The sequence below is a fragment of the Haloprofundus salinisoli genome (genome assembly GCF_020097815.1).
Lineage (GTDB): Archaea > Halobacteriota > Halobacteria > Halobacteriales > Haloferacaceae > Haloprofundus > Haloprofundus salinisoli.
The window spans coordinates 1-107,999 of sequence record NZ_CP083663.1 but is presented as its reverse complement, the minus strand read 5'-3'; the positions used below and the strand labels follow the sequence as shown (position 1 = coordinate 107,999).

Genomic DNA, 107,999 nt, shown 5'->3' with positions numbered 1-107,999 from the left:
GCAGTGCGCCACATCATCCAGAACACGGGTCGGTGCGTCCAGCGACTCGCCGAGTGCGAGTTCCCGACCGTCGCCAAAGTCGAGGGCGTCGCCGTCGGCGCGGGCGCGAACGTCGCCATCGCCTGCGACGTGCAACTGATGAGCGAGGAGGCCCGGATTGGCTTCGGCTTCCGCCAGGTCGGTCTCGCCGTCGACTCCGGTACTTCGTATCTCCTCCCCCGCATCGTCGGCGACAACGTGGCGAAGGAACTCGTCTTCACCGGCGAACTGCTCGACGCCGACAGAGCGCTCGAACTCGGCCTCGTCAACCACGTCTACGCGGACGAAACGTTCGACGAGCGGGTCGACGCGTTCGTCGAGAAAATCGCTTCGGGGCCGACAGTCGCGCTCCGAACCTCGAAACGGCTACTCGACCAGGGGTGGGAGCGCTCGCTCTCGTCGGCTATCGCCAACGAGGCGGGCGCGCAGTCGGCGGTGTTCGAGACGGCAGACCACACCGAGGGCGTCGAGTCGTTTATGGGCAACCGCTCTCCCGAGTTTCGCGGCGAGTAGAGTCGGACGCGAGCGACCACTGCCCTCCCGCGCGCTCACAGCGCTTTCTTCATCTGGCCGAGCGAGACGTTGAGCGCGCCGCGGACGAAGGGGAGTGGGTCGTCGGCGCTCAGGTAGTCGATACCGCGGTGTTTCGGGCGGTACATCGACTTCGCCATCCCGACGGCGGTGGCGGTGAGCGTCGGCGGGTCGACGAACGACTCCTTCTTCGAGAGGACGCTCGTGAGGTGGGCGGCCTCGCCGCGGAGGAGGTGGGTCGCGACGTCCTCTTCGTAGGGGTTCTCGGGGTCGATGTCGACCGGTTTCCCCGTCGCCGTCTGCCAGAAGTACAGCGGGAAGTTCGCGCCGGCGCGAACGGCACACGGAAGCGACACCCAGACGCGCGGATTTATCTCCATCAGCGTGAACTCGCCGGAGTCCGGCTCGCGCTTGAACTGCACGGAGGCGAAGCCGTGCCAGTCGAGTTCGTCCAACAGCGCGCGTCCGGCCTGTTCGAGTTCGGGGATGCACACCGTGCGCCGGTAGACGCTCGTACCGCCGGCGTAGTTCCACCCGCGGAGTTGGTGTTTCTGGCACGTTGCCACCGGTTCACCCTCGTCGTACAGCGCCCACAACGCGTACTCGTCGCCGCCGACGAACTCCTGTGCGATGGGGTTGTGTCGCATCTCGCCGCGAATCGACGCCACGTCGGGTTCGGTTCCCGCTTCGAGATATCTCGTCGATCCGGGGTCAAGCAGTTTCCGCGGCGGGACCGACGGTTCGTACTCGTGGGTGAGCACCGAGTACCGTCCCTTGACGATGCGGTTTCGGTCCCAGTCGTCGACCTCGCTCAGCAGCTGCGTCTCGGGTGCGGCGACGCCCGCGTCGCCGGCGACTTCGACGAGTCTCCGGCGGTCGTGGACCGTCCGAAGCTGTTCGAACGACGGCCACAGCGTCGAGACGTGGTCGGCGAACTGCTCTCGACGGCGGGCCAAGACGAACACGTCCGCCTCGCGCATCGGCACCAGCGCCCGAACGTCGGAGCGCTCGGCCAGTGAGAGGAGCGCATCCTCGTACCCCCGAAGGTTCTCGTCGGGTCCGGGGACGACGTGGCTCTCGGCGCTGTAGCGAGACGAGAAACCAGACGCGGTCTTCCGTTCGGAGACGGTTATCGGGCGAACGCCGTGACGACCGAGCGACCTGACGAAACTGACGCTACTCGGCGCGCTTATCGCAGGGATGACTATCGACTCCGCTCCCGATCCGTAGGTGCTCATATCCTAACCGTTGGTAAAGCGGATATTCAATCCGGGTATATGCCCGGGTTCAGTAGAGTTACTATATCCAACAACAATCTCCGGGACGGGAGAGAAAAACGCCGGATACAAACGTTCTACGCTGGCTTTGTTCTGTCTGGCTCTCACGCTGAGGACTCAGAATCGAACGGCGTCGCCGTTAATAACGGATTACAATCTAACTGCCCCTCCGAACCCCTTGGTGCGGCATCGCCTCAGGACAGCCGGGGCGGCTGGGGCGGGACGGTCGTGTCACCCGCCGGACCCTTCTCGCCGCCTTAACGTCCGCTCATCACGTTCGTCGACCCGCACTCCGGACAGCGCGTCATCCCGCCCAGTCGCGGTACGTCGACGTGGTCCCACTCGTCTCCGCCTGACGGTGCCTCGTAGCCACAGTTGAGACACCGCGAACGCGCACTCTGTTTGGATGCCATAGCTAGCCCGTGTTAACTCACAGCACGAATCGGCAAAACCGTTCCGTCGAACTCGCGCGAGGGTCGACGGGCGCGCGAACTAAATCCCTCGAACCCCGAGAACGGACATGGGAGAGTCGAGAGGGCCGACCGGTCACATGTTGCTGGCGCTCGCCGCGTTCGCCCTGTTCATGACGATACTGGGAATCGTCGTCGTCTGGGCGATGAGCTACGGGCCACTGTGACCCGGTCGACCGCGAGACGCGACGTCGTCGGTGTCACTCGTCGCCGTAGGTGACGCCCTCGCGGGCGTCGGCGCGCTTACGGCGCACCGCGGCGGCGGCGTTGCTCGCGTCGTAGCCGAAGAAGACGTCCGCTGCGTAGTTTTCGGCGACTTCCGTCGCGTGGATGAGGTCGTCGACGTCGACGTTGACGGCGTAGAGTTCGATAGAAAAGGACGTCCCCGCACCGTCGCCCTCGCCGGAGGGGGGTGCGGAGCCGTCGGGCGTCCAGTTCAGTCGGCTCTGAAAGCCCTTGGCGATGGTTTCGAGCCAGTACGTCGTCCCGTAGTGGATGTCGTACAGCGGGATGACGAACTCGTCGACGTGTTCGCTCAGCGCCTCGATATCGAGACCGGCGCGCGTGTAGAGGTGGCCCGGATACGGGTCCGGATAGAGGGTGAGATACGTCTTTCCGGGGATACGCTCGGCGGCCTCGGCGACGAACTCGGTGATGACCGACGCGCGCCACGCGAACCAGTCGTCGAACTCGCTATCTCGCGAGCGAGACCCGCTCGCTTCTCCGGCGGAACCCCGTTCCGCCCACTCCGAATACTGCCGCTCGCAGCGCTCGCAGTGACAGTAGCCCTCGCGGGGAAAGCCGACGTCGTCGAGGCGCACGTCGCCGTTCTCGGCGGCGCAGTCCTCGACGATTTCGAGCAGTCCCTCGCGGTACTTCTCGTTGGTCGGGCAGATGTACGCCCAGTCGAAGTACGTCCGGTCGCGGGTGGCGAGTTCGCCGTCCTCGTTCACCGGAACGAGTTCGGGGTTCTCGTCGGCGGCGGCGTTGTCGCCGAAACAGGACACCATGTTGACCGCGTTCGCAAGCGGTTCGGCTGCGCGGCCCGTGACGTCTTTGACCTCGTAGAACCCGGCGTCGAAATCCGGCCAGTCGACCTCTTCGGCGTTGCGCGTGACGACCCCGTACATGGACGCGAGTTGGCGGCGGCCCGCCCTAAGTCGTTCGTTCCGGGAACGACCGCGAACGCGGCGGCGGGAGCCGACACCTCCGCTCGCCGACGTGAGCCGACGAGTCCGCTCGTCGGGCGAGGAGAGGAAAAGGGAGGCCGGTTCGATATTTACGCCTCGACTTCGACTTCGACGGGTTCGGCGCCGCCGGACACGAAGACGTAGACGAGCGTCATCATCGCCAGTGCGAGTACGAGTTTTGCCTTTCCGGACATGCCCTCGGATACAGCGAGGGGATACAAAGGTATTGTGACCCTCCCGACCAGGTCCGTCTTCGGCCCGCGTCAGCCCTGGACGTCGAGGTGGGCGGCGATGTCGTCGCGGACAATCTCCCCGCAGTAGGTACAACGTACCCCGTCGGCGACGACGGTGAACTTCGAGGCGATGGGTTCGTCGTCGTTGGTGATGCAGTTACGGTTCGGACACGAGAGCAGGCCGGCGACGGTCTCGGGACGGTCGACCCGACTCTTCTCGACGACGTCGTAGTCGCGGATGATGTTGATGCTCGCCTCCGGCGCGATGAGCGACAGCACCTCCACCTCCGACTGACTCAGCTCGCGGTCCTCGACCTTCACCACGTCCTTGCGGCCGAGGCGGTCGCTCGGGACGTTCATGCCGATGCTGACCCCCTCTCCCTCGGAGCCGTCGATACCGAGAATGGCGAGAACGTTCAGCGCCTGCCCGGCGGTGACGTGGTCGATGACGGTGCCGTTGCGAATCTTCGAGACGCGGAGTTCGTGGTCGCTCATCGGCCACCCTCCTTGAACCGCGTCAGCAACTCGTCCAGCAGCGCCATCCGGACCGGAATCCCGTTGTGCGCCTGCTCGAAGTACGTCGCGTACTCGGTCTCGTCCACCTCGGGTGCGATCTCGTCGACGCGCGGTAGCGGGTGCATCACGCTCAGGTCGTCGCGGGCGGTCTCCAGCGTCTCCTCGTCGATTCGGTACTGGCCGGCGACGGCGCGGTACTCGTTCTCGTCGGGGAAGCGCTCGCGCTGAATGCGCGTGACGTAGAGCACGTCGAGCTCGGGGAGCACCTCGTCGAGGTCGGTGTGCTCGCGGACCTGCGCGCCCGCCTCGTGGAGGTCGAAGCGGACGTTTCGCGGCAGCCGGAGGCTTTCGGGGCTGATGAAGTGTTGGCGGACGTCGAAGTTAGTCAGCGCGTGCGCCAGCGAGTGGACCGTCCGCCCGTACTTGAGGTCGCCCATAATACCGATAGAAAGGTCGTCCAACCCCGATCGTTCGCGGATGGTGTAGAGATCCAAGAGCGTCTGACTCGGGTGCTGTCCCGCGCCGTCGCCCGCGTTCACGAGCGGGACGTCGACGAACTCCGAGGCCATCTTCGCCGCGCCCTCCGAGGGGTGCCGGAGGACGATGGCGTCGGCGTAGCCCTCGACGACGCGGACGGTGTCGGCGAGCGTCTCGCCCTTCTTGACCGACGAGGACTCGACGGTACCCATGTCGACGGTGGTGCCGCCGAGGCGTTTCATCGCGGTGTCGAAGCTCATCTTGGTGCGCGTGCTCGGTTCGAAGAAACAGAGCGCGAGCACGGCCCCCGCGTGCCGCTGACGGTACGCCGCCGGGTCGGCGTCGATGGCCGCCGCCCGGTCGAGTACCGCCTCGATACCCTCCCGTGACAGGTTCGCCGCGGAGATGAGGTGGTCCTGACGCATCACGTACAGGCGGGTAGTGCAGCGACTTGAATCAATCGGGACCGTGGCGTGGAGAACTATACAGTTTCGTGCAACCGCGGTTCGACCGACGCGGCGGTGACGACGGGTTCGACTCAGTAGTTTCGGAGTCGGTCCGGCTCGCGTTCGTCGTACTCGGACCGCCGCCCGCCGTCGCCGCCGTCGTCCATGATGAGTTCGAGTCTGCGCTCGAACTCACGCTCGGAGAGCTCGCCGGTGGCGTAGCGTCGTTTGAGCGTCTCGACGGGGTCTTCTTTCGGGCCTCTCGGCGCGAACCGCGAAGAAAGGTTCAGCGTCGCGGCCCAGTCGTTGCGAGCCTCCGCCCTGGCGGCGACGGCGCGGAGGCGCTTGCTGCGCGGGAGACGCGCCCGTCGGGCGAGCGACCAGAGGAACAGCAAGCCGAAGACGACGGTCGAGATCGTGAGGACGACAGCACCGGCGGCCCAGGGGAACACGGCGGCCGCGAACGCGCCGAGCGGTTGGCCGAGCGACGCGAGCGCGACGAGCGCCCCGAGACCGACGACGCCGAGAAGCGAGACACTGACGACGACGAGGGCGAGGAAGGTGAGGCCGAGACTGTGGCGGCGAAACCACCCAGGGGAATCGGACATAGATGCCTGTAGGCCGGGGTCGATGGTATATGCTACGACCCGAAGCGAGAGCGACGAGAGACGGAGTGGTGGGGAGACGAGAGATGGAGACAGCGAGCGCCTACGGCCAGTTGCCGCCCTGTTCGTAGGCGTCGACGACGCGCTGGATGGCGACGACGTAGGCGGCGGTGCGGAAGTTCGGCACGTCGTTTGACTCGTAGGCGTCGACGAGGTCCTCGAAGGCGCCGACGATGACCGTCTCCAGTTCGTCGTTGACGCGTTCTTCGGACCAGTGGAAGCGCTGGCGGTTCTGAACCCACTCGAAGTACGAGACGGTGACGCCGCCGGCGTTGGCGAGGATGTCGGGGATGACGGCCACGTCGCGTTCTGTGAGCACGCCGTCCGCTTCGGGCGTCAGCGGCCCGTTCGCCGCCTCGACGATGACGTCCGCCTGCACGTCGCGGGCGAGGTCGCCGTCGATGGCGTTTTCGAGCGCGGCGGGAACGAGGAGATCGACGTCGAGCGTGAGCAGGTCCTCGTTGGTCATCTCCTCGCTCGCACCGTCGAACCCGCTGAGACTGCCCGTCTCGGCTTTGTACTCCTTGGCCTTCCGCGCGTCGAAGCCGTCGGGGTTGTAGATTGCGCCGCTGGAATCGGAGGCGGCGACGACGTTCGCGCCGAGGTCTTCGATGAGATACGCCGCGATGGACCCGGCGTTGCCGTAGCCCTGCACCGCGACCGTCGCACCCTCCATCTCCACGCCGAGGTAGTCGAACGCCTCGCGGGCGGTGAGCATCGTCGACCGACCGGTCGCTTCGACGCGACCCTCGCTCCCGCCGGAGTCGATGGCTTTGCCCGTGACGACGCCCGGAGCAGTCGTGTTCTCCAGTCTCTCGTAGGTGTCCTTTATCCAGTTCATCTCCCGCTGGCCGGTGTTGACGTCGGGTGCGGGGATGTCCTGGTCCTCACCGATAATCGGGCGGAGCTCCGTGGCGAACGACCGGGTGATGCGTTTGAGTTCGCTCTCGCTGTACTCGTCGGGGTCGATGACGATGCCGCCCTTCCCGCCGCCGTAGGGGATGTCGACGACGGCGGTCTTGTACACCATCCACCCCGACAGCGCCTTCACCTCGTCGCGCGAGACGGTCGGGTGGTAGCGGATGCCGCCCTTGTACGGGCCGCGGTCGCCGTTGAACTGCGAACGGTACGCGCGGAACACTTCGAGTCGCCCGTCGTCCATCTCGACGGAGAGATTCGTCTCCAGCACGCGCTCGGGGTTCTTCAGGCGTTCGAGCACGTCGGGCGACACGTCGAGATATGCGGCCGCGTCGTCGACCTGTTCCTGTAAGCTCTCGAACGGATTGGCCTCCTCAGGCATGTGTTGCACAGACGCGCGGGAGGGTGGTTAAAGGTTGTCGAATTTATATCAATCGTCAGTGATATTACACCTTATAGACGGTCCGCCGCCTCCGCCCGCGCGACGATACGCTCGGCCTGCGCGACGAGCGGCCCGTCTATCATCTCGCCGTCGACTTGGAAGACGCCGCGGGCCTCGTCGTCGGCTCGCTCCTTGGCTGCGACGACTTTCTGTGCCCACTCGATTCGCTCGGCACTCGGCGTGAACGCGTCGTTGACGACCGGTACCTGGGAGGGATGGATGACCAGTTTGCCGTCGTAGCCGAGAGTGAGCCCGAACGACGTCTCCTCGGCCAACCCCTCCGGGTCTTGGAAGTCGGTGTACACCATATCGAGGGCGTCGACGCCGGCCGCGCTCGCCGCGAGAACGACGTGCTGGCGGGCGTAGAGTACCTCCGTCCCCTCCTCGGTCCGCGTCGCGCCGATGTCGGCGGCGAGGTCCTCAGCTCCGAACGCCAGTGCGTCGGTTGCGTCCGCGGCAGCGATCGCTTCGGCCGCGAGAACGCCCGCGGCGCTCTCGACGAGCGCGAGCACCGGGAGGCTCCGGCCGCGCTCGTCGAGCAGGTCGGCCGCTCGGTCGACGTCTGCCGCCGACGTGACCTTCGGGAGCATCACGGCGTCGAGTCGAGCCCCGTCGGCGAGAATCCGGTCGAGGTCGGCCTCGAGGTCGACGCCGCTGAGGCGAACGCAGACTTCGGCGTCGGGGTCGAACTCGGAGTCCGAGAGCACGTCTCTGATCGCCTCGCGGGCGTCGGCCTTCCGCTCGGGCGAGACGGCGTCTTCGAGGTCGAAGACGATGGTGTCGGCGTCGCTCGCCGGCGCTTTCCGCATGAGTTCCGGGCGGTCACCCGGCGAGAAGAGTACGCTACGTCGGGACATACCCGAAGCGACGCGGGGCGGCGTTTTAACTCCCGTCGGTCTACCGCGGCTCGGCCCGGTTCGGAGACGAGACGACGATAGACGCCTTAGCGAGACGACGGTAGACGCCTTACGGCCAGAGTCCGCGCGCCTCGTGCGCCTCGGCGACGCGAGAGAGCGCGACGATGTAGGCGGCGTCACGCCAGGTGACGCCTCGCTCGTCGACTTCCGCTCGGACCGCGTTCCACGCCTTCAGCATCTCCATCTCGAGTTCGTCGTTGACGCGGTCGAGCGGCCACGCGCGGCGGTTGATGTCCTGGAGCCACTCGAAGTAGGAGACGGTGACGCCACCGGCGTTGGCGAGGATGTCCGGAATCACGGGGATATCTCGTTCTTCGAAGATGGCGTCGGCCGCCGAAGTCGTCGGGCCGTTCGCGCCTTCGACGATCATCCCCGCCTGTACCTGGTTGGCGTTGTCGGCAGTCAGGGCGTTGCCGATGGCCGCGGGGATGAGGATGTCGACGTCGAGTTCCAGCAGTTCACTGTTACTGAGCGTCTCCGGTGCGTCGTAGCCCGACACCATGCCGGGTTTCTCGTCGTGGCCTTCCACGTCCTTCGTGTCGAGGCCGTCGGGATCGTAGATGGCACCGTTGACGTCACTGATAGCGACGACTTTCGTGCCGAGGTCGTCCAAAAAGCGCGCCGCGTTCGCACCGACGCTGCCGAACCCCTGGACTGCGACGGTCGTCTCCTCGACGTCCCAACCGTAGTAGTCGATGGCCTCGCGGGCGATGATGCCGACGCTGCGGCCCGGCGACTCCTCGCGGCCGTGGCTGCCGCCGATCGACGGCGGCTTGCCGGTGACGACGCCGGGCGTCGTCTCGCCCTCCTGCATCGAGTAGGCGTCCATGAACCACGCCATCGTCTGCGGGTCCGTCCCCATGTCGGGAGCGGGGATGTCGTGCATCGGCCCGATAACGTCGCGGAGCTCCTCGGCGAAGCGCCGAGTGAGTCGCTCTTTCTCGTTCTCGCTGAGCGTCTTCGGGTCGACGACGATGCCGCCCTTGCCGCCGCCGAAGGGAATGTCCATCACGGCGCACTTCCACGTCATCCACATCGACAGTCCGATGCACTCCTCGGTGCTCACGTCCGGGTGGTAGCGCAGGCCGCCTTTGAACGGTCCCCGGACGCTGTCGTGTTGGGCGCGGTAGCCGGTGAAGACCTCCATCGACCCGTCGTCGCGGCGGAGCGGAATCGACACCCGGTGGACCTTGTCGGGGTGCGACAGACGCTCAATGACGCCCGGGTCGACATCGACCTGGGCCGCCGCTCGCTCCAACTGTCGTCGGGCAGTCTGGACCGCCGATTCCGATTCTTCCTCGACCTTCGATGTTCCGTTAGCTGCCATAGATGACTCTCTCATGACTGTGTGTCGCAATCGCACAGTTCCGGTGCGACCGGCCCGGAGCGTTCGCCGTCGGGTGGCGCCTCCGGAGCATTCGTCTGAGGTTTCCCTCCGACCACCATAATAGTTGTTAATGTATTTTTGGTCTAGTCAGATTTTGCGAGGTGGCGAGCGCGGAACGTCAGCATCGACCGGTAAGATTTTGCGACGACCGACCGACCCCGCGACCATGACCGGACGCTACTACGAGGAGTTCGAGGTCGGCGAGACCATCGACCACGCGACGCGTCGGACGGTGAGCGAGGGTGACAACCAGCGGTTCTGCGACATGACAATGAACCAGCAACCGCTGCACCTCGACGCGGCGTTCGCCGCCGACACCCAGTTCGGCGAACGTCTCGTCAACGGTCTCTATACGATGAGCCTCGCCGTCGGCGTCTCGATCCCCGAGACCACCGACGGAACCATCGTCGCCAACCTCTCGTACGACGACGTCTCTCATCCCGCGCCGGTGTTCCACGGCGACACCATCCGCGCGCAGTCGACGGTGACCGAGAAGCGCGAGACGAGCGACGGCGAACGCGGCGTCGTCACGATGCACGTCGAAGCGTTCGTCGTCGGCGACGAAGAGCGCGAGGAGGAGTTGGTCTGCGAGTTCGACCGGACGGTGCTGTCGCTGAAGCGGCCCGAGAAAGACGAGTAGCACGACTCGCTGCGGTAGTGGCGAACAGGCGGCCGTCCTCCTCGCGCCGCGGTCGGGTAGCCGCACACCCGCCTCGTCCGAACCGCGGTGACGGTCACGTCACGGGCGGAGGTGGGCGCGCTCTCATTCAAAAAGGTACGCAGCGGTCGGGCGACTCCGTGCGAGACACCGACCGGCTCAGAGAAGCGAGATGATCAGCGAACTGTTGATGCCGACGGCGACCCACGTCGGCAGCGAGAGGCCGGCGGGGACGACGAACCGATACAGCACCGGGAGAATCTTCCAGCCCACGAAGGCGACGGCGAGCGAGAACGTTTTGAGCAGCAGCATCGCTTCGACGACGCCGGCCGTCTCCATGAGCGTCCGCGCGAGCGGGTTCATCTCGGCGAGTCCGAGCGAGAGGCCGTAGGCGGTCAGTCCGACGTCGAGTGCGAACCCGAGAAGTGCGAACGCCCAGAGATGGGGTTCGTACTGCGAGAGCGTCGAAATCGACCAGTGTGGTGCGATGGTGCCGTTCACTCCGGCGGTGCCGAGACCGCTCACGTCCTCTCTGCTCATTACCACCACGGACGGAGGAATGAGCCTTGGTAATCCGCCGCGTACTCCTCACCAACGGCTCACTACTGGAGAAGTACGCGTCGCGTGCTATCGTTGAGTGTCCGGAACGGACCGCCTAAGCCGCCGCGGTCGACGGTAACGAGTGCTTAGAGAACCGTCCCGTGCTTCTTGTCCGGGAGGTCTTTCTGCACGTCGGCGTAGAACTCGAAGCGATTCACGAGCTCCCGCCGGAGGTCGCTCGGCGGGACGATCTCGTCGACGACGACTTCGCTCGCCATGCGGTGGATGTCGATGTCGCGTCGGTACTCCCCGCGCAGTTCCTCGGTTCGCCGTTTGCGCTCCTCGGGGTCCTCGATGGCGTCGAGTTTGTTTCGGTAGACGGCGTTGATTGCCGCCTCGGGACCCATGATACCGATCTCACCGGACGGAAGACCGATGACGCTCTCGGGGTCGTAGGCGGGGCCGCCCATCGCGTAGATGCCCGCGCCGTACGCCTTCCGGACGACGACGGTCTGCTTTGGGACCGTCGCCGACGACGTGGCGTAGATGAACTTCTTGCCTTTCTCCAAAATCGCGTCCTTCTCGACCTGCGATCCGGCCATGAACCCCGGCGTGTCACAGAGGTAGAGCAGCGGGATCTCGTAGGCGTCGCAGGTCCAGATGAACTCCGCGGCTTTTTCGGCAGCGTCGGGGAAGATAGCCCCCGAGCGTTCTGTGGGCTGGTTGGCGACGACGCCGACCGGTCGGCCGTCGATGCGGACGAACGCCGTGACGATCTCCGGGCCGTAGTCGGGTTTGAGTTCGAACACCGACTCCGCGTCGGCGACGCGCTCTATCAGGTCGAGCGCGTCGTAGGCGCGGTTCGGCGCTTCGGGGATGAGTTCGTCGATGCCGTCGGGACTGAACTTCGGCGGCACGGGCTCGCTCCGCGGCGGTTTCTCGCCCGCCTTGTTCGGCAGGTACGTGAGGAGGTTGGAGACGAGTTCGCGGGCGTGCTCCTCGTCGCGGGCGACGAGGTCGGCGCTTCCCGAGTGCTTGGCGTGGACCTCGGGGCCACCGAGGTCCTGCATCGAGATCTCCTCGCCAGTGACCATCTTCACCATCCGCGGCGACGCGATGGCCATCGCCGACATCTCCTCGACCATGATGGTGAAGTCGGCGAAGACGGGCGTGTACGCCGCCCCGGCGATGCACGGCCCGTAGAGCACGCAGATCTGGGGGACGTAGCCCGAGAGCATCGAGTGGTTGTAGTAGTACTTCCCGATACCCTCGCGGTTGGCGAAGAAGCCGGTCTGCTGGTCGATGCGCCCGCCCGAGGAGTCCATCAGGTAGAGGACGGGTTTGCCGCTCTTGAGCGCGCGGTGCTGCATCCGGAGGAACTTCTCGACGCCGAGGCGGGCCATGCTCCCCGCCTTGACAGTGAAGTCGTTGGCCATGAAGTGGAGGTCGCGGCCCTCGAACTCCGCGGCACCCGTCAGCAGACCGTCGCCGGGAAGTCGGTTTCCTGGGTCTTCCTCCTCGACGTCGGGGCTCTCGGGGTGCCACTCGTCGAAGGCGGCGAACTTGCCGTCCTCGAACTTGAGCTCGCTGTTTTCGTCGCCGAACCAGAGGTCGAGTCGGTCGCGGACGAACAGTTTCCCCTGTTCGGGGAGGCGCTCTTTGTACTTCTCGGGGCCGCCGCCGAGGATATCCTCGATTTCGGCGCGGAGCGCCGCCTCGCGGTCGCCGGGTTCGAGGTCGTCCTCGATGGGGTAGGCGTCGGCCGGGGTCGTCGCTTCCGCGACCGGGCCGTCGCCGTCGCCGACGTGGACCGACACGTCGGTTCGGAGGTGCGTCGCCAGCGCTCGGGCGATAGCGTTCGCTTCGTCGTCGCTCGCGCCCTCACCGATGCGGACTTTCATACGCTCGACTGCGTGAGGCGGTCGCAAATTGTTTTCCATGTAGAATCGCCTCGCCGAACCGGAGAGCGGGTTCGAGCTTCGGAGGCTGAGATGCGGTTGAGGCGCGGAAACGACGCCTCAGGTGCGGAAGTCGAACCGTGCTCCGCCGCTGTCGCTCTCGGAGACAGTGGTCTCCCACCCGTGAGCCTCGGCGATCTCGGTGACGATCGTGAGCCCGAAACCCGTACCCGACTCGTTCGTCGAGTAGCCGTACTCCAGTACGGCGTCGCGTTCGTCTTCGGGAATACCCGGCCCGTCGTCGGCGACGTAGAACCCCTCCGGGGACGCACCGACGCGGACGGTCACCGTCTCGTTGCCGCGCTCGACGGCGTCGTCGGACTCCGTCCGGCTGCCTGTGGAACCGTGTTCCAGGGCGTCGTCAGACTTCGCCTGATTGTACGTCGAGCCGTGTTCGACCGAGTTCCGAAAGAGGTTCTCGAACAGTTCGCGCAGTCGGGCTTCGTCGGCGTCGACGGTGTGGCTGTCGTCGACCACGAGCGCCGCCCCCTCCGTCGGAACGTACCCCCAGGCGCGTTCGGCGGCGGTTCGCAACTCGACCGATTCGCGTTCGTCGACGACTTGACCGTTGCGCGCCAGCGAGAGCAGGTCGTCGATGAGGCTGTCCATCCGGTCGAGGGCGCGCTTCATCGCGTCGAAGTGGTCCTCCTCGCCCGTCTCGCGGGCGAGTTCGAGGTAGCCGTCGACGACGTTCAGCGGGTTTCGGAGGTCGTGGCTGACAACGCTGGCGAACGCTTCGAGGCGCTCGTTCTGTCGGCTCAGCGCTCGTTCGCGCTCGATGTGTTCTGTGATGTCGCGGACGATGCTGACGGAGCCGTCGAACTGTCCGTCTTCGTCGATGAGCACCGAGATGTGGTCCTCGTACCGGCGGCGCTCCCCGTCGACGTTCTCGATTTCGAACTCGAAGCGCCCCGAGGACCGGCTCTCGTCGGCGAGCAGCGACTCTATCACCCGCCGGCCGCGGGCGATTCCCTCCTCGTTCAGGTACTGGCTGACGTGGACGCCGACGGAGTCCTCCACCGAGTCGCCGGTTCCCTCGGTGTGGGCGTCGTTCACCACCTGGATGTAGCCCTCGGTGTCCAAGACGTAGGTCGCGTCCGGGATAGTCTGCACCACGGTCCGGTACTGTTCGAGTTCGCGCTCGCGCGCGCGTCGTTCGCTCACGTCGCGAGCGATGCCACACGCGCCCACGACGTCGCCGTCGTCGGTCATCCGAACTGCGCGCACCTCGAAGGGGACGAGTTCACTCGACTTCGTCAGCAGGTCACCGTCGAACGTCACGGTCCCGTTCGCGAACAGCGCCTCGGCGGCCTGTTCGACGCAGGCGTCGTCGTCGGGGAAAAACGCCGACGCGAGTATCCCGTCGAGCTCCGCGTCGTCGTAGCCGGTCACCTCGTTTAACCGCCCGTTCCAGCGGGTCAGTCGGCCGTCGGTGTCAACCACGAAGAACACGTCGTCGAGGGCGTCCAGCGCGGCGTCGGTGAACTGTTTCTCGCGCTCGAACGCCCGCTGCGTTCGCCTGAACTCCGTGACGTCGTTCAGGACGATCTGGGCGGCGTCGTCGCCCTCGAAGGTGATGGGTGCCGTCGCCAACACCGCGTGTAGCGGTCGGCCGTCGAGGCCGCGGAGGTGGAGCTCGCTCGGCGATGCGGTCGTCCGCTCCTCTAAGACGCCGCGACTCCGCTCGCGGGCGCGGTCGAGGTCCGACTCGTCGACCAACTCGAGTATCGACCGCCCGACCAAATCGTCGGCGTCCTCGGCACCGAAGTAGCCGACGGCCGCCTCGTTGACGTACGCGAGGCGGCTATCCTCGGTGTAGATACCGATGGGCGACGGCGACGTCTCGACGAGTCGTCGGTATCGCTCCTCGCTTCGGTCGAGCGCCCGCTCGGCGCGGTACTGCGAGACGTAGTTGGCCGCGCGGTTGGCGAGCAGCTCGAACTGGTCGGCCCCGCCGTTCTTTCTGATGTAGTCGGTGACGCCGGCCGAAATCGCTCGACTCGCCAGTTCCTCGCTCCCCCTGGCGGTGAAGAGGACGAACGGCAGTGCCTCGTGTCGCGCTCGCACCGCCTCCAGCAGTTCGAGCCCGTCCATCGCCGGCATCTCGAAGTCGCTGACGATGCCGTCGAACTCTCCGTCGGCGAGCGTGTCGAGGGCGGACGGTCCGTCCGCAGCGGTGACGACCGAGAGCCCCTGTCGCTCGAGATGCGCCGTCGTCAGCGCGCGAAGACTCGCGTCGTCGTCGACACAGAGGATACGCGCCGGACGGGTCTCACTCATGCCGCGGACTGTGTGTCAGCGACATTAATACATTACGAACAGTTTCGACGCGGAGAGTCTCCGGATCGTGGTCGGTCGCCGGCCCACTCGACCAGTCGCCGACGTGCCGGGCGGTCGGCGTTTCGACGGACGAGATATGGGAGTCGCCGCTTACGAGGAGAGCGCCGACTCCAGTCGTTCGACGAGCGACTGGTTACCGACGTACACCGGCACGCGCTGGTGGAGGTCCGTCGGTTCGACGGTCATCAACGACCGAGTGCCGTTCGTCGACGCACCACCGGCGCTCTCGATGATGTAGCCGATCGGGGTCCCCTCGAACTGGAGACGCAGTTTCCCGTTCGGCGCGGAGTTCAGCGCCGGATACGCGAACACGCCGCCGTAGGTGAGCACCTGGTTGATGTCGCCGATCATCGCGCCGCCGTAGCGGAGCTTCAGCGAGTCGTCGGACTCGACGTCCCGGGCGTACGACTCGAAGGCGTCGGGCCAGTCGGGGACTCGGCCGCCGAAGCCGTACACCGTCGGATCGTCCGGCAGCGTGATGTTCTCGCGGACCGCCCCCAGTTCGCCGTCGTCAACGACGTACTCGGTCACCTCGTCGCCGACGGCGGCGACGAGCGTCGTGATGGGGCCGTAGAGCACGTACGCCGCGGCGACGAGGTTCTCCCCGCGGGCGGGCAGCGGCGCGTCGTAGACGCCGACGATGGTTCCCATCGTGTTGTTCGACTTCAGGTTCGAAGAGCCGTCGAGCGGGTCGACGGCGACCGAGAGCCCCTCGCCCGTCTCGACGACCGATTCGCGTTCCTCGCTGGCGTACTCGCCGACGCCGTCGAGGTTCCCGAGGTGCTCCTCGAACAGTTCGTCGGCGTACACGTCGGCGGCCATCGGCGTCTCGCCGCTGGGGTTCTCCATCTCGCTCTTCCGGCGGCGGCCGGGCAAGGAGTCGCGGACGGTCGGTGCCAACTCGGCGACGGTTTCGAGTATCTCGCGGACCGTCCGCTCCGTCGCCCCGTCCGCACCCGCGTCTGTGGACCGTCCCATCAGTCGTCGGAGGCGGTCGCGCGGTTGCCGCTCGTCGAGGGCATGAGGCCGAGCGCCTCGTCGGTGGTCTTCTCGTCGAAGATGACCGCTTCGAGCGCGTCGAGCAGTTCCCTCGGGTTCTCGCGCTGGAACACGTTACGTCCGACCGCGAGACCGGAGGCCCCGGCGCGCATCGCCGTCTCCACCGTCGAGAGGAACGCCCGGTCGGAGGTCTTCGACCCGCCGCTCATCACGACTTTCGACCCGGCGGCGGACTCACAGGCCCACTCCATCGCCTCCGCGGAGCCCGGGTACTTCACCTTCGTGATGTCCGCACCGAGTTCGAGACCCAGCCGCGCGGCGTACGCGATGGTGTCCGCGGAGGTGTCGTTCTTCAGCCCCTGCCCGCGCGGATACGACCACATCACGACCGACATGTCGTGCTCGCGGGCGGCCTCGTGGGCCTTGCGGAACTCCTCGACCATCTCGATCTCGTGGTTCGACCCGCCGTAGACGGTGAAGCCGATCGCTTTCGCGCCGAGTTCGGCGGCGTAGTCGACGCTACAGTTCACTGCGCTGTTGGGCTCGCCCATCCAGAGGTTCGACGTCCCGTTGAGCTTCAACAGCAGGTTGACGTCGTCCTCGTAGGAGGGGTAGTACCCCTCGGCGATACCTTTCTGAACCGCCAGCGCCGTGACGGCGTCGTGGGTCGCGATGTCGAACACCGTCTCCGGGTCGGTCGTCTCCGGCACGTCCTCGAAGTCCACCGGACCGTGCTCTAAGCCGTGGTCGTACGCGAGAATCAACGCTTTGTCGTCCCGAGTGATGGCCGCATCTGCCGATGGAATCATCGGTTCAAAATCCGGTGAACTGCTATATAAATCCTCGGTCGATAGCCGCTGGCAGAGAAACTACGTACAGCGCCACGATAGGCGCTAAAAGCGGACGAAATCGAAGCCCCGGCGGTTCCAGAAATTACTACTCTATGAGTAAATTCTTACTCGCGGTGTCGGCGGGCGGCGTCGTACCACCGCCGAACCGCGGCCGCGTCGAGCGCGAGCACGTCGGCGACGTGCTCGGGATCCGCCGTCGTGAGGCTCCGAACGGAGATGATTCCGGCCTCGGCGAGCATCGCGGCGTCCTCGTCGTCGACGGAGTCGAGGGCGGTCAACGGGGTGGGTCGACTCTGCGCGCGCCACGCGGCCTCCGCGGCCGCCGACTCACCGCTCCCGTCCGTCTCTGCGACGTCGGGAGTCAGTGGCGCTCTACGAGGCCATTCGTCGTCCGACTCGTCCTCGGTGACATCGTGGGACTCCCAATCGCCCGAACTCGCGGCGACCCACGCCCGTTCGGCGTCGCCGAGGCCGCGAACCTGCGCCGACCGCCGTTCGAGGTCCGCGCCGCTCGATTCGAACGACCACGACAGCGAGTGGGACCGACGGATACGCGCGGCGACGCCCGGATGGACGCCTGCTTCGACCAGTTCCGTGTAGGAGACGCGCTTTCGGCGTACGTCGTCGGCGGTCACGGCCGCGGCGTCCAGCGCTTGCGCCGTCTTGGGTCCGACGTGGTGCAGCGCGAGCAGCGCGCGGACGTTCTTTGATTCGGTACTGTCTGCCACAGCAATCAACTATCTCTTTCGGCATCGTCACTTCAACGTTTCTGTAGGTGTCTGTTCAACGGAATGAAACGAGACGCGTGTAGGTGTCGGAGGCGACACCACTGGACCCTGGGCGAGGGCTTCGTCGCCGACGCTCCGCTACGCTTAGGTGGCTCCCCGAAGCAGACGGAACTATGCGGAATATCGATGACATTCGGACGGTCGGAGTCGTCGGCGCGGGAACGATGGGCAACGGCATCGCCCAGGTCGCCGCCACCGCCGGCTACGACGTGGTGATGCGCGACCTGAAACAGGAGTTCCTCGACCGCGGGTTCTCGGCCATCGACGACAGCCTCTCGCGGTTCGTCTCGAAGGAGACACTCGGCGAGGAGGAGGCCGAGGCGATTCAGGGCCGAATCGAGGGGACGACGGAGCTGTCGGACCTCGCCGACTGCGACCTTATCGTCGAAGCGGCGGTGGAGAACATGGACATCAAACAGGACATCTTCGCGGACCTCGACGACGTCGCCGACGAGGGCGTGGTGTTGGCGACGAACACCTCGACGCTCTCGATTACGACCATTGCGAGCGCCACCGAGCGACCGGAACTCGTCGTCGGCCTGCACTTCATGAACCCCGTTCCCATCATGACGGGCGTCGAAGTCGTCCGCGGCGAGAAGACCGATGCCGACGTCATTGACTTCGCCCACGAGTTTTCCGAGGAGCTCGACAAGGAGACGTGGGAGTCCGACGACAAGCCGGGCTTCGTCACCAACCGCATCCTGATGCCGTGGCTCAACGAGGGCATCCGCGCCTACGACGAGGGCGTCGCCTCGAAGGAGGACATCGACAAGGGGATGAAACTCGGCACGAACGTCCCGATGGGACCGCTGACGCTCGCCGACCACATCGGTCTCGACATCTGTCTGGACGCCAGCGAGACGCTGTTCGAGGAACTCGGCGACCGCTACAAGCCCGCCTATCTCCTGAAGCGGAAGGTCGACGCCGGCGACCTCGGCAAGAAGACGGGCAAGGGCTTCTACGAGTACTGAGCGCGCTCAGACGCGACCGGTCGCGTCGTCGCGCTCCTCCGAGACGACGCGCTCACTGTCGACGTGCTGGCCCCAGAGGCCCTCGTGCTTTCTCACCCGTACGTCACCTTCGACGCGGGTCTGACAGGAGAGTCGAAGCCCCGAGTCGAGGCTGTGCGGCGGAAGCGAGAGACGTCGCCGCTCTCGGCTGATCATCTCGCTCACCTTCCCGTCGACCTCGACGGCGCACGTGCCACACGTGGCGCGACCTCGGCAGTTCAGTCGCCGCGCGCGTCCGTTGTGCGGCGAGAGCCCCGCCGCGAGTAACACGTCGCGCAGCACCGCCCCCTCCTCGCAGTCGATCTCGCGTCCGCGGAACTGTACGGTAGGCATGCGTCGAACTACGTGCCGTGTGAACAAGTATCTATCACCATGGTGTAGTTGTCCCGTCGCCTTTGACGGACGAACCGATCACCGTCGCGCTCTTCGCTCTCTCCGTTGCGCTCGTCGCCGTCGCGGGCGTCGCCGTCGTCACCGCCGCCGTCATCGCCGACGTCGTCTCTCGGGGTCGCGCCCGTCACTCAGGCAGCGCTCGCCTCCCACGCGCCGCTGGCGACGCTGATGGTCGGCTACACGGTGCTGTCGCTGTGGATTATCTCGCGGTCGTGGCGGTTTGAGCCAGCGGGAGGGGTTACAACTCCGGAACTTCGCCCGTCGGCGTCGGCAATGCCCGCAGGCGACGCGGCGGCACGAGGAAGTTCCCGCGGTTCTTCACGAAGATGTACTCCAAAATCCCGTTGTTCACCCGCTGCCGGATTGCCGGTTCGTCCGTGAGGTCGGTGCCGTTCATCGCCTCTCTCACTTCCTCGAAGTCGGTGATGTGACGCTGGAGCGTCGGGAAGTGGAGGCTCGCCTCGTCCTCGTCGGTCGACTCGACGTGTCGTCGCAGCAGCCGGACGTTCCCCTCGTCGTCGCGGTTGGCGCGGGCGGCTTTCTGAGCGTGGCCGACGCGGCCGTACTGCTGGGCGTGCTCGCGGATGCGGTCGACGATCTCGGGCGTCACGCCGCTGTGGTCGCCGAGGTTGTCGCCGACGCCCTCGACGAGGCCGCGTTCGGCGTGTTCGGGGCTGAACATCTCGGCGACCCGGTCGTCGAAATCCTGCTCGACGTACCAGTCTTCGAGTCGCTGGCGGAGTTTCGAGACGTGTTTAGTCGTCGCGCCCGCGAACGGCCCGTCGGGGATGGTGACGTACTCCTCGGTCGCCTGATTTCCCGCGAACCCCGCCTTGAACCCCATGAACAGCGGCGACTCCTCGGGCACCGGGTCACCGTCGGGGACTCCCGCCACGTCCTGTTTCTCGGCGGGCATGCCCTTGCCGATGAACCCCGTTCGCCGGGAGTCGACGGAGAACGCGGCCGACAGCGGCGTCTCCATCGCCACGCCGTTCGCGGTGTCCCGCTCGCCGGTCAACGCCTCCTCGGCTTCCAACAGGGCGTCGGCGCGGTCGCTGGTCAAGTGTAAGAGGGCGTCTTGTCTGTCGAACGTCGGGTTCTCGAACGGTGACAGCGCCCGCGGTTCCGGCAGGTCGACGTTCTCGGGAAGCGGGTCGTCGAAGCGCGAGAAGTACGCCGGCGAAAAGGCGAGCGAGTGAATGAGACCCTCGTTGCTCCGCTCGTAGGCGCGGTCCAGCGTCGACAGCGCCTCTTCGACCACGCGGCGGTCCGCGGACGTCGGCGTCCCCTCGCGGTCGAGCGTCAGATACAGAAACGTATGGTGCCGCGGGAGTTCGACGTTCTCCGCGCCGTCGCGCGTGAGCAGATCGTCCCAGGCGTGCTGTCGTTCCGGTAGCGTCGAGGGGTCGGAGATGCCCGCCGGAACGGGTTCGTCGGTGAGGTCGAGACAGGCCGAGAGCGCACCCGCGCCGCCGACGGCGACGGCGGCTTTCAACACGTCTCTGCGACTCCACTCGTCGGTCCCCGGACTCATCGTCGTCGCTAGGAGCGTTTCGCGGATAGGGGTTCTGGTGCGGGTGTCGAACGGAATAACCCGCAGAACGCGACCGGCGGCGGCTGCGAACTCGCCGTCGACCTCTTTCGAGAACCACACCAATCAAGCCATAACCGTCGACGCCTAACCTCGGACAGATAGAGATGCACTCGCTCGCAGTACACGCCGCTCCCACGATGAGCGCTCCGGAGGTGGCCGCCGTCGTGCTGGCGGGGTTCAGTTCGACGCTCATCGTCGCCGTCGGGCTCATCGCGCTGCTGCGCCGGCAGTCGCGTTCGCACACGCTCGTCGTCTTGGCGCTCGCGGCGCTTCTGGCCCGAAGCGGCGTCGCCGTCCTCACCATCGGCGGCGTCATCCCGTTTCCCTCCCACCACGCCATCGAACACGCGCTCGACTTCGTGATGGTCGCCCTCGTCATCGCGGCGGTGTACTACGCGCGCAGCATCGAACGGGCGTCGCCGATGGGTGAGCGACGATGAGCGCGACGCGCAACCGTATCGCGGCGCACGTCCGGCACAACCCGGGCGTCCACTTCAACGAACTCGTCCGGACGCTGGACCTCGCGCCCGGGCAGGTCCAGTACCACCTCCGCCGACTCGGCCGCGACGAGCGGGTCGCGGAGACGCGTCTGTACGGCAAGACCCACTACTACCCGTCGACGTTCGACGAGTGGGAACGCGGCGTGCTGGCACTGGTGCGCCGCGAGACGGCCCGCGACGTGCTCGGCGTCCTCCTCGAACGCGGCGAAGCGACGCCCACCGACGTCGCCGGCGAAGTCGGCATCGCCAGAAGCACGCTCTCGTGGCACACCAAGCGCCTCGAAGAGCAGTCGATCGTCGAGAAGCGCTACGATAGCCGCGGCCACGTGACGCTCGCGCTGGCGCACCCCGAAGCAACCGCTCGCCTGCTATCGTCGGTGTCGCCGTCGCTGCCCGAGCGATTCGTCGACCGCTTCACGCGACTCGTCGACGGGTTGCTCGAACAGTGAGCGCCGCCCACCGGAGGTCCGCGCGTGGACGCGTTTCTTCGAGAACCGGACCAGAACCCGTAACTGCACGATAGGCTTAGTCGCGTTCATGAGACGACGGACCCTTCTCGGCACTGTCGGTGCCGGTTTCGTAGGCTCGCTCGCGGGCTGTACGGACCTCTTCGAGACGACGACCAGCCGAGAACCGCCGCTCGTGGAGAACCGTCCGTCCGCCTCCTACATCCCGACCCACGAGGAGGGGATGAAGATGGTGGGGATGGCGAACACGGGCGAGCTCGCCGTCGGTGTGATGTACAGCTGGCCGCACCGCTTCTGGACCGTCCAGGGCCAACAGACCGAGCGCGTCGACGTCGGGCGGAACGACGCGATTCACCTTATGGTGAGCGTCTGGGACGCCGCGTCGGGAGTCAGCATCCCCAGTAGCGGCGTCACGGTCGAAACGACCGACGGCGACGAGTACCGCGAGGAGGAGGTCGTCTACGAGATGCTCTCGCAGCGGATGGGCTTTCACTACGGCGACAACTGGCCGCTACCGGGCGACGGAACCTACACCGTCCGCGTCGACGTCGGGGGCACGAACGTCCGTCGATTCGGCGAGTTCGAGGGAAAGTTCGAAGAACCCGCCAGCGTCGAACTGGAGTTCGAGTACAGCGAGCGCGAGCGAAACGACATCCCGTACACGATACTCGAAGACCGACAGGGGAACCCCGGCGCGCTCGAAGCGATGGAGATGGAGATGCCCAGCGGGATGACGATGCCCGTCGGGAGAGCCCCCGCACCCGACGCGCTACCGGGCGAGTCGTTCGGTACCCAGACCAGCGGCGACGCCGTCTTCGCCGTCACCGCCGTCCCCGGCGGCCGCTTCGGCGACCGTCCCTACCTCCTCGTCTCGCCGCGGACGCCCCACAACGGACTCGTGATTCCGAGCATGGGTCTGTCGGCGACCGTCGGCGGCACCGACGTCTCGCTCGACCCGGCGTTGGACCCCGAAGTCGGCTTCCACTACGGCGCGAACGTCGAGGGACTCTCGGCGGACGACGACCTCGAACTCGTCGTCGACACGCCGCCGCAGTCGGCGCGCCACGAGGGGTTCGAGACGGCGTTTCTCGACATGCCGCCGATGACGTTCTGAGCGCGAACGCGCGAACGCGCAAGAGATAGCGCTTTCCGACGTCGATTCGAATGGCCGATATGAGCGATTCGGCGCGACGTGAGCGACTCACGCTCGCGCTCTCGGTGTGGGCGGTGTTGGTGTCGCAGGTGCTCCTCTACCCGGGTGTCTCCGACCTCGTGCAGGCACTCGGCGGCGCTGGCGACCTCGACGCGGGGATGTGGTTTCTCGTCTCCGAGTACGCGGCGTTCGTCGTCTTCGCCGGCCTCTGGGGCGCGCTCAGCGACGCGACCGGCCGGCGCGTTCCCCTCATCGTCGTCGGCGCAGTCGGCGGCGCGGCCTGCTACCTCCTGTTGAGCGCCGTCCCCTCACTCGGCGTCGGCTTCGGCGGCGTCCTCCTGATCCGCGTCGTCGGCGGTGCGTTCACCATCGGCGCGTTCTCGCTGTCGATGACGATGCTGATGGACCTCGGCGGCGGCAACGGCCGCAACATGGGCGCGGCGGGCATCGCCATCGGCCTCGGCGCGGCCGTCGGGTCGGTCGTCGGCGGCCGCCTCTCGATTGTCGACCCGCTCGCACCCGTGTACGGCGCGGCGGCGCTGCTCGGTCTCGTCGCGCTCCTGACGGCGACGGTGACGGACCGTTCGCCCGCCGCGAATCGAAGCGAGAGCGGCGCGAGCGACGCGGACGGCACCGACGACACAGACGAACGCGCCGGACCGCGGGAGATTCTTCGAAAAGTCGTCGACCGACCGGCGCTGCGGGTGCCGTACGCGTTCGGCTTCATCGACCGGCTCACGGCCGGGTTTTTCTCGCTCGTCGGCATCTACTACTTCCGCGACGCGTTCGGCCTCGACGCGTTCGGGGCGGGACTCGTGCTGGCGATGTTCTTCGGCCCGTTCGCGCTCCTGCAGTATCCGTTGGGCGTGCTCTCGGACCGCATCGGCCGTTTTCTGCCCGTCGTCGTCGGGTCGATACTCTACGGCGTCTCCATCATCGTCGTCGGCGCGTCGCCGTCGCTGGCGCTCGCGGCGGGGACGATGGTGCTCGTCGGCGTCTTCGGTGCCCTCGTCTCGCCGGCGACGATGGCGCTCGTCACCGACATCGCCGCCGAAGACGAGCGGGGCGCGGCGATGGGCGGGTTCAACATCTTCGGCAGTCTCGGCTTTCTGACCGGCTTTCTGCTCGGCGGGGCCTCCGCCGAACTGCTCGGCTACTTCCGCGCGTTCGTCGTCGTCGGACTCACCGAAATCGGTATCGCACTCGTCGCCTCGCGGGCGGTGCGGCGACTGGCGGCGGGCGGGGGTTCCGCGGTCGTGCCGGCAGTCGGCGAGGCCGACGACTGAGAACAGTCGTAGTTACTCGTGCCCCGAGACGCGAACCGGCCGGTACGGCTCTTCGAGATACGCCATCTCGCTCGAACTCAGGTCGATGTCGAGCGCCTCGACGGCGTCTTCGAGGTGTTCGATGCTCGTCGTCCCGACGATAGGGGCGTCGACCCACTCCTTGTGGAACAGCCACGCGAGTCCGATCTGGGCCATCTTCACGCCCTTCTCCTCGGCGAGTTCCTGCACGCGCTCGTTGATTTCGCGGCCGCCGCCCTCCAGATACGGGTGACCGTGCGCGAGGCTGTCGGTCTCGCCGCGTTTGGTCGAGCGGGCCTCCTCGTGCGGCCGGGCGAGCCATCCGCGCGCCAGCGGCGACCACGGGATGACGCCGACGCTCTCCTTCTCGCAGAGCGGCAGCATCTCGCGCTCCTCCTCGCGGTAGAGCAGGTTGTAATGGTTTTGCATCGTCACGAAGCGGTCGTAGCCGAGCAGGTCGCTGGCGTACAGCGCCTCCGAGAGCTGGTGGGCCCACATCGAACTCGCGCCGAAGTAGCGAATCTTCTCGCGGCGGACCGCGTCGTCGAGCGCCGCGACGGTCTGGTCGATGGGCGTGTCGTAGTCCCAGCGATGGGTCTGATAGAGGTCGATGGTCTCCATCCCCAACCGGTCGAGCGACGCGTCGAGTTGCTGTTCGATGGCCTTGCGCGACAACCCCCCTGAGTTGGGGTCCTCGTCGTCCATCGGGAAGTAGCCCTTCGTGGCGACGACGGCCTCGTCGCGGCGACCCTCCAGCGCCTTGCCGAGGATGCGTTCGGACTCGCCGTTCGAGTACATGTTGGCGGTGTCGAAGAAGTTGATTCCGAGGTCGATCGCCCGGTCGACGAGCTCCAGTCCGGCCTCCTCGTCTAACACCCACTCGCGCCAATCGCTCGTCCCGAAGCTCATGCAGCCGAGACAGATTCGCGAGACGGTCATCCCCGTGTCGCCGAGGGTGGTGTACTCCATGCGTATCACTCCCACGGTGGGGACAAAAAGCCACGCGAAAGGGCGTGACCCGCCTGAAGGGCTCCCTTCGACGAATCCTACCCCCTCCTCGGCGTGAGTCGAACCACGTGCCCGGTCCCGTCTCGGGCGAGCAGGGAGAGGTAGCTGGTGAGCTCCGAAGCGAGAGTGTACCTGGGATTCGACGCGGCGGACCCTCACCGGACTCTCCTGCGAACACCCGAATGATTAACCGGTATGGTTCCGACGTGGCGTGCATGGTACTCTCATACGATGACGAGCTCGCGTCGTTCGAGTGGGATATCCCCGCCGACTACAACCTCCCGGCGGTCGTCGAGTCGCACGCCGACTCGTTCGGCGACAGAGTCGCCTTCCATTTCCTGAGTGAGGACAGTCGAGAGGAGCGAACGTACGCCGATCTCCGCGACGACACGAACCGGTTCGCCACCGCCCTCGAAGCACTGGGCGTCGGCAAGGGCGACCGAGTGATGCACCTTCTGCCGCGGCATCCCGAGGTGTTCGCCATCCAGTTGGGCGCGCTCAAACGCGGCGCGCTCTTAGTCCCCTGCTCGTCGATGCTGAAGCCGAAAGACCTCCAGTTCCGCGCGAACGACTGCGAGGCGACGACTATCGTCGCCCACGCCGACCTCGTCGAGATGGTCGACCCTATCGTCGACGAGTCGCCGTTAGAAAATCTCGTCTGCGTCGACGGGGAGCGCGAGGGCTGGCACTCCTACGCCGACCTCGTCGCCGACCGGTCGACCGACCACGACGGCCCCGACCTCGCCGCCGAGGACCCGATGTCCATCAACTACACGTCGGGGACGACGGGCCAACCGAAACCCGTGCTCCACAAACACCGGTGGATGCGCTGTTTCGAACTCGTCAACGCTCCCTACTGGTGGGGCGTCACCGCCGATTCGGACATGGGAGACGAACTGCTCTGGGCGACGACGGGCACCGGGTGGGCGAAGTGGTTCTGGAGCCCCGTCGGCGTCGGGGTGACGACGGGCGCGACGCAACTGCTGTACGACGGCGAGTTCGACCCCGACGCGTTCCTCGGAATCATGGCCGACGAGGGCGTCACCCGACTCTGCGCCGTCCCGACGCAGTACCGGATGTTCACGCAGACGAACCTCGACGAGTACGGCGTGAAGTTGAAGGCGGCGCTCTCGGCGGGCGAACCGCTGAACCGCGAGCCCATCGAGATGATTCGGGACGCCTTCGGCGTGACGCCCCGCGACGGCTACGGCCAGACCGAGACCGTCGCGCTGGTGACGAACTACCCGAGAATCGACGTGAAACCCGGCGCGATGGGTAAGCCGACGCCGGGGCTCGAAACCACCATCATCGACGAGAACGACGAGGAACTCGGCGTCGACGAAATCGGCGAGATCGCCGTTCCGGTCGACTGCCCGGGCATCTTCGACGGCTACTACGAGAAGCCGCACCTCGACGAGAAAACCTTCGCAGGCGAGTACTACCGAACGGGCGATCTGGCCTCCCGCGACGAGGACGGGTACTTCTTCTTCGAGGGCCGCGCCGACGACATCATCCTCTCGGCGGGCTACCGAATCGGCCCGTTCGAGGTGGAGGACGCGCTGGTGTCGCACCCCGCGGTGGCCGAAGCCGCGGCCGTCGCCAGCCCTCACGACGAGCGCGGTAACGTCGTGAAGGCGTACGTTATCCTCGCCGACGGCCGCGAGGGCGACGACGAGTTGGTCGGGGAGATTCAGGAGTTCATGAAGGAGGAGACGGCCCCGTACAAATACCCGCGGCGAGTGGAGTTCGTCGACGAACTGCCGAAGACGTCGAGCGGGAAGATCCGTCGCATCGAACTCAGAGACCGCGAGGAGCAGCTGTTCGGCGAGTAATTCTTTGGCGTCGACATCCCTCCCGAGGCGCTTCCCAGTGGGGGACCCGACCGCTAACGTGACTCCGCTCTCGGGGCGACGATTCTCCCGGTCAACGAAGACGAGCGGGACGCGACTCGCGGCCGCGCCGCGGACCTTCGCGAGCGCGGCGAGCGGTAATCGCGTTCGTGACAGCGCGTTCGGTGCCGACAGGCAATCAAGCGACCGGCGAACGTGAACCGCGGGTGCCGCACCTGCGGCGCGCGGTAACACGAGCCACGAATATATAGCGACGTCTACTCGACGGTGTCGACTGTCGGATTGCGGTACCGAAAGAGTTGGACGCGTCGAGCGGTGCGGGCAGTTCGTCGACGGTGCACGGGTGTCGTCGTTGGACGTTACACTCGAGTGACGTTCGTCGCGCGCGGACCCTTCTCGGCGGCCTCGATGTCGAACTCCACTTCCTGCCCCTCTTCGAGGTCCGGGCCGCCGATGTCCTCCATATGAAAGAACACGTCTTCGTCCGCATCCTCAGTCTCGATGAAGCCGTAGCCGCCGGTGTCGTTGAAGAACACGACTGTTCCAGTCGCCATCGTAAATTAATGGATGCGGACAATCTCAATAAGGGTTACGTGCTTCACTTTTCGGAGTCCGTCACGACGAGTGAGAGGACGCGATAGACCCTCTGGCGGTTTCGTTCGCGGGGCGAAATGTGAACGGCTAAATCGACGACCGACGAGCGGACGGACGGATGGCCGACGAACCTATCGACCCGAGCGAGGAGGCGTTGGAAGTCGAGGAGTTACAGTATCCCGAGTTCACGTTCGACGGCGACGGCATCGACGCGGACGGGTCGTTCTCGCTGTCTCGTTCACTCTCGCCCGAGGAGATGCGGTCGTGGCTTGTCGACCTCGCGGGTGGCATCACGAGCCACGACTTGGGATTCGAGGCCGACGACAGACGGGCGACGTTCGGCGTCGCACCCGCTGGCGTCGACGCGACGTTCGAGGCCGACGACGACGGCCGGGGCGAAATCGAGATGACGTTTCGGTTCCGCGCGGCGACGATGACCGTCGAAGACGCGGACGCGACGAAGGTCGGTGCGCGGGGCGGGAGGGGCTTCATCCCGCTGGCGATGCTGACCGATGACCGCGACCCGAGCGAATTCCGGTGTTACAACTGGGTCGGGCGCGGAGACGAGGAAGCGTCGTCGGAGTAAGCGAGTCGAAAGAGCCGACGCGAAATGACGGTCGGCGACGATTACCGCAGGAACCCGAGGAGGCGGTACTCGCCGTCGGGGTCGTAGCGCCGGAACAGGAGGCTGTTCGTCAGCACGGAGACGCTGGAGACGGCCATCGCCGCCGCCGCGAGAACGGGTTGCAGCAGGCCGAGCGACGCCAGCGGAATCATCGCCGTGTTGTAACCGAGCGCCCAGAAGAGGTTCTGCTTGATCTTCGAGAGCGTCCCCTCCGAGACGCGCATGGCGCGAACGACGTCCACCGGGTCGTCGCGCATCAGCGTCACGTCGGCGGCTTCGATGGCCACGTCGGTGCCGCTGCCGAGCGCCGTGCCGACGAAGGCGGCCGCGAGCGCCGGCGCGTCGTTGACGCCGTCGCCGACCATCATCACGCGGCGGCCGTCGGCCTGAATCGACTCGACCTCGTCGGCTTTCTCGTCCGGTAGCACCTCCGCGCGGACGTTCTCGGGGGCGATACCGACGCGCTCGGCGACCGCGCGGGCGGTCCGTTCGTTGTCGCCGGTGAGCATGAACGCCGAGACACCGCGCTCTCTGAGCGTCGTGACGGCTTCCTCGGCCGACTGTTTCACCTCGTCGGCGACGGCGAGCGCGCCGAGCAGTTCGCCGTCGAGGGCGACGAGCATCGCCGTCTTCCCCTCGGATTCGAGGTCGGCGCGGACCTCCGCGGCGGGTTCGGGGTCGACATCGTACTCGCGCAGCAGCGCGGGCGTGCCGACGAGCGCCGTCCCGCGGTCGATGCGGGTGCGGACGCCGCGGCCGGGGACGTTCTGGAACGCGACGGGGTCGGAGACGTCGATACCTCGTTCCCTCGCGCCGTCGACGACGGCCTCGGCGATAGGGTGTTCGCTGCCCGCCTCGGCGGCGGCGGCGACTTCGAGGAGGAGCCGTTCGTCGACCTCGGACCCGACGGCTGCGCTCGCGCCCGCGCCGTCGGCGCGAACGCCGTCTCTCGACTCACTCGCGTCGCCGGATCCATCGGCCGCCGGCGAGACGACGACGGCGTCGGTCAGATGCATCTCGCCCTTCGTGAGCGTCCCCGTCTTGTCGAAGACGACGGTGTCGACGTCGCGGACGCGTTCGAGCACGTCGCCGCCTTTGAACAGGATGCCGTGCTTCGCGCCGATGGTCGTCCCGACCATCGTCGCCGCGGGCGTCGCGAGGCCGAGCGCGCAGGGACAGGCGATGAGCACCGCCGACGCGAAGACGACGACGGCGAACTCGAACGTCGAGAGCGCGGCGGGGCCGCCGCCGACGAGTCCCCACAGCGGCAGCGACGCGACGAACCCGGAGAGCGCCTCGGGGAACAGATACCAGACGACGCTCCAGAAGACGGCGTTGGCGATGACTACCGGGACGAAGTACGCGCTGATGCGGTCGGCGAGGTTCTGAATCTCGGGCTGGCGGCTCTGGGCGTCGCGCACCATCTGGACGATCTGCTGCAGCGCCGTCTCGGAGCCGACTTTCGTCGCCCGGACGTACAGCAGGCCGTTCTCGTTGATGGTCGAGCCGACCACTTCGTCGCCGGGCGACTTCTCGACGGGGACGGACTCGCCGGTGACGTTCGACTCGTCGACGGCGCTCGTCCCCTCGACGACGACGCCGTCGGTGGGGATTTTCTCGCCCGGGCGGACCTTCATCACGTCGCCCTCCTCGACGTCTTCGAGGGGGACCTCGCGCTCGTTTTCGAACTCGGAGTCGCTCTCAGTCGCCACCTCGTCGACGACGGTGGCGTCGTCGGCTTCGAGTTCGAGCAGTTGGCGGATGGCCTCGCCGGCTTGGCCCTTCGAGCGGGCTTCGAGGTAGTTGCCGAGCGTGATGAACACGAGGATGAGCGCGGCGCTCTCGAAGTAGAGTTGGCCCACGTCCAGGAGGCCGACGAGCACGACGACGCTGTAGAGGTAGGCGGTCGTCGATCCGAGCGCGATGAGCACGTCCATGTTCGCCGTCCGGTTCTTCACGAGCGCCTTGTAGGAGTTGACGTAGAACTCCTTGCCGAGGAAGTACTGGACGGGCGTCGCCAGGACGAGCGCGATCCAGCCCATCCCGACGCCGAGAATCGAGTCGGGGACGGGGAGACCGACCAGGTGACCCATCATCAACACGGAGAGCGGAATCGCCAGCGCCGCGCCGAACAGCGTCAGGTTGCGCTGGTGGCGCAGTTCGGCTTTTCGGGCGTTCTCGCGGCGGTCGCCTTCGCTCTCGCTCGACTCGCTGTCGCCCGTGTCGTCGCGCACCGGCGAGTAGCCCGCGTTCTCGATGGCGTCGTAGATCTCCGAGCGCGACACCGCCTCCGGATTGTAGCGGACCGTCGCCTCGTCGGTGGCGTAGTTGGCGTCGACGGCGATAACTCCTGAGAGGTCGCCGACGGCGCGCTCGACCGTCTGCACGCAGTTCGAGCAGGTCATATCCGTGATGCCGACGTTGGCCTCCTCGGCGACCGGGTCGTAGCCCGAGCGCTCGATGGCGTCGTACACCGCCGCGAGGCTCACGCGGTCGGGGTCGTACTCGACGGTCCCCTCGTCGGTGGCGTAGTTGACGTTCACCTCCCCGACGCCGTCGAGTTCCTCGACGGCCGACGTGACGGTGGACGAACAGTTCGCACAGCTCATCCCCCTGACTTCGATTCTGACGCGTTGCATATGGCTCACTGTCTAACTCTACGAACTCCGTACTCATGCAGGTTGTGCCTTCTATTCGAAACTGAATCCGGCGTAGTTCTCAGTTTAGAAAGCGAAAATCAGACGCCGCTTTGCAACCGCTCGTACCGTTCCTCGAAGTTCGACAGGCAGGAGTCGCAACAGAAGTGGTACAGTTCGTCGTCGAAGCGGGCGGACTCACCCTCGCTCGTGACGGTGTTGCCGCATTCGACGCAGGAGAGCGCGAGGTCGGCGTCGCCGAGTCCGGGCGTCCACTCGTCGTAGACGACGAGGTTCGCGTCGATGTCGCGGATGTCGTCGAGGTCCACGACAGTATCGAGAAGCGCGGTTACGTCGCCGTCGCGTATCGGCGCGCGGAAGACGACGCGGGCGTCGGCGGTCCGGAAGACGTGGTCGACCCTGTCGAGCGCCGTCAGCGCTTCGGCGACCGATTCGGCGGCGGCGGGCCGAACGTCGAGTTCGACGAGCATCGGCGTTCCCTCCCGCAAGAGCGACCGGTCCACGTCGAGGGTGAACCGCCGGATGACGCCGATTTCGCGCAGTCGGTCAACGCGGTCGGAGACGGCGGGTGCCGAGAGGCCGACGTGGTCGGCGATATCGCTATACGGCCGCCGCGCGTCGTCCAACAGGAGGCGCAGAATCTGTCGGTCGGTGTCGTCGAGGGTACGCATGGGCGCGTGTTCGGTGCGGATAAACAAGTGGGTTCCGATGTCACTTTAGATTCGAAAGTGAAATTGACGATACCGTCCATCTTCGAAAGGGAAAAGTGAAAGAGTCGACGGCGAGTACGGTGAGACATGACGACGACACTGACCGTCGAAGGGATGAGCTGTGACGGCTGCGAGAAATCGGTCGTAGAGGCGCTCGAAGGCGTCGAAGGCGTCGAGAGCGCGAATGCGGACCACGAGTCGAACACGGCGAGCGTCGAGGGCGACGCCGACCCGCTGGACCTCGTCGTGGCAGTCAACGACGCCGGCTACGACGCGCAGGCGTAACAACCGAGACCACCGCGAACGACACCCCCTACTCCTCTCGCGGCTGCCGTCCCAGCGAGTGGAACTCGTCGTTCGGACGCATGTCCGCGAACATCGCCATCCGGTTCGAGAGGTTGAACATCGACGTGACCGCACCGATGTCCCAGATGGCTTCCTCCGAGTAGCCCGCCTCGCGGAGTTTCTCGAAGTCGTCCTCGCCGACCGCCGCGGGGCGTTCGGTGAGTTTCACCGCCGCGTCGAGCATCGCCATCCGCTTCTCGCTCACGTCCGCAGTGCGGTAGTTGGCGACGAGTTGGTCCGCGAGCAGAGGGTCCTCCGCGTAGATGCGGACGAGCGCGCCGTGGGCGACGTTGCAGTAGTAGCAGTGGTTGACGCCGGAGACGGCGACGATTATCATCTCGATCTCCTCGCGCTCCAGCGCCGTGTCGTCGACGAGCGCGTCGTGGTACTCGAAGAACGCCCGAAAGTGTGAGGGTTTGTACGCGAACGCAGAGAAGACGTTCGGCGTGAACCCGGCGCGTTCTGTCTCCTCCGAGATGCGCTCTTGGAGATCCTCGGGCAGTTCGTCGGACTCGGGAACCGGGAACCGTCGCATCGCGTCGTCGTCCAGCGTCGGGGTCGAATCGTCGGTCATACCCGCGGATTCGGCGAGCCCGTACTTAATCGTGCGTCCGTCCTCGAACGGAACTCAGACGACTCCGAGCGCGGCGCTGACCCACGCCGCCGTGACGAAGACGCCGAGGACGAACAGCCCGTAGTTCCAGATCGCGTTGTCGGCCCTCGTCAGCGATAGCGCGTATCCCTCGCCCGACAGCGGCCAGAGGAAGTTGACGCCCATCGGCGTGAGCGCGTCGCCGACGAGGTGGCCGACGACGGTCAGAAAGCCGACGGCGAACGCGAACGCCGCGAGGCCGATGCTCGCCTCGCCGAGCGAGACGGAGAACGCCCCCAGCGTGTCGGTCGCAACGGTGGCGACGCCCCAAAATAGGCCGCCGACGAGTCCCGCGAACAACAGCGTGTGGGTTGGCCCGCGGTGGGGAATGCCCGGGAGTCTGTGGTCCACGTCCGGGAGCATCGACAGCCAGAGCATCGTCGCGCCGAGGACGAATGCGGGGGTAACGGCTCCCGCGCTGACGAGCGTGTAGCCGATGGGCGCGAAGACGAGCAGCGAGACGCCGTAGTGGCCCGTACGGAACATGTCGCGGCGTTTCGTCTCCGGCTGTAAAACCTGTCCGTTTCCCGTTTTTTCGCCGACAGCAACCGTTATCACGGGGGGTTGCAATGTCGGCGCATGCTCGGGTCACTCGCCGCATCGCTCGATGGTTTGCCTGCGTGGCAAGTGACGGCGCTCGTCGTCACTACGTCGCTTCTCGCCGCGCTCGTCTTGGAGTTCGTGGTCCTCCGGTTCGCCCGTCGGTTCGTCGCCGGAACCGAGACGACGTTCGACAACGTCCTCATCGAAGAACTCCGACTGCCGCTCGTCATCACCACGGCGCTGGCGGGGGTCTACCTCCTCACGCAGCTTCCGGCGGTGACCGAGGCGGTTCTCTTCACCCCCGAGGACCTCTCGACGTTCTTCGGCAAGCCGTCGCTTTCGGTCATCCTGCTCGTCTGGGCGTTCGCGTTGAACCGAGTGGTCAACCGCGTCGTCGAGGGGATGAACCAGCAGGGGTCGCGCTTCGACTTCGCGCCCGTCTTCTCGAACGTCTGGACGCTCGTCGTCCTCGTCGGCACCGTCGCGGCGATTCTCTCGCTGTGGGAGATAAGCGTCGAACCGCTGCTCGGCGCGGCGGGCATCGCCGGCATCGCCGTCGGCTTCGCGGCCAAAGACACGGTGGCGAACTTTTTCGGGGGTATCGCGCTCTACTTCGACGACACGTACAAAATCGGCGACTTCGTCGTCCTCGACAGCGGCGAGAAGGGAACGGTGGTGAGCGTCGGCGTTCGCTCGACGACGCTCATGACCCGCGACGAGGTGCTCGTCACGGTTCCGAACTCGGTTTTGAACGCCGCGAAAATCGTCAACCAGTCCGCCCCGCAGCACCGAAAGCGCGTCCGCGTCCCAATCGGTGTCGGCTACGGCACCGACATCGACGAGTTCGAGGCGCTCATCATCGACATCGCCCACGAGGAGTCGCTCGTGTTGGACTCGCCGAAACCGCGGATGCGCTTTCGCCGGTTCGGCGACTCCGCGCTGGAGTACGAGCTGCTCTGTTGGGTTCGCAGTCCGACGCAGGAAGCGCGGGCGACGCACAACCTCAACCGCGCGGTGTACAAGGCGCTCGACGCCACGGGTATCGAGATACCGTTCCCGAAGCGCGACGTGACCGTCGAGTACGCCGAACGGTCGCCGTCTACTCGACACGTCGCCCCCGAGAGCGTCACGGACGGCGGCAGCATCGAAGCGAACGAGCGGCGCGCGGTTGACGACCGACCGGACAGTTAACTTGGTCGTATCCGTCCGGTTACGTACCGTGGTCTCCGTCGTCTCGGCGGTCGTCTGGCAACCGGTTTCGGAACTCATCCTCCAACTCGGGCCGATAGAGACGCTGGTTTCGACGTTCGGCCCGTTCGTCATTCCGGTGCTGATCTTCGCCGTTGGAATCGTCGGTTATCTCGTTTTGGTCACGCTCGGGCGAGCGGGACTGATGAACGGACGTTAAAAGGTTGCTTTACCGAACACACAGTTAGATTATGTTTTCTCGCGGAGTCGTCAGATCAGCCTAATTATAGTATTGGTGTCATAACTTTAGAATAGACCCTGTTTGTGTGACCTGTATGGAAGGAAACCATATTTCAACGACACGTAGGAAAACACTCGTGGCCGGTGTGGGTGTTCTTGCTGCGCTCGCAGGGTGTAGTGATACAGACGACACCGCTGCGGAGGAGTCGATTGGGGGAGGCGAAGAAGGATCGGACGCTCAGTCGACGGCGTCCGCAGAAACTGACGACGCTAGTGAATCAGGTTCCGAATCTGCGTCGGAAGAGAGCAACCAACAACAGGAGGCTAACGTCAAGCTCGGCGAGATGGTTGAGGGAGAGAACCTCTCGATGGTCGCCCGTGAGGTGACGAAGACCGAGAAAATCAGCGAATTTACCGAAGCCGAGAGCGGCAACACGTTTGCAATCGTTCGAATGGCAGTGAAGAACACCGGCTCGGAGTTCGTTGATTTCAACAGCTTCCTCCAGGCTCGCCTCAAAGACAACTCGAACCACGTCTACGACGCTTCCTTTGGGAGCACCGGCCACCCCATAGAAAGCGGAATTCTAGCAGCAGGAGAGGTCGCGCGAGGAGACGTTGTGTTCGAGGTTCCGAAGGACGCTAGGGGGTTAACCATGCAGTTCGATTTCAGCACGTTCGACTTCTTCGAGTTCGAGCGGGTGACAGTAGACTTGGAGTCGAAGGCCGACTCGATTCAGGATCTCGAGCAATCGCTTCAGGTAGATGTCCACTCTCCCGGTGACGCTGTCGACCACGAGGACGTTTCGGTGACCCTTCACGGAGTACGCACCGAGACCGAACTCGGCTCGTTCACGCAGGCGGAGGACGGAAACGAGTACGTCATCCCGGATATCGAGATCACGAACAATACCGAAGAACCCCTCAGCGTCTCCACCGTCCTCCAGATGCGCGTCAAAGATGGTTCGGGGCTCGCCTTTATGGCCGATATCGGTGGGTCGTCACAGCTAAGCCAGGGATATTCCGAAGGGTCGGAAATTGCACCCGGAGAATCTCGCCGAGGAGAACTTGCGTACCAACTCGAGCAGGGGACGAGTCCGCTCTACTGGGCGTTCAACTTCCTAAACCTCTCTAACGAGATGAAGGCGTTCTGGGAGCTTCGATAGACGACTCAGGTCAGTTCCACGGTCCGTGGTCGGGGTCGATGAGGCGCTTCTCGCGGTCGATGTCGTCTATCTTCGCTACGTCCTCGTCGTCGAGTTCGAGGTCCAAGGCGGCGAAGTTCTCGGCGACGTGCTCGCCCGTCGACTTCGGAATCGGGACGATGACGTCTTGGGCCATCGACCACGCGAGACACACCTGCGCGACGCTCGCGTCGTGTTTCTCGGCTACTTCGACGAGTTCGGGCTCGTCGAAAATCTTCCCCCGCCCGAGCGGGGTGTACGCGACGAGCGAGTAGCCGTGCTCGCGGGCGTGGGCGCGAAGTTCCTCTTGAGGGAGCAGCGGGTGGCACTCGACTTGGTGAGCCGCGATGGGCGAGTCCAGAACCTCGCGCGCTTCGTCCAGCAGTTCCGGCGTGAAGTTGCTCAGTCCGACGTGGTCGGTCAACCCCTCCTCGCGCAGTTCGTCGAAGGCCGACAGCGTCTCCTCCGCGTCGTAGGCCTGCGTCGGCCAGTGGACGTAGAGCAAGTCGACCGAGTCGACGCCGAGTCGGTCGAGGCTCTCGCGGGCCGTCGCACGCACGTCCTCGGGCGCGAGGTTCTTCGGGTGAATCTTCGTCGCCAGAACCACGTCGTCGCGGTCCACGTCGCTCTGTCGGATACCCGCTCCGACGGGTTCCTCGTTGTCGTACATCTGTGCGGTATCGACGTGGCGGTAGCCGATATCGAGCGCCGTGGCGACGGTGCTCGCGCACTCCTCGGGGTCGTCGTTTCCGGAGGTGCCGAGTCCCATCGGCGGCAGGTCGAGCGTCATGCTCGGTTCGAGGGGTTCGGCGCAAAAAGAAGTAGGGGAGGCGGCAGGCGGGGCGTTCGAGACGACGCGTCTCGGGCGGCGTTCAGTCGGCTTTCGTCTCGTCGCCGCGGACGAACCGGTCGTAGGCGGAGGCGAACTCCTCGTCGGACTCGGCGGCTTCCTCCCACGTCTCCAGGCCGCGTTCGGCGCGCGTTCCCTCGATAGTGTTGTCGAGGACGAACGCGATAAGACCGCCGACGGCCATCCCGGTGCTACCGACGACGTAAAGCACGTCACCGACGAGTTTCGTCCCGAGAACGGGGCCGACGAGCGCGACGCTCTGCAGCCCCTGACGGAACGCTTCCGCGCCGCTGAGGTCCGGGTTCGCGGCGGCGACGTTGCCCATGTACGTCGGAATCGCGAGGCCGGCGAACAGCGCGAAGCCGACGATGAACACGTTACGCGAAGAGTCGAGGTCGACGTATTCGAGGTTCGAGAGGCCGACGGCGACGATCTGGCCGAACATCGCGAGGAACAGCCCGCCGACGATGGGGTCTGGAATCGTCGCGATGAGTTGTCCGAAGTAGCCGACGAAGCCGACGACGAGCATCATCGCCGCGCCGACCTGAACGACGTAACGGGAGGCGACGCCCGTGATGCCGATAGCGCCGATGTTCTCGGAGTAGGAGGTGGAGCCGCCAGCGCCCATCATCCCGGCGAAGACGTTCATGAGTCCCTCCATGCCGATGCCGTGGTTGATGCGTTTCTCGCTGGGCGCGCCGAGACCCGAGAGTCGGGCGACGGCGTGGTAGTCACCGAAGCTCTCGACCATCGACGCCGCGACGCCCGCGAGCATCCCGACGACGAACGAGAGTGTCAACTGCGGGACGCCGAAGACGAGCGACCACCCGACGACGGGGACGGTGAACGCGACGGTGTTCGCGCCGCCGGCCATCCCCCACTGGAACGGGTGAATCGGCATAAACGCGGGCGCGGCGAGCACCTCGCCGAGCGGCACGTAGCCGGGCATCCCGGCCTGATAGACGCCGACGATGCTCAACGCCGCCGCGAGAGCGTAGGCGGTGACGACGCCGAGGAGAACGGGGAAGAGCTTGAAGATTCGAGCGGAGGTGTCGAGATACTGCGAGAAGAGAACGATGAGCCCGAGCGTCAGTCCCAACAGCCACCAGTCGTTCGTGGCGGTCGTGATCTGGGGCGTGCTGAAGAGCGAGAGGCCGATGAGCGCGATGGTCGGCGCGATGACCACCGGCGAGACGAATCTTCGAAGACGGCCGAACAACCCGAGATAGCCGACGACGATTTCGGCCAGCGAGGCGGCGATGATAGCCCCCTGCAACTGCAGGAGCGCGACCTGCCAGTCCGCGCCCGGCGGATTCCCCGTCTTTGCGACGGCGATGACCGCCAGCGCGGGCGCGAGCATCGAGAAGGGTGCGCCCTGCACGATGGGATACCGATTGCCGAACGTCGTCTGCGCCAGCGTCGCAACGCCGGAGACGACGAAGAACGTCCCGACGAAACGCGGAATCAACGCGTCGGGGATGCCGAGCGCGGCCGCCAGAATCAGCGGGACGGCGATGTTCGCGCCCACCATCGTGAGGTAGTGCTGTAGCCCCAGAAAGAGCGACTCCCCCAGCGGCGGCCTGTCTTCGATGCCGTACTCCACGAAATCCGATTCCGTCCGTTCGTCCGTCATGGTGCCCCTACCATTGAGGCAAACAAGCCGGTGTTCGGTACTTATGCGGTCCGCTTTCGTCGCGTCGGCGACGACGAATCACGATTCGAGGGCTGGAAAGCCGATTCGAGCGGAATCGAGGTGTCGATGCGCGCTCCGACGAAAAGCGCGTATTCGACCGGCTGACTGTCTTCGCACGTGACTTCCGGCCGCTAGCTCTACGGGCGGGCGACGAGGGACGCCGCCGTCGCGGTCGTTCTCGCCTCGCGGCGACGACCCGCGCCTCGGCTCTGAGCGTCGAGTCGGCGGCTCAGAGCGCGGTGTGCTCCTCTCTGAACTCGGTGACCGATTCCCGGCTCGGGAGCGCCGTCATCGCGCCGGGTTCGGTCGTCGTCACCGCGGCGACGGCGTTGGCGAACGCGAGCGCGTCGGCGAGCGACTCGCCCGCCGACAGCGCAGCGACGACGCCCGCGGTGAACGCGTCGCCCGCCCCGGTCGTATCGACCGGGTCGACGCGGTAGCCCCCGTGCGTCGCTTCGACCTCCTCGCCGCCCGCCCACGGCGCGTCCGGCGTCGCGTAGGCGTACGCGCCGGCGTCGCCGAGCGTGATGACCGCCGTATGCGGCCCGAACGTGCAGATTTCGCGAGCCAACTCAGCCGCGTCGCCGGTGAGTCCGGCCTCCCGGAGGTCCTCGGGCGTCGCCTTCACCACGTCGGCGAGCGCGAACCCCTCCCGAACCGACTCGCGGTAGGAGAACTCGCTCCAGCGCTCGGGTCGGGCGTTCGGGTCGAACGAGACGGTGACGTCCGTCTCGGCGGCCCGTTCGAGCAGGTCGAGGACGGCCGTCCGCGAGGGGTCGGTGTCGAGTGACAGCACGTCGGCGTGGAGCCACCCGAACTCGGCGAGGGCGTCGTCGCCGATAGTCCCGGGTTCGAGTCGGGCGTCGGCGGCGGCGTCGCGGTAGAAACTGAACTCCCGGTCGGCGTCCTCGCCGAGGCTGACGAACGCGAGCGTCGTCTTCCCGCTCGGGTCGCGCTCGACGTACTCGCCCGAGAGACCGTGGTCGGCCAGAAACTCGGCGAGGTAGTCGCCGAACGGGTCGGTGCCGAGACGGGTCCAAAAGGAGACGGAAGCGTCGAGATGCGACAGCGCGACGGCGACGTTCGCCGGGGCACCCCCCGCGCGGCGGGAGAACGACTCGACCGACGCGAGACGTCCCGACGCGTCGGGGATGAAGTCGATGAGCGTCTCGCCGGCGACGAGGATCCGTGTCATACGTGACGGTATGCGAGCGGCTACCATCAATCCGGGCGGTTCAGTCGGGACTCATCGGGCGTCGCACGCGCTCTCGTCGGATGTCGCCTGCGCTCTCGCCGGGCGGTTCGGCGCCCGTCGAGAAGACCGTCGAGGGGACTCAGCGCTCGTCGAGGAGAACGTCGAGGTGTCTCTTGCTCGTCTCGATGTAGTCGAAGCCGAACGTGAACACTTCGAGCGAGAGCGTCCCCGTCCAGTCGTCGGGGAACGCGCCGAGGATGCGCTCGAAGTCGAGGTCACCCGCCCCCAACGGGAGATGTTCGTCTGCTGCCTGCCGGGTGTCGTTGAGGTGGACGTGGCTGATGCGGTTGCCGTGCTCTTCGACGACCGAGGCGATACCGCCGGAGTCGCGGCCGTCCATCCGCGCGTGGCCGGTGTCGAGCGTCATCGACGCCTCGGTCTCGGCGAGCAACTGGGAGAACTCGTGCGTCCGGAAGATACTCCGGGGGATGTTCTCGGCGCAAATCTCGAACTCGCGTTCGTTCGCGTACGCGACGAGTTCACGAACCGACTCCAGGGCGTTGTTCCGCAGCGACGAGGTGTCCCACGCCGGCGACCACGCGTCGGTCGTCGGGTGGAGGACGCCCTTCTCCGCGCCGAGGGAGGCGGCGGCGTCGATAGCGGCTTTCTGCTCGGCGACCGACCCGGCTCTGACGTGCTCGAACGGCGACCCGAGGTCGATACCGCCGAACGGGAGGTGAACCATCAGGTCCAGTTCTCGGTCGTCGAGCGCCCGTCGAACGTCGTCGTCCCGTTCGTCGAGCCGACGGCGCTCGGTGTCGCCGTCCATCATCACCTCCACGTAGTCGAACTCGTACTCGGCGGCCGCCTCGATAGCCGCGTCGAGGTCCATGTTCATCTGGGTGACGTACCCGGTCCGAGCGTCCATAGCAGACCCTCTGTGCGCGAACGAGTTAGGTGGTTCCCCGAATCCGAAGCTTTTCGCTCCTCTCAGCCCTCCCGTTCGAACGATGACGCGCGACCCTCTCTCCGGGTTCGACGCCGACGTCGTCGCCGGCGTCGCCGCCGACCGCGGAACGACCGCCGAGGAGCTCTCCGAGCTGCTCGCCCGCCACCAGCAGTCGGTCCGCGACCTTCCAGGCGTCGACGACATCGTCTACGAGTGGCGCAAAGCGTTCGCCGACAATCCAGTCGTCGAACGAAGAGACGACCGATATCTGCTCTCGGTTCCCTCGCACGTCTGGCCGGAGTTCGCGTCGGCGCTGTCGCTCTCCGAGGAGGAGTTGGCGGCGCTGCGGGCGGTCCACGCCGAGCAACTGCGCGCCGACGTCGGCGACGGTGCAGAGACGGATGCGCTCGGCGACGACGGCAACGAAGACGACGATCCGATGATTCTCGTCCGTCCCTGACAACGGGAACGGTTCGCACGCCACCGAACGATTCAGTAGCATGCGCCGAGAGCGTCAGCCATGCCCGGACCGGTGTTTCTCCGCGGCGAGCGCGTCGAACTCCGAACCGTCGAGAAGGAGGACGTCGACTTCCTCCAGCGACTCGTCGACGACCCGCAGGTGTGGTCGACGCTGGGCTCGTACCGACCGAAAAATCGCGTGCAGGAGCGAGAGTGGGTCGAATCCATCGGCAACGACGGCGACGACCACTTTCTCGTCTGCGACGAGGGAGACCCCGTCGGACTCATCGGCGTCCATCCGAACGAGACGTGGGGGAAAGCCGAACTCGGCTACATGATTTCGCCGGAGGCGTGGGGCAACGGCTACTGCACCGACGCCGTCCGAACCGTCTCGCGCTACGCGTTCGAGGAGCGCCGGATGCACAAAGTCGTCGCCGAGGCGTACGAGCACAACGTCGGCTCGCAGCGCGTGTTGGAGAAAGCGGGATTCACGCTGGAAGGGACCCACCGCGAAGAAGCGTACGTCGGCGGCGAGTACCGCGACCTGCTGCACTACGGGTTGCTCGGGGACGAGGTCGAGAACGGAGCCGCCACCGATTAGATTTCCGGCTCGGACACCGCGTCGGCGTCGTGGACGCCTTCGGTAGTGTTGTCGCTTTCGGCGCTCGCATCGCGTTCGTCACTCCCGTCAGTCTCCGGCGTCGCTCCGCGGAGACGAAGCGTGACGACGCTCCCCCTGGGAGCGTTGTCGGCGAACCGGAGCTCGCCGTCGGCCTCGGCGAGAATCCAGTTCACGAGCCAGAGACCGATGCCGCTGCCGTGTTCGAGCGGCGTCTCGACGCCCGACTCGAGAACGCTGCGTTCCTCCCGGGGAACGCCCGGCCCGTCGTCGGCGACGGACACCTCGACGAACGGCCCGACGTCGTCGGCGGCGGTCTCGACGGTGACGTCGACGGTCGGTGACGCCCGGTCGTTGTGTTCGACCGCGTTCTCGAGGAGGTTCCCGACGGCGACGCGAATCCGGTCGTCGCCGCGAGCCCAGTGCTCGCCGGAGACGCTCGTGGTGAACGTCGCCTCGGGGTACGTTCGGCGCGCGGTGACGAGTTCCTCGTCGACCAGTTTCGCCACGTCGACCGCGCCGAACTCCTCGGAGGCGCGGTTGAGCGTCCGGTCGACGAGCCGCGTCCGGTCCGCGAGGTCGGCGAGCGACGCGGCGCGGTCCTGAATCTTCTGTGCGTACTCGCGTACCTCCGGCGCGCTCGGGTCCTCGTGTAGGAGGTCCGCGTATCCGAGGACGACGTTCATGTCGTTGCGGAGGTCGTGTCGGAGCACGCGGTTCAGCACGCGGAGGCGCTGTTCGTACTGGTGACGCTCGGTCACGTCGCGTGCGCTGATGATGATGCCCTCCACCGCCGGGTCGTCGAGCAGACTGACGCCGACAGCCTCGAACATCCGCCACGACCCGTCGGCGTGACGGTACCGGTACTCGGCGCGTTCGGGGATTCCCGAGACCATCGCGCGCTGCAGCACCGTCATCGCCTCCTCGCGGTCGTCGGGGTGGATGTAGTCGAACGGGTGTTCGTCGACGTGTTCGGCGGGGTCGTACCCCATCACCGTCTCCATCGAGGGGCTGACGTACTCGAAGTTCACCGCCGCGTCGAGCACGACGACGATGTCGTGGGAGTTCTCGATGAGCGCGCGGAACTGTCGCTCGATGTGGTGGCGTTCGGTGATGTCACGGAAGACGATAATCGCGCTTCCTCTCGGACCGTCGGCCGTCGCCGTTACGTCGAGGATGCGACGGTCGGGTCCGTCGTCGACGACGATCTCGACGTGGTCCTCGTCGCCGTCGAGCAGCGAGAGAACGGCCGACGCGTGCGGCAAGGCATCGTTCGCCGGCGAACCGACGGGTGCGTCGTCGAATCCGAACGTGTCGCAGGCGGCGGGGTTCATCGCGGCGACGCGACGACTCGGGTCGAGGATGACGGTGCCGTCACTGAGTCGCTCGAACAGATGCGCTCGCGCATCGGGCACGACGTCGACGAGACGGGACCGAATCGACCGCGAGTACCGGCTCCGACGGGCCAGCGCGACGGCGGCGAGGGCGGCGAGTATCGCTCCGAAGAGGGCGAACGCGTCGAGAACGGCGGGAACAGTGGGAACGGTCATCTATCATTCGTCCGAAGTCGCGTACTCCGAGTTCAACGATTGGATGCGGAACGGTAATATAAATGGTAGTGATACGACGACGGAGCTCGCTCAGAGGCCCAGTTGCCGACCGAGCACGAGATGCTGGATCTCGCTCGTCCCCTCACCGATCTCCATCAGCTTCGCATCGCGGTAGAAGCGCTGCGGGGCGAAGTCCTCGGTGTAGCCGTAGCCGCCGAGCACCTGGACGGCGTCTTCGGCGACTTCGCGGGCCGCCTCGCTGGCGTCGAGTTTCGCCAGCGCCGACTCCGTCGTCACCGACTCGCCGGCGTCGTAACGGACCGCGGCCTTGTGCGTGAGGAGTCGCGCGCGCTCTGTTTTCCGGTACATGTCGACGACTTTGTCGCGGATGGCGTCGAACTTCGAGATGGGTTGACCGAACTGCTCGCGCTCGCCCGAGTACTGCTTGGCCGCCTCGTACGCGCCCTGCGCGAGACCCGTCGAGAGCGCGGCGATGGAGATGCGCCCGCCGTCGAGCGTCTTCATGGTTTGCTTCCAGCCTTCGCCCTCCTCGCCGAGCAGGCGGTCCTCCGGGATGCGGACGTCGTCGAGCGAGATCTCGCAGGTCGGCGAGCAGTTCAACCCCATCTTGTCCCAGACGGTCGTCACCTCGAAGCCGTCGTCCTCGGGGTCGACGATGAACGTCGAGATGCCGTCGTACCCCTCGCCGGGGTCGGTGACGGCTTTCACGAGCACGCTGCCGGCGACGGAGGCGTTCGTGATGAACTGCTTCGTACCGTTGAGTACGTACTCGTCGCCGTCTTTCTCGGCCATCGTGTCCATGTCGCTGGCGTCGCTGCCGCTGCCGGGTTCGGTGAGCGCCCACGCGGCCATCGCCTCGCCCGACGCCAGCGGGGTCAGCCAGCGCTCTTTCTGTTCTTCGGTGCCGAACAGCTCGATGGGTTTCGACCCGAGCGAGACGTGCGCCGCGTAGGAGAGCCCGATGCCGCCGGAGACGCGGCCGAGCTCCTCGGTGACGAGCGCGTACATCAACTGGTCGCCGCCGAGACCGCCGTACTCCTCGGAGATGGGGACGCCCATCATGTCGAGTTCGCCGAGTTCCTCGAACACCTCCGCGGGGAAGCGGTGTTCGTTCTCGACCTCCTGTGCGATGGGGGCGATCTCCTCCTCGCAGAACTCCCGGACGCTGTCGCGAATCATCCGGTGTTCCGCAGAGAGTTCGAAGTCCATACCCAGGGTGCGAGGAGACGAGTGATAAAGTCAGCGAACGACCGTGATGAATTCGAACTCGCTGTCGAGACTGTCTCCCCGCTGTCGTGTCGCCGTCTCCTCGGGGCGTTACTTATTGCGCTCGCCCCCGTCCCACATATCGATGGAACTCCGCCGTCTGGTCCGCGGCCGAATCGACTGGGGCCGTCTCGAAGGGGTCGTCCGCACGCTCGCGGAGCGACTCGGCCGAGAGGAGGTTCACGTCCGTTTCCTCGACGCGGATAACTGGCTGTCGACACCGTTCGTGTTGGACGACGAGTGGTTCGTCAAGGTCATCAGCAAACAGAACTCGCTGGTCCACACCATCTTCACGACGGGTCGGAACCTCGGCGCGTTCTCCAGCGGCACGGAAGGCTTCTTCGAGCACTTCGGAACCCCCTACCAGATGGCCGAGCACGAACTGGAGGCGACGAAACGGATGCGCGAGATCGGCATCAACGCGCCCGAGCCCGTCGAAGCGCTCGAAATCGACGGGTTCGGCGTCGTCGTCCTCGAGTATCTCCCCGAGTTCCGGTCGCTCGACGAGTTAGACCGCGAGCGGGAGGCCGCACTCGCACCGGACCTCTTCGCGGCGCTGAAGACGCTGCACGACAACGGCCTCGCCCACGGCGACCTGCGCGGCGAGAACGTGCTCATCCTCGACGGCGAGCTCTACTTCATCGACGCGACGAGCGTCAGCGAGGACGGCCGCGACGACGCCCGGTCGTACGACATCGCCTGCGGGCTGGCCGCGCTGGAGCCGCTCATCGGCGCGCCGACGACCGTCGACGCCGCGCTCTCGGCGTACTCGACCGAAGACGTGCTCGCGGCGCTGGAGTTTCTCGACTTCGTCAACATCCGACCCGACCACGACTTCGACGCCGCGGCGGTCAAAGGCGAGATAGAGAAGCGCGCGTCGTAGTCGGGAGTCGCCGTCGGCGGCGCGTTCGGGTCACTCCTCGTCGATTTCGATCTTCACCGGTCCCCGTTCGAACCCGTCGTCCGCCGACGCCGCCACCGATTCGAGGTGGTCTTCGACCAACTTCACGTTCTTCACGTTCGCTTTGAACACGGCGTCGAACAGCGTGCCGATGACGGGCACCGAGCCGACGACGGTGTCGACGGCGACGTTGGCGAGCATCCGGACGAGCGTCGTCAGCGGCACGCCGAGGTTCGCCGCCTCCGCGACGATGTACACCGAGAGGCCCGCCGAGACGAGGTCACCGGCGACCGGAAGCACGCCGAGAATTGGGTCTGCCCCGATCCGGTAGCCGATTCCCGGAATCTCCACTGATTCGTCCAAGAACGTCGCTACCGCCCGAATCCGTCGCAGTGCGGGTTCGTCCAGCGACTCCGGTGCGTCTTCGATGGAGTGTTCGTCCATATGCACGCAGTCGTCGTCCAGACGTATGATGGCTCTGCCTGTTCAGTCACCGACCGGTCCGTCGAACGGACAGTCGGCGTCTCGGCGGGGAGACGACCCGGCGACCCCTTCCGTGACCGGGTGACTTTTTACGTTCTCCCTTCGCAAATTTTGTCACAGTATGAGCCAACAGACGGGCGACATCTACCAGCAGTACATCGCCGGAGAGTGGACCGACGGCGAGGGAACGGAGACGTTCGAGAGCACGAACCCGGCGACGGGCGAGACGCTCGGCGAGTTCCGCCGCGGCACCGAGGCGGACGTGGACCGCGCGCTCGGCGAGGCCGAGGAGGCGTTCGAGGAGTGGCGCGCGCTCTCGTACATCGACCGCGCGGAGTACCTCTGGGACATCTACCACGAACTCCGCGAGCGCACCGACGAACTCGCCGAAATCGTCACGAAAGAGTGCGGCAAGGAGATCTCAGAGGGGAAAGCCGACGTCATCGAGGCGTACCACATGATCGAGTGGGCCGCCGGCGACGCCCGCCACCCCAAGGGCGACGTGGTCCCCTCCGAGATTCCGAGCAAGGACGCCTACATGCGCCGCAAGCCGCGCGGCGTCATCGGCTGTATCACGCCGTGGAACTTCCCCGTGGCCATCCCGTTTTGGCACATGGCCGTCGCGCTCGTCGAGGGGAACACGGTCGTCTGGAAGCCCGCCGAGCAGACGCCGTGGTGCGGCCAGATCATCGCCGAGATGTTCGAAGACGCCGGCATCCCCGAGGGCGTGTTCAACATGGTGCAGGGCTTCGGCGACGCCGGTAACGCCATCGTCGAGGACTCCCGCGTCGACACCGTCCTCTTCACGGGCAGCGCCGAAGTCGGCCAGAAGATCGCCTCGAAGGTCGGCGGCGAACCCGGTAAACTCGTCGCCGCCGAGATGGGCGGCAAGAACAACATCGTCATCACCGAGAAGGCGGACATGGACACGGCCGTTCACTCCGCCGTCATGTCGTCGTTCAAGACGACCGGCCAGCGCTGCGTCTCCTCCGAACGCCTCGTCGTCCACGCCGACGTCTACGACGAGTTCAAGGAGCGCTTCGTCGACATCGCCGAGGATGTCGCCGTCGGCGACCCGCTGAGCGAGGACACGTTCATGGGGCCGCTCATCGAGCCCGGACACAAAGAGAAGGTCTCGAAGTACAACGAGCTGGCGAAAGAAGAGGGCGTCAACGTCCTCGTCGACCGCACCGAACTCGACGAGTCGGAGATTCCCGACGGCCACGAGGAGGGCAACTGGATCGGTCCGTTCGTCTACGAGGCGGACCCCTACGAGGACCTCCGCTGCACGCACGAGGAAGTGTTCGGCCCGCACGTCGCACTCCTGAAGTACGACGGCGACATCGAGGAGGCCGTCGAGATTCAAAACGACACCGAGTACGGCCTCGCTGGGGCCATCATCTCCGAGGACTACCGCCAGATCAACTACTTCCGCGACTACGCGGAGGTCGGCCTCGCCTACGGGAACCTCCCGTGCATCGGCGCGGAGGTCCACCTCCCGTTCGGCGGCGTCAAGAAGTCCGGCAACGGCTACCCCTCGGCCCGCGAGATCATCGAAGCCGTCACCGAGCGCACCGCGTGGACGCTCAACAACTCCTACGACATCCAGATGGCGCAGGGGCTGTCGGCGGACATCAAGACGAAAGACGAGTAGCGACGGAGACGGCGCGCCCGTGAGAACGCGGACTCGGTTCGCTACCCGGTGCGACCGCGGTTTTCGTCGGTCGCTCGACGCGGAGTTCTGCTGGTTCCTCGCGCTCTTTTCGACGCTCGTTGAATGCGGAGGGGAGCGTCCGACCGGCGAATCGGTCGCGGATTTATGGTCCCTCCAGCCTAACGCTCGGATAGTCCCCACCGAGTGATTCGGTTGATACACCGTGGCCAATACTACCATCTCAGACAGGGAGAACCGCCGGTCGAACCGAACGTCGCGGCGCGTCTCAGGCGTCGCAGCGTTGCTCGGCACGCTTCTCGTCACCGCGGGTCTGCTCCGACAGGCGCTCACTGACGTGACCGCCGGTGGCGATGTCGTCTTCGACGTACAGAACACCGTCTTTCTCGCCGACCAACTCGCGCTCGTCGCGGGCATCCTCCTGCTGTTCGTCGCGCTCGTTGGGTTCGTACTGTACCACGAGGATGCGGGGGGCATCTACTGGTGGTTGGGTGTGCTCGGCACCGGCGGCGGGATGGTGCTCAGCCTCGTCAGCGCCGGCGCACAGTTCGCGTTCGACGTGGCGGGAATGACGGCGCTCTCGCAGTACGCCGCCTACGGCTTCCTCGTCGGTAACGTCGGCTTCATCGGGGCGTCGCTACCGCTCGGCATCGCGCTGCTGGTGAGCGGGTGGGCGAAAGCGCCCGAACTCCGCCTCGCCGGCGTCGCCTTCGCCGGCACCGGTCCCTCCATCTCACAGGGTGCCATCTTCTACGGCCTCAACGGTCTCTTCGGCGGCCTGCTGTTCGTCGGCGCGTACGCGACGGCGTGGCTGCTCGTGGCGTACAACCTGCTTCGTGCCGACATCTGACCCCGCCCATTTCTGGACCCCCGCCGACTCGTCGCCGCAGCGGATTTCACCGACTCGACAGCCGGGTTCGACCGATTATCGAAGTATCACTTTTGTCTTGGCCGCCGTACGCGGCGTATGCACGTCCACGATTACTTCGACGAGTTGACGCGGCGCGACTGGGACACCGGCGCGGACGGAACCGTCCGGTTCGCCGTCGTCGGCGTCGGCGGATTCGGCCGCAAGGCCGCCCTTCCCGCCATCGCAGACGCCGACTACGCCGAGGCGACGGTGCTCGTCACGGGGTCGCCAGAGAACGCCGAGGACGCCGCGAGCGAACACGGTATCGAGCACGTCCTCACTTACGAGGAGTACCACGACGGCGCGGCGACCGACGCCTACGACGCCGCCTACGTCGTCACCCCGAACGCGCTCCACCCCGAAGCCATCGAGACGGCGGCGGTGAACGGGAAGGCGGTGCTCTCCGAGAAGCCGCTGGCGGCGACCGTCGACGGAGCGAAACGCGCCGTCACGGCGTGCGAGGAGGCGGACGTGCCGCTGATGACCGCCTACCGGATGCAGTTTGACCCCGTGGTCCGTCGGCTACGCGAGTTCGTCCGCGAGGGCGGCGTCGGCGAACCCCTCCAACTCCACGGCGGGTTCGCCTTCGACGTGCTCGGTGGCGGTCGCGGTCCCGACCAGTGGCGACTCGACGCCGAACTTGCGGGCGGCGGCGCGCTGATGGACGTCGGCGTCTACCCGCTGAACACCGCTCGCTACCTCGTCGACGCCGACCCGGTCGCGGTCACCGCGACGACGCGAGGCGAGGGCGTCTTCGCCGACGTCGACGAACAGATCGCGTTCCAACTGGAGTTCCCCGACGGCGTCACGGCGTCGTTCACCGCCGGGTTCTCCGGACACACGGAGGGTCACCTCTCGATTCGGGGAACAGAGGGCCACGTCGAACTGTCGGACTCCGCGTTCGGAACGGAGGACCCCCGCCGAGTGAGCGTCTACAGAGACGACGTACGGGCGGTAGTCGACGGCCCCGAGACGAGCGAGATACGCGAGGAGTTCGACTACTTCGCGCACGCGGTGCTCACGGACGGGGAAATCGGCCCGGACGGCGAGGAGGGACTGCGGGACGTGCAGGTGACGACGGCGGCGTACGAGGCCGCAAAAACGGGCGAGCGCGTCGAGATTCGGTACTCGTGAGTCGGTAGTCGAAGGAACGGCGGAAGGCGAGGCGGGAGCGCTCCCCCACCGGGCCAGGGGAGCGGTGCGGCGATGGCCACAGTGGACCCCTCACTGCAGCGTGATGCGGCGGTTGATTTGTGCCGAGTCGTCGACGAGAAAAGCGTCGATATCGTCGGCGAATTCGGCTAAGAAGCACGTCTCAATAAAGGCATCGACACGGAGAACTGATGCCGTCAGCGGTTCTCACGGTACCGCAGACCGCGGCGGCGTCACCGTCGGTCGGCGAGCGCGGGGAACTCCTCGCGGACCCGCGTCACCTCGTCGGGGTCGAGGTCGGCGGTGACGTGCGCCGGGCGGTCGCCCGCGCTGGCCAGCGGCGTCCCCCACGGGTCGCACACCGTCGACCGGCCGAGCAACGTCGCCGACTCGAACGCGCCGACGCCGTTTATCGCGCCGAGGTACCAGAGGTTCTCGATGGCCCGTGCTCTCGTCAGCGTCTGCCAGTGCTCGACGCGGGGGTACGGCCACGCGCTCGGCACCAAGAGGAGGGTGACGCCCTCGTCGACGAGTTCGCGCGTCAGTTCCGGGAAGCGGAGGTCGTAGCAGGTGCAGGTGCCGACGGTGAAACCGTCGAACTCGAACGGTTTCAGGCGTTGCCCCGGCGTGAGCAGGCGCGCCTCGGCGGACTCGTAGCCGAACAGGTGGTGTTTGCGGTACGTCGTCCGCAGCGATCCGTCGCGGTCGAAAAACGTCGTCGTGTTGGACAGCCCGGTATCGCCGGGCACGTCGTAGCCGGCGTCGGCGCTGGCTTCGAGGTCTTCGACGTGACTGCCGGCCAGCAGGCCCACGTCGTGGTCGGTCGCCATATCGCGGAGGCGACCGAACGTCGGTCCGTCCAGTCCTTCGGCGACGCGAGCGTACGACTCGAAGGCGAAGTAGCCGACGGCGAACAGCTCTGGGAGCGCGACGAGGTCCGCGCCGTCGGCGGCCGCCTCTTCGACGGCTGCTTCGGCGGCGTCGAGCGCCGCATCGACGCTTCCGGCGTCCTGTTCGAGTTGGGCGAGAGTGAGACGCATCGGTCAGCGCTTCGATTCGGCGAGCTCGCGGCGCAGCGCCTGTTCCAAGTTGTCGAGTTCGCGGTCGAGATTTCGCTTGAAGAAGCTCTCGACGCCGGGCAGACTCCCGTCGACGATGAACTCGTTGACGAGGCGAGAGCCGGTCTCGGTCTCCTCGACGGTGTGCTCGCCGGTGACGCGGAGTGCGCGCGAGCGACCGACGAACTTCACGTATCGAGGTGCGTCGCGGGCGACGTCTTCGGTTTCGACGGGCACCGTCGACCGGATGAGGGGGATGGGCAGCGCGACGTGCCACGTCGCCTTCCGGTCGTCGGTCGGGTGGAGGTCGTACTTCTTCACGACGCTTATCGCACCCGCGCGTTTCTCGGGGTCGGAGATGAACGTCCACACGTTTTCCGGGGGGTGGTCGAACTCGAAGGTTCGCGTAACCCTGACAGTCATGGGGTTATATCAGGCGGAGAGGGCAAAAATCCGTGGATTAACTGCGGGTGACTCGCCACGTCGTCGAGCGCGCGCGTCCCCACTTTTCGATCTCGACGTCTTCGGATTTCTCTGCGAGGCGGGGCAGGCGCGAGCCGACCTGCTTCGCCGAGAGACCGATCGCCTCGGCGATGTTCTTCGCCCGGAAGTACCGCTCACCGCGAGTGACGCTCTCCCGGAGGTAGGCGATAATCCGCTGTTCCTCGTCGGTGTATTCGGTCATCGACGTTCCTCCTACGTGTCTGATGATATTAACGGTTACTTGGTCGGACGAGCGGCCCGCGGCTAGTGAGAGTACACGTGTACGGCGGCGACGGCCAGCGACGCGGCGACCATCGCACCGGCGAACCCCCACGCCTGCGTAAACTGATTGGGTCCGGCGAGCATCACCGCCGCGCCGACGAGCGTGAGCATCGAGAACAACATCGCGATACCGATACCCATGTCCGTACGAGTCGTCTGCGTTGCCATACCACCCGGTTCGGCGGTGTCCACTTAGTTTATTCGACAGTCGTCGCCGCCGGCCGCTCCCCGTTTTCGACCCGTATCGACTAAGTAGCCCGCAGACTCTGGCTCTGTATGGACCCGAGGGCGGCAGACGGGCCGAGTGCGTCGAATACGTCGGATACGCCGAAGACGAGCGTGCTCCGGAGTCGGTCGGGCCGGGTCGCCGTCGTGCTCGCTGCCGCGGCCCTCGCCCTCGTCGCCGCCTCCGTACTCGGCTTCGTCGGGGCCCCCGGCGTCACCGAGATCAGCAATCGGATCGTCGCCGTCGACAACGACACCACGACCATCGAGACGAACGTCACCGTCCGGAATCCGAACCCGCTCGGCGTCAGCATCGACGGCGCGACCATCGACTACGGCGTGCGGATGAACGACGTGCCGATGGCCTCGAACCGCAAGAACGGCCTCCGTATCGGCCGCGGCAACTCGACGCTCTCGTTCCGGACGGAGATGCGAAACGAGCGCATCTCCGAGTGGTGGGTGACCCACGTCGAAAACGGCGAGCGAACGACGCTCCGGGTCGACGCAGACGCCGGTTACCGGGGCGTCGAAGCCACCTTCGAGGGACCGACCGTCGAGCGCGAGATCCAGACCGACATCGTCTCGGCGTTCAACTCGACGGAGACCCGAGCCATCGACGCGAACCAACCGCTGGTTTCGGACCCGATTCTCTACGTTAACGAGACGAGCGCACAGTGGGGCGACGCCAACGAGTCGGCGACGCCGATTCGAACCTCGTTCGTCGTCTACAATCCGAAACCGGTCCCGGTGACGGTGAGTCGACTCGGCTACGACATCCACATGAACGGCGTCCGCGTCGGACGGGGGTCGACGAACCGCGAGTACGTCGTCGGGCCGAAGCAGACCCAACGAATCGAGGCGACGGCGGTCATCGAAAACGACCGTCTCGACGAGTGGTGGGTGACGCACGTCCGCCGCGGCGAGGTGACGACGCTCACTATCGACTTCCGCGCCGTCGTCCGACTGCCCGCCGGCGTGAGACTCGACCTGCCCCTGCAGGACGTCCAGTACACCCAGACCATCGAAACGAGCGTGTTCGGAACCGAGACGAACGTCGGGCAGACGAACAGCGGGCAAACGAACGGCGGGGAGTCGGCGGGGGGAGACACCGAACCCACGGCCGGGAGTTCGACGACGGAACACGAGAGCCGGTCGACCGGAGATGGAACTCAGTCGCCGGAGAACCGACCTGCGTCGGCAGGCGCACTGACGCGACCGACCGAGACGCTCCCGGCAGGCGGAGCCGACGACGTGGATACGCTGTCCGCCGTCGCCTCGCCAAACCTGCTCCTGCCGACAACGTTTTTACCCCGTCCGTTCGTGTATCCGGTACATGCAACGGAGTACCCACTCTCCTGGTCGAGTTCTTCTCCCGCGATGAGAACGCCGTCTCGGTGACGAGCGACGACGAATCGATTCTGCTGCGCATCGGCGACCGGACGTGTGAACTGTCGAGAGCCGACGCTGCGAAACTGCAAGACAACATCGGGACCGCGCTGACGGAGAAACGCGAGTTCTTCCGCACCGCGGGCGAGTACCGCGAGGACGGCAGTTACGTCGTCTCCCGGCGCGGTGCGGAGTCGGCAGGAAACGCGAAGGTGTTCGAGAGCTTCGAGGCGCTGCGACGCCTGTACGACCGCCTGCCCCGCGAGTTCACCGCCGAGGACGTCGGTCGGACCGGCATCACCGGATCGCGCCGTCACATGCTGATTCGACACTTCGGCGAACATCCCGCCTTCGACTGTCAGATCACCCGACGGAACCCGCTGACAGCAGAGCGGGTCGGTCCGACTCAGACACCGCCGGAAGCGCCGGCGGCGACGCGCTGACCGAGGTGGACGCGACGGCCGACTGAGTCGCCAGTCACATCGGGGTCGGTGAGGCCGACGAAGCCGGCGAGAACACAACCGGCCTCGTGTTCGCTCGCGTCTCAGGAAATCGTGACGTGGTCGGACTCCTCGTCGAGTGCGAGGTTCGCCGCGATCTCGGCGTTTCGCATCGCGTACTGCGCCGTCTGCTGGAGGCTGACGAGCACCTCGCGGATTCGAAGGAGCTCCTCGTTCGACACCTCCGGAATCTCCGAGAGGATGTCCTGCTCTCGGTCGGTGAGTTCGCGGAACTGCTCTCGAACCTCGATGGTGAGGTCGTAGTCGCGGTCGACGACCGACTGGACCGCCTTGACCGTGATGTCGTCGACCTGGTCGGTGAACTCGCGGATGCGACGCATCGTCGCCGAGTCCACGTCGATAGTGTGCCCTTCGGTGTTGAGGACGATTTCGGCGATGTCTTCGGCGTTGTCGGCGGTGAGTTCGAGGTTCTTCGCCACCGAACGGTAGCCGATGAGCGGGAAGCCGGATTCGAGGCCGACGGCGCGACAGAGGTTCGGGTTCTGATAGGCGGTGAAGATGAGGCGAAGCAGGAGGACGAAAATCTTGTTCGCCTGTCGTTCGCGGTTGAGCGCCCGCTGTGCGAGGTCCGGGTTGCCGTGTGCCAGCGCCTTCACCGCCTCGCCGCGCATCGTGCTCCCGGTGTTTTCGAGGCGTTCGAGCAGGTTGTCGAGCGTGAAATCCTCGGGGTCGACCGAACACCGGATGGCGATTCGCTCGGGGGTCTCCTCGATGACGCCGAGGCCCATCAGCTGCGTTTCGGCTTTGTAGACGGCGTTGATCTGTTCGCTGTCGAGTGCGCCCTCCGCTTTCTCGACGTGAATCACGCGCCGCCCGAGCACGTACTGGGCGACGATGGCGCGTTCGAGGCCGTCCGCGTCGAGGTTGTCGGCGTGGATGATCGCCTCCGAATCCTCCGTCGACGCCGACTCAGGCAACACGGTGAGCGTTCCCTTGCCGCCCATCCGAATCGACACTTCGTCGCCTTTGTTCACACCGTGTTCTTTCGCCCACTCCGCCGGGAGCGTCATCGCCAGCGTCGAGGGACCGAGTCGCTGGACTTTCCGCGTCTCCATGGCATGGAGTATCCCTCCAATGACCTTAATCTTCACTGTAGAGATATAATACATCATAAATCGGGGGAGTTCGACCGCTACCACGGCGAGCGACGAGGTCGTTTCGAGAACGTGAGCGACGCGAGCGTCGAGGGTGAACCGAAACGAGCGGCGGGAGTCGACTCGAAGGAGCGGTGACGCTCAGACGACTTTCATCATCCGGCGTTCGAATCGGCCGACGCGGACCTTCGTCCATCCCCGCAACTCCGCGTCGAGTTCGGGGTCGTCGGTGTCGACGCGGAGCACCGAGAGTTCGTCGAGTTTCGAGCGCGAGGCGACGACCTCGACCGAACAGCGTCGGACGACCGCGGGCGATAGCTGGGGGTTGCCGCGGCCGAAGACGAACCCCTGTCCTCCGATTGGCGAGACGACGATGACGTTCTCGTCGCCGAGGACGTCGAGAATCTCCGACTCGCTGGCGTCGCGGACGAGCGCGTTCCCGTCTCGCCACACGTCGACGCCGATGGGCGACCCCTCGAAGCCCAGCGCCTCCTTCACCGCGCCGACGGTGGAGCCGGGACCGAGCACGTAGTTGACGCCGGGTTCCACGTCGTCGGCGACGCCCTCGGCCAGGGCTTCGACGGTGCCGCCGCCCAACTGCTTCGAGGACTGGAGGTCGTCGGCGACGGGGACGGTCGCGACGGCGCGGAGCTCGGGGTGGACCTCTCCCTCGCGGTACTCGTCCTCGTCGATGTCCATCACCTCGCGGCGTTCGGTTCGCTCGAAGGAGGCGACGATGCCGGCGGCGTCCTCCGGGGAGACGGCGAACACCGACGAGTACACTTTGACGCCCGCGGGGACGCCCAGCATCGGCGTCTCGGGTTCTCGGTCGGCGAGCGCCTCGGCGACGTCGGCGGCGGTGCCGTCGCCGCCGACGAAGAACACGAGGTCGACGCCGGCGTCGACGAACGCCTCGACGGCGCGCCGCGTGTCGTCGGCCGTCGTCTCCTCGCCGCTCGGCGCGCCGACGATTTCGGGGTCGAAGCCGACCGCACGGGCGGTGTCTTCGCCCATCTCGCCGCCGTAGACGACGAGTTCCGCGTCGGGGACGCGCTCGCGGAGTTCGGTCAGCGCGCGGCGTGCTCGCTCCGGGGCGCGCGGTTCCGCACCCCGCGCTCTCGCCTCCGCGACTTTTCCGTCCGTCCCTTTCAGTCCGACCCGTCCGCCCATCCCGGCGATTGGGTTGACGACGACGCCGATTCGCATACTCGAAGGCTACGGCGCCGACGGCAAAAACACGCCGAATCGACGAGTCGGAAGCGTCGGTGTCGTGAACGAAACTGACCGGGCAGACCGCTACCGGCTCCCTTATCGATGGGTTCCTAACTGTCCTCGAAGACGAACACGTTGCCGCCGCTCGTGACGAGCACCTCGTACCCCGAGAGCTCGAACGCGACGGACGACATCGACTGTCTGACGAACAGCGCGTCGAGGGCGTCCGGGTCGACGACCTGGTAGAGCTGTTGCATCTCGCAGGGGTCGATGCCTTTCGCTTCGGCGACGGCTACCGCGGCGGCCGTGCTGGGTGGCATCGATTGGTCCCACGAGGCGGCACTCACGGCCATTTCTGACAGCGACGCCGCGCGGTCATCCATTGCGGTAATCCACCGCAGCGACGTAGTTCAACTTTCCCATGTCTCCTGTGGTTCGATAGACCGACTCGCTCCTGAGTTCGCATCCGCGACTTCGATTCGGCGACGGCGGTGTCGTGTGATGGCCGTGAGTGCGAACCGTCAACAGTTAAACGGCGTGCCTGATAACGTATCGCTCATGTACGTACTCGCGTCGGAACAGTCGCTTCCGGCCGCCGAAACCGGCGGCGTCGTCCTCCTGTTGAGCCTGCTCATCACCGTCGGCTGGTTGCTCTACCTCTACCGCTGAGTCGGCCCCGAGCGCGACTGCGACTCAGTCGTCGACGACGGTAGCGTGTTCGCGGAGCCACCCGGCCGCTTCGCTCGCCGTCTCCGGGTCGGTGGCGCTGATCTTCACGCGGACGCCGTCGCCCGGATAGCTCCCGACGGTGACGTCGAAACGACGCTGCAGGTCGACCAGTCTGTCGGCGAGCGCACTCTCTGGTTCGTCGACGAGCACGTGCTCGACGTACGTCTCGGTTCCCGTGAACTCGCTCTCGACCCGTTCGAACATCGCCTTCATCTCCGCGGGGACGCCCGGCAACACGTACACCGACTCGACGACGGCACCCGGCGCGACGCCCTCGTCGTTCGGGAGAAAGCGCGCACCGGACGGGAGTTCGACCGTCCGCGGTTCGCCGTCATCGGCCGCGTAACCGCCGCGGTCGGCGAACCACGCCGACGCCTCGGCGTGCGGTTCCAGCGACTTGCCGACCGCCGCCGCGACGCCCTCCATCGTCACGTCGTCGTGCGTCGGCCCGAGACCGCCGGTGACGATGACCGCGTCGGAGGCGGCCAGCGACTCGTTGACGACCTGTGCGATGTCGGCGAGGCGGTCCGGCACCGTCGTCACGCGTTCGACCGTCGCGCCGCGCGCGTCGAGTCGTTCGCCCAGCCACGCCGCGTTCGTGTTCACCGTGTCGCCGACGAGCAGTTCGTCGCCGACGCTGACGATTGCGATTCGCATCGCTCGAAAGAGGAGCGGCGTGTCGAAAAGTCCCGCGTTCTCCCCGACGAACTGCCGTTAGATCGAATCCGTCGACGTCAACGTCGGCATCGACGTCGATGCGAGTGCCGGGTTGACGGTGTCACATCCCCGGCGGCCGCCGCCGCCCGCTGTCGTCGGACGTGTCGACGTCGAGTCCGAGTTCCTCCCGCTGTCGCCGGAGCTCGGTAATGCGCCGGCGGTAGTAGAGGCCGCCCACGAGTGCGACGAGCGCGGAGACGCCGAGGATGCCGCCGAAGATGTAGAGGTCGCGTTCGAGGTAGAACCGGACCGAGATCGCGTCACGCTGGACGTCGTCCCAGTAGAGGTGGACGCGGCCGTCCTCGACGCTCTCTCGGTCGGGGTTCGGTCTCGTACTGCTGAGTAGCGGCACGTCGACGCGACGGTCCTCCGGAAGGACGATTTCGTACGAACCCTTGACGAACGTCGGTAGCGAGAAATGCTTCGGCGTGCTCTGGCCCGTGAACGCTAACTGACCCGCTTGGCCGTCGGGTGCGTCCGCCGGCGGTTCGACGAGGACGGCGTCCCGCTGTTCTTCGATGGTGCCACCGCGTTCGATGAGCGTCGTCCCGTTGATGACGGTCCCGTTCGGGTAGCGGTAGCGAACCGCCTCGACGTGGAGGGGGTTCTCCGTGCCGAGGCCGTCGCTTCGATAGAGGCTCAGTTCCTCGCCCTCGAAGCGGTACACCGCCTGGTACGTCGCCCGCTCGGAGACGTTGATGGAGACGTCGGCGTCGGCGTCCCAGTTGTACTCGCCGGTGACGTTGCCGTCGAGGCGGTCGGGCGGAATCTCGTCGTCGCCGAAGAAGCCGAGACACCCCGAGGTGGCGACGAGTAAGACGAGGGCAGCCAAAGCCAGAAGCAGTCGACGGTTCATGGGATGACACAGCGCAGTTCCGACGGAAGATACGACCCGATGCTGGCCAAAAGGCCCGGCGGGTCGGTCCCCTCCGCGCAGATGATGCTCTGTTCGAGGAGGCCGAGTCGCTCGACGGTGACGATGTCGTTGGCGTGGCCGGCGCGGTTCACCGTCGCGCGAACCTCGCCGCGGGTGGCGCTGTTGACGTTGACGCGGCCCGCCCCGCGCCGCCAGTCGTACAACTGGTCTCGCGTCTCGTCGGCGAGCCGCGACGGTTCGTCGTCGCCGCCGTAGACGAACTTGAGGCGCTGGTGCTGGACGAGTCCGAATCGCTCGCGTATCTGGTCGGGTCGGCCCCGTCCGAGACCGATCCGGTCGGTGGGGATGCGAATCTCCTCGCCGACGTCGAGGACGAACCCGTCGTCGTCCCACGATTCGAGCGTACCGATGTACGTCTCTCCAGCGTCGAGATGCGTCGGGATCTCGCCCCATTCCTCGCGCAGCGCGTTGCGCGCGACGACCTCGTCGTCGCCCTCGACGGTGACGGCGACGAACTCGTCGTGGCGGACGCCGACGGTGAACTCGACGTCGAGCGAGCCGATCTCGTTTGCGACGAGCGACCGGAGGCTGTCGAGCGTCCGCTCGCGGGCGTCACCCTCGACGTAGCATTTGGTTGCGAGAACGACCATCAGCCGGTCACGTCGGCGTTCAGTTCCTCGCGGAGTTCGTCGATTCGCCGGTTCATCGCGTCGACGAGGCGGTTGTTCTCCATCGACTCCAGCGGCGACCCGCACTCGGGGCACTCGAAGCCGAAGTCCATCGCCTCGCCGAACTCGAAGCGAATCGAGCAGACCTCACAGAGGTAGAACTCGTGGGCTCGTTCGTACTCCTGGCGCTCTTCGAGCGCGTCGAGCAGGCGGTGCATCTCCTCTTCGAGGTTCTCGGGGATGTTGTCGTACTCGAACGTCCAGAGGTAGGTGAGCCACCCCGAGTCCTCGTCGCGGACGCGGCGGTACGTCGCGAGGTCGTTCTCGTAGAGGATGAAAAGCGCGCGACGAACGTCGTTGAGTTCGAGACCGAGCTCCTCGGCGAGCTCCTCGTCGGTGACCTCGCCGTCCGGCGGCGCGGCGGCGACGGGCATCCCCGTCGGACCGACCAGCTCGTGGAGGTACTTCTGAATGACAGGGTCTCCCAGCAGGTCCTCAAAAGCCATTATCACAGTACTCTGTCGCAGAATCGTTTAAAAGCACCGGATAACGGCGTCGAGCGGGGTCGTCTGGTCTGTCGCTGTCGGAGCGCGAGCGGACGTAGCTTCTTGTCCGAAAACGGGACGACTCGACGCTGTGAGCTAACCACCGTCCGCGGTCGGTCGAGGCGGGTGTCCGGCGCACCGCCGCGGAGTCTCTCAGCGCCGGCTGTTCGCCATCTCGTTCGGACCCGGTCGCTCCGAGCGACCGCCGTTTCTCACTTTACCTCTTCGACGCGCTTGCCCGTCTCCATCGGAACTACCTCGCGCTCGGCGTCCTCCCACCCGCGCTCGAGTTCGCGGCCCTCGAACAGGCGGTCGAGGAACACCGCCAACGCGGCCACCTCCGAGTGTGGTTGGTTCGTCACGCCGACGTTGAAGTCCGCATAGTCGTACACCTCGAACGGCACCTTCTCCGCGCCGACGACGACGAGCAGCGGCCCATCGGCGTGTGCGTCTCTGATGTCTCCCTCCACGTCTTGGACGCGCTCGCCGTACATCGTCAGGTGCGCCACGGTCCCCTCCCAGTCGCGGATGGTGTCGCGGTAGGAGTCGACGACTTCGACATCGAACGGGCCGCCGAATCTCGTCGTGATGTCTCGCACCGTCGCCTCCGACTGATTCGCGTCGCCGACGAGGAGCGCGCGGTCCGCGCCGAGCGCCCGCGCCGTCAACCCGATGTGCGTCGTCATCCGGTCGTCCCGGCCCGGTCTATGGCCGAGTCGCAGGACGACGACTTCGGATTCGCCTTGCATGCGCTGTCCGAGGCGAGCCGTCGGTTAGGGGGTTTCGGAACTCGGCGAGGGACGAAGTCGCGCCGCCGCGAACTGACTCTCGCAGCGCGCGAGCGACCACAATCGACTTACTGCCGTCGGCGGAAATTGGGGCATGAATCTCGTAGACAAGCGAGTCGTGGTCACCGGCGGAGCGGGTCTCGTCGGGTCGCATCTCGCAGCGAAGCTGTCGACGGAGAACGACGTGGTCGTCGCCGACGACCTCTCGAAAGGAACCGAGTCGCGCGTCCCCGACAGCGTCGAGTTCACCCGCGCGGACATGCGCGAACCCGCAGACGTAGCCGAGGTAATCACCGACGATGTCGATATCGTCTTCCACCTCGCGGCGTACACGGACACGAACTACGAGGACCCCCGAAAACTGTTCGAGGAGAACACGGAGATGACGTACAACGTCCTCGAACGGATGGACGAGGTCGGCGTCGACAACGTCGCGTTCACCTCCTCTTCCACTATCTACGGCGAGGCCCCGCGGCCGACGCCCGAGGACTACGCCCCCATCGAACCCATCAGCGCCTACGGCGCGAGCAAACTCGCCGACGAGGCGCTGATGTCGACGTACGCGTACTCGTACGACTTCACGGCGTGGGTGTTTCGCTTCGCCAACATCGTCGGTCCAAAGCAGCGCGGCAACGTCATTCCCGACTTCATCGAGAAACTGCTCGACGACCCCGAGACGCTCACCATCCTCGGTGACGGCCGCCAGGAGAAGTCGTACCTGTACGTCGAGGACTGCGTCGACGCCATCTGCCACGTCGTCGAGAACGCCGACAGGTCGATGAACACCTACAACCTGGGGACGCGGACGACCACCTCGGTCAACCGCATCGCCGACATCGTCGCCGACGTGATGGGTCTCGACCCCGAGTACGAGTACACCGGCGGCGAGCGCGGGTGGAAGGGCGACGTGCCGAAGATGCGCCTCTCCATCGAGAAACTCTCCGCGCTCGGCTACGAACCGTCGACGTCCAGCGACGAGGCGGTCGAACGCGCGGCGGCCGAACTGTACGAGGAACTCCGCGCCGAACGCGCGTCACGATAACGGCTACTCGGTTTTGGTTTCAGACGCCTCTCGGGCGGCCCGTCGAACGAACCCACCGCACGGATGCGTTATCGCCGATGTCGGAGAGGAGGTTACATCGGACAGTCGACACGTACCGCTTGGTCGAGAAACCGATCGAATCCCTCGGTTTCGGCAAGCTCGACCGTCTCCCGGCCCGGTTCGTGGCTGACGACGCCCGCGTCGGCGAGTTTCGCGAGATGGACGTGATGCAACGCCACCCGGACGGTTCGCACGTGGTCGTCGTCGGCTCTCGCACTTGCGTCGCTCGCCTCCAACTCGGCGACCCGCTCGGCGAGTGAGTCCAGTTCCATCGAGGCGGCGTTCCGCCGCAACGAGTACAGCACGTACCGACGGCGCGGGTTCTCCAACAGCTCGAATATCGTGTTCAGTTTCTGCGTATCGAGCGAGCTCATCGTCCCGTCTCCACGCTTCGGGACACCTAATATCTTTTTTCACAGATATCTATACTCTTTAAAATATCCAGAGGCCGCTGCCGGTCGGCTTAAATTTCGAATATTTATAATAGTGTATATATGAGGTATCGGGGAAATAGTATAATTTAATTTACATTTTGACGCTGAGAGATCAGCTCTCGTCGGCGTGGTCGCCGGTTCAGGAAACGTCCTCCTCCTCGAGTCCCTCGGGATGGAAGTGGTCCCACGGTTGGACGAGCTCGCGGGCGACGAGGTAACTCTGACCGATTTCGACGCCGCGGTCGGTGAGTTGCTCTATCATCGACTCGATTCGGGCGGTCGAGTCGGCGACGGCCTGGATGTGGAGATTCTCGTTACCGGCCATGATCTCTCTGACGCTCACGATCCCGAGCATTCCGAGTATCGATTCGGCCACCTTCGACCGTTCGGCGATGGGGGCCGTGCAGACGAAGAAGACGACGAGCGGATAGCCCGCCGCTTCGTAGTCGATATCGGGGTGGTAACCACGGATGATCTTTCGCTCTTCGAGCTTCTGGATTCGATTGGCGACGGTGGTACTCGTCACGCCGGTCTCGGCGGCGATACTCGTATCGCTCTTGCCGCGGGCGTCGACCTGGAGTAGGTGGAGGATTTGTCGGTCGAGCCCGTCGAGTTCAGCGTTCATATATATAACACGTTTCGAGGCCAGTTGAAGATAGAGGTGGTCACCCCCCGTCGCGTCTCCCGTGGCATCTGGAAGGTCACGACGGGCGCAGAGCCCCCGGACCGTCGTTTCCGACACCGGCACTTGAAGGAAGCAGGCGGTGAGAAGCGAGCGGGAGACGGGAAGAGGCGCGGAGGGGAGCGGGAGTTACACCGACAACGCCGTCTCCGCCTCCGCCCCCGCGTCGGCGGCCGCCAGTTCGCCGACGACGGCGTACTCGCCCGGCTCCGGGTCGTCCCAGACGCCCTCGAACGTCATCGACTCGCCCGGGTCGAGCGTCTCGCTGCCGAGCATCTGCGCGAACATGCGGCCGTCGCTCCAGCGCCACACCTCGCTGTCGCCGTCGGCGTCCGTCACGACGAACTCCGCCCGTCGGGCGTCGCGGAACGAGAGCGTGACGCGCTCGTCTCCGCGATTCTCGACGGTCAGTTCGAACTCGACGTACTCCTCTTGCGGCGTCGCGGTGAGCGTTGCTGTGAGCATACGTTGGGTACGGAAAAGCGGGGAATAACTCTCCGGGTCTTCCGGGGGTTACAGGTCGTCGGAGGAGTCGAGGCCGAGCGCCGCCGCGACGTCGAGCAGTCCCGCGCCCTGCTCGTTCGACGCGAGGCCGACGTCCTCGGCCGTCGAGGTGAGCCGGTCGCGGGCTTCGGCGTTCGTGTAGCCGTTGGCCATCAACTGTGCGCCAGCTCCGGCGACGTGCGGGCACGCCATCGAGGTGCCGGAGAACACGTCGTAGCCGCCGCCGGGGACCGTCGACTCGACGTCGACGCCGGGCGCGGCGATCTCGACCTCCGGACCGGTCGAGGAGAAACTCGCCAACTGGTCGCCGCTGTCGGTGGCGCTCACGGCGATGACCTCCTCGTAGGCGGCGGGGTAGCCGACACAGTCGCTGCAGGGGCCGGAGTTGCCCGCCGCGGCGACGAGCAACACGCCGTTGTCGTAGCCGTACGTACAGGCGTCCTTGACCGTCTGCGACCCGCTGGACGCGCCGAGGCTCATGCTGGCGATGTCCCAGCCCTGGTCGGCGGTGTACTCGATACCCGCTGCGATGTCGGAGAACGAGCCGCTGCCGCGCTTGTCGAGCACCTTCACCGCGTGCAGCGTCGCCTCCGTGCTGACGCCGACGACGCCCTCGTCGTTGTCGACGGCGTCGGCCGTCCCGGCGCAATGGGTGCCGTGGTCGTTGTCGTCGTCCCACGGTTCGGCGTACGGGCCTCTCGCCGAGACGAACGCCTTGCCGTCGCCGAGGTTCGCCTGCAGGTCGGGGTGGTCGGAGTCGATACCGGAGTCGAGGATAGCGATGTCCGCACCCGCGCCGGTCTCGCCGTTCGCGTGCGCGACCTCCGCGTCGACGCGGTCGATTCCGTACGGCGTCGACTGCGCGAACGCGTGCATCTGACCGTTCGTCTCGACGTAGCGAACGTCGCCGCGGTTCTGCAGGCCCTTCACCGCGTGCTCGTCGACGCGGATGGTCATCGCGTCGAAGTTGAAGCGGCGGACGACCGAAGATGCGGCGCTCTCGGCCGCTCGTCTGCCGCTCTTTCCTCGATAGCCGACGTTCACTTCGACGAGATTGTCGTTGCCTTTCGCCGTTGCGAGTCCGCTGAGCCCGCCGACGCTGACCGTTACGCCCGTCGTCTTCAGCACGTTCCGTCGAGTTACCCCCGTGGTATCATCTGGCATTGCAGCCAGCTAGAGGTATTAATCTATTTTATATCTTTAGGAATTGAATTATGTTGCCGATAAATTACTGTCCTGATACGGAAAGATACAGTCGAATATGAGGGAGAAGATATCAGTCGGTGTCGTCGCCGAGACCTAGCGCGGCCGCGACGTTCAGCAGGCCGGCACCCTGTTTCGCCCGTCCGAGACCGAGGTCGTCGGCGGTTCCGACGAGTCGCTCCCGGGCCTCCGTCGTCGAGAGACCGGTCGAGACGAGTAGCGCCGCGGCCCCGGCGACGTGCGGGCACGCCATCGACGTCCCCGAGTACGTCCTGTACCCGCCCGGGACCGTCGACCGGACGTTCGTGCCGGGGGCGGCGATATCGATGCGCGGTCCCGTCGACGAGAAGGCGGCGAACTCGCCGTTACGGTCGACGGCGCTCACGGCCAACACCGTCGGCAGCGTCGCCGGAAACCCTACCGTGTTCGGCCGCGCGCGGCCGTTGCCGGCGGCGGCGACCAGCAGCACCCCTTCCTCGGCAGCGTACCGACAGGCGTCGCGGATGAGGTTCGTCGGGCGTTGCGACCCGAAACTCAGACTCGCGACGGCCCACCCCCGGTCGGCGACGTGCTCGATACCGGCGGCGATGTCCGAGACGAGACCGACACCGGCGCAGTAGATGACTTTCACCGCGTGTAACGTCGTCTCGGGGGCGACGCCGACGACCCCTTCGTCGTTGTCGACGGCCCCGACGACGCCCGCGCAGTGCGTCCCGTGGTTGTCGTCGTCGTCCCAGTCGGTCTTACAGGCGTTCCCGTTGCCGGTGACTCGGCAGAGTCGCGGCCGACCCCGACAGTTGACGAACGCCCGTCCCTCCCCGAGATTCCCGCGGAGGTCCGGATGGTCGGAGTCGACGCCGGAGTCGACGATAGCGACGTCGACGCCGTCGCCCGTGATTCCCGCCTCGCTGGCGAGTTGCGCGCCGATACGGGAGATACCGTGCGGAACCGCCTGGGAAGTCGACTGTTGGTACGTCCGCATCGTCCCGTTGACCTCGACGTACCGGATCTCGGGGCGTCGCCGAAGCGTCGCCACGGCCTCTCGCGGGAGTTCGACCGTCAGCGCGTCGAACGCGAACGGCCGAACGACTCGGGTCGCGGCTCGGCGAACGACGTCGAAACCGGCACCTTCGGCGGTCGCATCGAGTCCGACGTTCACCTCGACGGTGTCACCGGCGTTTCCGTCCCCCTCCCGAACGCTCCCCGCTGCGAGTCCGGTCGTCGCACCCCCACCAACTGCCCGCAACACCCCTCTGCGTGTCGCTGCTGACTGTCTCGACATTCTTCGGATGGTTCGGACCACTGTCGCTTATCTCTAATTTCGACCGACGCGACAGTCGTGACGGTCGTTCTCTCGTCGGTGTCGAACAGTCCGGCTCGGGAGGTAGGGGGACGGTTCGAGAACGTGTCGCGCGACGACGGCGCACGTCGCCGAAAGAGACGCTTTTACCGTCGGAACTGATACCGGTACCCGTGCAAGTCGTCGGCTACGATTCGCTCGATGGAGGACTCTACCTCGCGCCGAGCGACGGGACGAAACTCGGCGATGGGACACCGACGGACCCGACCGACGTCGAGTACCTCTCGCTCGACGCCGGCGACGAACTCACGTACCGACTCGGGGAGCGCCACTGCGCCGGGACCGTCGCCGATGAGGGGCACCACGCCTGCGGGAACGACGACGCGCCGTACTGCGAGTACCACCGGAGCACGTGGGTCTGCGCGCGCTGTACGGGCACCTGTCTCAAAGACGAGATGGACTGCTTCGACGACCACGCCATCTACCTCGCGGCGTTCGCGCCCGACGTGTTCAAAGTCGGCGTCACGAAGGAGTGGCGACTCGACACCCGCCTTCGAGAGCAGGGTGCCGACAGGGCCGCTCACCTCCGAACCGTCGAGAACGGCCGCATCGCCCGCGAAATCGAATCGGAACTCGCGCGCGACCTAACCGACCGGGTGCGCGTGCCGACGAAGCGGGCGGGTCTCCACCGGAGAGTCGACTCCGAGAGGTGGGAGGCGCTGCTCGCCGAGTTCGACCCGCTCGACACCTTCGAATTCGACTACGGGTTCGGCCTCGACACCCAACCGGTGGGGGAGACCCTCGCCGCCGGGCGCGTCATCGGCACGAAAGGTCGACTGCTCGTCCTCGACAACGCGGGTACGACCTACGCTGTCGACATGCGCGACCTCGTCGGCTACGAGCTCCGCGAGGGCGAGAGCGACCGGAATCTCCAGTCGAGCCTCGGCGCGTTCGGGTGAGTTGTGAGCCAGCCCGAGAGGCGAATTGGACGGTCTTCGAGTACGTCCCACCGAGGTGTTGGGTGGTGAAATCTACCATCTCACTGCGCAAACTCACTTCGAGAGGGAGTGACGACTCCGACTTTGGCAACGGTTCCGCGGTACGGCAGCGGTCAAGTGTCCGAGTGGGGTGAACGTGCGGTGGTAGTCGGAGCGGGCGTCGGGGGTCTACTCGCGGCGGGCGTACTCGAGCCGAGCGCTTCTCTTGGTCCGTCGAAATCGCCAGACGCCGGCACTCCGTCGCCTGAGTGCCAACGCTTTTCGGCGTGGCGTGCGAACGGCGACCCATGCCAGAAGACGAACCCGACGAGCCGACAGAGTCCGAGGACGTAGACGTCGAAGCCGAGGAGAACATCGACGCCGACTCCGGCGACGGAGAGGGGGAAGAAAAATCGTTCCGCGAGCGCGTCGAGGAGATTCGAGAGCGGCGCGCGAAGGAGCGAGAGGAGCGCGGCGAGGAGGGCGAGGACCCGATGGCCGAGATGATGGGCGGCGGTGGCGGCCCCGGTGGCCCCGGCGGCATGGGCGGCGGCAACCCGTTCGCGCAGATGATGAGCGGCATGATGGGCGGCGGCGGTCCCGGCGGCATGGGCGGCGGACCGGGCGCGGGCGGCCCCGGCGGCCGACCCGAGGAGAGCCGCAACGACAACGAGGCGCTCGTCCGCGAGGTCCGACAGCTCCGCGACGAAGTCCGCGACCAGACCCGACAGCTCCAGCGCATCGCCGACGCGCTCGAAGACCGGTAAGTCGACCGCCGACTTTTCTCGCTACGCCTCCGCCGAGATCGCGTCGTACATCTCTGCGAGTCGGTCGACGGCGTGTTCGACGCTCATCGACTCCCGGCGGTCGAGACACCGTCGTTTGAGTTCGTCGGCCTCGGCGAACGTCCGCTCGATAGCCGCCCGGAAGCCCGCGGTGTCGCCGAGGTCGTAGTGGTAGCCGGTGACGCCCTCCTCGATAGTGTCCGAGAGCGCGCCGCAGTCGACGCCGACGACGGGCGTCCCGCAGGCATTGGCTTCGAGCGCGACCAGCCCCTGGGTTTCGACCGGACTCGGGAAGAGAAACGCGTCGAGCGAACTGTAGAAGGCCGGGAGTTCCTCCCGGTCGAGAAAGCCGAGGAACCGGGCGTCGATGCCGCGTTTTCGCGCTTTGGCTTCGAGGTGTTCGCGCGCGGGGCCGTCGCCGCCGAAGACGACGGTCGCGTCGAGTCCGTCGACGGCGTCGACGATGTCGCTGAGACGTTTCTCGTGACCGTGGCGACCCGTGTAGCCGACGAGCGTTTCTGAATCTGTGAGGCCGTGGCGCTCGCGGAACGCCGTCGCGTCGACGGGACGAAACCGGTCGACGTCGACGCCGTTTGGAACGACGCGGATGGGTACGTCGTCGCCGATACGACGCCGCAGGTCGCGCTTGGTCGCTTCGCTCGGGACGGCGACGGCCGCCGCGTGGCCGAGGAACCACCGTTCGTACGACTCCGAGAGGCGTTCGATACCCGATTCGAACCGCTCGCGCGAGGTGAGGTACGAGGCGTACTCGCTGCTCGGCGTGTGATAGGAGACGACAAACGGGAGGTCTTCCCTACGAGCGAGACGGAGGCCGCCGAGACCGAGCGCGAACGGCGTGTGCGCGTGGACGATGTCGACGTCGCGCACCGTCCGTGGGACGCGCGGCAGGCCGAACCGGAACCCATCGTAGAACGGAAACGGGAGGCTGCGGATGGGGTACTCGCCGTCTTCGGGGTCGTAGTCGTTCGAGTCGGGATAGACGACGTCCATCCGACCGCCGCGGGCCCGCCAGCGGTCGCGCCACGACTCGACGGTGTAGGTGACGCCGTTGACCGTGGGAAGGTAGGTGTCGGTGAACGCGACGACCGAGTGCATTGTCACGTGATTCGGAGACTCGGGGTTAAGTCGTTGTGACTTTCACCGTCGGTCGGGACCGCTTCGGCGACGCTCAAACCCGCCCGGCCGAGACGTCTTCGTACGCTTCGACCAGTTCCTCGCCGACGCGCTCCAGGCTGTGCTCGGCCGCGGTCTCTCTCGCGTTCTCGCCGAGTCGCTCTCGGAGGTCGGGGTCGCGCGCCAAGAGGTCGAGCGCGCGGCGGAACTCCGCGCGCGTCGAACACTTCAGGCAGTCGTGGCCGTGGGCGTAGAACTCCTCGAAGACGGGGATGTCGCGGAGGACGACCGCCTTCCCGCAGGCCATCGCTTCGAGGACGGCGATGCCCTGATTCTCGTTTTTCGTCGGGAAGAGGTAGACGTCGCCCGCGCCGAACGCGCCGCGCTTGTCGTCGACCCACCCGGTGAAGGTGACGTTCTCCGGGGGGTTCTCGGTCCAGTATCGTACTTCCTTCGACGCCTGCGGCCCGGAGTCGTAGGGACCGAACCACGCGAACTCGTACTCGGTCTCCTCGGCGAGTTCACAGAACGTCGTCAGTCCCTTGCGCTCGAAGACGTTGCCGACGGTGAAGACGACGAGGCCGTCGAGGTCGAAGCGCTCGCGGTACTCCTCGCGGAACCCCTCGAACCCGTCGAGCGACGCGACGTCGACGCCGTTCGATATCGACCGGATGGGAGCGTCGACCGGGTACGATTCGAGGAGTTCCTTCGTGTATTGGCTGGGACAGAGCACGAGGTCCGCCTGCGAGTAGAACCACCGGAGATATCGTCGAAGGGGCTTCGCGGCGAGGTTCGACCCGCGGAAGCTCTCGGCGAAGTCCTCGCTCGTGACGTGGCTGTGGAGGACGAGCGGTTTCTCGTAGTGTTTGGCGTGCCGGGCGACCGCGAGGCTCCCCGGCCCGATGAGGTTACAGTGAGCGACGTCGAACTCGACGACGGGGTTGCGCCCGCGGAGCGCGCTGAGCGGGATGCGAGTCGGCGACCCGCCGCGCCACGGCGAGGTGACCACCTCGACGTCGGTCCCTTCGAGGGCGGCCCGCTGGTGGTCCGTCGAGGTCCCGATGCCGCTTCGGTGGAGTTGCGAGGCGAGTTCGAGGTAGTTGAGGACGCGCACGATTCTGTCGGTTCGCAGGGGACGACTTTTAGTGTGGCGGCTTTGGGCCGTTCGATGATAGACGAGGGGGATAGCTCGGAACTTCTTCACGCCGGAGAACGCCTCGAAAGCCCGACCTTCGGTTGCCGGACGGACCACCATCGGGTGGTGATTTCGAGGTGTCCACAGTCGTTCAACGACGTCGTGCAGTCAAACTCTCCCTCCCAGACAACGAGTCGAAGTGAATCGGAAGCGCTTCGGAACATCTATCAGAAAACCCCGACCCAGTACAGGACGAATGCCGAGCATCGCCGAGGAGCGCATCGCGCGGTTACACGAACTCGCCCGCGAAGCGACCAGGGAACGCGAGTTCGACCGCTCCCGCGAGTACGTCCGCCTCGCTCGCCGGCTCTCCGAGCGGAACCGCTGCGGCCTCCCCCGCGAGTTCAAACGCTTCTCCTGCGACACCTGCGACGCGTACCTCGTTGCGGGCGTCAACGCCCGCGTTCGGCTCCAAAACGGACACGTGGTGATTCGCTGCGACTGCGGCCAGATCGGCCGGTACCCGTACCGCACCTGAGTGAACTGTTCGGCGTCTTCCGAGCGACCGGTAACGCCGGTCGGTAACTAAAGGTTGAAACCTCCCGCGTCGCTACGACGGGACAGATGGTAGACAACGAGTTACGCAAAGAGGCCCACGACCTCGACGTGACGGTCTGGGTCGGCAAGAGCGGTATCGCCGCGGTGACAGAGGAGCTGCGCGACCAACTCGACGAGCGAAAACTGGTGAAGGTGAAGTTCCTCCGGGCGGCCCGCGGCGGTAGCTCGACGGAAGAACTCGCCGACGAACTCGCCGAGGCGGTGAACGCAGAACTGGTGGAGACGCGCGGTAACACGGCGGTCTTCCACTGATGAGCCTCCTGCTGCAGACGGAGCCGAGAGGACCTCTCGCGAGGTTCCTCGTCAACACGTTCGGTCTCGAGGAGAGCGTTACATACGCCAACGCCGTCGATTCCGCGACCACCTTCCTCGTCGTCTTCGTCGCAGTGTTCCTCGTCGGTCGATTGCTCCTCCTGCCGGTCACCGGTCGACTTCTCGACAATCGAGGCCTGGAGGCGCACGCCCAGAAACCGCTGCGGAAACTGCTCGGCGTCGTCATACTCTTCGTCGCCGTCGGCGTCGCATTCGCGGCCGCCGGGTTCGGGAACATCCTCACCGCGCTGGCGACGATCGGTGCGGCGGCGACGCTCGCCATCGGTTTCGCGATGCAGGACGTCATCGCCAACTTCGTCGCGGGCGTGTTCATCTTCACCGACAAACCGTTCCGCATCGGCGACTGGATCGAGTGGGACGGCAACTCCGGCATCGTCGAGGACATCAGTTTCCGCGTCACGCGCGTCCGAACGTTCGACAACGAACTGCTGACGGTGCCGAACTCGCACCTCACCGACGGCGTCATCAAAAACCCCGTCGCGAAGAGCAAACTCCGCCTGCAGGTGCCGTTCGGCATCGGTTACGATGACGACGTCGAGAAAGCGACGAACATCATCCTCGAAGAAGCCGAGAAACGCAACGACATCCTCGCCGACCCCGAACCGTCGGTACGGCTGACGGAACTCGGCGACTCCGCAGTCGTGCTCAAATCGCGCATCTGGATCTCACAGCCGAGTCGCTCGGACTTCGTGAAGACGCGCGGCGAGTACGTCACGGCAGTCAAACAGCGGTTCGACGCCGAGGGAATCAACATCCCGTTCCCGAACCGCAACCTCACGGGCTCTCTCGACATCGAAGGGCTGGACCGAATCATGGCCAGCACCGACGACTGAACGCCCCGACTTCGCCGCGGCTCTCTTTAGCGGTCGACCGACCCGAGGACGATGTCGAGACTGCCGAGCGCCGCGATGAGGTCGGGAACGTACTCGCCGTTGGCCATCTCCGGCAGCGAGTGGAGGTTGTTGAAGCAGGGGCTGCGAATCTTGAATCGCGCGGGCGAGTCGGTGCCGTCGGCGCGGATGTAGATGCCCATCTCGCCCTTCGCCGCCTCGACCGCTTTGTACGTCTCGGTGCCGTCCTCCGGGCGCAGCGTCCGCGGTACGTTCGACTGGATGTTCCGCTCGTCTTCGGGCCAGTCTTCGAGGATGTCGATGCACTGCCCGACGATCTTCGCCGACTCCTCGACCTCGCGCAGTCGGACGAGCATCCGCGCGTAGTTGTCGCAGCCGTCCTCGACGCAGACGTTCCAATCCAGTTCCGGATAGTAGCCGTAGGGGTCGTCGCGTCGAAGGTCGTAGTCGATACCCGAGGCGCGGGCGACGGGACCGGTGACGCCGTAGTCTTTCGCGACCTCCGGCGGGAGGACGCCGACGTCGACGGTCCGCGACTGGAGGATCTCGTTACCGGTGATGAGGTCGTGGTACTCTTCGAGCGTCGGCGGCAGCTCTTCGAGGAAATCTCTGACTTTCTCGAAGAACTCGTCTCGGGGTTCGGGGAGGTCCCAGACCACGCCGCCGAGACGGAAATAGTAGAACATCATCCGCTGGCCCGTGAGGTCCTCCATGATGTTCTGGACCTTCTCGCGGTCGCGGACGGCGTACATGAAGATGGCCGTGAAGTCGCCGTAGACGTCGAGCGCGAACGTCCCGACGGCGAGGAAGTGGCCGAGCATCCGCCCGAGTTCGACCGACATCGTCCGGAGGATGTCCGCGTACTCGGGCACGTCGATGTCTGCGAGGTGCTCGATGGCCCGCGCGACGGCCCACTCGTTCGGGATGTTCGCCGTGTAGTCCCAGCGGTCCGCGTACGGGATTATCTGGTAGCGGTAGGTGCCGTTCTGACACATCTGCTCCTCGCAGCGGTGCAGGTAGCCGATGTCGGGGTCGACGTGTGCGACCTGCTCGCCGTCGAGGATGCAGTTGAGGTGGAGCACCCCGTGGGTGGCCGGGTGATGCGGCCCGATGTTGAGCAGCATCGTGTCGGTGTCTTGGTCGTCCTCGCCGGGGATTCGGCGGTCCTCCTGGAGCGGGTTCATGTTCTCGCGCAGCGTGACGATCTGAGGCCGGTCCTGGTCGTAGTTAAGCGACAGCGGGTGGCCCTGCCACGTCTCCGGTAGATAGATGCGACGGAGGTCGGGGTGGCCCTCGTACTCGATGCCGACGAGGTCGTACGACTCGCGCTCGTGCCAGTCCGCCGTCCGGAACACTGGCTCGGCGGATTGGCTGACGGGATTGTCCTTGGGCGTGGGTACGACGATGCTGACCTCGTCGGTCGGGTCGGCGTACCTCTTCATGTGGTATATCGACTCGTACCGGTCGACGTACTCCTGCGCCGACAGGAGCGAGAGATGGTCGAACCCCGCCTCGTTCTTCAAGAGCGAGAGCGTCTCCTGTACTTTGTCCGCTCGGATGACGAACGCCGGAGCGTTCTTGTGGTCGTCGCGACCGACGACCAGGTCGCCGAGCAGGTCGGCGAGCGCTTCCTCCCGCGTCTGCTCGACGGCGGGGGTCGTCTCCTCCGGCCCGGACTCTTCGAGGCTCATCGCGTACCGCCTCGCGCTCTACTGGTTCGGTCGGTCGTCGAATAGGTTGCTGTCATTAGGTTGCCCCGGTGGTCGACGACTCATCTACGCCGCCCTGTGAGAGCGACGGGACGCTCGACGGGTCGTCGTAATCCTACGTCGGAGTTCGTAACGACCGTCTATAAGAATTGTTTCCATTTGACAGGATAGTCTCCGAAAGGTACCGGTCGGCCGCGTTCGACGCGCATCGAGGTCACCCTCGCCCGACGACTCTGTCGACCTGTCTCTCGGTGGGCCCGCCTCTCAGTCGCCGCGGGTTTCCGACCGCTCGGGTCGCCCGACGTCGTCGGTGTCGGTCGCTCCCTCACCGCCGTCCGCGATGGTCGAGCGCCTGCGCTCGCGCCGCCAGTGCCACTCCTTCGTGAAGAGGCCTTGATTCTCGATGTCCCACGGGTCGTCGCCCGCGTGCGCCCCTTCGTAGGCCGACTGCACCATGTTCCACAGCCAGATTAGCTGGCCGAATCCGAGCAGAAACGCCCCCAACGTCGCCGCCTGATTGAGCGTGGCGAACTGCGGGAGATAGGTCGCGTAGCGGCGCGGCATGCCGCCGTAGCCGAGGAGGATGAGTGCGAAGAACGTCACGTTGACCCCGACCATCGACAGCCAGAAGTGCCACTTACCGAGTCGACGCTGGTACATCCGCCCCGTGACGAGCGGGAACCAGTAGTAGGTCCCGGCCATTAACGCGAAGAGAATCGCGCCCGCGACGATGTAGTGGAAGTGGCCGACGACGTAGTGGGTGTCGTGCAGTACGAGGTCGACGGGGATGGAGGCGAGGAAGACGCCCGTCACGCCGCCGATGATGAAGTTCGAGACGAAGCCAATGCAGAACAGCATCGGCGTCGTCAACCGCAGGTTGCCGTTCCACATCGTCGTGATCCAGTTGAACGTCTTGACCGCGCTAGGGATGGCGATAGCGAGCGAAACCGCCATGAACGAGGAGCGCAGTCGCGGGTCCATTCCGGTCGCGAACATGTGGTGCGCCCAGACGCCGAACGAGAGCACGCCGATCGCCAGCGTCGAGTAGACGACGAACTTGAAGCCGAACAGCCGGCGACCCGCGAAGCGCGGGAGGACGTAGCTAACGATACCCATCGGCGGCAGGACGATGATGTACACCTCGGGGTGACCGAAGAACCAAAAGAGGTGCTGCCAGAGGATGGGGCCGCCGCCCTCGCCCGCGAAGAACGTCGTGCCGAAGTTCCGGTCGAACAGCAGCATCAACAACGCGCTCCCGAGCACGGGAAATGCGAAGAGGATGAGCCCCGACTGCGTGAGGACGGTCCACGAGAAGATGTCGAGGTTCGCCCACGTCACCTCCTCGGCGCGTTCGGTGAAGATGGTCGCGATGAAGTTGATCGCGCCCATCGTCGTGGAAACCCCCGAGAGGTGAAGTCCCAACAGTAGCAGGTTGATGCTCATCGCCGACTCGGTGATAGAGAGCGGAGGATAGAGCGTCCACCCCGTCTGCGCCGGGTCGAATCCGAAGGGGACGAGCAACACGCCGCTCCAGATGAACAGCGCCGACGGCGGCAGCAGCCAGAAGGCGATGGCGTTGATACGCGGGAACGCCATGTCGTCCGCGCCGATGACCAGCGGGATGAAGTAGTTCGCGAACGCCGCGATGCCGGGCGTCGCGACGAGAAACAGCATCGTGAGTCCGTGGCTCGTCAGCAGTCCGTTGTAGAGCGCGGGCTGGAGGAGCGTCTCGTCCGGGGTGAAAAGCTCCGCCCGCATGAGCATCACCGCCGTCCCCGCGAAGAACAGCGCGACCGTCGAGAACACGCCATAGAGGATGCCGATGTCCTTGTGGTCGACCGTCGTCAGCCACCGCACCAGTCCGCCCGGTTTCTCCTCACTGACGGACTCCTCCCGCTCGACGGCAGTGCCGCCGACGCCGAGCGGAACGGTGTGCCGCCAGCTTTCGACGCGCGTCAGCCAGAGGGCGACGCCGAGGAGGAACAGCCCCATCAGCACCGTCAGGACCAACTGCGCGCTGACGCCGAGTTGGGCCGGGACGGCGACGGACGGGTCGGCAGTCACGGCGAATCGGCCCAGTTATAGCGCATGACGAGGTCGTCGGTGTCTATCTCCTCGGCGAGTTGGTCGACGACCTCGTCGCGTTCGAGGTCGCCGAACCGTTCGAGTTCGTACGGCTTGACGACGACGGGCGCGGACTCGCCGTTGGCGATGCGCTCTTGGAGTTTGGCGACGCCGTAGATGAGCGCCTCGGGGCGCGGCGGACAGCCGGGAATCTGGATGTCGACGGGGATGACCTCCTCTGCGCCCTTGATGACGTTGTACCCCTCCTGAAACGGACCTCCGGAGGCGGTACAGTTGCCCATGCCGACGACGAACTTCGGCTCGGGCATCTGGTCGTAGACGCGCTTCATCCGCGGGGCGAACTTCGAGACGATGGTCCCAGGGACGATGATAACGTCGGCTTGCCGCGGCGAGGCACGCGGGACGCCCGCGCCGAAGCGATCGAGGTCGTGTTTGATTGCGTACGTGTGCATCATCTCGATGCTGCAGCAGGCGATACCGAACTGCAGCATGAACATCGACGACCCCCGGACCCAGTTCATGAACTTATCGAACTTCGTGAGGATGAACGGCGACGAACCGAACGCCTCCCGGAGCTTCGAGTTGTATCTGTCGTGTTGACGCGTCTTGCGGGTGGTCTCGTGGATATCCTGTAGCTCCGTCTCCGTCGGCGAGCTCTCGTGTGCCATGGTCTCTGTCTCCGGAATCTGCGGCCGACCGTCGTCGTCTGTCGGCGTGCGCTAGGTCAGCTACTTCGGAGACGTGGAAAAGTATTGTCAGAGGTTATTCAGAAACTCGCGGGCGACAGATTGTCGGTTTACGTCGTTATTCTCCGCGTCGGGAGTCGAAAAACACTCCGCATCGGCACCGAGAGCGCCCCATCGGGAGAACACGCGGCGCTCGGACCCCAAAGCGGGCCGCAAAAGGTGACCGCCACGCCCGGTTTTCCGTACTCAATCGAGTAACTGCGCGGCGATGGTGTTGCGCAGAATCTCGCTGGTTCCTTCGTATATCTCGTTCAGTTTCGCGTCGCGGTAGTAGCGCTCGGCGGCGAAATCCTTCGTGTAGCCGTAGCCGCCGTGGATTTGGATACCCTCGTTCGCCACCTCGCGGCTGATTTCACTGGCGTACAACTTGGCCTGCGCGGCCTCCTTGATGAAGTTCTCGCCGCGCATCTTCTTGTCCGCCGCTCGGTGCATCAGCAGTTTCGCGGCCTGAATCTTCGTGTCCATGTCGGCCAGTTTGTGCTGGATGGACTGGAAGCCGGAGATGGGCTGGTCGAACTGTTCGCGTTCCTGGGCGTACTGCAGCGCGTCGTCGCGGGCGGCGCAGGCGATGCCGATGGAGCGCGCGGCGATGGTGATGCGCCCGCCGTTGAGCGTCTTCAGCGCGTGGACGAAGCCGTCGCCCTCCTCGCCGAGCAGGCGGTCCTCGGGGATGCGCATGTCGTCGAAGCGGAGTTCGGCGGTGGGACAGCCCTTGTCGCCGAGTTTGTGCTCGGTGCCCTCCACGACGAAGCCGTCGTCCTCCTCGGGGCGGACGACGAAGGAGCTAATGCCCTTTTTTCCGGCGTCGAGGTCAGTTTTCGCAAAGAGGGTAACCGTGTCGGCGACCGAGCCGTTCGAGATCCAGAGCTTGCCGCCGTTGACGACGTACTCGTCGCCGTCTTTCTCGGCCGTCGTCGTCATCGAGGGGACGTCACTGCCCGCGCCCGCCTCCGAGAGCGCGAACGCGCCGATGTTCTCGCCCGTGTTCAACGGCGTGAGGTACTCCCGTTTCTGGTCCTCGTTTCCGAAGGCGTACACCATGTTGCCCGCGAGGCTGGTGTGGGCGGCGACGACGGTGCCCAGTCCGCCGCTGCCGCGGGAGATCTCCTCGAGACCGATAGCGTAGGAGTGGTAGTCCAGACCCGCACCGCCGTACTTCTCGGGGAACGGCATCCCCATCAGACCGAGGTCGGCCATCTCGGAGACGAGGTCGGCGGGGAACTCGTCGGTCTCGTCGATATCGGCGGCGACGGGCCGAATCTCCTCGTCGACGAACTCCGCGACCATATCCCGAATCTGCTTCTGCTCCGCGGAGAGCTGGAAGTCCATGCTGCGGTTTTTCACTGTCGACCGTTTAGGTTTTCCGGGTGCAGGGTGTGAGCTGTTCACATTTGACGGAAGTGCCACGAGGCTTTTTATGTCTCCTTCCGTAAGCTGGGATACTCCGGATGCCTGAAGACGCAGATGCCCGCCCCCCCGGGAACGACGCAGACTTGCAGTGGTGCCACGACGCCGTCCAAGGCGTCTCGCGGACGTTCGCACTTACCGTGCGCGTCCTCGACGAGCCGATGTCATCGTACATCTGTCTCGGCTACCTCGTCTGCCGTATCGCCGACACCGTCGAAGACGCCGAGCACATCCCCGCCGACGAGCAAGCCCGCTTGCTCCGTCTGTACGACGCGGCGCTCGACCCGGACGACGAGACGACCATCGAACAGTTCACCGAGGCGGTCGAACCCTGGGTGCCCGCGGCCGAGGCTCGAACCGACGACTGGGAGGTCGTCGCCGAGTCGCCGCGCGTCTTCCGCACGTTCGAATCCCTACCCGCCGACGTTCGGGAGGCGGTGACGCCGCCGGCCCGCGAACTCGTCCAGGGGATGGCGATGTTCGTCGAACGCTACGCCGATACGGACGGGCTCCGCATCCAGTCGCGCGAGGAACTCGAAGAGTACTGCTACTACGCCGCCGGCACCGTCGGCACCCTCATCACCAACCTCGTCACCCGCGGCGACATCGACTCCGAGCGCCGCAAACGCCTCTACAACACCGCCGAGGAGTTCGGCCTCCTCCTCCAACTGGTCAACATCTCCAAGGATGTCTACGACGATTATACCGAGGAGAACAACGTCTATCTCCCAGCGGAGTGGCTCGAAAATGAGGGCGTCCCGCAGGACGAGGTCGTCGACCCGGCGAACAAAGCGGGCGCGACGAACGTCGTCCGCCGAACTGCCTCCCACGCCCGGACGTACCTCGACGACGCGCAGACGTATCTGGAGACGGTCCCGACGACCGACGGCAACACGCTCGCCGCGTGGGCGATTCCGTTCCTCCTCGCCGTCGGTACGCTCCGCGAACTGTCGGCGAACCCCGAGGACGCGCTCACCGGCCGCGGCGTGAAGGTGTCCCGACAGGAGGTGTTCGCCGTCGTCGGCGCGATGACCAGCGGCGGACGCGAATCGCTGGCGGAACTCCGCGAGGCCATCTCTCGCTCGCCGTACCACCGCGTCGCCCGCCAAGCGGACTGAACGTCGGAACCGCGTCCGCCGAACGCAGTCGACTTCCGGGATATTTAACCCGGAGTCGCGCACGCCTTCTGGCATGAAAGCCACCGCACGAGCACACCCGATTCAGGGCCTCGTGAAGTACCACGGGATGCGCGACCCGGAACTTCGACTCCCGTACCACGACAGCATCAGCGTCTGTACCGCGCCCTCGAACACGACGACGACCGTCGAGTTCGACTCCGCCGCCGACGAGGACGTGTTTCTCATCGACGGCGAGGAAGTCGAGGGCCGCGGTGCCGAGCGCATCCAGGCCGTCGTCGACCACGTCCGCGAGCTGGCCGACGTCGACCACGCCGTCCGCTTCGAGAGCGAGAACAACTTCCCCTCGAACGTGGGCTTCGGCTCCTCTTCCTCCGGTTTCGCCGCCGCGGCGATGGCGCTGTCGGAGGCCGCGGGGCTGGACCTGACGCGCCCCGAGATCTCGACGATCGCCCGTCGCGGGTCCTCATCGGCGGCCCGCGCCGTCACGGGCGCGTTCTCCCAACTCTACACGGGGCTGAACGACGAGGACTGCCTCTCCCGGCGCATCGAAACGGAGTTGGAAGGCGACCTCCGAATCGTCGCGGGGCTCGTGCCGGCCTACAAGGAGACCGAACAGGCCCACGAAGAGGCCGCCGAAAGCCACATGTTCCAGGCGCGGATGGCGCACATCCACGGCCAGATTGCGGAGATGCGCGACGCGCTTCGCAGCGCCGACTTCGACCGCACCTTCGAACTCGCCGAACACGACTCGCTGTCGCTGACGGCGACGACGATGACGGGTCCGTCGGGGTGGGTGTACTGGCAACCGGAGACCATCGCCATCTTCAACGCCGTCCGCGAACTCCGCGAGGACGATGTTCCGGTGTACTTCTCGACGGATACCGGCGCGAGCGTCTACGTGAACACGAAAGCCGACTACGTCGACGAGGTCGAACGGGCGATTTCCGACTGCGGCGTCGAGACGATGGTGTGGGAAGTCGGCGGCCCCGCCGAGATTCTCCCCGAAGCAGACGCGTTGTTCTGAACTCGCTCGACTGAGGCGTGTCGCAGGTGTGCGAACGAACCTAAAACGGAGTCAGAAAAAAGACGCGAGAGGCGTGCGAGAGTGCAATAGGGGCGGACGAAGGCCGATCCGTCGGTTCGAGGCGACTATCAGACGAACCGCTCGCGCCGATTCGTCAACCGACCGGGCCGGAAGTAGTGATTGCATTTGGGACACTGGACGTCGGCGCGAACGTACTCGGGTACCTCGAAACGGTTCTTGCACTCGGCGCATCGAACGATCATGTCTCAGGCTACCGTGACGAGTGCGAAATAACAGTTGGTTCGGGAAAACGACTGTCCGGTACTGCTGTAGAAAACGGTCGAATTAGAGCCGAAAACCGTCGTTACGCAGCGAGCGCCGTAGACTCCTCGACGAATCACCGATTCCGAAGAGTCGGAGCATGGGACAGAGTCTCAGGAGAGACTGCTATCTCCGCGAAAAATTCGGGGGCAGGCGGAGGAGATCAGAGCGTGAACTGCGTGCGAGTCGGTCGGTACTACCGTTACATCGTCGCTGCAGCGAGCATCGAGAAGTTCGAGTCCTCACAGACGATACACTGCCGCGGCGGCGTCTGTGACGTAGTCGCCATCACAACACCGCAGTGTCTACAGACGTGCGTGAACTGTCGGTCGGCCATGGTGTTACACCACCTCTGATGAGGTCACATACGACGATAAGGGGGAGAGATTGCAACAGTACGCCGGTTAATTCGGACGAATCACCGACGACCGGCACGGCCCACATCCTCTTTGCTCCGTGGTTCTAACCGCCGGGTATGAGAGTGGCTGTACTCGGTGCCGGTTACGCAGGCCTCGTCCTCGCGCAGCGTCTCGAACGTCGCCTCCCTCCTGCCGTCGACATCGTCGTCGTCGACGAGTCGCCGACACACCTGGTCCAACACGAAGTTCACCGCGTGATTCGCCGTCCCAGCGTCACCGACGCTCTCACCCTTCCACTGCGCGACGCCCTCGACCGCGCCGAGCTAGTCACCGAACGCGTCGAGCGCGTCGACGCCGACGCGGGATTCGCCGAACTCGCCGACGGGACGGAACTCGACTACGACTTCGGAGCGATCTGTCTCGGGTCGGAGACTAACTTCCACGACCTGCCGGGAGTCGAAGCGCACGCGCTGCCACTGAAACGCGTTCACCACGCCGAGGCGATTCGCACGCAGTTTCTCGACGTCTGCGAGTCCGGCGGCACCGCCGTCGTCGGCGGGGCGGGACTGTCGGGAGTACAGACGGCGGGCGAACTCGCCGCCCTCGCACGCGAACGCAACGCCTCCGACCGCGTCGACGTCGTTCTGCTCGAACAGTTCGACAGCGTTACGCCCGCCTTCCCCGAGAACTTCCAGCAGGCGGTCCACGACGAACTCGCCGCCCGCGATGTGGAGATACGGACGAACACGCCGGTTCAGCGTGCCGAGGCCGACAGCATCGAACTCGCCGAAGGAACCCTTCCGTACGACCTGTTCGTCTGGACGGGCGGCATCCGCGGCGCGGACGCGATGGGCGGCGAGCGTCCACTCGTCCGCAACGACCTCCGACTCTCCGAGAGAACGTTCGTCGTCGGCGACGCCGCCCGCGCCGTCGACGCCGATGGCGAGTCCGTCCCCGCCAGCGCCTCCGCGGCGATTCGAGAGGCCGGAACCGTCGCTCGAAACCTCGAACGACTCGTGACTCGTGAACTCGACGGCGACGGCACCGACTTCGCCCCGCGACTGAAACCGTACCGCTTCGAGGTGCCGGGGTGGATCGTCTCCGTCGGCGACGGTGCGGTGGCGCAGGTCGGGCCGACAGTCGTCACCGGGGCGGCGGCGAAGGCGATGAAGACGACCGTCGGAGCGGGCTATCTGAGTTCGGTGAAGGCGGTCGAGAAAGCGACCGAACTAGTCGAAGCGGAACTGAACGAGTAGAACGGAGGTCGCCGCGGGCGGCGAAGGTTCATAACCGATGCCGGGACCACTTCGTCGGGTGACGTGACTCTCGACCGCCGGCGGAGAGCGGGTGTGCGGCCGCCCGTCGGCGGGTCGTCGACCCCTCGAACCGGCCGCCTGTCAGCCCGCTTGGTCGAAGCGTCGAGTCACGACTCGGCTGCCTCGACCAGTTCTCGAACCCGCTGTTCGTCCACCGGGTTCGTCGTCTCCCCGCCCGATTTGAGCGCCGTCCCGACGATGACCCCGTCGGCGACGGCGAGCAGGTCGGCCACGCTCTCGACGGTCGTCCCGCTGCCGACGACGACCGGCGCGTCGAGACCGAGTTCGTCGCGGTGAGTGACCACTTCGCGGAGTCGGTCGCGGTCGACTGCTTCACCGGTGCCGACACCGGAGACGACGACGCCGTCCGCGAGGCCGCGTTCGAGCGTCTCGGCGACGACTTCGCCGGTCTCTCTCGGCGTCACCGGCGCGGAGTGTTTGACGTCAACGTCGGCGAGGACGGCCACGTCGGCGTCGAGCCGCTCGCGGAGACGCATCGTCTCGTACGCTCGGCCAGTGACGACGCCCTGGTCTGTCACCCGCGCGCCCGTGTGGACGTTCACGCGGACGAACGAGGCACCGGTCGCGGCCGCCACCGACAGCGCCGCCGCCGCGTCGTTTCTGAGGACGTTGACGCCGACGGGGACGGACACCGCCTCGGAGACTGCGCCGACGAGCGCCGTCATCGACGCGACGGTGTGTTTCGGCACGTCGTCGGGGTAGAAGGGCGCGTCGCCGAAGTTCTCCACCATCACAGCGTCGACGCCGCCGGATTCGAGCGCCGCCGCGTCGGCTCTCACGTGCGCTCGGAGTTCGTCGCGGTCGCCTGCGAACCCGGGCGCTCCGGGGAGCGCCGGGAGGTGGAGCATCCCGATTATCGGCGCGTCGAGCGCGAGGAAGTCGTTCATACGCGTCGCTCGCGGGGTGGCCCCAAAGAGGCGGCGAGTTCGACTGAGGCCGCTCCGAACCGACGCGTATAATTCGCGCTTCGAGAGACGACTGGTCGATGGCCGAGACGATTCGATTCGAGGAGAACGCGTTCACCGCGGTCTGCGAACGACTGCCGGAACTCGCGCTCGTCGACGACACCGAGCTGATGCGCGAGGCCGCCGTCGCCTTCTTCGAGGGACACGAGGACTACTTCTGGACCGCGCCCGCCGCGTCGAGCTACGCCCACCACAACCTCTACTGCTGCGGCGAACGCGGCCTCTGGATTCACACGAAGATGGTGTTCGCGGCGTTCGAGCGCCTGGTCGACTCGTATCTCGAACAGGGACTCGTCAGCGACTTCGAACGGGAGCTCGGTCGGGTCGCCTGTTTGCTTCACGACATAAAGAAGTACGGCGAGACGTACGAGCAAGGTGACCACGCCGATCGCGACCACGACGTACGGGCGGCCGACTGGCTCCGCACCGAGACGGACTTGGACCCGCGCGTCGCCGACGCCGTCGAGCGGCACATGGGACCGTGGTACGACGGCCCCGAACCGGAGACGCCGCTACAGCAACTCGTCCACCTCGCGGACATGACCGCATCGACGAAGAACGCCACCGTCGGGGTGTACCAACCGCACGAGAAGATTCGGTCGCTGTATCCGTCGATTCCGGAAGCGACGTTCTGATCCGGGGGCGAAGCGCCGGAGCCGATACGATTCACCCGTCTATCTCACCGAACACAACGAGGCGCTCGATTGGTGGTAGCGATAGCCGACGCTCACACATTCGAGACCGGTTCGACGAACAGGGTTACGTCACGCCGCCGTCCTGCCGGTCGAACTGCTCGTACGTCGCTTCGTCCAGAATCGCTCGGAGTTCGTCGACGACCTCCCAGACGTCCTCGTGGCTGGTGTACAGCGGCGCAGGGCAGACGCGGACGACGTTCGGCGGGCGGTAGTCGACGACGATGTCTCGTTCCTTGAGCGCGAGGCTCACCCGATAGGCTTCGGGGTGTTCGACCGCAACGTGGCCGCCGCGGCGGTCGGCGTCTCGGGGCGTCCCGACCTCGCAGTCGTACCCCGCCTCGGAGAGCGCGTCAACGAGTTTGACGAGATAGCTCGTCAGTGAGACGGATTTCTCACGGACGGCCTCGATACCGGCTTCCTCGAACATCCGAAGCGAGCCTTCCAGCGGCGCGGCGCTGAGCATCGGCACCGTCCCGATCTGCCACGCGCCGGCGTCTTCGGCGGGCGTGAACGCGAGGTTCATGTCGAACTGCGTCTCCTTGTCGTGGCCCCACCACCCGGCGAGCGCGGGCGTCTCACCGAAATGGTCGCGGTTGACGTACAGCCCCGCGATAGCGCCGGGACCGCCGTTCAGGTACTTGTAGCCGCACCAAACTGCAAAATCGACGCCGACGCCCGAGAGGTCGTGGTCGACGGCGCCGACCGAGTGCGCGAGGTCGAAGCCCGCGAGGATACCGCGGTCGTGAGCCTCCTCGGTGATTCGCTCGACGTCGAGCAGTTGGCCGCTGCGGTAGAGCACCGACGGCAGGAAGACGACATCCGGGTCGCAGGCGTCCATCGCGACGACGACGTCGTCTTCCTCGATGGTTCGGCCGTCTCGGCTCTCGACGGCGACGAGGTGCTCGTCGGGGTCGTAACCCCGCTGGCGCAGTTGAGCGCGAATCGCGTAGTGGTCGGTCGGGAAGTCGAGGTCGTCGACCAGTACCGTCGGCGAGTCGACGGCGTCCAGGAAGGTGCCGACGAGCGTGTGGATATTGACGGTGGTCGAGTTGGCGACGACGACTTCCTCCGTCTCTGCTCCGACGAGCGGCGCGGTCATCGAGCCGAGTCGCTCGGCGTAGGAGAACCACGGTTCGTCGGCGTCGGTCCACCCGCGAATCCCGAGTTCGCGCCACTCGTCGACGACGCGTTCGAGGGTGGCTTCGGCGTCCTCGGAGAGCGGGCCGAGCGAGTTGCCGTCCATGTAGTGGCCGTCGGATATCTCGAAGCGGTCGGCGAACTGTGAGAGGGGGTCGTCGCGGTCGAACTCGCGGGCGGCCTCGCGGGGTGGGAAGTCGCTCATACGCGAGACTGCGCGGCGGCCGATATAGAAGTGGGCGAAGCGGAACGCGGGACAGGGAAAGGACGGCACCGTTTTACTCGCCGCGTCCGCATGCCCGGTATGTCCGACCTCGGGAAGATCGACCCCGACTTCTTCGACGAGTTCCTGCATCCTCGACTCGGCGCGGCCCGCGACGACGTGGCGCTCGGCCCCAAACACGGCGTCGACTTCGGGATGCTCGACGTCGACGGTACCGCCGTCGTCCTCGCCACCGACCCCGTCTCGGTCCTCCCCGACCTCGGTTTCGACCGCGCCGGCCGGTTCGCACTCCACATCGTCCTCTCTGACGTCGCGGTGTCGGGACTCGCGCCGTCGCACCTCGCCGTCAGTTTCTCGCTGCCGCCGGAGATGTCCGACCGAGAGTTCGCCGAGCTCTGGACGGCCATCGACGACGAGGCCGAAGAGCTGGGAATCAGCATCGTCACCGGCCACACCGCCCGCTACACGGGGTGTTCGTTTCCCTGGGTCGGCGCGGCGATGGCGCTGGCGGTCGGCGACCACGATGACGTGGTTCGCCCCGACGGCGCACGACCCGGCGACACAGTCCTCGTGACGAAGGGGCCGGCCGTCGAGGCGACGGGGCTGCTCACGACGCTGTTCGGCGACCGGATGCAACTTCCGGAAACGACGCTCGACGAGGCGCGGGCGAGACTCGACGAGACGCGGACGGTGCGCGACACGCGTGCTATCGTCGACGCGGCCGACGCGGGCGGCGTAACCGCGATGCACGACGCGACGGAGGGCGGACTACAGGGTGCGCTGTGCGAAGTCGCCGGGAGCGCGGGCGTCCGCATCGACGTCGAGCGCGACGCGGTTCCGCTGCGACCCGGTGTCGCCGAGACCTGCGAGTATCTCGACGTGGAGCCGTGGCACGCGACGAGTTCGGGGACGCTCGTCGTGACCGTCTCGGAGTCCGCCGTCGACGGCGTCGTTTCGGCGCTCGAAACGCGGGGGACGCCTGTCGGCGTCGCCGGAACGGTGTCGGCGGGCGAGGGCGTCTACCTCGACGGCGACCGCGTCGAACACCCGCGCGTCGACCCCTCGTGGGCGGTGTACGAGGCGTTCGCCGAAGGGGACGCCGACTGAACTGGGACCGGCGAGGCGTCGACGGGACCGGAGATGCGCCGCCGCCGCCGAGGTTGCCGCGACACCCATCGTTATACCGCGCCGATGAATCGCCGAAAACGGAATGAACGTCCGCCGCGTCGTCTCGCTCATCTTCGTCTGGCAACTCGCCGCGAGCGTCTGTTACTACGCCGTCTTCGCGGCGACGCCGTTCTTCCGCGACCAGTTCGGACTCTCGGGGACGGCCGTCGGCCTCGTCGTGACGTCGCTGACGCTCGGCTACGCGGTGTTTCTGCTCCCGCTGGGCGCGCTCACCGACCGCTTCGGCGAACGCCGGACGCTCACCGTCGGCCTCCTCGGCCTCTCGGTGGGGGCGGTGCTCGTCGCCGGCGCGTGGTCGTACGCGACGCTGCTCGTCGGTGCGTTCCTGCTCGGCTCGCTGTACGGGACGGCGATGCCGGGGACGAACAAGGCGATATTCGACAGCGTCCCGACCGGACGACAGAACCTCGCCGTCGGCGTCAAGCAGGTCGGCGTGACGGCCGGCAGCGGGGCCAGCGCCCTGCTCGTCACGGGTATCGCGGGCGTGCTCTTCTGGGAGGCCGGCTTCTACGTCGCCGCGACGAGCGGGCTCGTCGTCGCCGCGTTCTTCTGGGTCGCCTACCGCGGTGCCGACACCGGCGGCGACGCCGAGTTCCCGAGTTTCCGGCGGCTGCTCCGCAACCGACCGTACCGCTCGCTCACTATCGCGGGTGCGTTTCTCGGCGCGGGGCTGTTCACGACGACCGGGTACACGATTCTCTACGTCGAGGAGTCCATCGGGGCGTCCGTCGCCGTCGGCGGTCTCGTTCTCGCGGCGTTACAGGTCTCGGGCAGCGCCGGACGGGTCGTCACCGGGTGGCTGAGCGACGCGCTCTCGGGCGACCCCCGGCGACGCATCGCCAAGATCCTGCTCGTCCAGACGGTGGCGAGCGCCGCACTGTTCTGCGTCGTCGCCTTCGTCGACACGACGGCCGCTGCGGCGGTGGCGTTCGTCGTCCTCGGTTTCTTCGTGCTCGGCTTCACCGGCGTCTACTACTCCTGTATGGCGACGGTCGTCTCCGCCGAGGAGATGGGCGGCGCGACCGGCGGCGGCCAGTTGGCGCTCACCTCGGGTGCGCTCGTCGCGCCGCCGGTGTTCGGCTATCTCGCCGATACGTTCGGCTACCGGGTGAGCTGGCTCATGCTCGCGGCGCTCGCACTCGTGGCGACCGTGTTCGTCGCGCAGGTCATCCGGGCCGAACCGCCGGCGGACGTCGTCGCCGCCGCCGATTGAGTCCCCCCGCCTCCGGTCGCGGCAAACGCTATCTCGGTCGCGCGTGACAGACGGCCGACGCCGACTCTCGCACTCGACACCACCTACGAACCGACTGCCGACGAGCGGCGCGCCTGCACGGCGTCGCTGACGGAACTGTACACGGAAGAAATGGCCACGACCGCCGGCCACGTCGCCGTCGTCGTCAGAGAGCACCCGCCGACGGCGATGTCGCTCGGCCGCGCGGTCGACGGACCGATAGCGACGTTAAACGCGGATATCCGACGCGGACGGTCGTTCAAGCGCCGCCGGACGTTCGCGCTCGCGGTCGTCAACTGGCTCGAAGTCGCGTGGGACGTTCCGCGCCCGAACGTGAAGGTCGCCTTCACCGAACACGAGGGGCACGACCTGATGGGTGCCGACCGCGTCGGCGGCGAGTGGCCGCCCGAAGAAGAACGGTAACGAGGGGAAACGGCGTATCCGCCGTTCAGACCCGCTCGACGAGTTCGACGACGTAGCCGTCGGGGTCTTCGACGAAGGCGACGCGGCGGTCGATGTCGGTCATCGTCGTCGGGTCGGTCACGACCGGCGGGTCGCTGTGGTCGACGAGGCGCTCGAACGTCTCGTCGGTGCTGTCGACGCCGACGGCGAGGTGGTCGAAGCCGCCACCGGGGCCGGTCTGGCCGTCGCCCTCGGGGTCGTACTTGAACTGGAACTCGCCGTGCTCGCCGCCGACGTAGACGTTCCGAACGCCGTTGCTCGTGAACTCCCAGTTGCGTTCGAGACCGAGGCCGTCGACGTAAAAATCGAGCGTCTCGTCGATGTCGGAGACCCAAAGCGCCGTGTGAATAACGTCGTTCGACACGTCCGAGGGTCTCGCGTCGGTCGCATAAGCGTTAGCGTCGCTGCCACTCCCGCCGCGGGCGAATAGTTAATAACGAATCGTTTACGATTCGAGAGTCATGTACCGCGTTCTCATGGCGGTCGACGGCGACGACGGCCGACTCGACGCACAGCTGCGGACGCTCGGAGACCTCCCCGGACGCGACGAACTCGCGGTGACGGTGCTGTACGTCCACGAGGAGATAGATGTTCCGGCGGACGAGGCCGGTCGCTCGATTATCGACGCCATCAACGAGGATATCGAGTCACTGCAGGGCGTCCCCGAGACGGTCGGCCGCGCCGTCTCCGAACTCGAAGCGCTCGATGTCCCGACCGACTCGGCGACGGCGCGGGGCGACCCCGTCCCGTCGATTCTCGACGCCGCCGCCGAACTCGACGCGGACGCGATACTCGTCGCTGCTCGGACGCGGAGCCCGGTCGGCAAGGCGGTGTTCGGCAGCGTCACCCAGGGCGTCATCCTCGACGGGGACCGACCGGTCTTCGTCGCGAAGTGACCGTGGACCTCGAACTCGATGGCCGACGCGCGCTGCTGTTCGCCGCGAGCAAGGGGCTCGGACGCGCCGCAGCCACGGAGCTCGTCCGGGAGGGGGCGCGGGTCGCGGTCGCCTCACGCGACCCGGACAATCTCGCCGACGCCCGCGACCATCTCGTCGATGCGGCCGGCGGCGACGCCGGGGCGGTAGAAACTCTCACCTGCGACCTCGCGGACCCGGCGGCCATCGAGGAGACGGTCGACGCCGCCGTCGACGCGTTCGGCGGCCTCGACGTGCTCGTGACGAACCACGGCGGCCCGCCCGTCCAGTCCATCGAGGAGACCGACGTGGAGACGCTCGACCGCACCTACGAGCGCGTCCTCCGGAGCACCGTCGTCGCGCTCCGCGCCGCGCTCCCCCATCTGGTCGAGGGCGACGGCGGGTCGGTCGTCAACGTCGTCTCCGCGACCGCCGCCGAACCGCTCCCGGGCGACGTCTTACAGGCGGCGTTCCGACCGGGTATCTACGCGCTCTCGAAGAGCCTCGCGGACGAGTATGGACCCGAGGGCGTCCGCGTGAACTGCGTCTGTCCCCGCGGCATCGTCACCGATAGACTGGAGGAGAAGATTCGTCTGCTCGCCGAAAGGGAGAACATCTCGGTCGCGGCGGCCCGCGAGCGCCGTGCGGCCGAACTCCCGGTCGGGGAACTCGGCGACCCCCCGTCTTTCGGGCGGGCCGTCGCCTTCCTCGCGTCGCCCGCCGCCGGTTATATCACGGGTGAGACGCTCGCGCTCGACGGCGGGTGGCTCGGGGGGATGTCGCCGTGAGCGCCGACGGAGCCGAGGGTGGAGAGACCGCCGGAACCGCCGCCGAACGGCTCGCGGAGCACGCACTGACCACGGAGTTCGGCGACCTCTCCAACGAGGTTCGGGCGGCCGTCGGGAAGCATCTCGCCGACTGGACGGGCCTCGTCGTCGGCGGTGCGGCGCTGGCGGAGTCCTCGGAGAGCGTCTCGGCGGCCGTCGAGGCGCTCGCCGGTGGTCGGCGAGCGGTCGAAGGCGACGGAACCGCCGGAACCGCTGGAACCGCCGGAACCGCTGGAACCGCCGGAACCGGCGGCGAAGCTCCCGACGGCGGCGGTCTCTCGACCGACTTCTCGTCGGGAGCGCGCATCGCCCCCGACCGCGCCGCGCTCGCCAACGGAACGTACGCCCACAGCCTCGACTTCGACGACACCCACCGGGCGTCCTCGCTCCATCCCGGCGCGCCGGTCATCGCGGCCGCGTTAGCCGTCGGGGAGGCCGAGGGTGCGGGCGGAGCGGAACTGGCGACGGCCATCGTCGTCGGCTACGACGTCGCCTGCGCGCTCGGGCGGGCCGTCAACCCCGACGCCCACTACGGACGCGGTTTCCACATCACGGCGACCTGCGGGACGTTCGGCGCGACGGCCGCGGCGGGTCGGCTCCGCGGCCTCTCGCGTGACGAACTCGCGGCGGCGTTCGGCGTCAACGGGAGTCAGACCGCCGGGTCGCTGCAGTTCCTCGCAAACGGCGCGTGGAACAAGCGGCTTCACCCCGGCCTCGCCGCCTCGCGGGCCGTCGTCGCCGCCGAGCTCGCCGCGAGCGGATTCCGCGGCGCGGCCGCGCCCATCGAGGGCGACCACGGTTTCTTCGCCGGGTACACCGAGAACCCGGAATCGGAACATCTCGTCGACGTCGACCCGGGCCGCGCGCTCCTCGAGACGGCGCTGAAGCCGTACCCCTGCTGTCGGTACACGCACGCCGCGATCGACGGCCTGTTGGAGCTGACGGATGAGGTCGACCCCGCGGACGTGACCGCCGTGCGCGTCGACCTCCCGGCGTCGGGCGTGACGCTCACCGGCGACCCCATCGACGCCAAGCGGCGGCCGTCGAACTTCGTCGACTGCCAGTTCAGTATGCCGTTCGCCGCCGCACTCGCGCTCTCGGAGGCGGACGCGGGGCTATCGGCGTTTCTGGACGCGCAGGGCCGACTCGACGACCGCGAGCTCCGCCGGCTGATGGACGCGACGGCGGTGACGACGACCGACCGCACGCGGTCGCGGTTCCCCAAGACGTGGGCCGCGGGCGTCGAAGTGGAAACCGAGTCGGGAACGCACGAGCGCTTCGTCGAACACGCCCGTGGCGAACCCGAGCGCCCGCTCTCCGAGGAGGCCGTCGCGCGGAAGTTCGAAGAGCTCGCGGCCGCGGCCGGCTGCGACCCCGACGTCGCGGCGGCGGCGCTCGACGCGTGCCGCAGGTTAGGACGGGACGGCGACGCGCCGTACGAGGCGCTGCGCGCGCTGAGCGGGTAAGCGGCGGGTTCTCTCGGCCGCGTTCGGCGACGGTGCGGAGACGCCGTCGTCTCCGGGAGTTGAGAAGTGGCAGAGAATGTATCCCATCCGCATATTTATACCCGGTTCAGTTACACACACGAACGATGGTGAATTATTTCGCGAACGAACTGGCGCTCACGCCGACCCAGCGGGCCGTTCGCGACGAGGTCCGGGAGGTCTGTAGCCGGTTCGACGACGCTTACTGGCGCGAATACGACGCGGAGGGGGAGTATCCCTACGAGTTCGTCGACGCGCTCGCCGCCGAGGGTTGGCTCGGCGTCCTGCTCCCCGAGGCGTACGGCGGAAAGGGGTACGGAACCGAGGAGGCCGTGGCGATGATGCACGAGATAGCCGCCAGCGGCGCGGGCTTCAGCGGCGCGCAGAGCGTCCACGCCGCCATCTACAACTCCGCGCCGCTCGTCAAGTACGGCAGCGACGACCTCAAGGAGGAGCTTCTGCCCCGCGTCGCCGACGGCGACGCGTGGATCCAGTGTTTCAGCCTCACCGAACCGGAGGCGGGGTCGGACTCGACGGCGATGACGACCGAGGCCGTCCGCGACCGAGACGAGTACGTCGTCAACGGCGAGAAGCTCTGGACCTCCCGCATCGACGTGAGTGACTATCTCGTGCTCGCCGCCCGCACGACGCCGCGCGACGAAGTCGAGAAGAAGACGCAGGGCGTCTCGCTGTTTCTCGTCGACATCGAACGCGGCGTCGAAGAGGGGAGCATCCTCTTAGAGGAGATAGAGAAGACCGTCAGCGGCGTCGTCAGCTCCTTCCGCGTCACCTACGACGACCTCCGCATCCCGGCCGAGAACCTCATCGGCGAGGAGGGCCGCGGTTTCTACCACGTCCTCGACGGACTCAACGAGGAACGACTCGTCATCGCTGCGGAGGCGGTGGGCCTCGGCGAACTCGCCCTCGAGAAGGGCGTCGCCTACGCCGGCGACCGCGAGGTGTTCGGCCGCCCCGTCGGGCAGAACCAGGGCGTCCAACACCCGCTGGCGGCCGCCTTCGCCCGCGTGCAGGCCGCAAAGCAGTTCACTTTCGACGCGGCGACGCACACCGGCGACGAGGACCGCAAAGCCGTCGGCGCGTGGGCGAACACGGCGAAGTATCTCGCCGCGGAGGCGGCGTTCGACGCCGCCGACGCCGCCGTCCAGGCCCACGGGGGCCGCGGCGTCGCCCGCGAGTACGATGTCGAGCGCTACTTCCGGGAGGCGCGGCTCACCCGCCTCGTCCCCATCACGCAGGAGCTCGCGCTGAACTATCTCGGGGAGAACGTGCTCGAGCTCCCCCGGTCGTACTGAGAGCGACAGCGAACACACCGAAACCAACCAATGACAGACGAACTCACCGATTCGACGCAGGAACCGACGCCGACGACCGACCTCACGCCGGCAACCGACGGCGGAACCGACGAGAACGCATCGACCGACACGCGCCTCGTCGAGGGTTGGCAGGGGCGCTACTACGAAGATTTCACCATCGGCGACGTGTACAAACACCCGTTCGGCCGCACCGTCACCGAGACGGACAACGTCTGGATGACGAACGTCACGATGAATCTCAATCCGATGCACTTCAACGAGGCGTACGCCGCCGAGACAGAGTTCGGTGAGCGCCTCGTCGACGGGACGTTCGTCATCGCGCTCGCCGTCGGGATGAGCGTCATCGACGTCTCCGTCAACGCCACCGCGAACCTCGGCTACGACCGAATCCGCCACCACGCGCCCGTCTACCACGGCGACACTATCTTCGCCGAGAGCGAGGTGCTGGAGAAGCGCGAGAGCTCCTCCCGGGACCACGTCGGCATCGTCACCACGGAACTGCGGGCGTACAATCAGGACGGCACGAAGGTGCTGTCGATGGAGCGCACGCCGATGGTGTTGAAGCGCGAGTACGCCCAGCCGACCGCGGCGCAGCCGCCGGGGTGGCCCGAAGGAATCGGCACGCAACCTGAGAGCGGCGAACGCGGCGATAGCCCCGCCGGGTCGACCGACGAATGACCGGTGACCGCATCGCCGACGGCCTCCCGGTCGTCTCGGCCGAAGCCGCCGCCGAGCACATCGGCGGCGACGATACGGTGCTCGTCAGCGGCTTCGGCGGCGTAGGGTACCCCAAGCGCGTCCTCGTCGCGGCGGCCGAGGCCGACCGCGAGATGTCACTGACGGTCGTCTCCGGCGGCGGCGTCGGCGGCGAGGTCGACGACGTACTCATCGAGGCGGGCAAACTCGCGCGCCGCTACCCGTTTCAGACGCGGCGCGCCTCCCGCGAGGCCATCAACGAGCGGCGCGTCGAGTTCCACGACCGCCACATCTCCCGCCTCGGCGACGAGGTCCGCCTCGGCCACCTCGGCCACCCCGACGCGGCCGTCATCGAAGCCGTCGCCGTCGGTGAGGACTGGCTGATTCCGTCGACCTCCATCGGCCACACGCCGTCGTTCGTCGCGGCCGCAGATCGCTTGATAGTCGAGGTCAACGGCGCACAGCCGCGGGCGCTCGAACGCGTCCACGACGTCTATCAGCGAGACCTCCCGCCGAACCGTGACCCGATTCCGGTGTCGGAGCCGACCGAGCGCGTCGGGTCGGCGCGCGTCGAGTTCGACCCCGAAAAGCTCGTCGCGGTCGTCGAGACCGACCGAGCGGACGACCCCTACGAGTTCCGCGACCCCACCGAGGCGGACCTCGCCATCGCCGACGAACTCGGCGCGTTCCTGGAGGCGGAACTGGAGCACGACCCGACGCTCGCGGAGGCCGTCCACCTCCAGTTCGGCGTCGGGAGTCTCGGCAACGCCCTGATGGGCGAGCTCTCAGGCATCGACTTCGGCGACCGCGAGGTCGTCTACTTCGGCGAGGTGTTCCAGGACGGCCTCCTTGACGCGCTCGACGAGGGGCTGCTCTCGGGGGCGAGCGCGACGTCGCTCGCGCTGTCGCTGGAGGGCCAAGAGCGGCTGTTCGAGGAGATCGACCGCTACGCCGACGACGTGGTGCTGCGTCCGGCGGACGTCTCGAACAACCCGGCGCTCATCGAGCAGTTCGGCGTCGTCGGCGTCAACAGCGCGGTGGACGTCGACCTCTACGGAAACGCCAACGCCACGCACATCGGCGGCACGCGGATCGTCAACGGCATCGGCGGCGGCGGCGACTTCAACCGCAACTGTCGACTCGGCATCATCGCGCTCCCGTCGACGGCCGCCGGCGGCGACATCTCCCGAATCGTCCCGACCGTGTCGCACGTCGACCACACCGAACACGACCACTCTGTCGTCGTCACCGAGTACGGCGTTGCGGACCTCCGCGGCGCGAGTCCGGCCGAACGGATGGACGCGCTCATCCAGGTCGCTCACCCCGACTTCCGCGAGCGCCTTCGAGCGTACCGCGACCGGGCGTTCGAACGCGACGGCCACGTTCCCTTCGACGCCGACGCCGCGAACGAGTGGCTCGACTGACTCCTTCGTTCACTCGCAAACGAGGAAATCGGTGCCATTGACGGCGTGAAACCGTCGAAGAATATGACGATGGCATCAAAGTTAAATAAAGGAAAGACAATTAACGTCCGCATGACTGACGACCAGCGTATCGATAGACGTGACGTACTGAAGGGAGCGACGACCCTCGGCGTAATCGGTCTCGCCGGATGTTCGGATTCTGGTGGCGGCGGTGGCGGCGGTGGCGGCGGTAACGGCAGCGGCGGCGGCGACGGGGGAAACTACGAGATCGTCATCGGCGGAACGTCCTCAGGCAGTTCGACGCAGCAGGCCGGGCAAGCGCTGGCGCGGGCGGCGAGTCAGCACAGCGATATCCTCGACATCTCCGTGCAGGTGACCGACGGGTGGACGGCGAACCTCTACGAGTTCGACAGCGGGAACCTCTCGAGCATCGGCGTCGACAACAACTCGCTGTCGAAGGCGATGAACGACAATGGACCATTCGCCGAAGACCCCGTCGACAGCATGCCGATGCAGGGGTTCATCTTCACCAGCCTCGAAATCTACTGGGTGGCTATGGAGGGGTCGGGCATCGAGTCGACGGCCGACCTCGCCGACGGCGGCTACACCATCTACCCCATCCAACCCGGCTTCGGGACGCGCCTGCTGACCGAGGAGATTATCCGCAAGGCGGGGCTCTGGGAGCCGAACGACATCCTCAACCTCGACACCAGCGACATCGCCGGTGCCGTCGAAGAGGGCAGAGCCGACGCGCTCTGTATCTACGGCGCCAACGGGAAGGAGCTCTCGAGTTGGGTCCAGGAGGTCGACGTGCGGAGCAACGGCGAACTCTACGCCATCGAGGTCGACGACAACTTCCGACAGACCATCGAAGACACCCCCGGCGCGCTCCTCACCGAGTTCGAGCCGTACGGCTGGGAGCAGGACGTGACGCGAGTGACCGACCAGGTCACCTCGTGGGCGCTCGCCGGCCAGTGGGCGTTCGGCCCCGACGTTCCGGCGGAGGCGACCAAGGAGGTCGCCCGCCTCTCCAGCGAACACTGGCAGGCCATCCAGCAGGCCGACCCGACGGCGCTCGACCACTCCGGCGTCGAGTCGATGACGCAGGCGGTCATTCCGGACCTCGAAATCCACCCCGGCGTCGCCGACTACTGGGAGGAAAACGACGTCTGGAACGACGAGTGGACGCGCGGCGAGACCAACGAATAGCTTTGTAAGAGCGCGTTTTTGGATACCTCACGAACAATGCACATAGACAGTCGAGGCGACCAGCGGCGGTGCATCGGACGACGCGAACACACCGGCGGTGAGGACAGATGAGCCAAGCGAACGTCGGTGACGGCGAGACAGAGGTCACAGAGGGGATCGACCAAGAGCAGCCGGGCGACGCCGAACCGGTGTCGATGCGGAATCTTCTGATCCTGTTTTCGGTCTTCTTCTGGGGACTCGTCATCTGGTACGCCTACACGCAGATGATACCCCGCGGTCAGTACGGCGTAGTTTTCCTCGGCGGCATCCTCGAACTGTTCATCTTCACGGAACTGATGTCGCTGGCCGGTGGGGGCCGAGGACAGCTCTTCGCGGATCTGAAGCGGGCGTTCAGCCGCGAGAATCTCGTCGACACGATACCGCTGTCTCTCTCGGCTGTCGTCGTCGCCGCGACCTGTAGCTACCTCGCCGTCAACTATCAGGCGGTCGCTATCGACCGTGCCGGACGCGCCCTGCCCAACGAGTACGTCATGGCGGCCGCGTTCAGCATCGTCATCATCTACCTCACGTGGCGGGCGTTCGGTCAGACGTTCCTCATCGTCGTCCTCGCCGGCTTCGCCTACGGCTACTTCGGCATGTACGCGCCCGGACCGCTCGAACACGGCGGACTCGGAATCGAACGCATCCTCCGGACGGTCGTCATCAGCGTCGACGGCTTCTTCGGCTTCCTCACCCGCCTCGTCGCGGCGTGGATCGCGCTGTTCCTCCTGTACGCGGGCTTCTTGAAGGCGTATGGCGCGTTCGACCTCATCATGCGCCTGGCGTTCCGCTCGGCGCGGTACATCGACTCCGGCATCGCACAGACGGCGGTGCTGTCGAGTGCGGTCATCGGCTCCGTCAACGGCAGCCAGACCGCAAACGCCGGCATGACCGGATCGTTCACCATCCCGCTGATGAAGCGCAACGGGATGAAACCCGAGACGGCCGGGGCCATCGAAGCGGTCGCTTCGACCGCCGGACAGGTGCTCCCGCCGGTGATGGGCGCGGGCGCGTTCATCATGGCCTCGCTCATCACGGGCATCACCTACGCGGACGTCATCGTCGCCGGGCTGATTCCGGCGGTCATCCTCTGCGTGACCATCTTCGTCGCGGTCCACTACGTCTCCGTTCCGCAACTGGACAGCACTGACCCCGAGCGGCTCATCTCCGAACCGATGCCGCGCGCCGAGTTCCTCACCGAGGTCGTGAAGTACGGCGTGCCGCTGGCCGTCCTCATCTACCTCCTGGGCATCGTCCAGGTGACGGTGATGACCGCGGCGCTATGGACGGCCACCTCGATGCTGATCACGGGGGTACTCATCCCCGTCCTCCAGGCCGCTGCCGGTACGAGCGACGAGACGGCCGGAGCGGCGACGAAGCGCGTCGCCTGGGAGACGCTCAACGGCGCGCGCGAAGGTGTCATCGTCCTCGCGCCGGTGACCATCATCCTCGCAGCCATCAACGGCGTCGTCGACATCCTCACCACGACGGGCGTCCCAACGGCCATCTCGCTGACGCTGATGGACCTCTCGGGCGGCGTGCTGTTCGTGGCTGCCATCCTCGCGATGATCATCTGTATCGTCCTCGGGCTGGGAATGCCGACGACGGCGTCCTACACCATCGTCGCGCTCCTCATCGCGCCGACGCTCATCAACCAGTTCTTCCTCCCCGAACTCGCGAGTCACTTCTTCGTCTTCTACGCGGCCATCCTCGCGGGCCTCACGCCGCCTATCGCGACCTGCGTCGCGGTGGCCTGCGGTATCGCCGGCGGTGACTTCTGGAAGAGCTGCGTGGAGGCCATCAAGATATCCGCGCCGCTGTTCGTCCTCCCGTTCGTCTTCGTCTACCATCCCGAGATAGTCTCCTCGGAGTTCGACTTGCTCTCGCTCACGTCGGGAGCGCTTGCGCTGCTCGGCGCGGTAGCGATCATCCACGGTATCAACTACCGATTCGCGTTCGGTCGACCCATCACCTTCGGCGCACGCATCGCGTTCTTCACGACCGGCGTGCTCGCGATGCTTCACCCCTCGCGAATCGTGCAGTTCACGGCTGTCGGCGTCGCCATCGCGATGTACGTCGTCCAGTCGAGCGTCGGCCGGCCGAAACCCATCGCGACGGCTCGTTCGGTGTTCGGACTCTCCGGACGCTCGGCACCGAAGACCGGACAGACGGACCGCGAGTAAACGCTCGCTCTCTTCGTACTCCCTTCCCCTTACTTCCGTTCGAGCGCGTCTCGTCTCTCTCCCTACCTCGCGCTCGCTGGTGGCGCTCTCAGTCGTAAGGTCGGGGAGCCGAGTTAGTCGTCGGAGTATCCGAATCGACGAACTCTCGTCTGTCGTCTCGCCGCATAAAAAGCCGAAATAGGGAGTACTACCGGTTCGGGAGTCCGCGCTGCGCCGAAGCCGCGATGATGAACACCGCGAACAGGGCAACGAGGAGCCACTGACCGGTCTGCGACGTCAAGGCGTCGGCCACGACCCCCAAGAGGTCGAACCCGACCGCCTGTCCGAGCGCGAACAGCAGCAGCGCGAAGCCGATAATCGCGAGGCCGCTTCGGAGCGCCGCCTCCGCGAACCACGACGACATGCGTTCGAGCGCGCCCGGACGCTCCGTCCGTCGTTCCGCAGTCGCTGACGCGTGAGCATCGGCCGTTTCATCGGCGTTTGCTTGGTTGTTGGCGGTGCCGGACTGACGAGCGTTGTTTCGTCCGTCTCCGCTATTTCGTGCCTGGGGCATGTTGTGTTCCCCAGTCGGTGAAAGCCCCGGAAGGGCAATAGTATGGGCAACTTAACGAAGGGTCAGCGTCACTGTAGTGTCACCCGGTGAAGACGACCGTCGGCTATCGAAAAAGCTACAGCGACACCCTCGGAGTCGGAAACGACGGATGACCACCTCCGACCCGACGGAGACGCTCGCCGCGGCGTCCGGCTTTCGTCCCGTCGACGCGCCCTACGTCGGCGCGACGCTGTGGCTTCTCGGCACGCTTCTCGCGGGGTACGCCGGCTACGAACTGCTCGTCAACCAGCTGCAGTCCCCGACGCTGTGGGGCGTCTCGGTCACGCTGCTTGTGTTTTCGGTCGTCGTCCTGGGGGAGTATCTCCTCCGGACGCGCTACTGAAGCGAGTTCGATAGGACCATCGCTCGGTGTGCGACTCCTTCAGAGAGACGGGCGACGATCTGAAGTAGATCGGATTCGAGATCTCCATCCTTCGCCGTGTGTCCTTGTCCTCCTCAGTTCGCCGCATAAAAATGGGCTACAGAATTTGAATCCCAACCTTTTACGCCTCGTTCGCTCCGCCCACTCGACGCGAAATGACGTTCGGAAGAGAGGTCGTAATTTGTCTTCACCGAGCGGGTCGTGTACTAAGGAGTCGCCGTCGGAGGCACGTCGAAGGTAGATCGCGCTGTTCACGAGTCCGATATGGCTAAACGCCTGCGGAAAGTTTCCGTAGAACTCTCCGGTTCGAGGGTCGATACGCTCCGACAGCAGATATGGGGAATCGACGTGGTCGAGGACGTTCGTGAACACGTCACGGGCTTCTTCGACACGATCGGCGAGCACGAGCGCATCTACGAGTCAGAACGAACAGAGGAGAAACGTACTGGGCCTTCCGAGCGGGTATCGGGCCCGCGCGATCGGTGTACAAGCCCTTCGTCAGTCAAGAGCTCGTCCATGATACTGTCGATCGTCGCTTGAATGCGCTCGTCCTCAGGTGGGAGGAACCCGAGCACGACGGCATCGGTCGGAAATTAGAGGGGATAGAGCACGCCGTTCCGCGGGGAGACCGTATCCGTGAGCATTTATCGGGACATCTCCTTTTGGGTCGTCGCACGGGTCAAGACACCCACGATGGTGACTGCGGCGGTCACGTGCATCACCGCGAGTGTAGCGAAGACCCTCGGCGGCGCGCCGGCCAGGTCGGGTGCGAGGAACATCGCAAATGAGAGAATCAGTATCGCACCTGCGATGACGGTGAACGTCCGGTTCGGCCGGGCTGCGTAGCGCGTGACCACGCCGTACACGAGGGTCGCCCCGAGGGCGGCTACGGCCGAATTAATGACCACTGGACCCACCGCAAGCGGTCCGAATGGTCCCCCGACGAATTCAGCCGGGAAGTCAACCATCGCTACTCCGATGAACAGTACGAGTACATTCACGATGCTCACGGCGAGTAACGCGGCAATTCCGAATTTTACGAGTCGGAACACGCCGACGAACTCGTTCGTTTCAGCTCTGGTCGTGGCATTCTTGGTTGCCATATTCAACAATACATCTCCTGAAGTAATATACTACAAAGTTAGGAGTTATGGAGTAACACCACTCCTGTGTAGCTACTCACTACCTATGAAGAAACAAGCTATATGACTTCAGAAGGTAGAGCCTTCCTATGGTCGAACCACCCTATGCGGAAGAGTTCATCGAGACGATTCTCTCCAATGAGATAGCGAGACCGCCAAAATCTGAACGAGCAGAGAGAGACACTCAAACGATGTCTGCGCTTCTTAACCTGTTGGGGAAGAAACACACCATCGTGATCCTCCACCAGTTCGCAACTGGAGACGGGCCATTCAGATTCAGCGATTTAGAGGAAGCAGTGGATATCGCGCCGAATACGCTGTCAAATCGGCTTCAGGAACTCACCGCAGTTGGATTGTTAACTCGGAAAGCGTACAACGAGATTCCACCCCGTGTGGAGTACACTGCCACGGAGAAAGCGGAAGAACTTGCGCCGGTCTTCTGGTATCTCGGTGTCTGGACCGAGCGTCACGACCTCGAACCGATATCTGCAGATGGTGATTTGCAATAAATGGATGCGACGGAACCGTTTGCATACCCTCTCGTAATCATTCGACAATTGCTCTGTATGGGTGACACAGTGACCGGAGCGGATATCGATCTCTAGCAGTACTGCCAGAAAATACGCGAACGCCGGTGGAAACCTCCTGTCGTTCGATAATCGGACGAACGCAGACGTTTACCTGTTTGTGCGACAATTACTGCGCTATCTGGCGACTATCGCTGCGCAAATGTATGGGCGCTACAGGCTCCGGTTCGACTATCGAACGAATCGACCTTTCAGACGTGAGGCGGCCGAATTCGACCGTCTCAAAACTGTTGTTTCAGACAGGGAGTTGATGCTTCTACTCACCTGTGCAAGATACAGGACGTGTAGATATCGTTGGGGTTTCCTCCAATCAACCGCCGAAAACGGATTACTCCCGACCCGGTCGTCCTCGCAACTTCAGCGTTTCAGTAGCAGGTTGGTTCAATAGAGTCGAACGTCTAGAGTGCATGAGATGGAAAGGCTACGTTTCGATCATGTGGGTGTTGTCGTCGATGATCTCGACGCCGTGGCCGCGTTCTTTCTCGACCTCGGATTCGAGCGCGAGGGCGGGGCGTCGGTCGAGGGCGAGACGGTCGATAAGATCAACGGACTCGACGGCGTCCGGGCGGAGGTGGTGATGGTACGAGCGCCGGACGGCAGTGGCAGGCTCGAACTCGTCAAGTACCACGCGCCGATCGACGATGAGGGCGCACACCACTTTCCTGCGAACCGGATGGGCTTCCGTCACATCGCCATTGAGGTCAATGGCCTCGATACGATCGTTGATGGACTACGAAGCAAAGGCTTTGACACAGTCGGCGAAGTCCGTGATTACGAGGACATCTACCGGCTCTGCTATGTCCGCGGTCCGGAGGGGCTGATCGTCGAACTCACCCAACAGCTCGACTCCTCCTAACCGAACCGGCCTTCGCCGATGGATACGCAGTCGGCACGACCGTGAATATGGAACTGTCCAAGAAAAATTTCGAAGGTGGGTGGCGATAATGGACGAACCCCTTCAAGATCTCGCCGATCGGTTCTCACAGATAGCCAGTCACTACGACGACAAACACGACAGCGAAGAGAAGCCGATCTACAATGCGTGCGCCTCACTCGTCATCGACCACGCCGACCCTCGCCCCGACGACGTGGTACTCGATCTCGGAACAGGCACGGGCCTGATTGCGCTCGCACTCGCAGAGAATGCTGAGTGCGTCGTCGGGCGCGACATCAGCGAAGGAATGCTGGAGCATGCGCGGTCGAAAGCCGCTGACAACGGTATCGAGAACGTTGAATTCGGCTATGGCGAGTTCCGCGACCCGCAGTACGACGGAGAGATAGACGTCGTCGTGTCGAACTTCGCCTTCCACCACCTGACCGACGAGGAAAAACGCGAGGCCACCGAGGCCATCGCCAGTCTCGGCCCGCGCCGATTCGTCCTTGGCGACGCGATGTTCTTCAACTCGTCTGACCCCGAGGAACCATTGTTCGGCCACGGGGTTGACGCAGCAACCGTCGGCATGCTCGTGGACGCACTCACCGACGCCGGATTCGTGCTGACGGCGGTTGAGCGCGTGCACGATCAGGTGGGCGTCCTCGTCGCAGAACTGGCCGGTGACGATGCAACAGCAGACGCTGACACTTGAGCATCCATTCCGGGTGAGTGAGCGCTGACTGCGAAACTGGATTGAAGCAGTTTCGCTGGCAGAAGAGATGATTGCCCGTCAATCGGCGATTGATTTTCTCCGTAGATACCAGTTTGGACGTACGCGAATCCCGGTGACACCCACTCGCCCAATCTCCCATCGAACGAAAGCAAAAGTATGCCCGTTCCACCGGTAATACCTACGCTTTCGGGCGATTATCATCGCACAAATGTATGGGCGCTGCAGGATTTGAACCCACGGCAACTTGGTCCGAAGCCAAGCACTCTGTCCAGACTGAGCTAAGCGCCCTTCACTCTACTCGAATGCGGCGGAGTGTTTAAATGCCGTGGTTTGCCGTCGCGCTCACTCCGCGCGATTTATCAGCGCCGGTGTAACAGTGCTTGCTATGTCTCTCGGCGAGCGTTTCCGGGGTTTGCTCGACCTCACCCGACCGGGCAACACCATCGCGGCCGCGTTGCTGACGGCGACCGGCGTGTTCGTCGCCGCCCCGGACGCGTTACTCGGCGGGCAGCGAGAGGCGGTGGCGGCGGTTGCGGCGACGGCCTGCGCGACTGCCGCGGGCAACGCGGTCAACGACTACTTCGACCGCGAGATCGACCGCATCAATCGCCCAGATCGAGCGATTCCGCGCGGAGCAGTGTCGCCGCGCGGCGCGCTCGCGTTCAGCCTCCTGCTGTTTCTGGCCGCGGTCGTCGCCGCCGCCGCGCTCCCGGTCGTCGCCATCGCCATCGCGGTGACGAACCTCTTGGCGCTCGTCGCGTACACGAAACTGTTCAAGGGGCTCCCGGGCGTCGGCAACGCCGTCGTCGCGTACCTCACCGGCAGCACGTTCCTGTTCGGCGCGGCGTCCGTCGGATGGGTCTCCGACGCTGTCGTGCTGTTTCTGCTCGCCGCCGTTGCGACGTTCACCCGCGAAGTCGTCAAAGACGTCGAGGATATCGACGGCGACCGAAAGCAGGGGCTTCGGACGCTTCCCATCGTCGTCGGCGAGCGGCGGGCGCTGTGGGTCGGCGTCGCGGCGATGGCGCTCGCAATCTTGGCCAGTCCGGTCCCGTACGTCTACGGGACGCTCGGACTCGTCTACATCGTGCTCGTGGTCCCGGCCGACGCGCTCATGCTCGGGGCCGCGCTCCAGTCGTTTCGCGACCCCAGCGTCGGACAGCGGCGGCTGAAACTCGGCATGTTTCTGGCTGCTGGTGCCTTCATCGCCGGACGAGCGACGGGGGCGCTGCTGTGAGTCGACGCGGGATGGTTCCAATCAAAAAGAATAATATCGGTACACTATATGGTCTCACCATCCTATGACACCGGGTGAGGTGTTGCGCCGCGCCGACAGCGATCTCCGACCCGAACGTTCGGTGGTGAGCGGCGCGGATGTATGACCTCTCGCCGGCGCTCGACGAAGCCGTCGACCCGGGGACGAACCTGTTGGTGACGGGGCCGCCGCTCACCGGCAAACGTGCGCTCACGCTGGACATCCTCGCCGCCGGTGCCGACGGCGGCGACGGAAGCATCTTCGTGACCACCAAAGACAGCGCCACGCGCGTCCTCGACGACTTCGGCGACCGGACCGTCTATCAGGACCGACCCGTCGCCGTCGTCGACTGCGTCACCCGACAGCGCGGCGTCGGCGACGCCCGAGACGACAACCGGGTGAAGTACACATCCTCGCCCGTCGACATGACGGGTATCGGTATCAAACTCTCCGAGTTCCTCCAGACGTTCTACGCCGACCAGCGCGTCGAGCGAAACCGCATCGGCGTCCACTCGCTGTCGACGCTTTTGATGTACTCGAACCTCCAGACCGTCTTTCGCTTTCTGCACGTCTTCACCGGGCGGATTCAGAGCGTCGACGGTCTGGGGCTGTTCTGCATCGACTCGACGGTCCACGACGACCGGACGCTGAACACGCTCAAGCAGCTGTTCGACGGCATCGTCATCACCGACGAGGACGCACCGCCGACGATTCGCCTCTAAACCGGCGTTCCCCTCCGTGTCAAAGCTTTTGCTCGCAGGGCGGTAACCATCTTATCTATGCCCATCAGCGACGACGAGGGACTGCGAAGGCTGCTCGAACACGACACCGTCGCGGTCGTCGGGTGTTCGTCGACGCCCGGGAAGGACGCCCACGACATTCCGGCGTACCTCCAGGACCACGGCTACGACGTGATTCCGGTCAACCCCTACGCCGACGAGATTCTCGGCCGGGAGGCGTACGACTCGCTGGCCGACGTCGAAGAGGAGATCGACCTCGTCGACGTGTTCCGCCCGAGCGAGGAGGTCGCGGGCATCGTCGACGACGTCATCGCCCGCAAGGAGGAACGCGGCGACGTGAAAGCCGTCTGGCTGCAGCTCGACATCAGCGACGACGAGGCGGCTGCCCGCGCCGAAGAGGCGGGACTCGAAATTACGCAGGACCACTGCATGATGGTCGAACACGGCAGACTGGTGCCGTGAGTTCGGCCCGAGAACGGACGACGGAGACGGGACCACCGCGCTCTTTTTCTCGCCGGTGCTATCGCTCAGTATGAGACCGTTCGAGTCGCTGCCCGACCGAGCGCTGACCGACGCCGAACTCCGAGCGCTCCGCGGGAGCGACGCCATCACCGAAGCGGCCCCGATGGCGCTCGTCGCCCAGGAACCAGGAGTCAGGCTGCTCGCACTCCAGCGAAACGAGACGCTGTACGGACTCGGCTACGACCCCGAGGACGGGTGGACCGTCGTCACCGAGCGCCCGGCGGACGACTCGAGCGATCTCGAAGCGGTCCGCGACATCCTCCGCGGGTGGGCCGACGGCGTCTATCGGGACGCGACGCACGTCGACTGATGTTGCACTACCCTTCCCACTCCTCGAACGACCCGTAGACGCCCTTCGAGAGGTAGCGTTCGCTCGAATCGGGGAAAACCGTCACCACGGAGTCGTACGGCGCGTCGATTTCGCCCGACTGGATTCCTTCGGCCACGTCGCGCGCGACAAGACTGTTGGCGGCGCTGCTGGAGGCGACGAGGTGACCCTCCTCGGCGGCGAGCCGCTGCATCTCGGCGTGGGTGTCGCGGTCGGCGACGGCGACGACGTCGTCGACGAGTTCCGGGTCGAACAGTTCGTTCGTACTCGGGTCGTGCGTGCCGATTCCCTCGGTTTTGTACTCGCCCTCCTCGGCGTCTTTTCCTTTGAACGTCCGGTAGAGCGACCCCTGCGGTTCGACGGCGACGACGTAGGTGTCGGGATGAAGCTCGCGACCGTAGCGGGCCATCCCCATGAGCGTCCCCGCGGTGCCGCACCCGGCGACGATAGCGCCGACTTCGTCGTCGAGGGCGTCGTACACCTCGGGACCCGTCGTCTCGTAGTGCGCTTCGGCGTTGAGGGGGTTCGAGAACTGCTGGGGGACGACGGCGTCGTCGAGTTCCTCGGCGAGTTCACGAGCGCGTTCGATGGCGCGACCCATCCCGTCCTCGCTCGGCGTGTTGACGACCTCCGCGCCGAGCGCGCGCATCAACTGCTGCTTCTCGACGCTGAATCGCTCGGGGACGACGAAGACGGCGGTCAGGTCCAGTTGCCTCGCGGCGACGGCGATGCCGATGCCGGTGTTGCCCGCCGTCGGTTCGACGACGGTCCCGCCGGGGGAGACGTCGCCGCGTTCGAGCATCCGTTCGAGCATGAACTTGCCGATGCGGTCTTTGACGCTCGCGCCGGGGTTGAACGACTCCAGCTTGGCGTAGACGGGCACCTCCTCGGGGGCCGCGTGGACCGAGACCAGCGGCGTCTTGCCGATGGCCTCCAGCACCGAATCGAGCGGAGCGGCGTGGTTCGTCATGCGCTGGCAAAAGTTGCCCCCGAACCTTAGTGTTGTTATCGCTCACGGCGCGTCGGTGCGGCGGTACGTCGGCGCGCGGAGTGGCAACCCCGCACGTACTGGCGCCTTCGGACAGCGTTACGCGTTATCGGTGGTGGTCGCGCCGTTCTCCTGGGCGGACGCGCCGTCGTCTTCGGGGACTGCCGTCTCGTCGGAGTCCGTCGTCTCTTCGCTGTCCTGTTCCGCCTCGGCGTTTGCGATGCGTTCGGCTTCGGCGATGTGCGCCTCGGCGGTCACCGAGTCCACGTCGACGCCCTGCTGTTCGGCGATGGCTTCGAGAATCGCGCGCTGCTCGGCGACTTCGGTTTCGAGACTGGCGACGCGAGCCTTCGTCTCGGCGACGGTGTCCTGCGTGGCTTTCACCTGCTCGCGGACCTCGTTGAGCCGTTTGTACACGTCCTCGCCCATGTCGGCGACCTTCTGTAGCGTTCGTGCCGTACTTCCGAGTCCCATAGGGGGTCCATACGTCCGCTGCTTTGTGTGCGTTCCGACTCGCGTCGGCGCTCCGCCCCCCTCGCCGACGCCGATAACGACGAGCGGAGGGCTTTTTGGACCGCCGCGTGAGTGTTCGGCATGGATAGGCCTCGCATCCTCTTGACGAACGACGACGGCATCGAGAGCGTCGGGTTCGTCGCGCTGTACGACGCGCTCTCGACGGTGGCCGACGTCACGGCCGTCGCTCCCGCCGACGACCAGAGCGCCGTCGGTCGGAAACTGTCCCACCGCGTCGACGTGACCGAACACGAACTGGGCTACGTCATCGAGGGGACGCCCGCCGACTGCACCGTCGTCGGCCTCGGATCGCTCTGCCCGAACGCCGACATGGTCGTCGCCGGCTGCAACAAGGGCGCGAACCTCGGCGCGTACGTTCTCGGTCGTTCCGGAACCGTCAGCGCCGCCGTCGAGGCCGCCTTCTTCAGCGTGCCGGCCATCGCCGTCTCGCTGTACATCCCCGCGGGCGAACTGTCGTGGGAGGAGGCCGCGACCGACCCCGAGGACTTTCGGGAAGCGACCGACGCCACAACGTATCTCGTCGAGAACGCGCCCGACGCGGGCGTCTTCGAGCGGGCCGAGTATCTGAACGTCAACGCACCGCTGCCGGGCGAGGACCCCGCGCCGATGCAGGTCACCCGCCCGTCGACGATGTACGAGATGACCGCCGACCACGACAGCGAGAACGGCCACGTCACCCTCACCGACCGCGTCTGGACCCGGATGCGGAACGACGACATCCCGGACCCCGACGGCACCGACCGCCGCGCCATCGTCGACGGGACGGTTAGCGTCTCGCCGCTGACCGCGCCGCACACGACTGAGCGTCACGAGTCGCTCGACGGGTTGGCGGCGTCGTACAGGCGGTAACGCTCCTCGGGACGACTCGAAAGCAGTGGCTCGACACGACGACTACGGGGTTTCGTCTCAGACGTTCTCGACGTGCCGACCGACGCGTTCGAGACCCTCCTCTAACTCGGTGGTGTGCAGGCCGAATCCGAGGCGGAATCTGTCGGGGTAGCCGAACACCTCCCCCGGCGCGAGGACGACGCTCTCGGCTTTGAAGACGGACCGACAGAACGCGTTCCCCGAATCGAACCCCTCCGGAACCGTCGGGAACGCGTTGACGCCGACCGGTTCGAACCACTCCAGGTCGTACTCGTCGACGAACGCCGCGACCCGGTCGCGGTTCTCCCTCGCGTGGTCGCGGTTCTCGCGTAGAATCCCGGCTTCCCGTTCGCCGAGCGCCTGCTTTGCTATGTGCTGGCCGAGCATCGGCGGCGAGATGGTCGTGTAATCCTTCCACTTTCGGACCGCGTCGGCGAGTTCGGGTTCGGCAACGGTCCACCCGACTCGCGCACCAGCGAGGCCGTAGGATTTCGAGACGCCGGCGGTCGAGATCGCCCGCGGACCGAGCGCCGCGGCCGGCGGATGGGGGTCGTCGGCGAGCATCCGGTACACCTCGTCGACGAGCAGGTAGGCGTCGTTGTCGGCCGCGAGGTCGTACAGCGCTTCCATCGTCTCGGGCCCGAGGTACTTGCCGGTCGGATTGCTCGGGTTCGTCAGGACGACGACGCGCGTCTCCGGCCGAATCGCGTCGGCGACGGCGTCGACGGAGAGGTCCCAGTTCGGCGGTTCGGTCCGAACTTCGGTCACCGACCCGATGGCCTCGGGGACGCTTTTCAGCGACTGGTACGTCGGCGAGACGACGACGGCGTGGTCGCCCGCGTCCAGAAGCGCCATGAACGTCAGGTAGTCCGCCTCCTGGGTGCCGCAGGTGAGCACGACTTCGTCGGCGCTTCGGCCGTACCGCTCGGCGATTTGGGCTCGGAACCGCGGGTCGCCATCGGTCGGGATGACGTAGCCGAGTTCGCCGACGTCGAGGTCGAAACGGTCGGCCGGGAGGCTTCGGACGCCGCTCTCGGCGAGCATCAGGTCCGCTTGCGGTTCGTACTCGTCGAGCCATCGCTCCAACTCGAACGGCGGGAGTTCCATGCGCTGGGGAGGGACGGAGTGGCGTTACTTGTTCCGATAGGAGACTACCGCACACCGGAGAGCGGACCCGTCACGTCCCCGTCGACCGCGTCCACGGCATCAGGTACGTGCGGCGGGACTACTGTCCACGGTGGGGAGGATCTCACAAACCAGAACGCACCTCCTTCGTCGACGGTGAGATTGAACGGTTC

The 107,999-nt window shown here is 65.9% G+C and carries 117 protein-coding genes and 1 tRNA gene (1 of these 118 running past the window's edge); 53 read left to right on the top strand and 65 right to left on the bottom strand.

Annotated elements, in window-relative coordinates:
* Positions 1–552, top strand: partial view of an enoyl-CoA hydratase/isomerase family protein gene (locus LAQ73_RS00580; RefSeq protein ID WP_224269319.1) — the 3' portion only. The gene continues 306 nt to the left of window position 1, outside the view; the window shows 552 of its 858 coding nt (coding positions 307–858); the start codon falls outside the window, past its left edge; its stop codon occupies positions 550–552.
* 35 nt (positions 553–587) lie between these two features.
* Here the strand turns inward: LAQ73_RS00580 and LAQ73_RS00575 are convergent, their stop codons facing one another.
* The 9 genes from LAQ73_RS00575 to gdhB all read right to left on the bottom strand — a co-directional run bounded on the left by LAQ73_RS00575 (position 588) and on the right by gdhB (position 9,448).
* Positions 588–1,808 (bottom strand): carboxylate--amine ligase, encoded by a 1,221-nt coding sequence (locus tag LAQ73_RS00575; protein WP_224269318.1) that lies wholly within the window; start codon positions 1,806–1,808, stop codon positions 588–590.
* Positions 1,809–2,104: 296 nt separating this feature from the next.
* Positions 2,105–2,260, bottom strand: a complete 156-nt coding sequence (locus LAQ73_RS00570; RefSeq protein WP_224269317.1) for a hypothetical protein — start codon at positions 2,258–2,260, stop codon at positions 2,105–2,107.
* Between the two features lie 257 nt (positions 2,261–2,517).
* Positions 2,518–3,447, bottom strand: a complete 930-nt coding sequence (locus LAQ73_RS00565) for an alpha-amylase family protein (RefSeq protein WP_224269316.1) — start codon at positions 3,445–3,447, stop codon at positions 2,518–2,520.
* Positions 3,448–3,770: 323 nt separating this feature from the next.
* Positions 3,771–4,235: an aspartate carbamoyltransferase regulatory subunit gene (gene pyrI / locus LAQ73_RS00560; protein WP_224269315.1), complete on the bottom strand. Its 465-nt coding sequence runs from the start codon at positions 4,233–4,235 to the stop codon at positions 3,771–3,773.
* Positions 4,232–5,158: an aspartate carbamoyltransferase gene (pyrB, locus tag LAQ73_RS00555; protein ID WP_224269314.1), complete on the bottom strand. Its 927-nt coding sequence runs from the start codon at positions 5,156–5,158 to the stop codon at positions 4,232–4,234. The genes pyrI and pyrB overlap by 4 nt, the downstream gene beginning before the upstream one ends.
* Positions 5,159–5,271: 113 nt before the next feature.
* Positions 5,272–5,787 (bottom strand): SHOCT domain-containing protein, encoded by a 516-nt coding sequence (locus LAQ73_RS00550; RefSeq protein WP_224269313.1) that lies wholly within the window; start codon positions 5,785–5,787, stop codon positions 5,272–5,274.
* 100 nt (positions 5,788–5,887) lie between these two features.
* Complete coding sequence (locus LAQ73_RS00545) at positions 5,888–7,144, bottom strand: Glu/Leu/Phe/Val family dehydrogenase (protein WP_224269312.1); 1,257 nt, start codon at positions 7,142–7,144, stop codon at positions 5,888–5,890.
* A 71-nt stretch (positions 7,145–7,215) separates the two neighbouring features.
* The gene (locus tag LAQ73_RS00540) at positions 7,216–8,061 is read right to left on the bottom strand and encodes an HpcH/HpaI aldolase/citrate lyase family protein (RefSeq protein WP_224269311.1); all 846 of its coding nucleotides are present in this window, start codon (positions 8,059–8,061) and stop codon (positions 7,216–7,218) included.
* Between the two features lie 109 nt (positions 8,062–8,170).
* Positions 8,171–9,448, bottom strand: a complete 1,278-nt coding sequence (gene gdhB, locus LAQ73_RS00535) for a glutamate dehydrogenase GdhB (protein WP_224269310.1) — start codon at positions 9,446–9,448, stop codon at positions 8,171–8,173.
* 226 nt (positions 9,449–9,674) lie between these two features.
* Between gdhB and LAQ73_RS00530 the strand changes: the two genes are divergently transcribed.
* Positions 9,675–10,148: a MaoC family dehydratase gene (locus LAQ73_RS00530; RefSeq protein WP_224269309.1), complete on the top strand. Its 474-nt coding sequence runs from the start codon at positions 9,675–9,677 to the stop codon at positions 10,146–10,148.
* A gap of 177 nt (positions 10,149–10,325) precedes the next feature.
* On the opposite strand, the gene LAQ73_RS00525 is transcribed toward LAQ73_RS00530, so the two are convergent.
* The 6 genes from LAQ73_RS00525 to LAQ73_RS00500 all read right to left on the bottom strand — a co-directional run bounded on the left by LAQ73_RS00525 (position 10,326) and on the right by LAQ73_RS00500 (position 17,582).
* Positions 10,326–10,706, bottom strand: a complete 381-nt coding sequence (locus LAQ73_RS00525) for a DUF5658 family protein (RefSeq protein WP_224269308.1) — start codon at positions 10,704–10,706, stop codon at positions 10,326–10,328.
* 146 nt (positions 10,707–10,852) lie between these two features.
* Positions 10,853–12,607, bottom strand: coding sequence for an acyl-CoA carboxylase subunit beta (locus tag LAQ73_RS00520; protein WP_224269307.1), 1,755 nt, complete (start codon positions 12,605–12,607; stop codon positions 10,853–10,855).
* Positions 12,608–12,724: 117 nt separating this feature from the next.
* On the bottom strand, positions 12,725–14,944 hold the full coding sequence (locus LAQ73_RS00515; protein ID WP_224269306.1) for a PAS domain S-box protein: 2,220 nt from the start codon (positions 14,942–14,944) through the stop codon (positions 12,725–12,727).
* A gap of 150 nt (positions 14,945–15,094) precedes the next feature.
* The gene (locus LAQ73_RS00510; RefSeq protein ID WP_224269305.1) at positions 15,095–15,982 is read right to left on the bottom strand and encodes a class 1 fructose-bisphosphatase; all 888 of its coding nucleotides are present in this window, start codon (positions 15,980–15,982) and stop codon (positions 15,095–15,097) included.
* The gene (locus LAQ73_RS00505) at positions 15,982–16,812 is read right to left on the bottom strand and encodes a class I fructose-bisphosphate aldolase (protein ID WP_224269304.1); all 831 of its coding nucleotides are present in this window, start codon (positions 16,810–16,812) and stop codon (positions 15,982–15,984) included. The genes LAQ73_RS00510 and LAQ73_RS00505 overlap by 1 nt, the downstream gene beginning before the upstream one ends.
* 146 nt (positions 16,813–16,958) lie before the next feature.
* Positions 16,959–17,582, bottom strand: a complete 624-nt coding sequence (locus LAQ73_RS00500) for a DUF7409 domain-containing protein (protein ID WP_224269303.1) — start codon at positions 17,580–17,582, stop codon at positions 16,959–16,961.
* Between the two features lie 173 nt (positions 17,583–17,755).
* On the opposite strand from LAQ73_RS00500, the gene LAQ73_RS00495 reads away from it, so the two are divergent.
* Complete coding sequence (locus LAQ73_RS00495) at positions 17,756–18,613, top strand: 3-hydroxyacyl-CoA dehydrogenase family protein (protein ID WP_224269302.1); 858 nt, start codon at positions 17,756–17,758, stop codon at positions 18,611–18,613.
* A gap of 6 nt (positions 18,614–18,619) precedes the next feature.
* Here the strand turns inward: LAQ73_RS00495 and LAQ73_RS00490 are convergent, their stop codons facing one another.
* The gene (locus LAQ73_RS00490) at positions 18,620–18,985 is read right to left on the bottom strand and encodes a 2Fe-2S iron-sulfur cluster-binding protein (RefSeq protein WP_224269301.1); all 366 of its coding nucleotides are present in this window, start codon (positions 18,983–18,985) and stop codon (positions 18,620–18,622) included.
* Between the two features lie 62 nt (positions 18,986–19,047).
* Between LAQ73_RS00490 and LAQ73_RS00485 the strand changes: the two genes are divergently transcribed.
* A complete protein-coding gene (locus tag LAQ73_RS00485; RefSeq protein WP_224269300.1) occupies positions 19,048–19,269 on the top strand; it encodes a hypothetical protein in 222 nt (73 codons plus the stop codon).
* A gap of 14 nt (positions 19,270–19,283) precedes the next feature.
* Here the strand turns inward: LAQ73_RS00485 and LAQ73_RS00480 are convergent, their stop codons facing one another.
* Positions 19,284–20,579 carry a DUF7405 family protein gene (locus tag LAQ73_RS00480; protein WP_224269299.1) on the bottom strand — a complete coding sequence of 432 codons (1,296 nt, stop codon included), beginning with the start codon at positions 20,577–20,579 and terminating at the stop codon, positions 19,284–19,286.
* Between the two features lie 164 nt (positions 20,580–20,743).
* Here LAQ73_RS00480 and LAQ73_RS00475 point away from each other — a divergent pair, with 164 nt between their 5' ends.
* From LAQ73_RS00475 to LAQ73_RS00460, 4 genes are all read left to right on the top strand, one after another.
* Positions 20,744–21,079, top strand: coding sequence for a DUF7471 family protein (locus LAQ73_RS00475; protein ID WP_224269298.1), 336 nt, complete (start codon positions 20,744–20,746; stop codon positions 21,077–21,079).
* Positions 21,076–21,588, top strand: a complete 513-nt coding sequence (locus LAQ73_RS00470) for a winged helix-turn-helix transcriptional regulator (protein ID WP_224269297.1) — start codon at positions 21,076–21,078, stop codon at positions 21,586–21,588. The genes LAQ73_RS00475 and LAQ73_RS00470 overlap by 4 nt, the downstream gene beginning before the upstream one ends.
* A gap of 88 nt (positions 21,589–21,676) precedes the next feature.
* On the top strand, positions 21,677–22,720 hold the full coding sequence (locus tag LAQ73_RS00465) for an iron transporter (protein ID WP_224269296.1): 1,044 nt from the start codon (positions 21,677–21,679) through the stop codon (positions 22,718–22,720).
* Between the two features lie 59 nt (positions 22,721–22,779).
* Complete coding sequence (locus LAQ73_RS00460) at positions 22,780–24,045, top strand: MFS transporter (protein ID WP_224269295.1); 1,266 nt, start codon at positions 22,780–22,782, stop codon at positions 24,043–24,045.
* A 12-nt stretch (positions 24,046–24,057) separates the two neighbouring features.
* On the opposite strand, the gene LAQ73_RS00455 is transcribed toward LAQ73_RS00460, so the two are convergent.
* Positions 24,058–25,032: an aldo/keto reductase gene (locus LAQ73_RS00455; RefSeq protein ID WP_224269294.1), complete on the bottom strand. Its 975-nt coding sequence runs from the start codon at positions 25,030–25,032 to the stop codon at positions 24,058–24,060.
* Positions 25,033–25,286: 254 nt separating this feature from the next.
* Here LAQ73_RS00455 and LAQ73_RS00450 point away from each other — a divergent pair, with 254 nt between their 5' ends.
* Positions 25,287–26,903, top strand: coding sequence for an acetate--CoA ligase (locus LAQ73_RS00450; protein WP_224269293.1), 1,617 nt, complete (start codon positions 25,287–25,289; stop codon positions 26,901–26,903).
* Positions 26,904–27,280: 377 nt separating this feature from the next.
* Here the strand turns inward: LAQ73_RS00450 and LAQ73_RS00445 are convergent, their stop codons facing one another.
* On the bottom strand, positions 27,281–27,475 hold the full coding sequence (locus tag LAQ73_RS00445) for a cold-shock protein (protein WP_224269292.1): 195 nt from the start codon (positions 27,473–27,475) through the stop codon (positions 27,281–27,283).
* Positions 27,476–27,633: 158 nt separating this feature from the next.
* Between LAQ73_RS00445 and LAQ73_RS00440 the strand changes: the two genes are divergently transcribed.
* Positions 27,634–28,101: a hypothetical protein gene (locus LAQ73_RS00440; protein WP_224269291.1), complete on the top strand. Its 468-nt coding sequence runs from the start codon at positions 27,634–27,636 to the stop codon at positions 28,099–28,101.
* 41 nt (positions 28,102–28,142) lie between these two features.
* On the opposite strand, the gene LAQ73_RS00435 is transcribed toward LAQ73_RS00440, so the two are convergent.
* A complete protein-coding gene (locus LAQ73_RS00435) occupies positions 28,143–30,779 on the bottom strand; it encodes a heavy metal translocating P-type ATPase (RefSeq protein ID WP_224269290.1) in 2,637 nt (878 codons plus the stop codon).
* A gap of 98 nt (positions 30,780–30,877) precedes the next feature.
* Complete coding sequence (locus tag LAQ73_RS00430) at positions 30,878–31,468, bottom strand: AsnC family transcriptional regulator (RefSeq protein WP_224269289.1); 591 nt, start codon at positions 31,466–31,468, stop codon at positions 30,878–30,880.
* Positions 31,469–31,594: 126 nt separating this feature from the next.
* Here LAQ73_RS00430 and LAQ73_RS00425 point away from each other — a divergent pair, with 126 nt between their 5' ends.
* A complete protein-coding gene (locus LAQ73_RS00425; protein ID WP_224269288.1) occupies positions 31,595–31,792 on the top strand; it encodes a heavy-metal-associated domain-containing protein in 198 nt (65 codons plus the stop codon).
* 28 nt (positions 31,793–31,820) lie between these two features.
* Here LAQ73_RS00425 and LAQ73_RS00420 read toward each other — a convergent pair whose 3' ends face one another.
* Positions 31,821–32,402: a peroxidase-related enzyme gene (locus LAQ73_RS00420; RefSeq protein WP_224270783.1), complete on the bottom strand. Its 582-nt coding sequence runs from the start codon at positions 32,400–32,402 to the stop codon at positions 31,821–31,823.
* A 78-nt stretch (positions 32,403–32,480) separates the two neighbouring features.
* Complete coding sequence (locus LAQ73_RS00415; protein ID WP_224269287.1) at positions 32,481–32,990, bottom strand: metal-dependent hydrolase; 510 nt, start codon at positions 32,988–32,990, stop codon at positions 32,481–32,483.
* 93 nt (positions 32,991–33,083) lie between these two features.
* Between LAQ73_RS00415 and LAQ73_RS00410 the strand changes: the two genes are divergently transcribed.
* The 3 genes from LAQ73_RS00410 to LAQ73_RS00400 all read left to right on the top strand — a co-directional run bounded on the left by LAQ73_RS00410 (position 33,084) and on the right by LAQ73_RS00400 (position 35,638).
* Positions 33,084–34,238 (top strand): mechanosensitive ion channel family protein, encoded by a 1,155-nt coding sequence (locus LAQ73_RS00410; protein WP_224269286.1) that lies wholly within the window; start codon positions 33,084–33,086, stop codon positions 34,236–34,238.
* Between the two features lie 28 nt (positions 34,239–34,266).
* A complete protein-coding gene (locus LAQ73_RS00405; RefSeq protein ID WP_224270793.1) occupies positions 34,267–34,455 on the top strand; it encodes a hypothetical protein in 189 nt (62 codons plus the stop codon).
* 115 nt (positions 34,456–34,570) lie between these two features.
* Positions 34,571–35,638 (top strand): DUF4352 domain-containing protein, encoded by a 1,068-nt coding sequence (locus LAQ73_RS00400; RefSeq protein WP_224269285.1) that lies wholly within the window; start codon positions 34,571–34,573, stop codon positions 35,636–35,638.
* Positions 35,639–35,648: 10 nt separating this feature from the next.
* Here the strand turns inward: LAQ73_RS00400 and LAQ73_RS00395 are convergent, their stop codons facing one another.
* From LAQ73_RS00395 to LAQ73_RS00380, 4 genes are all read right to left on the bottom strand, one after another.
* Positions 35,649–36,434 carry an aldo/keto reductase gene (locus LAQ73_RS00395; protein WP_224270782.1) on the bottom strand — a complete coding sequence of 262 codons (786 nt, stop codon included), beginning with the start codon at positions 36,432–36,434 and terminating at the stop codon, positions 35,649–35,651.
* A 94-nt stretch (positions 36,435–36,528) separates the two neighbouring features.
* Positions 36,529–38,139, bottom strand: a complete 1,611-nt coding sequence (locus LAQ73_RS00390; RefSeq protein ID WP_224269284.1) for a uracil-xanthine permease family protein — start codon at positions 38,137–38,139, stop codon at positions 36,529–36,531.
* A 289-nt stretch (positions 38,140–38,428) separates the two neighbouring features.
* A complete protein-coding gene (locus LAQ73_RS00385) occupies positions 38,429–39,394 on the bottom strand; it encodes a carbohydrate kinase family protein (protein ID WP_224269283.1) in 966 nt (321 codons plus the stop codon).
* A gap of 139 nt (positions 39,395–39,533) precedes the next feature.
* Positions 39,534–40,322: a sugar phosphate isomerase/epimerase family protein gene (locus LAQ73_RS00380; RefSeq protein ID WP_224269282.1), complete on the bottom strand. Its 789-nt coding sequence runs from the start codon at positions 40,320–40,322 to the stop codon at positions 39,534–39,536.
* Between the two features lie 82 nt (positions 40,323–40,404).
* Here LAQ73_RS00380 and LAQ73_RS00375 point away from each other — a divergent pair, with 82 nt between their 5' ends.
* Positions 40,405–40,803 (top strand): DUF8048 family protein, encoded by a 399-nt coding sequence (locus tag LAQ73_RS00375; protein WP_224269281.1) that lies wholly within the window; start codon positions 40,405–40,407, stop codon positions 40,801–40,803.
* Between the two features lie 60 nt (positions 40,804–40,863).
* Positions 40,864–41,403, top strand: a complete 540-nt coding sequence (locus tag LAQ73_RS00370; RefSeq protein WP_224269280.1) for a GNAT family N-acetyltransferase — start codon at positions 40,864–40,866, stop codon at positions 41,401–41,403.
* Here the strand turns inward: LAQ73_RS00370 and LAQ73_RS00365 are convergent.
* Positions 41,400–42,971 carry a PAS domain S-box protein gene (locus LAQ73_RS00365; RefSeq protein WP_224269279.1) on the bottom strand — a complete coding sequence of 524 codons (1,572 nt, stop codon included), beginning with the start codon at positions 42,969–42,971 and terminating at the stop codon, positions 41,400–41,402. The genes LAQ73_RS00370 and LAQ73_RS00365 overlap by 4 nt on opposite strands.
* A gap of 90 nt (positions 42,972–43,061) precedes the next feature.
* Positions 43,062–44,201: an acyl-CoA dehydrogenase family protein gene (locus tag LAQ73_RS00360; protein ID WP_224269278.1), complete on the bottom strand. Its 1,140-nt coding sequence runs from the start codon at positions 44,199–44,201 to the stop codon at positions 43,062–43,064.
* A 142-nt stretch (positions 44,202–44,343) separates the two neighbouring features.
* Here LAQ73_RS00360 and LAQ73_RS00355 point away from each other — a divergent pair, with 142 nt between their 5' ends.
* Complete coding sequence (locus tag LAQ73_RS00355) at positions 44,344–45,141, top strand: RIO1 family regulatory kinase/ATPase domain-containing protein (RefSeq protein WP_224269277.1); 798 nt, start codon at positions 44,344–44,346, stop codon at positions 45,139–45,141.
* A gap of 30 nt (positions 45,142–45,171) precedes the next feature.
* Here LAQ73_RS00355 and LAQ73_RS00350 read toward each other — a convergent pair whose 3' ends face one another.
* Entirely contained in the window at positions 45,172–45,603 is a 432-nt protein-coding gene (locus LAQ73_RS00350; protein WP_224269276.1) for a DUF4112 domain-containing protein, read from the bottom strand.
* 160 nt (positions 45,604–45,763) lie between these two features.
* Here LAQ73_RS00350 and LAQ73_RS00345 point away from each other — a divergent pair, with 160 nt between their 5' ends.
* The 3 genes from LAQ73_RS00345 to gfo6 all read left to right on the top strand — a co-directional run bounded on the left by LAQ73_RS00345 (position 45,764) and on the right by gfo6 (position 49,358).
* Positions 45,764–47,296, top strand: coding sequence for an aldehyde dehydrogenase family protein (locus LAQ73_RS00345; protein ID WP_224269275.1), 1,533 nt, complete (start codon positions 45,764–45,766; stop codon positions 47,294–47,296).
* A 223-nt stretch (positions 47,297–47,519) separates the two neighbouring features.
* Positions 47,520–48,164, top strand: a complete 645-nt coding sequence (locus LAQ73_RS00340) for a hypothetical protein (RefSeq protein WP_224269274.1) — start codon at positions 47,520–47,522, stop codon at positions 48,162–48,164.
* Between the two features lie 117 nt (positions 48,165–48,281).
* Complete coding sequence (gene gfo6 / locus LAQ73_RS00335) at positions 48,282–49,358, top strand: D-xylose 1-dehydrogenase Gfo6 (protein ID WP_224269273.1); 1,077 nt, start codon at positions 48,282–48,284, stop codon at positions 49,356–49,358.
* A gap of 251 nt (positions 49,359–49,609) precedes the next feature.
* Here the strand turns inward: gfo6 and LAQ73_RS00330 are convergent, their stop codons facing one another.
* The 4 genes from LAQ73_RS00330 to LAQ73_RS00315 all read right to left on the bottom strand — a co-directional run bounded on the left by LAQ73_RS00330 (position 49,610) and on the right by LAQ73_RS00315 (position 51,367).
* Positions 49,610–50,416 (bottom strand): nitrilase-related carbon-nitrogen hydrolase, encoded by an 807-nt coding sequence (locus tag LAQ73_RS00330; protein ID WP_224269272.1) that lies wholly within the window; start codon positions 50,414–50,416, stop codon positions 49,610–49,612.
* Between the two features lie 3 nt (positions 50,417–50,419).
* Positions 50,420–50,857: an SRPBCC family protein gene (locus LAQ73_RS00325; RefSeq protein WP_224269271.1), complete on the bottom strand. Its 438-nt coding sequence runs from the start codon at positions 50,855–50,857 to the stop codon at positions 50,420–50,422.
* A 37-nt stretch (positions 50,858–50,894) separates the two neighbouring features.
* Positions 50,895–51,119, bottom strand: a complete 225-nt coding sequence (locus LAQ73_RS00320) for a DUF7123 family protein (RefSeq protein ID WP_058581661.1) — start codon at positions 51,117–51,119, stop codon at positions 50,895–50,897.
* 62 nt (positions 51,120–51,181) lie between these two features.
* Positions 51,182–51,367 carry a DUF7525 family protein gene (locus LAQ73_RS00315; RefSeq protein WP_224269270.1) on the bottom strand — a complete coding sequence of 62 codons (186 nt, stop codon included), beginning with the start codon at positions 51,365–51,367 and terminating at the stop codon, positions 51,182–51,184.
* 108 nt (positions 51,368–51,475) lie between these two features.
* Here LAQ73_RS00315 and LAQ73_RS00310 point away from each other — a divergent pair, with 108 nt between their 5' ends.
* Together LAQ73_RS00310 and LAQ73_RS00305 are read left to right on the top strand one after the other, a co-directional pair.
* Complete coding sequence (locus tag LAQ73_RS00310) at positions 51,476–52,822, top strand: LEA/WHy family protein (protein ID WP_224269269.1); 1,347 nt, start codon at positions 51,476–51,478, stop codon at positions 52,820–52,822.
* Positions 52,823–52,872: 50 nt separating this feature from the next.
* Positions 52,873–53,253 (top strand): DUF7528 family protein, encoded by a 381-nt coding sequence (locus LAQ73_RS00305; protein ID WP_224270781.1) that lies wholly within the window; start codon positions 52,873–52,875, stop codon positions 53,251–53,253.
* 101 nt (positions 53,254–53,354) lie between these two features.
* On the opposite strand, the gene LAQ73_RS00300 is transcribed toward LAQ73_RS00305, so the two are convergent.
* The 8 genes from LAQ73_RS00300 to LAQ73_RS00265 form a co-directional block, all read right to left on the bottom strand.
* Positions 53,355–54,386 (bottom strand): PhoU domain-containing protein, encoded by a 1,032-nt coding sequence (locus LAQ73_RS00300; RefSeq protein ID WP_224269268.1) that lies wholly within the window; start codon positions 54,384–54,386, stop codon positions 53,355–53,357.
* 180 nt (positions 54,387–54,566) lie between these two features.
* The gene (locus tag LAQ73_RS00295) at positions 54,567–55,631 is read right to left on the bottom strand and encodes an ATP-NAD kinase family protein (RefSeq protein ID WP_224269267.1); all 1,065 of its coding nucleotides are present in this window, start codon (positions 55,629–55,631) and stop codon (positions 54,567–54,569) included.
* A 116-nt stretch (positions 55,632–55,747) separates the two neighbouring features.
* Entirely contained in the window at positions 55,748–55,957 is a 210-nt protein-coding gene (locus LAQ73_RS00290) for a HalOD1 output domain-containing protein (RefSeq protein WP_224269266.1), read from the bottom strand.
* Between the two features lie 373 nt (positions 55,958–56,330).
* The gene (locus LAQ73_RS00285) at positions 56,331–57,023 is read right to left on the bottom strand and encodes a competence/damage-inducible protein A (protein ID WP_224269265.1); all 693 of its coding nucleotides are present in this window, start codon (positions 57,021–57,023) and stop codon (positions 56,331–56,333) included.
* A gap of 121 nt (positions 57,024–57,144) precedes the next feature.
* On the bottom strand, positions 57,145–57,939 hold the full coding sequence (locus tag LAQ73_RS00280; protein ID WP_224269264.1) for a DUF5803 family protein: 795 nt from the start codon (positions 57,937–57,939) through the stop codon (positions 57,145–57,147).
* On the bottom strand, positions 57,936–58,610 hold the full coding sequence (locus tag LAQ73_RS00275; protein WP_224269263.1) for a DUF2110 family protein: 675 nt from the start codon (positions 58,608–58,610) through the stop codon (positions 57,936–57,938). The genes LAQ73_RS00280 and LAQ73_RS00275 overlap by 4 nt, the downstream gene beginning before the upstream one ends.
* A complete protein-coding gene (locus tag LAQ73_RS00270; RefSeq protein WP_224269262.1) occupies positions 58,610–59,134 on the bottom strand; it encodes a transcription factor in 525 nt (174 codons plus the stop codon). The genes LAQ73_RS00275 and LAQ73_RS00270 overlap by 1 nt, the downstream gene beginning before the upstream one ends.
* Before the next feature lie 251 nt (positions 59,135–59,385).
* Entirely contained in the window at positions 59,386–59,922 is a 537-nt protein-coding gene (locus LAQ73_RS00265) for a tRNA (cytidine(56)-2'-O)-methyltransferase (protein ID WP_224269261.1), read from the bottom strand.
* A 133-nt stretch (positions 59,923–60,055) separates the two neighbouring features.
* Between LAQ73_RS00265 and LAQ73_RS00260 the strand changes: the two genes are divergently transcribed.
* Positions 60,056–61,003 carry an NAD-dependent epimerase/dehydratase family protein gene (locus LAQ73_RS00260; RefSeq protein ID WP_224269260.1) on the top strand — a complete coding sequence of 316 codons (948 nt, stop codon included), beginning with the start codon at positions 60,056–60,058 and terminating at the stop codon, positions 61,001–61,003.
* A gap of 92 nt (positions 61,004–61,095) precedes the next feature.
* Here the strand turns inward: LAQ73_RS00260 and LAQ73_RS00255 are convergent, their stop codons facing one another.
* From LAQ73_RS00255 to LAQ73_RS00235, 5 genes are all read right to left on the bottom strand, one after another.
* On the bottom strand, positions 61,096–61,437 hold the full coding sequence (locus LAQ73_RS00255) for a DUF7344 domain-containing protein (protein ID WP_224269259.1): 342 nt from the start codon (positions 61,435–61,437) through the stop codon (positions 61,096–61,098).
* 199 nt (positions 61,438–61,636) lie between these two features.
* A complete protein-coding gene (locus LAQ73_RS00250) occupies positions 61,637–62,122 on the bottom strand; it encodes an Lrp/AsnC family transcriptional regulator (RefSeq protein WP_224269258.1) in 486 nt (161 codons plus the stop codon).
* A gap of 186 nt (positions 62,123–62,308) precedes the next feature.
* A complete protein-coding gene (locus LAQ73_RS00245) occupies positions 62,309–62,644 on the bottom strand; it encodes a BsuPI-related putative proteinase inhibitor (RefSeq protein WP_224269257.1) in 336 nt (111 codons plus the stop codon).
* Positions 62,645–62,692: 48 nt separating this feature from the next.
* Positions 62,693–63,847: a S8 family peptidase gene (locus tag LAQ73_RS00240; protein ID WP_224269256.1), complete on the bottom strand. Its 1,155-nt coding sequence runs from the start codon at positions 63,845–63,847 to the stop codon at positions 62,693–62,695.
* A 112-nt stretch (positions 63,848–63,959) separates the two neighbouring features.
* The gene (locus tag LAQ73_RS00235) at positions 63,960–65,168 is read right to left on the bottom strand and encodes a S8 family peptidase (protein WP_224269255.1); all 1,209 of its coding nucleotides are present in this window, start codon (positions 65,166–65,168) and stop codon (positions 63,960–63,962) included.
* Between the two features lie 191 nt (positions 65,169–65,359).
* Between LAQ73_RS00235 and LAQ73_RS00230 the strand changes: the two genes are divergently transcribed.
* Positions 65,360–66,145: a DUF2797 domain-containing protein gene (locus LAQ73_RS00230; protein ID WP_224269254.1), complete on the top strand. Its 786-nt coding sequence runs from the start codon at positions 65,360–65,362 to the stop codon at positions 66,143–66,145.
* A gap of 326 nt (positions 66,146–66,471) precedes the next feature.
* Positions 66,472–66,930 (top strand): hypothetical protein, encoded by a 459-nt coding sequence (locus LAQ73_RS00225; protein ID WP_224269253.1) that lies wholly within the window; start codon positions 66,472–66,474, stop codon positions 66,928–66,930.
* A 21-nt stretch (positions 66,931–66,951) separates the two neighbouring features.
* Here LAQ73_RS00225 and LAQ73_RS00220 read toward each other — a convergent pair whose 3' ends face one another.
* Positions 66,952–68,064 (bottom strand): glycosyltransferase, encoded by a 1,113-nt coding sequence (locus LAQ73_RS00220; protein WP_224269252.1) that lies wholly within the window; start codon positions 68,062–68,064, stop codon positions 66,952–66,954.
* Between the two features lie 73 nt (positions 68,065–68,137).
* Positions 68,138–69,196: a glycosyltransferase family 4 protein gene (locus LAQ73_RS00215; protein WP_224269251.1), complete on the bottom strand. Its 1,059-nt coding sequence runs from the start codon at positions 69,194–69,196 to the stop codon at positions 68,138–68,140.
* Positions 69,197–69,473: 277 nt separating this feature from the next.
* Here LAQ73_RS00215 and LAQ73_RS00210 point away from each other — a divergent pair, with 277 nt between their 5' ends.
* The 3 genes from LAQ73_RS00210 (at position 69,474) to LAQ73_RS00200 (ending at position 71,001) form a co-directional block, all read left to right on the top strand.
* A complete protein-coding gene (locus LAQ73_RS00210; protein ID WP_224269250.1) occupies positions 69,474–69,755 on the top strand; it encodes a ribonuclease P protein component 4 in 282 nt (93 codons plus the stop codon).
* A gap of 86 nt (positions 69,756–69,841) precedes the next feature.
* Positions 69,842–70,087, top strand: coding sequence for a YhbY family RNA-binding protein (locus tag LAQ73_RS00205; protein ID WP_224269249.1), 246 nt, complete (start codon positions 69,842–69,844; stop codon positions 70,085–70,087).
* On the top strand, positions 70,087–71,001 hold the full coding sequence (locus LAQ73_RS00200; protein ID WP_224269248.1) for a mechanosensitive ion channel family protein: 915 nt from the start codon (positions 70,087–70,089) through the stop codon (positions 70,999–71,001). Before LAQ73_RS00205 ends, LAQ73_RS00200 begins: the two co-directional genes overlap by 1 nt.
* A 26-nt stretch (positions 71,002–71,027) precedes the next feature.
* On the opposite strand, the gene LAQ73_RS00195 is transcribed toward LAQ73_RS00200, so the two are convergent.
* The 4 genes from LAQ73_RS00195 to LAQ73_RS00180 form a co-directional block, all read right to left on the bottom strand.
* Positions 71,028–72,710, bottom strand: a complete 1,683-nt coding sequence (locus LAQ73_RS00195; protein WP_224269247.1) for an NADH-quinone oxidoreductase subunit D — start codon at positions 72,708–72,710, stop codon at positions 71,028–71,030.
* A gap of 282 nt (positions 72,711–72,992) precedes the next feature.
* On the bottom strand, positions 72,993–74,720 hold the full coding sequence (gene ctaD / locus LAQ73_RS00190; protein ID WP_224270780.1) for a cytochrome c oxidase subunit I: 1,728 nt from the start codon (positions 74,718–74,720) through the stop codon (positions 72,993–72,995).
* A gap of 68 nt (positions 74,721–74,788) precedes the next feature.
* Positions 74,789–75,481: an NADH-quinone oxidoreductase subunit B gene (locus tag LAQ73_RS00185; RefSeq protein ID WP_224269246.1), complete on the bottom strand. Its 693-nt coding sequence runs from the start codon at positions 75,479–75,481 to the stop codon at positions 74,789–74,791.
* A gap of 264 nt (positions 75,482–75,745) precedes the next feature.
* Positions 75,746–76,888 (bottom strand): acyl-CoA dehydrogenase, encoded by a 1,143-nt coding sequence (locus LAQ73_RS00180; RefSeq protein ID WP_224269245.1) that lies wholly within the window; start codon positions 76,886–76,888, stop codon positions 75,746–75,748.
* A gap of 119 nt (positions 76,889–77,007) precedes the next feature.
* Here LAQ73_RS00180 and LAQ73_RS00175 point away from each other — a divergent pair, with 119 nt between their 5' ends.
* The gene (locus tag LAQ73_RS00175; protein WP_224269244.1) at positions 77,008–78,084 is read left to right on the top strand and encodes a phytoene/squalene synthase family protein; all 1,077 of its coding nucleotides are present in this window, start codon (positions 77,008–77,010) and stop codon (positions 78,082–78,084) included.
* A gap of 73 nt (positions 78,085–78,157) precedes the next feature.
* Positions 78,158–79,129 carry a phosphomevalonate decarboxylase MvaD gene (gene mvaD / locus LAQ73_RS00170; RefSeq protein WP_224269243.1) on the top strand — a complete coding sequence of 324 codons (972 nt, stop codon included), beginning with the start codon at positions 78,158–78,160 and terminating at the stop codon, positions 79,127–79,129.
* 128 nt (positions 79,130–79,257) lie between these two features.
* Here mvaD and LAQ73_RS00165 read toward each other — a convergent pair whose 3' ends face one another.
* Both LAQ73_RS00165 and LAQ73_RS17570 read right to left on the bottom strand, forming a co-directional pair.
* Positions 79,258–79,392 carry a zinc-ribbon domain-containing protein gene (locus LAQ73_RS00165; RefSeq protein WP_224269242.1) on the bottom strand — a complete coding sequence of 45 codons (135 nt, stop codon included), beginning with the start codon at positions 79,390–79,392 and terminating at the stop codon, positions 79,258–79,260.
* Between the two features lie 260 nt (positions 79,393–79,652).
* Positions 79,653–79,787: a hypothetical protein gene (locus LAQ73_RS17570; protein WP_255634911.1), complete on the bottom strand. Its 135-nt coding sequence runs from the start codon at positions 79,785–79,787 to the stop codon at positions 79,653–79,655.
* A 138-nt stretch (positions 79,788–79,925) separates the two neighbouring features.
* Here LAQ73_RS17570 and LAQ73_RS00160 point away from each other — a divergent pair, with 138 nt between their 5' ends.
* Complete coding sequence (locus LAQ73_RS00160; RefSeq protein WP_224269241.1) at positions 79,926–81,065, top strand: NAD(P)/FAD-dependent oxidoreductase; 1,140 nt, start codon at positions 79,926–79,928, stop codon at positions 81,063–81,065.
* Positions 81,066–81,232: 167 nt separating this feature from the next.
* On the opposite strand, the gene LAQ73_RS00155 is transcribed toward LAQ73_RS00160, so the two are convergent.
* The gene (locus tag LAQ73_RS00155; RefSeq protein WP_224269240.1) at positions 81,233–82,033 is read right to left on the bottom strand and encodes a BtpA/SgcQ family protein; all 801 of its coding nucleotides are present in this window, start codon (positions 82,031–82,033) and stop codon (positions 81,233–81,235) included.
* A 98-nt stretch (positions 82,034–82,131) separates the two neighbouring features.
* Between LAQ73_RS00155 and LAQ73_RS00150 the strand changes: the two genes are divergently transcribed.
* A complete protein-coding gene (locus LAQ73_RS00150) occupies positions 82,132–82,746 on the top strand; it encodes an HD domain-containing protein (protein WP_224269239.1) in 615 nt (204 codons plus the stop codon).
* Positions 82,747–82,870: 124 nt separating this feature from the next.
* Here the strand turns inward: LAQ73_RS00150 and kynU are convergent, their stop codons facing one another.
* Positions 82,871–84,148: a kynureninase gene (gene kynU / locus LAQ73_RS00145; protein WP_224269238.1), complete on the bottom strand. Its 1,278-nt coding sequence runs from the start codon at positions 84,146–84,148 to the stop codon at positions 82,871–82,873.
* A 99-nt stretch (positions 84,149–84,247) separates the two neighbouring features.
* On the opposite strand from kynU, the gene LAQ73_RS00140 reads away from it, so the two are divergent.
* From LAQ73_RS00140 to LAQ73_RS00130, 3 genes are all read left to right on the top strand, one after another.
* Positions 84,248–85,273, top strand: coding sequence for an AIR synthase family protein (locus tag LAQ73_RS00140; RefSeq protein WP_224269237.1), 1,026 nt, complete (start codon positions 84,248–84,250; stop codon positions 85,271–85,273).
* Between the two features lie 103 nt (positions 85,274–85,376).
* A complete protein-coding gene (locus LAQ73_RS00135) occupies positions 85,377–86,567 on the top strand; it encodes an MFS transporter (protein WP_224269236.1) in 1,191 nt (396 codons plus the stop codon).
* Positions 86,568–86,717: 150 nt separating this feature from the next.
* Entirely contained in the window at positions 86,718–87,008 is a 291-nt protein-coding gene (locus LAQ73_RS00130; RefSeq protein ID WP_224269235.1) for a tautomerase, read from the top strand.
* Positions 87,009–87,033: 25 nt separating this feature from the next.
* Here LAQ73_RS00130 and LAQ73_RS00125 read toward each other — a convergent pair whose 3' ends face one another.
* The gene (locus LAQ73_RS00125) at positions 87,034–87,411 is read right to left on the bottom strand and encodes a VOC family protein (RefSeq protein WP_224269234.1); all 378 of its coding nucleotides are present in this window, start codon (positions 87,409–87,411) and stop codon (positions 87,034–87,036) included.
* Positions 87,412–87,508: 97 nt separating this feature from the next.
* Here LAQ73_RS00125 and LAQ73_RS00120 point away from each other — a divergent pair, with 97 nt between their 5' ends.
* The 8 genes from LAQ73_RS00120 to LAQ73_RS00085 all read left to right on the top strand — a co-directional run bounded on the left by LAQ73_RS00120 (position 87,509) and on the right by LAQ73_RS00085 (position 97,157).
* On the top strand, positions 87,509–87,943 hold the full coding sequence (locus tag LAQ73_RS00120) for a universal stress protein (RefSeq protein ID WP_224269233.1): 435 nt from the start codon (positions 87,509–87,511) through the stop codon (positions 87,941–87,943).
* Positions 87,940–88,749 carry an SDR family NAD(P)-dependent oxidoreductase gene (locus LAQ73_RS00115; RefSeq protein ID WP_224269232.1) on the top strand — a complete coding sequence of 270 codons (810 nt, stop codon included), beginning with the start codon at positions 87,940–87,942 and terminating at the stop codon, positions 88,747–88,749. Before LAQ73_RS00120 ends, LAQ73_RS00115 begins: the two co-directional genes overlap by 4 nt.
* On the top strand, positions 88,746–90,254 hold the full coding sequence (locus LAQ73_RS00110; protein WP_224269231.1) for an MmgE/PrpD family protein: 1,509 nt from the start codon (positions 88,746–88,748) through the stop codon (positions 90,252–90,254). Before LAQ73_RS00115 ends, LAQ73_RS00110 begins: the two co-directional genes overlap by 4 nt.
* 125 nt (positions 90,255–90,379) lie before the next feature.
* The gene (locus tag LAQ73_RS00105) at positions 90,380–91,585 is read left to right on the top strand and encodes an acyl-CoA dehydrogenase family protein (RefSeq protein ID WP_224269230.1); all 1,206 of its coding nucleotides are present in this window, start codon (positions 90,380–90,382) and stop codon (positions 91,583–91,585) included.
* A gap of 30 nt (positions 91,586–91,615) precedes the next feature.
* A complete protein-coding gene (locus tag LAQ73_RS00100; RefSeq protein WP_224269229.1) occupies positions 91,616–92,284 on the top strand; it encodes a MaoC family dehydratase in 669 nt (222 codons plus the stop codon).
* On the top strand, positions 92,281–93,726 hold the full coding sequence (locus LAQ73_RS00095; protein ID WP_224269228.1) for an acetyl-CoA hydrolase/transferase C-terminal domain-containing protein: 1,446 nt from the start codon (positions 92,281–92,283) through the stop codon (positions 93,724–93,726). Before LAQ73_RS00100 ends, LAQ73_RS00095 begins: the two co-directional genes overlap by 4 nt.
* Positions 93,727–93,873: 147 nt before the next feature.
* Positions 93,874–94,935: a TAXI family TRAP transporter solute-binding subunit gene (locus tag LAQ73_RS00090; RefSeq protein ID WP_425601135.1), complete on the top strand. Its 1,062-nt coding sequence runs from the start codon at positions 93,874–93,876 to the stop codon at positions 94,933–94,935.
* Positions 94,936–95,129: 194 nt separating this feature from the next.
* On the top strand, positions 95,130–97,157 hold the full coding sequence (locus LAQ73_RS00085; protein WP_345778409.1) for a TRAP transporter permease: 2,028 nt from the start codon (positions 95,130–95,132) through the stop codon (positions 97,155–97,157).
* Between the two features lie 187 nt (positions 97,158–97,344).
* On the opposite strand, the gene LAQ73_RS00080 is transcribed toward LAQ73_RS00085, so the two are convergent.
* The gene (locus LAQ73_RS00080) at positions 97,345–97,710 is read right to left on the bottom strand and encodes a hypothetical protein (protein ID WP_224269225.1); all 366 of its coding nucleotides are present in this window, start codon (positions 97,708–97,710) and stop codon (positions 97,345–97,347) included.
* A 148-nt stretch (positions 97,711–97,858) separates the two neighbouring features.
* Between LAQ73_RS00080 and LAQ73_RS00075 the strand changes: the two genes are divergently transcribed.
* A complete protein-coding gene (locus tag LAQ73_RS00075; RefSeq protein WP_224269224.1) occupies positions 97,859–98,092 on the top strand; it encodes a hypothetical protein in 234 nt (77 codons plus the stop codon).
* 39 nt (positions 98,093–98,131) lie between these two features.
* Here LAQ73_RS00075 and LAQ73_RS17780 read toward each other — a convergent pair whose 3' ends face one another.
* Positions 98,132–98,503: a glycoside hydrolase family 15 protein gene (locus tag LAQ73_RS17780; protein ID WP_425601113.1), complete on the bottom strand. Its 372-nt coding sequence runs from the start codon at positions 98,501–98,503 to the stop codon at positions 98,132–98,134.
* Between LAQ73_RS17780 and LAQ73_RS00070 the strand changes: the two genes are divergently transcribed.
* On the top strand, positions 98,396–98,671 hold the full coding sequence (locus LAQ73_RS00070) for a hypothetical protein (protein WP_224269223.1): 276 nt from the start codon (positions 98,396–98,398) through the stop codon (positions 98,669–98,671). The two genes, LAQ73_RS17780 and LAQ73_RS00070, sit on opposite strands and share 108 nt — an antisense overlap.
* Positions 98,672–98,775: 104 nt before the next feature.
* On the opposite strand, the gene LAQ73_RS00065 is transcribed toward LAQ73_RS00070, so the two are convergent.
* Positions 98,776–99,234 carry a DUF6069 family protein gene (locus tag LAQ73_RS00065; protein WP_224269222.1) on the bottom strand — a complete coding sequence of 153 codons (459 nt, stop codon included), beginning with the start codon at positions 99,232–99,234 and terminating at the stop codon, positions 98,776–98,778.
* A 128-nt stretch (positions 99,235–99,362) separates the two neighbouring features.
* Between LAQ73_RS00065 and LAQ73_RS00060 the strand changes: the two genes are divergently transcribed.
* The 3 genes from LAQ73_RS00060 (at position 99,363) to LAQ73_RS00050 (ending at position 101,446) form a co-directional block, all read left to right on the top strand.
* Positions 99,363–99,782: a winged helix-turn-helix transcriptional regulator gene (locus LAQ73_RS00060; protein ID WP_224269221.1), complete on the top strand. Its 420-nt coding sequence runs from the start codon at positions 99,363–99,365 to the stop codon at positions 99,780–99,782.
* A 490-nt stretch (positions 99,783–100,272) separates the two neighbouring features.
* Positions 100,273–100,716: a VOC family protein gene (locus LAQ73_RS00055; protein ID WP_224269220.1), complete on the top strand. Its 444-nt coding sequence runs from the start codon at positions 100,273–100,275 to the stop codon at positions 100,714–100,716.
* A gap of 88 nt (positions 100,717–100,804) precedes the next feature.
* Positions 100,805–101,446: a class I SAM-dependent methyltransferase gene (locus LAQ73_RS00050; RefSeq protein WP_224269219.1), complete on the top strand. Its 642-nt coding sequence runs from the start codon at positions 100,805–100,807 to the stop codon at positions 101,444–101,446.
* Positions 101,447–101,680: 234 nt separating this feature from the next.
* On the opposite strand, the gene LAQ73_RS00045 is transcribed toward LAQ73_RS00050, so the two are convergent.
* A tRNA-Arg gene (locus tag LAQ73_RS00045) sits at positions 101,681–101,755 on the bottom strand.
* A 97-nt stretch (positions 101,756–101,852) separates the two neighbouring features.
* Between LAQ73_RS00045 and LAQ73_RS00040 the strand changes: the two genes are divergently transcribed.
* The 4 genes from LAQ73_RS00040 (at position 101,853) to LAQ73_RS00025 (ending at position 104,294) form a co-directional block, all read left to right on the top strand.
* Positions 101,853–102,704: a geranylgeranylglycerol-phosphate geranylgeranyltransferase gene (locus LAQ73_RS00040; RefSeq protein ID WP_224269218.1), complete on the top strand. Its 852-nt coding sequence runs from the start codon at positions 101,853–101,855 to the stop codon at positions 102,702–102,704.
* 137 nt (positions 102,705–102,841) lie between these two features.
* Positions 102,842–103,444, top strand: a complete 603-nt coding sequence (locus LAQ73_RS00035; RefSeq protein ID WP_224269217.1) for an RAD55 family ATPase — start codon at positions 102,842–102,844, stop codon at positions 103,442–103,444.
* A gap of 57 nt (positions 103,445–103,501) precedes the next feature.
* Complete coding sequence (locus LAQ73_RS00030; protein WP_224269216.1) at positions 103,502–103,924, top strand: CoA-binding protein; 423 nt, start codon at positions 103,502–103,504, stop codon at positions 103,922–103,924.
* A 70-nt stretch (positions 103,925–103,994) separates the two neighbouring features.
* On the top strand, positions 103,995–104,294 hold the full coding sequence (locus LAQ73_RS00025; RefSeq protein WP_224269215.1) for a DUF7964 domain-containing protein: 300 nt from the start codon (positions 103,995–103,997) through the stop codon (positions 104,292–104,294).
* 7 nt (positions 104,295–104,301) lie between these two features.
* Here LAQ73_RS00025 and LAQ73_RS00020 read toward each other — a convergent pair whose 3' ends face one another.
* Entirely contained in the window at positions 104,302–105,282 is a 981-nt protein-coding gene (locus LAQ73_RS00020) for a PLP-dependent cysteine synthase family protein (protein WP_224269214.1), read from the bottom strand.
* A 117-nt stretch (positions 105,283–105,399) separates the two neighbouring features.
* Positions 105,400–105,774 carry a DUF5798 family protein gene (locus tag LAQ73_RS00015; protein WP_224269213.1) on the bottom strand — a complete coding sequence of 125 codons (375 nt, stop codon included), beginning with the start codon at positions 105,772–105,774 and terminating at the stop codon, positions 105,400–105,402.
* 120 nt (positions 105,775–105,894) lie between these two features.
* On the opposite strand from LAQ73_RS00015, the gene surE reads away from it, so the two are divergent.
* Complete coding sequence (gene surE, locus LAQ73_RS00010; RefSeq protein ID WP_224269212.1) at positions 105,895–106,683, top strand: 5'/3'-nucleotidase SurE; 789 nt, start codon at positions 105,895–105,897, stop codon at positions 106,681–106,683.
* Positions 106,684–106,740: 57 nt separating this feature from the next.
* On the opposite strand, the gene LAQ73_RS00005 is transcribed toward surE, so the two are convergent.
* The gene (locus tag LAQ73_RS00005; RefSeq protein ID WP_224269211.1) at positions 106,741–107,808 is read right to left on the bottom strand and encodes an aminotransferase class I/II-fold pyridoxal phosphate-dependent enzyme; all 1,068 of its coding nucleotides are present in this window, start codon (positions 107,806–107,808) and stop codon (positions 106,741–106,743) included.
* Positions 107,809–107,999: the final 191 nt, after the last annotated feature.

Excerpts from the sequence above, each read along its gene's own strand:
- LAQ73_RS00440 (WP_224269291.1), top strand. The coding sequence starts at position 27,634 with ATGGCCGACGAACCTATCGACCCGAGCGAGGAGGCGTTGGAAGTCGAG.
- LAQ73_RS00325 (WP_224269271.1), bottom strand. The coding sequence starts at position 50,857 with ATGACTGTCAGGGTTACGCGAACCTTCGAGTTCGACCACCCCCCGGAA.
- LAQ73_RS00375 (WP_224269281.1), top strand. The coding sequence starts at position 40,405 with ATGACGCGCGACCCTCTCTCCGGGTTCGACGCCGACGTCGTCGCCGGC.
- LAQ73_RS00435 (WP_224269290.1), bottom strand. The coding sequence starts at position 30,779 with ATGCAACGCGTCAGAATCGAAGTCAGGGGGATGAGCTGTGCGAACTGT.
- LAQ73_RS00015 (WP_224269213.1), bottom strand. The coding sequence starts at position 105,774 with ATGGGACTCGGAAGTACGGCACGAACGCTACAGAAGGTCGCCGACATG.
- LAQ73_RS00430 (WP_224269289.1), bottom strand. The coding sequence starts at position 31,468 with ATGCGTACCCTCGACGACACCGACCGACAGATTCTGCGCCTCCTGTTG.
- kynU (WP_224269238.1), bottom strand. The coding sequence starts at position 84,148 with ATGAGCGACTTCCCACCCCGCGAGGCCGCCCGCGAGTTCGACCGCGAC.
- LAQ73_RS00035 (WP_224269217.1), top strand. The coding sequence starts at position 102,842 with ATGTATGACCTCTCGCCGGCGCTCGACGAAGCCGTCGACCCGGGGACG.
- LAQ73_RS00345 (WP_224269275.1), top strand. The coding sequence starts at position 45,764 with ATGAGCCAACAGACGGGCGACATCTACCAGCAGTACATCGCCGGAGAG.
- LAQ73_RS17570 (WP_255634911.1), bottom strand. The coding sequence starts at position 79,787 with ATGGCCGACCGACAGTTCACGCACGTCTGTAGACACTGCGGTGTTGTG.
- LAQ73_RS00065 (WP_224269222.1), bottom strand. The coding sequence starts at position 99,234 with ATGGCAACCAAGAATGCCACGACCAGAGCTGAAACGAACGAGTTCGTC.
- LAQ73_RS00245 (WP_224269257.1), bottom strand. The coding sequence starts at position 62,644 with ATGCTCACAGCAACGCTCACCGCGACGCCGCAAGAGGAGTACGTCGAG.
- LAQ73_RS00355 (WP_224269277.1), top strand. The coding sequence starts at position 44,344 with ATGGAACTCCGCCGTCTGGTCCGCGGCCGAATCGACTGGGGCCGTCTC.
- LAQ73_RS00410 (WP_224269286.1), top strand. The coding sequence starts at position 33,084 with ATGCTCGGGTCACTCGCCGCATCGCTCGATGGTTTGCCTGCGTGGCAA.
- LAQ73_RS00240 (WP_224269256.1), bottom strand. The coding sequence starts at position 63,847 with ATGCCAGATGATACCACGGGGGTAACTCGACGGAACGTGCTGAAGACG.
- LAQ73_RS00140 (WP_224269237.1), top strand. The coding sequence starts at position 84,248 with ATGTCCGACCTCGGGAAGATCGACCCCGACTTCTTCGACGAGTTCCTG.
- LAQ73_RS00515 (WP_224269306.1), bottom strand. The coding sequence starts at position 14,944 with ATGAGTGAGACCCGTCCGGCGCGTATCCTCTGTGTCGACGACGACGCG.
- LAQ73_RS00160 (WP_224269241.1), top strand. The coding sequence starts at position 79,926 with ATGAGAGTGGCTGTACTCGGTGCCGGTTACGCAGGCCTCGTCCTCGCG.
- LAQ73_RS00460 (WP_224269295.1), top strand. The coding sequence starts at position 22,780 with ATGAGCGATTCGGCGCGACGTGAGCGACTCACGCTCGCGCTCTCGGTG.
- LAQ73_RS00280 (WP_224269264.1), bottom strand. The coding sequence starts at position 57,939 with ATGAACCGTCGACTGCTTCTGGCTTTGGCTGCCCTCGTCTTACTCGTC.
- LAQ73_RS00150 (WP_224269239.1), top strand. The coding sequence starts at position 82,132 with ATGGCCGAGACGATTCGATTCGAGGAGAACGCGTTCACCGCGGTCTGC.
- LAQ73_RS00195 (WP_224269247.1), bottom strand. The coding sequence starts at position 72,710 with ATGAGCCTCGAAGAGTCCGGGCCGGAGGAGACGACCCCCGCCGTCGAG.
- LAQ73_RS00295 (WP_224269267.1), bottom strand. The coding sequence starts at position 55,631 with ATGCGAATCGGCGTCGTCGTCAACCCAATCGCCGGGATGGGCGGACGG.
- LAQ73_RS00385 (WP_224269283.1), bottom strand. The coding sequence starts at position 39,394 with ATGACACGGATCCTCGTCGCCGGCGAGACGCTCATCGACTTCATCCCC.
- LAQ73_RS00470 (WP_224269297.1), top strand. The coding sequence starts at position 21,076 with ATGAGCGCGACGCGCAACCGTATCGCGGCGCACGTCCGGCACAACCCG.
- LAQ73_RS00220 (WP_224269252.1), bottom strand. The coding sequence starts at position 68,064 with ATGCACTCGGTCGTCGCGTTCACCGACACCTACCTTCCCACGGTCAAC.
- LAQ73_RS00370 (WP_224269280.1), top strand. The coding sequence starts at position 40,864 with ATGCCCGGACCGGTGTTTCTCCGCGGCGAGCGCGTCGAACTCCGAACC.
- gfo6 (WP_224269273.1), top strand. The coding sequence starts at position 48,282 with ATGCACGTCCACGATTACTTCGACGAGTTGACGCGGCGCGACTGGGAC.
- LAQ73_RS00085 (WP_345778409.1), top strand. The coding sequence starts at position 95,130 with ATGCGGAATCTTCTGATCCTGTTTTCGGTCTTCTTCTGGGGACTCGTC.
- LAQ73_RS00070 (WP_224269223.1), top strand. The coding sequence starts at position 98,396 with ATGGCTAAACGCCTGCGGAAAGTTTCCGTAGAACTCTCCGGTTCGAGG.
- LAQ73_RS00290 (WP_224269266.1), bottom strand. The coding sequence starts at position 55,957 with ATGCCACCCAGCACGGCCGCCGCGGTAGCCGTCGCCGAAGCGAAAGGC.
- LAQ73_RS00530 (WP_224269309.1), top strand. The coding sequence starts at position 9,675 with ATGACCGGACGCTACTACGAGGAGTTCGAGGTCGGCGAGACCATCGAC.
- LAQ73_RS00465 (WP_224269296.1), top strand. The coding sequence starts at position 21,677 with ATGAGACGACGGACCCTTCTCGGCACTGTCGGTGCCGGTTTCGTAGGC.
- LAQ73_RS00120 (WP_224269233.1), top strand. The coding sequence starts at position 87,509 with ATGTACCGCGTTCTCATGGCGGTCGACGGCGACGACGGCCGACTCGAC.
- LAQ73_RS00135 (WP_224269236.1), top strand. The coding sequence starts at position 85,377 with ATGAACGTCCGCCGCGTCGTCTCGCTCATCTTCGTCTGGCAACTCGCC.
- LAQ73_RS00060 (WP_224269221.1), top strand. The coding sequence starts at position 99,363 with ATGGTCGAACCACCCTATGCGGAAGAGTTCATCGAGACGATTCTCTCC.
- LAQ73_RS00210 (WP_224269250.1), top strand. The coding sequence starts at position 69,474 with ATGCCGAGCATCGCCGAGGAGCGCATCGCGCGGTTACACGAACTCGCC.
- LAQ73_RS00450 (WP_224269293.1), top strand. The coding sequence starts at position 25,287 with ATGGTACTCTCATACGATGACGAGCTCGCGTCGTTCGAGTGGGATATC.
- LAQ73_RS00175 (WP_224269244.1), top strand. The coding sequence starts at position 77,008 with ATGCCTGAAGACGCAGATGCCCGCCCCCCCGGGAACGACGCAGACTTG.
- LAQ73_RS00250 (WP_224269258.1), bottom strand. The coding sequence starts at position 62,122 with ATGAACGCTGAACTCGACGGGCTCGACCGACAAATCCTCCACCTACTC.
- LAQ73_RS00520 (WP_224269307.1), bottom strand. The coding sequence starts at position 12,607 with ATGAAAGTCCGCATCGGTGAGGGCGCGAGCGACGACGAAGCGAACGCT.
- LAQ73_RS00275 (WP_224269263.1), bottom strand. The coding sequence starts at position 58,610 with ATGGTCGTTCTCGCAACCAAATGCTACGTCGAGGGTGACGCCCGCGAG.
- LAQ73_RS00050 (WP_224269219.1), top strand. The coding sequence starts at position 100,805 with ATGGACGAACCCCTTCAAGATCTCGCCGATCGGTTCTCACAGATAGCC.
- LAQ73_RS00270 (WP_224269262.1), bottom strand. The coding sequence starts at position 59,134 with ATGGCTTTTGAGGACCTGCTGGGAGACCCTGTCATTCAGAAGTACCTC.
- LAQ73_RS00575 (WP_224269318.1), bottom strand. The coding sequence starts at position 1,808 with ATGAGCACCTACGGATCGGGAGCGGAGTCGATAGTCATCCCTGCGATA.
- LAQ73_RS00455 (WP_224269294.1), bottom strand. The coding sequence starts at position 25,032 with ATGGAGTACACCACCCTCGGCGACACGGGGATGACCGTCTCGCGAATC.
- LAQ73_RS00080 (WP_224269225.1), bottom strand. The coding sequence starts at position 97,710 with ATGCCCCAGGCACGAAATAGCGGAGACGGACGAAACAACGCTCGTCAG.
- LAQ73_RS00495 (WP_224269302.1), top strand. The coding sequence starts at position 17,756 with ATGCGGAATATCGATGACATTCGGACGGTCGGAGTCGTCGGCGCGGGA.
- LAQ73_RS00235 (WP_224269255.1), bottom strand. The coding sequence starts at position 65,168 with ATGTCGAGACAGTCAGCAGCGACACGCAGAGGGGTGTTGCGGGCAGTT.
- LAQ73_RS00400 (WP_224269285.1), top strand. The coding sequence starts at position 34,571 with ATGGAAGGAAACCATATTTCAACGACACGTAGGAAAACACTCGTGGCC.
- LAQ73_RS00225 (WP_224269253.1), top strand. The coding sequence starts at position 66,472 with ATGCCAGAAGACGAACCCGACGAGCCGACAGAGTCCGAGGACGTAGAC.
- pyrB (WP_224269314.1), bottom strand. The coding sequence starts at position 5,158 with ATGCGTCAGGACCACCTCATCTCCGCGGCGAACCTGTCACGGGAGGGT.
- LAQ73_RS00300 (WP_224269268.1), bottom strand. The coding sequence starts at position 54,386 with ATGGAGACGCGGAAAGTCCAGCGACTCGGTCCCTCGACGCTGGCGATG.
- LAQ73_RS00005 (WP_224269211.1), bottom strand. The coding sequence starts at position 107,808 with ATGGAACTCCCGCCGTTCGAGTTGGAGCGATGGCTCGACGAGTACGAA.
- LAQ73_RS00415 (WP_224269287.1), bottom strand. The coding sequence starts at position 32,990 with ATGTTCCGTACGGGCCACTACGGCGTCTCGCTGCTCGTCTTCGCGCCC.
- LAQ73_RS00445 (WP_224269292.1), bottom strand. The coding sequence starts at position 27,475 with ATGGCGACTGGAACAGTCGTGTTCTTCAACGACACCGGCGGCTACGGC.
- surE (WP_224269212.1), top strand. The coding sequence starts at position 105,895 with ATGGATAGGCCTCGCATCCTCTTGACGAACGACGACGGCATCGAGAGC.
- LAQ73_RS00105 (WP_224269230.1), top strand. The coding sequence starts at position 90,380 with ATGGTGAATTATTTCGCGAACGAACTGGCGCTCACGCCGACCCAGCGG.
- LAQ73_RS00550 (WP_224269313.1), bottom strand. The coding sequence starts at position 5,787 with ATGTCCGATTCCCCTGGGTGGTTTCGCCGCCACAGTCTCGGCCTCACC.
- LAQ73_RS00155 (WP_224269240.1), bottom strand. The coding sequence starts at position 82,033 with ATGAACGACTTCCTCGCGCTCGACGCGCCGATAATCGGGATGCTCCAC.
- LAQ73_RS00360 (WP_224269278.1), bottom strand. The coding sequence starts at position 44,201 with ATGGACTTCGAACTCTCTGCGGAACACCGGATGATTCGCGACAGCGTC.
- LAQ73_RS00505 (WP_224269304.1), bottom strand. The coding sequence starts at position 16,812 with ATGATTCCATCGGCAGATGCGGCCATCACTCGGGACGACAAAGCGTTG.
- LAQ73_RS00315 (WP_224269270.1), bottom strand. The coding sequence starts at position 51,367 with ATGGCAACGCAGACGACTCGTACGGACATGGGTATCGGTATCGCGATG.
- LAQ73_RS00330 (WP_224269272.1), bottom strand. The coding sequence starts at position 50,416 with ATGCGTCTCACTCTCGCCCAACTCGAACAGGACGCCGGAAGCGTCGAT.
- LAQ73_RS00510 (WP_224269305.1), bottom strand. The coding sequence starts at position 15,982 with ATGGGACGGTCCACAGACGCGGGTGCGGACGGGGCGACGGAGCGGACG.
- LAQ73_RS00350 (WP_224269276.1), bottom strand. The coding sequence starts at position 45,603 with ATGGACGAACACTCCATCGAAGACGCACCGGAGTCGCTGGACGAACCC.
- LAQ73_RS00285 (WP_224269265.1), bottom strand. The coding sequence starts at position 57,023 with ATGCGAATCGCAATCGTCAGCGTCGGCGACGAACTGCTCGTCGGCGAC.
- LAQ73_RS00040 (WP_224269218.1), top strand. The coding sequence starts at position 101,853 with ATGTCTCTCGGCGAGCGTTTCCGGGGTTTGCTCGACCTCACCCGACCG.
- LAQ73_RS00365 (WP_224269279.1), bottom strand. The coding sequence starts at position 42,971 with ATGACCGTTCCCACTGTTCCCGCCGTTCTCGACGCGTTCGCCCTCTTC.
- LAQ73_RS00390 (WP_224269284.1), bottom strand. The coding sequence starts at position 38,139 with ATGACGGACGAACGGACGGAATCGGATTTCGTGGAGTACGGCATCGAA.
- LAQ73_RS00320 (WP_058581661.1), bottom strand. The coding sequence starts at position 51,119 with ATGACCGAATACACCGACGAGGAACAGCGGATTATCGCCTACCTCCGG.
- LAQ73_RS00310 (WP_224269269.1), top strand. The coding sequence starts at position 51,476 with ATGGACCCGAGGGCGGCAGACGGGCCGAGTGCGTCGAATACGTCGGAT.
- LAQ73_RS00025 (WP_224269215.1), top strand. The coding sequence starts at position 103,995 with ATGAGACCGTTCGAGTCGCTGCCCGACCGAGCGCTGACCGACGCCGAA.
- LAQ73_RS00545 (WP_224269312.1), bottom strand. The coding sequence starts at position 7,144 with ATGCCTGAGGAGGCCAATCCGTTCGAGAGCTTACAGGAACAGGTCGAC.
- LAQ73_RS00480 (WP_224269299.1), bottom strand. The coding sequence starts at position 20,579 with ATGAGTCCGGGGACCGACGAGTGGAGTCGCAGAGACGTGTTGAAAGCC.
- LAQ73_RS00020 (WP_224269214.1), bottom strand. The coding sequence starts at position 105,282 with ATGACGAACCACGCCGCTCCGCTCGATTCGGTGCTGGAGGCCATCGGC.
- LAQ73_RS00185 (WP_224269246.1), bottom strand. The coding sequence starts at position 75,481 with ATGGCACACGAGAGCTCGCCGACGGAGACGGAGCTACAGGATATCCAC.
- LAQ73_RS00130 (WP_224269235.1), top strand. The coding sequence starts at position 86,718 with ATGGCCACGACCGCCGGCCACGTCGCCGTCGTCGTCAGAGAGCACCCG.
- LAQ73_RS00205 (WP_224269249.1), top strand. The coding sequence starts at position 69,842 with ATGGTAGACAACGAGTTACGCAAAGAGGCCCACGACCTCGACGTGACG.
- LAQ73_RS00180 (WP_224269245.1), bottom strand. The coding sequence starts at position 76,888 with ATGGACTTCCAGCTCTCCGCGGAGCAGAAGCAGATTCGGGATATGGTC.
- pyrI (WP_224269315.1), bottom strand. The coding sequence starts at position 4,235 with ATGAGCGACCACGAACTCCGCGTCTCGAAGATTCGCAACGGCACCGTC.
- LAQ73_RS00255 (WP_224269259.1), bottom strand. The coding sequence starts at position 61,437 with ATGAGCTCGCTCGATACGCAGAAACTGAACACGATATTCGAGCTGTTG.
- LAQ73_RS00525 (WP_224269308.1), bottom strand. The coding sequence starts at position 10,706 with ATGAGCAGAGAGGACGTGAGCGGTCTCGGCACCGCCGGAGTGAACGGC.
- LAQ73_RS00565 (WP_224269316.1), bottom strand. The coding sequence starts at position 3,447 with ATGTACGGGGTCGTCACGCGCAACGCCGAAGAGGTCGACTGGCCGGAT.
- LAQ73_RS00475 (WP_224269298.1), top strand. The coding sequence starts at position 20,744 with ATGCACTCGCTCGCAGTACACGCCGCTCCCACGATGAGCGCTCCGGAG.
- ctaD (WP_224270780.1), bottom strand. The coding sequence starts at position 74,720 with ATGGGGCTGTTCCTCCTCGGCGTCGCCCTCTGGCTGACGCGCGTCGAA.
- LAQ73_RS00165 (WP_224269242.1), bottom strand. The coding sequence starts at position 79,392 with ATGATCGTTCGATGCGCCGAGTGCAAGAACCGTTTCGAGGTACCCGAG.
- LAQ73_RS00260 (WP_224269260.1), top strand. The coding sequence starts at position 60,056 with ATGAATCTCGTAGACAAGCGAGTCGTGGTCACCGGCGGAGCGGGTCTC.
- LAQ73_RS00490 (WP_224269301.1), bottom strand. The coding sequence starts at position 18,985 with ATGCCTACCGTACAGTTCCGCGGACGCGAGATCGACTGCGAGGAGGGG.
- gdhB (WP_224269310.1), bottom strand. The coding sequence starts at position 9,448 with ATGGCAGCTAACGGAACATCGAAGGTCGAGGAAGAATCGGAATCGGCG.
- LAQ73_RS00425 (WP_224269288.1), top strand. The coding sequence starts at position 31,595 with ATGACGACGACACTGACCGTCGAAGGGATGAGCTGTGACGGCTGCGAG.
- LAQ73_RS00570 (WP_224269317.1), bottom strand. The coding sequence starts at position 2,260 with ATGGCATCCAAACAGAGTGCGCGTTCGCGGTGTCTCAACTGTGGCTAC.
- LAQ73_RS00380 (WP_224269282.1), bottom strand. The coding sequence starts at position 40,322 with ATGGACGCTCGGACCGGGTACGTCACCCAGATGAACATGGACCTCGAC.
- LAQ73_RS00095 (WP_224269228.1), top strand. The coding sequence starts at position 92,281 with ATGACCGGTGACCGCATCGCCGACGGCCTCCCGGTCGTCTCGGCCGAA.
- LAQ73_RS00540 (WP_224269311.1), bottom strand. The coding sequence starts at position 8,061 with ATGTCCCGACGTAGCGTACTCTTCTCGCCGGGTGACCGCCCGGAACTC.
- LAQ73_RS00055 (WP_224269220.1), top strand. The coding sequence starts at position 100,273 with ATGGAAAGGCTACGTTTCGATCATGTGGGTGTTGTCGTCGATGATCTC.
- LAQ73_RS00030 (WP_224269216.1), top strand. The coding sequence starts at position 103,502 with ATGCCCATCAGCGACGACGAGGGACTGCGAAGGCTGCTCGAACACGAC.
- LAQ73_RS00100 (WP_224269229.1), top strand. The coding sequence starts at position 91,616 with ATGACAGACGAACTCACCGATTCGACGCAGGAACCGACGCCGACGACC.
- mvaD (WP_224269243.1), top strand. The coding sequence starts at position 78,158 with ATGAAAGCCACCGCACGAGCACACCCGATTCAGGGCCTCGTGAAGTAC.
- LAQ73_RS00265 (WP_224269261.1), bottom strand. The coding sequence starts at position 59,922 with ATGCAAGGCGAATCCGAAGTCGTCGTCCTGCGACTCGGCCATAGACCG.
- LAQ73_RS00200 (WP_224269248.1), top strand. The coding sequence starts at position 70,087 with ATGAGCCTCCTGCTGCAGACGGAGCCGAGAGGACCTCTCGCGAGGTTC.
- LAQ73_RS00075 (WP_224269224.1), top strand. The coding sequence starts at position 97,859 with ATGACCACCTCCGACCCGACGGAGACGCTCGCCGCGGCGTCCGGCTTT.